The organism is Flavobacterium bernardetii, from assembly GCF_011305415.1.
Classification (GTDB): Bacteria; Bacteroidota; Bacteroidia; order Flavobacteriales; family Flavobacteriaceae; genus Flavobacterium; species Flavobacterium bernardetii.
The window spans coordinates 690,316-805,121 of the sequence record NZ_JAANOQ010000001.1 but is presented as its reverse complement, the minus strand read 5'-3'; the positions used below and the strand labels follow the sequence as shown (position 1 = coordinate 805,121).

Sequence of the window (114,806 nt, the reverse complement as noted above, 5' to 3'; positions counted from 1 at the left end):
TATTGTAACGTATTTTTAGCTAACTGTTCAGAAATTTTTTTGCCATGAAAAATACCAAAACCTATAAAATACCCAACATAAACGGATGCAAGTAAAGCTATTAATAAAGATGTGTATTTTTCTTCTTTAACTTCTTCTGAATAGGAATTAAAATTTTTATCATTTGTGAAATAATATGCCCATTTCTTATGACTATGTTTTTTTAACAAAGTAATTAAATAAAATACTAACAAAGTATATAAAACACAAAATGTAAAAGCGGCTATATTTGATGTTAATTCTGCAATTGGACTCAATATTACATCAGTTATAGACGAGTATTCCATTATATTAATTCCTACTTGAGAATAATAAATGGTTTCTTTAAATATTCCTAAAACAATTAAAAATAAATAGGCTAATGGTAATAATTGTGAAGTTTTCTCTAAATTTTTCATTTCTAAATCTTTTAAAACTCAAATTCTAAACCATCATCGGCTAATAAAACATTTTCAAATATTTCTTTAGCTTCTGTTCTGAATAATTCAATATTTCCGTAACGTGTAGAATAATGACCTAATAATAAGTTTTTTACATCTGCTAATTTAGCAATATTTGCAGCTTGTTTAGCAGTCGTATGCATAGTTTTTTCAGCTAAATGACTTTCGCTTTCTAAAAATGTACTTTCGTGATATAAAACGGTAACGTTCTTAATTATTGGAATAATTTCTTCATTATATATAGTGTCTGAACAAAAAGCATAACTTTTTGCGACTTCTGGATCGAAAGATAATTCGGCATTCGGAATGATTCTACCATCATCTAAAGTGATATCGCCACCGTATTTAATTTTATTATAATATACTTTTTCGATTTCGTAATTTAAAATAGCGTCAATATTCAGTTTTCGCTCTTTGTTTTTTTCTTCAAACAAATAACCGTTGGTGTAAACTCTATGTTTTAGTGGAATTGTAGTCACTTTTACTTTTTCATCTTCGTAAATTACTTCACTTTCTTTCGAAGTTAATTCATGGAAAAATAAATTATAAGATGTGTAAGCATTTCCTAGTTTTAGTAGTAATAAAATGGCTTCTTTAATACCTTTTGGACCATAAACATGTAAATCTTTTTCTCTACCTAATAACATAAAAGTAGATATTAAGCCTATTAATCCGAAGAAATGATCGCCGTGTAAGTGTGAAATAAAAATATGTTCAATTTGAGAGAACTTAATTTTATGTTTTCGAAGTTGTACTTGAGTTCCTTCGCCACAATCTATTAAGAACATGTGACTTTTTATTTCTAAAACTTGAGAAGTAGGATTAGTAATTGTTCTTGGAGTTGCGGCATAACAGCCTAATATCTTGACTTTCAAAGCAGGTTATTGCAATTTTTGTTTCTTGTTTTCGTTGTAGATGTTCATAGTAAAAAGAAGAATCAATAAAATGTTTGAGATGATTCTAAACCATTCAATTTTATTTTCTTGATAAGAAATGATGCCGTTTAATACTAATAAAATAATTGCTAATAGTAGGAAAAACAGGTTGAATTTAGCTCTTGTTGTCATAATGAATAAATTAAAAACCTAAATCGCGTTCAATTTCTTCCATTTCAATAATATCATGTGCTTCTAGTAAAGAAGGAACGGTATTTATTGAAGTCGGCACTTTATTAAAATCAATATCTTCTGCTACAACCACAAAAGATTTTTTATTATTTTTATGTGTTTTAGCTAAATCAGAAAATTGCTTTAAACAACTCATATTAAATGATTTATCATGTGTAACATCAATAATTAAATTAACTGATTTATACGAATTGTATTGCGTAGTTAGTTTTTCTAAAAACGCTTCAAAACTACTTTCCGTATCTTTAATTGTTGTGGTATGACCTTTTTGTTCTACTTTCATATTTGAAAAGTTTATGAGTTTAAATTGTTAAAAGTTTAAAAGGTTTTGAGTGAATTTGTTTCTTCCTACTTCCAACTCTAAATTAATTCTGAATCTTACTAGCTAATAAATAAATTACCGCCATTCTCACTGCTACTCCATTTTCAACCTGATCTAAAATAACCGAATGCTGTCCATCTGCCACATCTGAAGTAATTTCGACTCCACGATTAATTGGTCCGGGATGCATTACTACAATTTCTTTATTCAGATTGTTTAATATTTCATTCGTTAATCCGAATTGTTGCGTGTATTCACGTGTATTTGGAAAATAACTTACGTCTAATCTTTCATTTTGAACGCGTAACATATTGGCTACATCGCACCATTCTAGGGCTTTTATCAAATTTGGTTCGTACGTAACTCCTAGTGAATTGATGTATTGTGGAATTAGTGTTTTTGGTCCGCAAACTTTCACTTCAGCACCTTGCATTTGTAAGGCGAAAATGTTAGAAAGCGCTACTCTACTGTGTAAAATATCACCAACTATGACAATTTTTTTACCAGCAACTTCGCCTAATTTTTCTCTAATTGTGTAACTATCTAATAAAGCTTGTGTTGGATGTTCGTGTGCGCCATCACCAGCATTTACAATACTTGCCTTTACATGTTGCGACAAAAAATGAGCGGCTCCTGGAGAACTATGTCGCATTACCACCATATCCACTTTCATAGCTAAAATATTATTTACCGTATCAATTAGCGTTTCTCCTTTTTTAACTGATGATTGTGCGGAAGAAAAACTCATGACGTCTGCTGAAAGTCGTTTTTGAGCTAATTCGAAAGATAATTTTGTTCTTGTACTGTTTTCAAAAAAGATATTGGCAATGGTAATATCTCGTAATGAAGGTACTTTTTTTATGGGACGATTAATTACTTCTTTAAACTGATCGGCAGTTTCAAGAATTAAATTGATATCGTTCTTTGTTATATATTTTATTCCGAGTAAATGATTGACGCTTAATTCCTTCATTTTAGTTGTTGTGTTGTTTTCTTTATATAATTATGACAAGTCTCGACTTGTCACTACGATTTTACTTCTATATAAACGGCATCTTCACCGTCTTTTTCTAACCATTTTACTAGAACTTTTTCGTTGTTAATGGCGTCTACTTGTCGGCCTCGATAATCGGGTTGAATAGGTAAATCGCGACTAAAACGTCTGTCAATTAAGGTTAAAAGTTCAATAGATTTTGGTCTTCCAAACGATTGAATAGCAGTTAATGCGGCACGAATACTTCTTCCAGTATACAAAACATCATCAATGAAAACTACATTTTTATCTTCTACTAAAAAATCTATTTGTGTTTGATTGGCTTCGAAAGGTTTTTCACTTCTTCGGAAATCATCTCTAAAGAAAGTTATGTCTAATAAGCCTAGTTTTAAATCGGAAATTTGATATTCGTCTTTTAAAATTTCAGTTAATCTTTTGGCTAAAAATGCACCTCTTGGTTGAATTCCGATAAGTATAGTATTAGAAAAATCGAGATGTTTTTCGATTAATTGACAGGCCAATCGATGTAAGATGATATTGACTTCTTTAGTATTGAGCAATATTTTTTGACTCATGTTTTTGTGTGTTGTGTTTACAAAAGTAAGTAAAATTTAGTTCAAAGAAAATAGTTGAAAGAAAAAGACTTCTAAAAACTATAACTTCATCATTTCTTCATATAATCTGTGCGTTGGCAAGCCTACTACATTCGCATAACTTCCTTCGATTTTTGTTATGGCAACCAAACCAATCCATTCCTGAATTCCGTACGAACCCGCTTTATCAAAAGGTTTATAATTATTCAGATAATATTTAATTTCATCTGAAGATAATGCTGTAAAAGTCACCAAAGTTTCTTCATAAAAAACTACTTCTTTATCTATAGTTTTAAGACAAACTGAAGTGATTACTTTGTGAGTGGTTCCAGACATTTCTGTAAGCATTTCAAAAGCATCATCATAATCTTTTGGTTTACCTAAGGCTTTGTTATTTAACCAAACAATCGTATCAGATGTGATTAAAATATCGTTTTCTTCTAAATCCGATACAAATGCTGAAGCTTTTAATTTCGCTAAAAAATTAGTAATTTCTTCTGCTTGTAAATGCTTTGGATAAATTTCTTCAATATCTTTTAATTGAATTTCGAAATCTACATCTAATTCTTTTAAAAATTGTTGTCTTCTTGGCGAACCAGAAGCTAAAATAATACGATGTTTATTGAATTTTTCGTTTAACATATTAATTTCCAATTAAAACGATTGCAGTTAATGAAAAAATAGTGGTTAACATGATGATTTTTATTAGTTTACTAATGAAACTAAAGTCTGCTTTTTCTTTAGCTGTAATCGTTTTAAAAATTACAAATAGAGTTGGAAGCATCATTAAAATAACGAAATAACCTATTACATATGGCATATGCATGATGTTGTTATAAATGAAATAACAAGCATATCCAATAAAACCTAATAAAGTAAAAATGGTTATAATTTTACTAACTAGAATTCCGAAATACGATGCTACAGTTGTAATTTCAAAAGCTTTATCACCTTCAATATCTTCAATAGTTTTGATAATTTCTCTAGCGAAATGCAATAGAAAAGCCAAAACAGCATAATCAATAATTACTGATAAAATGCTGAACATTTCGTTTCTATTGAAATCGAAAATGAATGGAAAAATAGTAAATAAACCGACAACTAAAATACTAGAAGCGGCTAATGCTGCAATTACAAGATTTCCGACAAGTGGAATTTGTTTTAAACCATTAGAATACACATATAATAACGCAGAACAAATTACGAAAACAGCTGCAATTGCTGGTTTATTAACAGTTCTGCTTAAATAAAAACCTAAGCCAACTCCAATTACATTTAAGGCAAAATATAAATTGTAAGCGTTTTTTTCTGAAATATGTGTGCCAATATAAACCTTATTTGGTTTGTTGATTGTATCCACATCTACATCGTAAATATCATTAATAATATAACCACCAGCAGCGATTGAAAGGGTTGCAATAATTAATAAAAAGTATTTCCAATCTGATAAGGCTTGTAAAATATCAGCTTGATTTAAAAAAGTATATTTAATAACAAGTAGCATTAAAGCAATCATTAATAAGTTTTCTATACGTACAAGTTTTAAGTAGTATTTCATTTTAATTTTATGTGAATTATATATTGTTTATTAAAAAAACTTGGCGTCAAAATCGTCCATCCATTTTCCCTGAACTTTCATAACTTGCTCAATTACATCACGAACCGCACCTTTTCCACCATTTACATGTGAAATGTATTTGCTGATTCCTTTAATTTCTTGAACAGCATCTTGCGGACACGTTGGTAAACCGACTTTTTGCATCACTAAATAATCTGGAATATCGTCACCCATGTATAGAATTTCTTCAGGTTTTAGTTGATAGGCATCGCAAATTTCATAAAACTTTTCCACTTTATCTGGAGCAGCTAAATAAATATCTTTGATTCCTAAATTTTGTAAGCGAATACGAACACCTTCATTACTTCCACCAGAAATAATACAAACCGGATACCCTTTATCTACTGCGGCTTTCATAGCGTAACCATCCTTAATATTCATTTGACGAAGCAATTGCCCGTCTTCCGAAATATGTACGGTTCCGTCTGTTAAAACGCCATCAATATCAAAGATAAACGCTTTAATATCATTCATTAATTCTTTATAACTTTTCGACATTTTGTATAGATTTTGTCAGGATTTTATATATTTCTTTTTGATTTTCATTAGTTAGAAAATCGATATGTTTTTCAATGGTTTTAGTGTCATTTCTCAAAGCCGGACCAGTTTGTGCTTCTTTAGGTGAAAGTGATTTTATTTTCTTTGCAGTTTCTTCTATTAACGGCTGTAAAATCTCAAATGGAATGTTGTTTTCTTTGCAGATATCATTTCCGATTTGATACAAATGATTCGTGAAATTACACACAAAAACAGCGGAAACATGTAGCGCTTTTCTTTGTTTTCCATCAATTTTAGTGACAGAATTTGAGATTGAACGCCCTAATTTTTCTAAAACTTCATAATCAGATGGATTTTCAGTTTCCAAACAAATCGGAATTTCCTTAAAATCGACAGCTTTATTCTTAGAAAATGTTTGTAATGGATAAAAAACGCCTCTTTTGTTTTTCGCGTCAAGCATATCAAAATCTGTACTTCCAGAAGTATGAACCACTAACCTATTTTCAAATTGTAATTGATTAGAAACACTTGCTATGGCATTGTCAGAAATGCAAATGATATAAATATCAGCTTTTAAAATTTCAGTAAAATCAGAAGTTTGAATACTTTCAGGAAAATCTTTTGAAATAGTTCTAGAGAAAACCTGTACCACTTCTACTTCAGTTGCTTTAGAAAAAGCCTGAAATAAATGTGTTGCCACGTTTCCCGAACCTAAAAGAATTACTTTTATCATGTGGCGAAGATAATCAATCGCAATGGCAATCGCAATATCAATTTTCAATTTTTAAAACGCAGTATTCTTTAAAGTTTTATAAAAATTCTTAAACCTTAGTTATAGAAAACTCGTATATAAATATTAATTTTGAAAAAAATCTACCGAAAAATGAAAATCGTTATATCACCAGCCAAATCTTTAAATTTAGATAAAGAACTTCCAACACAATTACATACAGAATCTTCGTTTTTAAAACTAGCAGAAACCATTCAGAAAACCTTAAAAAAGTTGAAGCCAAAACAGTTGATGGAATTAATGCATATTTCTGAAAAATTAGGGGATTTAAATTGGCAACGTAATCAAGATTGGCAAACACCTTTTACAAATGAAAACGCCAGACCAGCAGTTTTTACTTTTGATGGCGAAGTGTATACAGGTTTAGATGTATATTCGCTACCAATAGAAAAATTAGACGTTTTACAAGATAAATTACGTATACTTTCAGGTTTATATGGTTTATTAAAACCTTTAGATTTAATGCAAGCGTATCGATTAGAAATGGGAACTTCCATAAAAATTGGAACCAAAAAAAACTTATACGAATTTTGGAAAAAAACAATTACTGATGCTCTAAATTCAGAATTAGAAAATGACGAATTATTTGTAAACTTAGCCAGCAACGAATATTTTTCAGCGGTTGATGTAAAGAAGTTAAAAGTCCCAGTTATTACACCAGAATTTAAAGATTATAAAGATGGAAAATTGAAGATGATTTCATTCTTTGCAAAAAAAGCGCGCGGTATGATGGTTCGTTTTATTATAGATACAAACGCTGAAACAATTGAAGATTTAAAAGGTTTCAACTATGAAGGTTATGCTTTTGATAGCAATTTATCGGAAGGAAATAAATTGGTTTTTACGAGATAAATAGTATTCTAAAATTTAGAAATAAAAAACCTCTAACTTTTGCTAGAGGTTTTTCTATTTTATGGAGTACTTAATTAGTTTACAATTAGTTTTTGTACAATTCCTTCACTAGTTTTTACTAAGTAAATTCCTTTTGAAAGTTTGCTTGTATTGATTGTAAAAGCTTCTTTTTCTCCGCTTATTTTCTTTCCTGAAATATCAAATAATTCGTAATCAGCCACTCTATTGAAATATACGATTCCGTTTTCAGATGGATTTGGAAAAATAGCAAATGTTTTAACTTCTGTATTGAAATCTGAAGCTGATAAAAGATTGGTATCTACTTCAAAAACGGTAATAGTTCCACTGATTTCATTCGCTACTAAAACATAACCTTTTCCATTTGGACTATTTTCTGGTTTAATGTATGTAATTCCTTCTGGACCGTTATCTCCTGAATATGCAGAAGTACTTCTACTGTTTTTATAATCTACAAAAGTCACATCATTTGGATCTGTAATGTTATAAACCATAACTCCACCTACTCTTTCTAATGAAATAAAAGCAAAAGTTTCCGTTCCGATTTGAGCAATAGTTACACCTTCTGGTTCCGGACCTTTAGCACGACTTCTTCCTTTTGAAATATTATCACTGTGATCTGCATTATATATTGAAGCTAAATTGGCAGCCGTATATCTTTCAAAATCGTCACCACTATCAAATACAATTTGTTTGGTTGTGGCATTAAAAATTGAAAAGGAACGCGAACCAACAGCATTAATCGTTTCAAAATCTGCATCAGCATCTGTGTTTCCGCTTAAATTAGAAACTCTAAAACGTCCCATATTGTATGATTGTTTTAAAACTGATGCATTTGGATAAATAGCTGGATCTAAAGTATAAGCTGCTGCTCCAACTGTTGTTCTTTCAACAAAACCAGTATATTCTTTTTCATCACCTTCATTAGCTGTAACTAAATAAGTTGTTCCACCGATTGTATAATTGGCAACAGCATCAGGCATATAAAAAGCTTGAATCGGCCAGTTAGCGATTAATACTTGTCCGTTGTTATCAGAAATATCCATTCCGTTTCCTGGAAGACTCACATCTTTTGTTCCTAAAGCCCAAATATCTGTAAAAGCTGTAGTGGCTAAATTGATTTCTACAACGGCATTATTTTCTTGAAGTGTCACCCAAGCTTTTTGAGAATCAGCACTTATAGTAATATATTCTGGTTCAAAATCTTGAGATAAAGTACTTGTCGCTTTTAATTTTCTTACTCCTGAAGCGATTAAAGTAGCTTCTTGAGAATTATAAGCTGTAAACAATAAAGTTGTAACGTTTGTTTGACTTAATGCAGGAATTCCTCCAGAAATATCTATTACACTTACAGAACCTTCTGGATCAATTGAATAATTGGCGTTTGGTTGTCCTTCGTTAGCTGTCATTACTTTTGTTCCATCTGGTGAAAACGTAATCATATCTGGTAAAGCACCCACTGTAACTTGCTTTAAAAACACACCATTAGTATCGAAAAACACAACCGAACCATCTAATGTTTCATCCGTATTTGGAGAAGCTACAGCTACAATTCCGTTTTTAACAGCTACTGAAGTTACTCCTCCATAACTATTCATATCAACAGAAGTTACAACTGTTGGAGCTGCTGGATTTGAAAAATTGATTATATCTAAAAAACCTGCGATGGCACTAGTTGTGAATAAACGTTGAGATGCTGAATCGTGTACTACAATTTCACAAGTACTTGTACTAGCACCTGATGGGTCAAAACTTCCGATATAATTTAATTCAATTTCTTGCGAAGGAATTGGCGCCACATCATCATTATCAATAATATAAATCGTTGCAAATGAATTTCCAGAAATTGTTACTCCAACTGGATTTTCTAAACTTAAAACAAAATATTCTGCTTGTTGTTCAATTAAAGCATCATCTACAATTGGAATTGTTATTGTTTGAGTTAATGCACTTGAACTTGTGAAGTTTAAAGTTTGTGTAGTTAAAACAATATCTGAAGCATTAGCCGTACTAAAAGGACTAGATTTCACTACTAAATCTACTGAAGAAGTAGCTGGACTCGTTAAATTAATCACAAAAGAAAGCGTTGCTCCTTCATTAGTTTTAATAAAGTTTGAAGCAAAAGCCACACTTGGATTTCCTGTTGTAAATGTTGCAGATTGTGTTGTTGAAACGGCATTATTACTTAAATCTTCAATTGTATTTGGTAATAAAGCCACATAATATTGTTGACCGTTATTTAAAATTGAAGCTGGAATTATTGTAATTGTATTTCCAGAAACTGTAGCGTCAAAAGGTACTAATGCACCGGAAGCATTATTTAAACGCAATTCTACTAAAGCATCAACATTTGTATTTGTTATGGCGCTATTATCAATTAAACGAATGGCTTCATTGAAACTAATAGTTGGATTTATAGTTGTCGCCACATTTGTCGCAGCATTTACTGGTAAAATTGTAGTAATTGGTGCTGTTGTATCTCCTCCACTTACTGTGTTTCCTTCTAAAGTAAAATTATCGAATCTATTGTTACCTTGTGTTCCACCAGCACCTTGTGAAAATTCTACTTTCAATTTAAAATTGGCATTATTATTTGCACCAGAAATTGCTGTAAAATCTAAAGTTGCTAAAGCTGGATCTCCATTATTAGGAGTTACAGTTGTAAAAGCCACATAACTTGTTCCATTTAATGAATACGACCAAGATTGTGTTCCTGCTCCAGTATTCGAACGACGAGTTGCAAACTTCACCACAATATTTTCATAACCTGAAGTTGGTAAAGCAAATTCTAAAGCCCCACCAATTGGATCATTAAAACGTAAATGCGTTCCTGAAGCATCACTGTTTCTAGCATTTAAATTTAAAACATTAAAGTTTTGATTTATTCCACCAACAAAATCTATTACACTAGCTCCACCTGCAATAGCAACTAAATTTGCACCACCAACAGTTTGCGTTGGAGTTGTGATTGTTGTCACTGAAGCATTGTTATTAAAGTTCCAATAATGAACTAAATTTTGTCCCCAAGTAAAAGACGTTACCATTACTAAACACAGTAATAATTGATTTTTTGTTAGATAATTTTTTGACATCGTTATGTAGTTTTTTAATTGCTACAAAATTCAGTGTCGTACATTAAAATAGTATCATTCTATAAACAAAAAAATGTAAAATTCTACGTATTTATCTATACATAACATTATTAATTTGGTTTGTTTTGACAAGAAACTGGTCTGTTTTATTACCTAAAGATTAATTAAATGTTTTTAGTTTCTAATCCTTTGAACAAATTCTCCAATTTTATCAATAGCATTATTTGTAATAAATTTTATAAAAGCACTTCCAATAATTGCTCCTTTTTGATATGAAGTAGCTTGCTCAAAAGTTTCCTTATTATTAATTCCAAACCCTATAATTTGTGGATTTTTTAAATTTAGATTCGAAATACGTTCAAAATAGTTCATTTGTTCCGTTCCAAAACCAGATTGACTCCCAGTAACTGCTGCTGAACTCACCATATAAATAAAACTATCAGAAACCGAATCGATTTGTAAAATGCGTTCGTTTGTAGTTTGTGGAGTAATTAAAAACACATTTTTTAAGTTGTATTTTTCGAAAATAGCTTGATATTCAGAAAGATATTCTTCTAAAGGTAAATCCGGAATAATTAAACCATCAATACCAATTTCATTACATTGTTGACAGAATTTTTCCACTCCAAATTGCATCATCGGATTAAAATACCCCATAATTATCAATGGAATTTCTACCGTTTTACGATTGTCTTTCAACTGTTCGAAAAGCAATTTAGTTGTCATTCCATTTTCAATAGCTTGAGTAGAACTTTCTTGAATAGTTGGTCCGTCTGCCAATGGATCTGAAAAAGGCAAACCAATTTCTATCATATCTACGCCATTTTTTTCTAATTCTTGAATAATTGAAACGGTGTCATTTAAATTTGGATATCCTGCTGTAAAATATATAGAAAGTAATTTTTTGTTTTCTTGTACTTTTTGATTGATTCTGTTCATGGTTTATGTTTTTTAACCGCAAAGACGCTAGGATTTGCGCAATGCTCGCAAAGATTAATCAAAGCTTAAAAAATCGTTGCGAACTTTGCGATTTTCTTTGCGAACCTTGCGGTTATATTTTTTTTAAAAGTTAAAATAATTAATGTATGTATTCAAATCTTTATCGCCACGTCCAGATAAATTAATCACCACAATATCAGTCGGTTTGAATTGTTTTTTATCTAATACAGCAAAAGCATGAGCGGTTTCAATAGCTGGAATAATACCTTCCATTTTAGAAATTTCTAATCCAGAATTCATAGCATCTTCATCTGTAATGGCAATGAATTCGGCACGACCAGTATCATTTAAATGTGCGTGAAGTGGTCCAACACCTGGGTAATCTAATCCTGCAGAAATAGAATACGGTTCTGTAATTTGTCCGTCTTCAGTTTGCATTAATAAAGTACGACTTCCATGAATAATTCCGATTTTTCCTAAAACGGATGTCGCTGCACTTTCTCCAGAATCTACGCCATGTCCAGCTGCTTCAACTGCAATTAAACCAACTTGTTTGTCATCTAAAAATTCGTAAAAAGCACCAGCCGCATTACTTCCACCTCCAACACAAGCAATCACATAATTTGGATATTCTGTACCTTCTTGAGTTAGTAATTGCGATTTGATTTCCTTTGAAATAATACTTTGAAATTTTGCTACCATATCTGGATAAGGATGTGGCCCAACCACTGAACCAATAATATAAAACGTATCGGTTGGGTTGTTAATCCAATCACGAATGGCTTCATTTGTGGCGTCTTTTAAGGTTTTTGAACCTGAAGTTGCCGGACGAACTTCTGCGCCAAGCATTTTCATTCGTGCTACATTTGGTGCTTGTCTTTCAATGTCAACTTCGCCCATATAAACGATACATTCCATACCCATTAAAGCACAAACAGTTGCGGTTGCTACACCATGTTGCCCTGCTCCTGTTTCAGCTATAATTCGAGTTTTTCCTAAACGTTTGGCTAAGATAATTTGACCTACAGTATTGTTGACTTTATGCGCACCAGTATGACATAAATCTTCTCTTTTTAAGTAGATTTTGGTATTGTATTTTTCGGATAATCGTTTGGCAAAATATAGCGGTGTTGGTCGGCCTACATATTGTTCTAACAAATACATATATTCTTCTTGAAAGCTAGGCTCTGCAATGATAGAAAGATATTGAGTACGCAATTCTTCTACATTTGGATATAACATTTCTGGAATAAATGCTCCGCCAAATTTTCCGTAAAATCCTTTTTCTGAAACTTTAAACTGACTCATATAGTTGTGTTTTAAATTGTTGTAATTGTTTTTTGTTTTTTAATCCGGCTTCTATTTCAAATTGACTGTTCACATCTAAAGCAAAACAATATTTTGAAGCTGGTGTTTTTAAAAATTCTTGAATGCTTTCAATATCTTCTAATCCAATGCCTCCACTTAAGAAATAAGGTTTTTCTAAATGATAGTTGTCTAGAATTTGCCAATTGAATTTCGTTCCGTTTCCGCCAGGTAATTTCCCTTTCGTATCGAATAGAAAATAATCAACGATTTGGAAATTAGTAAGGCGTTGAAAATCAAAAGAATCATCAACCGAAAAAGCTTTTAATATTTTTGTATTTAACTGATTGTGATTAAGTTGGTTTATTAATTCTAAACAATAACTTTCACTTTCATTTCCATGTAATTGAATATAATTTAAATTATACTTTTGAATGATTTGAATGATTTTATCTTGTCTTTCATTAACAAAAACACCCACTTTTTTTATAGAATCTGGTAACGAAACAATTGAATTTTCTGTATAATTTCTAGCCGAATTTTCATAGAAAATAAAGCCTAAAAAATCAGGTTCTAAAAGAGCTATTTCCTGAATATTTTCTGGAAATTTCATGCCACATATTTTAAGTTTAACTTTCATTTTTTTTATTTTTAGAACACAGATTGGAGAAATTTCTAAAATTTATATAATTTCTTTAATCTGTGTTGTTATAATTGTTTGATAAATTCACTTGCTGCTAAACCAGCATTATCCGTTTTCATAAAGTTTTCTCCGATTAAAAATCCTTGATAACCAAATTGTTGTAATTCTTTAACCGCTGCAACATTGGAAATACCACTTTCAGATATTTTTACAAATTCATTAGGAATTAGGTTTGCCAACTCTTTACTATACGATAAACTAACTTCAAAAGTTTTTAAATTTCTGTTGTTTACGCCAATCATATTTAAACTTGGCATAATCGCTTTTTGCAATTCTTCTTCATTATGCACTTCTAACAAAACTTCTAAACCTAATGATTGCGCAAATTCAGACAAATATTTAATTTCTTGTCGCGTTAAAACTGCAGCGATTAACAGAATTACATCCGCTCCATGTGCTTTAGCTTCTATTAATTGGTATTCGTCAATGATAAATTCTTTTCTTAATAAAGGAATAGTTACGGAAGCTCTCGCCAACAATAAATCGTCTAAACTTCCACCAAAATATTTCATATCTGTCAACACTGAAATTCCACAAACGCCTGCATTTTGATAGCCTTTCACTACTTCTTCTACAGTAAATGATGAATTTATAGTTTGTTTTGATGGTGATTTCCTTTTGTGTTCAGCTATAATTCCTGATGATGAATTTTGTAATAATTTGCTTAACGAATGGGTTCTAGAATTAAATAAAACCGAATTTTCTAATTGAGAAACAGGAATAATTGATTTTTTCAATTCCACTTCTCGCCTTTTGTCTGCAATGATTTTTTCTAAAATATCCATTAGTTGCTTAATTTTATAAGTGTATTTAATTTTGAAAGTGCCATTTTACTGAATAAACTTTCTTTTGCTTTTTCCAAAGAATCAGCATAACTTAATTCAGAAATAGTTTGAATGGCTAAAGCTGAATTGACTAAAACCACATTATTTTGTGGATCAGAACCCTCACCATTTAATATTTTATGGAATATTTTGGCTGAATCTTCAACTGTATCTCCACCTTTAATTTCAGAAAGTTGAATGGTTTCGAAAAGAAAATCAGCAGGTGAATTGATGGTTTCTGTTGTATTCGTAATAATTTTTACTTTATCAGTTAATGAAACTTCGTCAAAGCCTTCTAATCCGTGAAGAATGGCGTATTTTGTTTCTGTTTTTTGATATAAATACGCATACATTCTGGCCAATTCTAAACTAAAAACACCAACCATTTGAAACTTAGGAAACGATGGATTTACCATTGGTCCAAGCATATTAAAGAATGTTTTTACGCCTAATTCCTTTCTGATTGGTCCAACATTTTTCATAGCTGGATGAAATAATGGTGCATGTAAAATCGCAATATTTGCTTCTTCAATACATCGGGTTAAAATTTCTTGTTCATTTGTAAATTTCACCCCCATTTGTTCCATCACATTACTCGACCCAGAAATGGAAGAAACCCCATAATTTCCATGTTTCGCCACCTTGTAACCAGCTCCTGCGACAATAAAAGATGATAAAGTTGAAATATTAAACGTATCTTTTCCATCCCCACCTGTTCCACATAAATCGATGGTATCATATGCTGAAAAATCAACTGGAATACACAATTCTAGCAAAGCTTCGCGAAAACCTGAAAGTTCTTCAATAGTAATATTTCGCATCATATAAACCGTTAAAAATGCTGCAATTTGATGTGAATTACAATTTCCATTAGAAATTTCTATTAACGTCGATTTGGCTTCCTGTTTGGAAAGTATTTCGTGGTTTATTAATCTATTTATTATATTTTTCATTATCTTTAGGTATAAATCGTCCTACTTGATTTTTTTTACTTGATTCTTTTTACTTTTTACTTGGCTCTTTAATGACTAAGCCAATTTTCCAAGATTTTTTTTCCATGAGGCGTTAAGACACTTTCTGGATGATATTGCACACCTCGAACATCGTAAACACTATGTTTTACCGACATAATTTGTCCGTTTGCATCCGTTGATGTGATGATTAAATTTTGAGGAAAATTCTCGTTGGAAATCACCCAAGAATGATAACGACCCACTTCCATTTCATTAGGTAAATTGTTGAAAATGAAATCGTCTTCTGTTTTAGAAACTTTTGTAGCTACACCGTGATATACTTTTTCTAAATTAGTAAGTGTTCCTCCAAAAACTTCTCCAATAGCTTGTAAACCTAAACAAACTCCAAAAATACTTTTTGTTTTGGCATAGGTTTTAATCACCTCTTTAAGCAAACCTGCTTCATCAGGAATTCCTGGTCCTGGCGACAAAAGTATTTTCTCAAAAGATTCTAATTCTTTCAATTCAAATTCATCGTTTCTAAAAACAGTCACTTCTGCTCCTAAATCGTCTAAATAGTGTACTAAATTGTATGTAAAACTATCGTAATTATCTATAACTGCTATTTTCATATTCTCAATTTCAATGTCAATATCAAAATTCAATATCAACTAATTAATTATTATTTATTCAATGTCTATTACAATTTCAATTTACAATTTTTAAAACATGCATTAATTGATTTTTGCCATTGATATTGTAATTGTTATTTAAATGGTTTCAGCTAAATCTAAAGCTTTTTGCAAAGCACTTAACTTATTATATACTTCTTGTGTTTCGTTTTCTTCTGTGGAACTTTCTACAATTCCGGCGCCAGCTTGAAAATACAATTTATGATTTTTACTTAAAAAGGAACGAATCATAATCGCGTGATTGAAGTTGCCTTTAAAATCCATAAAACCGATTGCACCGCCATAAAAACTTCTGTTGGTTTGTTCCATTTCTTCAATTAATTCCATGGCACGAACTTTCGGAGCGCCTGTTAAAGTTCCTGCGGGAAATGTATTAGCTACTAAGTTCATGAAATTATTAGGATTTTTCAATTTCCCAGTCACTTTTGAAACCAAATGAATCACGTGAGAGAAAAACTGAACTTCTTTATATTTTTCTACTTTTACTTCGTTACAATTTCTGCTTAAATCGTTTCTAGCTAAATCCACTAACATAACGTGTTCGCTATTTTCTTTGGCATCTTCCGTAAGTTTTTTGGCTAATTGCGCATCCTCTTCGTCGTTACCAGTTCTTTTAAAAGTTCCAGCTATTGGATGAATTTCTGCTACATTATCTTTAATAATAATCTGTGCTTCTGGCGATGATCCAAAAATTTTATAATTTCCATAATCGAAATAAAACAAATATGGCGAAGGGTTTATACTTCTTAAAGCTCTGTAAACATTGAATTCATCACCTTTAAACTCTTGCGAAAAGCGTCTTGATAATACCAATTGAAAAACATCGCCACGCAAACAATGTTTCTTAGCTAAAGTTACGTTTCTTTTAAATTCTTCATCTGTTAAATTCGAAACCACTTCATTTTCCTTTTTAAAACTAAACGAAGCAAAACTTTTGTTTTGTAATACTTGTTCAATTTCGGCGATATTGTTTACATCATCATAAGAATGACAAAAAATATACGCTTCGTTATTAAAATGATTTATAGCGATAATATTCTGATAAACTGCGTATTGTATTAATGGAATTTCGTTTTCTGGAGATTTTTCTTTAATATTTATTTTCTCGAAATATTGAATAGCATCATAAGAAATATAACCAAAAAGACCATTATTGATAAACTTAAACGATTCCGATTCTGTTATAAATTGCTGAGAAAACTGAGCTAATTCATCCACAACATTTTTGTTTCGAATGTCTGTTTTTACGATTGTATTATCAGGATATTGTTTCGTAATCACATTATTTTCGACACTAAAATTAGCAATTGGATTGAAACAAATGAAAGAAAAACTGTTGTCATTCGCATGATAATCAGAACTTTCTAACAATAGACTATTTGGAAATTTATCTCTAATTTTCAAATAAACACTCACTGGCGTAAACGTATCAGCTAGCAGTTTTTTAGAATTGGTATGTAAAGTATATGTTTTCATCTTAATTAGTTGAGTTTAGAAAATAAAAAAAGGCTTGTCGTGAATGACAAGCCTTTTTAAAATGTATAATTTAATACAATAGAGGATTTGCTCACGACGTAAGTTGTAAGTTATTCCACCACCAAGTATTTTGAATTCTGTTTTTCATATGGTACAAATGTATATAGTTGTATTTTAATTACCAAATTAAATTTGAATTATTTATTTTTGATGCAGATTTAAATTCGAGAAAAATGAATATAGGTGATGTTGTACAAGTACTAGATGATAATTTAGAAGGTAAAGTAATTGGTTTTGAGACAGATAACAGATTAATTATAGAAACAACTGATGGTTTTGAATTAATTTATTATAAAAAAGAACTGATTCAAATTGCTTCAGATGCGCCGAAAATAAACTTTGGAGCCAATTTATCTCAGGTTTTAGCAGAAAAAGAAATTCCGAAAAAGAAAGGTTCTGTTTTAAGTAAATTGAGTAAAAAAGACCCTATGGTTTTTGAAGTCGATTTACATTTAGAAAAAATTATTACAGGTAGAAACCAAAATTTAACGAACTTCGATAAACTGAACATTCAATTAGAAGAAGCCAAACGCGCTATGGATTTTGCTATTTCTAAGCGATACAATCGTGTCGTTTTAATTCATGGAGTTGGTGATGGCGTTTTAAAAAGTGAACTAGAATATTTATTAAAACGCTACGAAAACATAGTGATTCAAGAAGCCAGTTACGGTAAATATGGATTAGGAGCTATGGAAATTTACATCAAACAAAAATAAAAAAGAATTAGAGACAAAGTGACTTGGAGAATTTGAAGATATTTTGAATGACAAGTTTACACTTTGTAAAATATAACACAAACATTAAAAAAACTTAGCGCCTTTGTGCCTTCGTGGTAAAATTAGCGACTTAATAGAATATTTATTAAAACGCTACGAAAAAATAGTAATTCAAGAAGCCAGTTATGGCAAATACGGATTAGGATCTATGGAAGTTTACATCAAAAAAAAGAATTAGAGACAAAGTGACTTGGAGAATTTGAAGATATTTTGAATGACAAGTTTACACTTTGTAAAATATAACACAAACATTAAAAAAACTTAGCGACTTTGTGCTTTCGTGGCAAAATTAGCGACTTAATAGATTATTTATTAAAACGCTACGAAAACAAAGTAATTCAAGAAGCCAGTTATGGCAAATACCGATTAGGAGCCATGAAAGTTTACATCAAACAGAAATAAAAAAGAATTAGAGACAAAGTGACTTGGAGAATTTGAAGATATTTTGACTGACAAGTTTACATTTTGTAAAATATAACACAAACATTAAAAAAACTTAGCGACTTTGTGCCTTCGTGGCAAAATTAGCGACTTAATATTATGAAAAATATATATTTAGATAACGCCGCAACCACACCTTTACGCCCAGAAGTTATTCATACTATGATTGATGTGCTACAACACGATTTTGGAAATCCATCGTCAACACACAGCTTTGGAAGAAGTTCAAAATCGATTTTAGAAACATCTCGAAAAATGATTGCGAAGCATTTAAATTGTTCTGCTCAAGAAATTATTTTTACCGCCAATGCAACAGAAGGAACCAATTGGATTTTACGCGAAATGGTTAAAAATAATGGAATTAAAAAAATCATTACTAGTAAAATTGAACATCACGCAACTTTATACACCGTTTTAAATCTGCAAAAAGAATTTGGAGTTGAAGTTGATTATATCAATATTCTACCGAATGGAAATTTAGATTTATTTGATTTCGAAAGAAAATTGAATGATGAAATCCCGACTTTAGTGACATTAATGCATGTGAATAATGAGATTGGAACTGTTTTAGATTTAAACCGAGTTACCGGAATTTGTCAAAAATATAATGCGATTTTTCATTGCGATACGGTACAATCTATTGGGAAAGTAAAAATAGATTTACAAGAAACACCTTTAGATTTTTTGGTGGCAAGTGCGCATAAATTCCATGGTCCAAAAGGAGTTGGTTTTGCTTTTATCCGAAAAAACAGAATTATGCAACCGATGTTATTTGGTGGTGAACAAGAAAAAGGTTTGCGTGCTGGTACCGAAGCTATTCATCAAATTGCGGGAATGACTAAAGCTTTTGATTTAGCAAATCTGCATTTAGTTGATGAAACAGAATATATTACGGAATTAAAGAAATATTGTGTTTCTCAGTTACAAGCAAATTTTGAAGGTTTAGTAATAAATGGAGAAAACACATTTTACAATATCCTAAATGTTTTGTTGCCTTTTTCAGAAGAAAAAACTGCTATGATTTTATTCAATTTGGATATGAAAGGCATTGCAGTTTCTAGAGGAAGTGCTTGTCAGAGTGGAAGTGTAAAGCCTTCACATGTATTAGCTGAATTTTTATCAGAAGAAAACATGAAAAAACCATCTTTAAGAATTTCTTTCAGTCATTATAATACTAAAGTAGAAATTGATGTTTTTATTGAAAGTTTAAAAACCATATAAACAAAAAAGAGGCTGTCTAAAAAGTCTCGAAAACCTTTATTCTGAAGTAAATCCAGAATTTCTAACCTTTGGTTTTCCTATTAATTAGACAGCCTTATTTTATAGTATAAAGTTACGAATTATTTTTTAGACCACAATTCGATACTATCTTTATTTTGTTTGATATAATCTTCGTTTTTTTCAGCGGTTGCTCCTGCTAAAGACAATTTTGCACTTTCAATAGCTCCTTTTTTATCTCCTAATTTAAATTGAATTAGTGATTTTAATCTGTGGTACCAAAATGGAACTTTTTCACCTGATAAAGCAATACCTTGACTGATCCAGATTAACGCTTTATTTAAGTCGGTGTTCGATTGGTAATAATATTGTGAACACGTATAATATTCATTTGCTGACGGTCCGTTCATAGTATCTTCAATAGTTTTCAACACTATTTTTTGAGTAGGAACATCAATCTTAACAGAAACCAAAGTTTTTTCCCAAGATAATTCTAAATTAGCCGCTTCAGTTGTCACATTATTAAATGAAATGGTAAAAGTTTCCACTAATCTGTTTAAACTTTCTGGTTTTGCAGAAGTTTTTAAAGCAACTTTGTCTTCTTTCCATTCTTCTGGTAATCCCCAATTTCCTGTTTCTTTGTAAAAAATAATATCCCAAGAATCAGCTTTTGGAGTTGTATATAATGCGTAAGTTCCTTGCGCTAATGGTTTTCCATCAATTATTACATCTTCTGAAAAAGTAATTGTTGTGTTTTCGTTTGCACCTGTTCTCCAATTTTTCCCATAAGGAACCAATTCACCATAAACGGCTCTTCCTTTTGCGCTAGGCCTGTGATAATCTACTCTAATTTGAGTTAAACCTACAGTTTGATCTACTTTAGAAATCGGACTCGCTTGCGGAATAGTAATTTGAGCAAATGAAATCCCAGTAATTAATAATAAACTTAAAACAATAAATCTTTTCATAAGTATCTTTTTTTTTGCTAATTTAAAGCAATTAATGATTATACAAAGTTAATAAAAATATAAATAAATTATTTTGTTTAATTTATATTAAAAAAGATTAAACAATTGTATATTTGCAATAAATAAATTTACAAATGAAAATATACAATATTCATACCAAACAGAACTTACCCATTACTAAAGAACAAGCTTGGGAGTTTTTATCAAGTCCAGAAAACTTAAAAGCAATTACTCCTGAGTATATGAGTTTTGATATTTTAAGTGGCGCTGACAGACCAATGTATGCTGGACAAATAATTCAGTACATTGTAACACCTATTTTAGGAATTAAAACCAAATGGGTTACAGAAATTACGCACGTAGTCAAAGGGGAATATTTTGTTGATGAACAACGTTTTGGACCTTATGCTTTATGGCATCACAAGCATTTCATCAAGGAAATTCCTGGTGGAGTTGAAATGGAAGATAGTATTGATTATAAAGTCCCAATGGGAATTTTAGGTCAATTGGTGCATCCTTTTCTTGTAAAACCAAAATTAAATGAGATATTTGAATACAGAAGAAAAAAATTAATTGAACTTTTTGGAGAATTTAAATAAGATGACTGTTTTTTGGTTTAGAAGAGATTTACGTTTAGAGGATAATACCGCATTATTTCACGCTTTGCAGGATAATGCAGCTGTTTTGCCTATTTTTATTTTCGATGAAACCATTTTGCAACACTTAGATAAAAATGATGCTCGTGTCACTTTTATTCACAATCAATTAGATAAAATTAATTCTGAATTAATTAAAATCAATAAATCGTTAGCGGTATTCTATGGTAAGCCACTTGAAATTTTCGAAAAGTTAATCTTAGAAAACAAAATTACTTCGGTGTATACCAATCATGATTATGAACCGTATGCCAGAAAAAGAGATGTAGCGCTAAACGAATTATTTAAAAAACAGAAAATCGAATTTAAAACGTGTAAAGATCAAGTCATTTTTGAAAAATCAGAAATTACTAAAGATGATGGTTTGCCTTATGTGGTTTATACACCGTATTCTAATAAATGGAAAGCGAAATTAAAAGAAACTAATTTAGTTATTTATCCGTCTGAAACAGTATTAGATAAAATTTCACCACATTCCTACCCTTTTTTATCATTGAATGAAATAGGTTTTGAAAAAACAACTATTCCATTACCAGAATACAATATTTCAGAAAAATTAGTTACAGAATACGAAGCCACGAGAAATTTCCCAGCTTTAAAAAACGGAACTTCTTTAATTGGTATTCATTTGCGATTTGGAACCATTAGTATTCGAAAATTAGTGCAATATGCGGTTAAATTTCAGAATGAAACCTATTTAAAAGAATTAATTTGGAGAGAATTTTTTATGCAAATTCTATGGCATTTTCCACATACTAAAACGCAAAGTTTCAAACCTAAATATGATGAAATAAAATGGGTGAATAATGAAGTTTTATTTCAAAAATGGTGTGAAGGAAAAACAGGTTATCCAATGGTTGACGCTGGAATGAGAGAATTAAATGTAACCGGACACATGCATAATCGTGTACGAATGGTAGTGGCGAGTTTCTTATGCAAACATTTATTAATCGATTGGCGTTGGGGCGAAACTTATTTCGCTTCAAAATTATTAGATTATGAACAAGCTAGCAATGTTGGAAATTGGCAATGGGCTGCAGGTTCTGGTGTAGATGCTGCGCCTTATTTCAGAATTTTTAATCCTACTGAACAAATTAAAAAATTTGACAAGGAATTAAAATACATCAAAAAATGGGTTCCTGAATTAGAAACGCCATATTATCCAAATCCAATTGTAGATCACAAAGAAGCTAGAGAAAAATGCTTACGCGTTTATAAAGAAGCGGTTGGGTAAATTATCCCAACACCTTCTCTATATCCAATTCTTCAAATCTATCAATTACGATATTGGCTAAACTATAGTCTTGTTTCTTTGTATTTACGCTTTTATATCCAACGCAAAATACTCCAGAAGCGTGTGCGGCTTTAATTCCGTTCGTACTATCTTCAATGATAATGCAATTTTCTTTAGGCGTATTTGATAATCGTACGGCTTCAATAAAAATTGCTGGATTGGGTTTCGATTGTGGAAAATCTTCACCAGAAACAATATGTGAAAAGTATTGATTCAAATTAAATCTATTAAAAACTCTTTCAATCGTTACTTTAGAAGCTGAAGAAGCTAAAACCATTTGAATACCTCTAAGGTGTAAATTTTTAATTAAATCTTCCACGCCTTCTATTAGAAATAAATCTTCTTTAGTATCAAAAGCTTCATTAAAAATAGATCTTTTTCGTTGTACTAAAGTCTCTGTGTCTGTAGTGATTCCGAAATTATCTTTAATTTTTTGAAAAACATTTTTTGTAGAATTTCCTGTAAAAGTGGCAAACATTTCTGCTGTAACTTCAATATTTAATTCTTTAAAATGTTGAAAATAAGCATAATGATGAACAGGTTCTGTATCCACAATTACACCATCCATATCAAAAATAACTGTTTGTAACATGATTTAAATTTTTTGCGAATTTAAAAAATTTACTTCGTAATTAAACCTTTTTGTATAACTTTAGTCAAATAATAAAATCCGTTGTAATTTTGCAAGAAGAGAAACTATTTATAGAAGCTTTAATTAACCCGAAAACGCAAAATAGTGCGTTTAAGCAATTGGTACAACATTATCAGAAACCCTTGTATTATCACATTAGAAATATTGTTTTAAATCATGATGACGCTGATGATGTGCTACAAAATACGTTTATTAAAGTTTTTTCGAATATCAAAAATTTCAAAGGAGAAAGTAAATTGTATTCTTGGATTTACCGAATTGCTACGAACGAATCGTTGACTTTTATTGAACAACGCGCTAAAAAACAAGGGATTTCTAATGAAGAAGTGCAACAAAAAGCCATTATGAATTTAGAATCAGATGTGTATTTTGAAGGTAATGAAATTCAATTGAAATTGCAAAAAGCCATTGCTAAATTACCTGAAAAACAGCAACTTGTTTTTAAAATGAAGTATTTTGAAGAAATGAAATATGAAAAAATGAGCGAAATACTTGATATATCAGTTGGCGGATTAAAAGCAAACTATCACCACGCGGTAAAAAAAATTGAAGAATATTTAAAAACGAATTAAACCTTTTAATAAAATTAAGGTCTAATAGATAACTGAAATAAATTCAGCACAAATGAAAACAAATTTAGATAATAATAAAATTAAAAATGGGTTTACTACCCCATCCGATTATTTCGATACTTTTTCAGATAAGTTATTCGAAAAAATTAGTGGTGAAGTAAACACAACCTTGCTTCCAGAAACGAGTGGTTTTATTGTGCCTGATAACTATTTTGAAAAAAATGAAGCGAAAATATTAAGTAAACTAAATCATTCTAAAACAAAAGTAATTCAACTAAAAGCAACACTTTATAAAGTAAGTGGAATTGCAGCTATTTTATTACTAACTATTGTTTCTCCAATGCTATATAATTCTGTTGAAACGAATAAAAATCAAATTGCAGAAATGAATTATTTAGAAATGCAATCGGAAGATTTAAGCATTTATGAAGTCGGTTCTATGTTAGATAGTGAAGATTTAGCTGAATTAGAAAATGAATTAATCTATAATGATTTAAATTCACTTAATTAAAGTATAAGTTTAGATAAAAAATAAATATTATGAAAAATAAAATTACTTATATATTCTTATTTCTATTATCCATTCAATTTGGATTTAGTCAGGAAAATGATGCTAGAAAAGAAAGAATCAAATCTTTAAAAATAGCATTCATTTCCCAGAAATTAGGACTTACTACTGAAGAAGCTGAAAAATTTTGGCCTATTTATAATAAGTACGATGGCAAAATAATGGATTTAAAAGAAGCACAGATGAAACTTCGTCATCAAAAACGAAATGGAACAGATGAAGAAGCTTTAAAGAAAATTGAAGAAGCGGAAGAAAAAGAAGCGGAAGTAATGGCTTTGAAAAAGAAAATGCGTGCTGAGCTTATTCCAGTTATATCAGCTGATAAGGTTTTAAAACTAGAAAGATTGGAACAAGAATTCCATAGAAAATTATTAGAAAAATTAAAAGACCGCAGAGGAAATCCTCCTCCGCCTAGACGATAAAAACTGATTATAAGTTTTTTATTTGAACCCAATTTAAGCCATTAATATTATTTTAATGGCTTATTTTTATTTTAGTCACTTTGTTTCTTCCTGCTAAATAAATAAACTTTTCACTACTAAATCGTAATGTGTAAAAATCAGTATCATCTATTATTTTATGCCATGTTTTACCATAATTAGAGGAATAATAAACACCTGAAGTTCCGCAAGTGAAAATTACTTTTCCATTGCTTTTTGGCATAAATTGTACACAAGAAGCATAACCAAATGCTTCATTTTCTGCAATAAGTTTCCAAGTTTTTCCACCATTTTTAGTAAAGGCTTTATTAGCGGAATTGTCTTTTTGTTGCTCATAGTTTCCACCAACAATTATTCCTTTTCTCTTATTGTAAAAATCCATTGAAAATGCGCCAGTCATGGCTTCACCTTGAATAATTGGTGTTTCAAAAACTTCCCAAGTTTTGCCTTTATCTTTACTTTTAAACAATCTCGATTTTTTTCCACCAGAAATTATAAAAATTACACCATCTACAATTTTTACATTCGTATCACTTGCAGCAAAAGCAGCTTCACCATCAACAGTCTTTGGTAGATTGGCACACGGAATTTTATTCCAAGTTTTCCCAGAATCTTCCGTTAATAATATGGATAAACAATCTTCAGTTGGATCGCCAATAATAACACCAAATTTGGTTTTAGCATCTATAAACATACTGTCATAAAATACTTTTTCACCACTTTCAGAATATAATAAGCTTGAAGCGCAACTATATCCGAATGTTGACATAGCATAAATATTTGCAGGTGTACCCGCATTTAGGAATAAAATACCGTTACTAAAATTAGACATACTTCTAAAATCAGTGATTTCTTTTTGAAGTTTTACAATTTTGGTATCCGAATCATTTTGAAAACTTACAAAACCAGCTTTTGAATTCGTTCCTCCAAACCAAACTCCATCAATTGTTGGAAAAATGGCTCTGATTGAAACTGAATCTAACACAATATCTTTGCGTTCTACAACTTTAAAAGTTGATTTACACGATATAAATACAAACGAAAAAAGCAAAACTAAAATTCTCATAACCTCCTTATTTTAGGCTAATGTACAATAAATTATAAAATTACAAAACCTAAGAAATCAACTTTGGCACAATAATTGGAATTACATTAAAAAGAAAAGTAACTTAATACTAAATATTATGAAAACACGATTATTTACTTCAGTCATAGGCTCGCTACTACTAGCCATTCCTACATTCGCACAGGATAAAACTACAGTGACTGCAAACAGCAGTGATATTAGTGATAACTTAGATTTAAAAGCTGTTGCCTCTATTTTTGGTGATGCTTCAAATTTAGAAGATTTCGAAAGAAGATTGAATGATCCAAAATCTCAAATTTCTAATTTAGATTTAAACAACGATAATCAAGTAGATTATTTACGTGTTGTGGAATCTGTTGAAGGAAGAGCACATATTGTAGTTATTCAAGCGGTATTAGAAAAAGATGTTTTTCAAGATGTAGCCACCGTTGAAATTGAAAAAGACAGTAATAATAGAGTTCAAATTCAGGTAGTTGGAGATGTTTATATGTATGGAAGTAATTATATATATGAACCAATTTATGTTCATACACCAATAATTTACACTACATTTTGGGTAAATCATTACCGTCCTTATTGTTCATCATGGTATTGGGGTTATTATCCATCATACTATTCTCACTGGTCTCCATTCCCTATTTTCAGATATAGAAACAATATTTCAATTCATATTAATTTCGGACATTCCTATAATTACGTTTCCTACAGAAGATGTCATACAGCTTACAATGCTTATTATGGCAGAAGAGGAAATGGTTACGAAATGCGTCACCCAAATCGTTCTTTTGCCCACAGAAATAGTGGTTATTCAAACAGATATGAAATGGATAACAACAGACAAATTAAAACACGTACTCCTGGAACAAGAGATCTAAATACAAATACAAGTTCTCCTAGAGGAAATTCTCCAAGAGGAAATGCAATTGCTGCAAATTCGCCAAGAGGAAATAATAATCCAAGAGTTGAAGCTACGCCTAGAGGAAATGCATCTGTAGGATCTCCAAGAGGAAATAATAATCCAAGAGTTGAAGCTACGCCAAGAGAAAATGCATCTGTAGGAACTCCAAGAGCTGAGTCTCAACCGAGAACTTATACCCCTAGAGGAAACAGTAATAATCCTAGAGTTGAAGCTACGCCTAGAGGAAATGCATCTGTAGGAACTCCAAGAGCTGAGTCTCAACCGAGAACTTATAACCCTAGAGGAAACAGTAATAATCCAAGAGTTGAAGCTACGCCAAGAGAAAATGCATCAGTAGGAACTCCAAGAGCTGAGTCTCAACCTAGAGGAAATAACAACCCAAGAGTTGAATCTGCACCAAGAGGTAATTCTCAACCAAGAATGGATGCTCCTAGAGGAAATTCACAGACTAGAATGGAATCACCAAGAAGCGGCGGTTCACAACCAAGAATGCAAGCTCCAAGAGAAAATTCACAACCGAGAGGAAACAGTGAAAGTTCTGGAAGAGGAAGAAGATAAATTAAAAGCCGACTAATCATCGGCTTTTTTGTTTTTTATTAATATTATTTGATTCAATAATCGCTTGTTGCTAGTATAAAATTACTATCTTTGCAAGCATTTTTTATTTTTAAAATACATGAGATTTCACAGAAACATTAGTTTTGCAGTAATAGACGCTTTAATGGCGATCTTCAATGAAGGAGAATATGCTGATAAAGTTGTGGCGAGAGCCTTAAAATTAGACAAAAGATGGGGAAGCAGCGATAGAAAGTTCGTAGCGGAAACCATTTACGATATTGTACGTTGGAAACGTTTATACGCAGAGATTGCTGAGATTAAAAAAGAACCCTTCGATAGAGATGGTATTTGGAGAATGTTCGCGGTTTGGGCAACGTTAAAAGGTCATACTTTACCTGATTGGAAATACTTTGAAGGTACGCCAGTTAGAAAAATAAAAGGTAAATTTGACGAATTATCAAAAGATAGAAAATTCAAAGAATCTATTCCAGATTGGATGGATGAAATTGGTGTAAAAGAATTAGGTGAAGCGGTTTGGTCTAAAGAAATTAAGGCACAAAATGAACCAGCTAAAGTAATTTTACGTACCAACACCCTTAATACTACAAAAGAAGCTTTAAAGTTAGAATTACTTAAGCTAGACATTCACACTCAAGCAATTGAAAATTATCCAGAAGCTTTAGTATTGGATGAAAGAGCGAATGTTTTTATGACAGACATTTTTAAAAACGGAATGTTTGAAGTACAAGATGCTTCTTCTCAAATGGTAGCTCATATGTTAGACATTCAGCCTGGAATGCGAGTAGTTGATACTTGTGCTGGAGCTGGTGGAAAAACACTTCATATGGCTTGTTTAATGCAAAACAAAGGGCAAATTATTGCTATGGATTTGTATGAAAGCAAACTAAAACAATTAAAAATTCGTGCCAAACGTAACGGAATTCATAATATAGAATACCGTGTAATTGATACCACTAAGGTAATTAAAAAACTTCACGGTCAAGCCGATAGAGTGCTGATTGATGCACCTTGTAGTGGATTAGGAGTTTTAAAAAGAAATCCAGATGCAAAATGGAAACTAAAACCAGAATTTATTGATAACATTCGTAAAGTTCAAGCTGAAGTTTTAGAAAGTTATGCACCAATTGTTAAGCCTGGTGGAAAACTAGTTTACGCAACTTGCAGTGTCTTACCATCTGAGAATCAGGAACAAATTGAGAAATTCTTGACAACTGAGACCGGAAAAAACTTTACCTTTGTAGAAGATAAAAAAGTATTAGCTCATGAATCTGGTTACGATGGATTTTACATGGCTTTATTAACTAGAAATAATTAATACCCCTAAATTATGAAAAAATATTTACTTTTAATATTAGTTGCTCAATTGAGTTTTGGGCAAGCAGGCGCACCAGCTGCTCCATATTACAATGGTTTTAATTGGAGTCAAACAGGAATGACATTAAAAGCATCACTATCCGCATTAACAATTAGTAAGCACAGTATTTTTTTAACTTATGCAGAAGCTGAAAACGCATTAAGGTTTACTGATTTAGATACTGATGATGCAACAAATACAAATTTGCTTTTACTTTATGGTTTTAGTAATAATATTTGTACTTATGTGAGTGAAACAGATTTTGGAATTTCGAGCGACGATAACGATCACAGAAGAAGAAATAAAAACGCAGATAGTGGCGATCAAAATTGTGCTTGGAATAGAGAGCACACCTATGCAAGAGCATTAGGAACACCAAGCTTAACAACAAACGAAGCAGATGCTGATGTGCATCACATAAGAGCAAGTGATGTAGCCAGAAATGGAATGAGAGATAATGATCGTTTTTTTGATGGCTCAGGAAATTCTTTCGAAACAGGTATTTTGTGGTATCCAGGAGACGAATGGAAAGGAGATGTGGCAAGAATGATGATGTATATGTATTTAAGATATGGTACACAATGTTTACCAACTGGTGTTTCACAATCTGGAATAACAACTGCTACAAACGATAGTAATATGGTGCAACTTTTTTTAGAATGGAATGCTGAAGACCCAGTTTCATTATATGAAGACAGAAGAAATACTTATCTTGGAAATACTTCAAACACTTATGCACAAGGAAATAGAAATCCATTTATTGACAACCCATATTTAGCAACAGTTATTTGGGGCGGTCCAGCTGCTGAAAACAGATGGCCTACAGTATTTTTATCTTCTGAAACTTTCTTAGCTGATAACGCAGTAAGCATTTACCCTAACCCAACAAATACGAATGAAGTTGAAATTTTCACAACAGAAAGTATCACTAAATTGACTTTAGTAAATATCAATGGGCAAATTATAAAAGACATTGAAAATCCAATTTTCAATCAAAATACTTACAAATTAAACAATTTACCTCAAGGTTTTTATTTCTTACAGATTTCTGCTGAAAACGGAAGTTTGACTAAAAAAATCATTGTGAATTAATTTAGTTTTCAATTTTTATTCCAAATCCCTAATTACTTTGTAGTTAGGGATTTTTTATTTTCGAAATAAACGGAATATAAACCTATTTCGGCAGTATTAAAGCGTACATTCGTAAAAAAATAATGTCCATTGAAATTAAGGTTGCCGCTGTTGAACAATTGTTTAGTCAGTTAGATGTTGAAATAAACACGTTTCAAACTGAAACCAAGTTGCATTGTAATGCAGGTTGCGGTAAATGTTGTACTAAACTCGACATAGAAGCTTCTCCTTTAGAATTTTTACCTTGGGCTTTTCATATTTTTTTAAACGGTGATGCAGATAAAGTATTAGCCGAATTAGAAATAAAATCATCCACAATTTGTTTGATTTATAACCCATTAACTTTGTTAGATAAAGTCAACGGTAGTTGTAGTAATTATCCTTATCGTGGATTAATTTGTCGATTATTTGGTTATGGTGCGACAAAAGATAAATACGGACAATTGCGTTTAGCGACTTGTTCGATTATTAAAAATGAACAAGCTGAAAATTTTGAAAATTCAACAGACTCGATAAACAAAGGACTTCCCGTTCCAATTTTCACAGATTATTACATGAATTTATCGCAAATTGACCATCATTTAGGAAATATTATTTTACCTATAAATAAAGCTTTGAAATATGCAATTGAAGAAGTTTTGCAATATTACGCCTACCGACCTTTACCAAATGGCTATAAAAATATTGCTTAGATAATTTTCTTCAATTAGAGAGATTCCTATTTATCAGATTTGTATCGAGAATAAGAAAATTTCAATAAAAACGATTCTCGATACATTTTTTGTTACGATACTCTACACAATAAACACTCGAATTGACGTTTTTAATATTTGTAAGCAATTTATTTTAAACGTAAATTCGCCAAAAAAAAGAATGTCCATAGAAAGTAAAGTCCAAGAAATTGAAGTTTTATTCAGTCGATTGGAAGAAGAATTAAAAACATTTACCGCAACCACTCAATTGTTTTGCAACGCGGGTTGTGGAAAATGTTGTACAAATCCAACTATGGAAGCTTCTCCACTTGAATTTTTACCTTGGGCATTTCATTTGTTTAAAATGGGTGAAGCTGAAAATACTCTCGAAAAATTAAACAACCACTCCAACCCAATTTGCTATAATTACAATCCCATTTCCGATTTAGATTTACATAACGGAAGTTGTAATACCTATAAATATCGAGGTTTAGTGTGTCGATTATTTGGTTATGGCGCCACTAAAGATAAATTTGCGCAACTACGATTAGCAACTTGTTCTATTATTAAAGAACAACAAACCGAAAACTACAACAAAACCAACGAAGCAATTAACAACGGTTTATCTGTTCCAATTTTCACAGATTACTATATGAATTTATCGCAAATAGATTTTCGATTAGGGAATGTTTATGTACACATCAATAAAGCGTTACAATTAGCTATTGAAGAAGTGTTACAATATTACGCTTATCGAGATTTTCCTGAGATACAGGAATAAAAAAAACCCGCAATAATTACTACTATTGCGGGTATTATATTTATAATTTTTATAGATTAATTCTCGTCATCAAACTGAACAGCCTTACTATATACTCTCCATTTTTCAATACAAGATGTAATTTCTTCAGGAATTTCACTTGTAAAACGTAAAAATTCTCCAGATGTAGGATGTACAAAACCTAAAGTTCTCGCGTGAAGTGCTTGTCTTGGTAAGGTTTTGAAACAATTATCAATAAATTGTTTGTATTTCGTAAACGTAGTTCCTTTCAAAATTTTATCGCCACCATATCGTTCGTCATTAAAAAGGGTGTGACCAATATATTTCATGTGTACACGAATTTGGTGTGTTCTTCCCGTTTCTAATTGGCAAGAAACTACAGTCACATAACCTAAACGCTCAATAACTTTAAAATGTGTAATCGCAGGTTTTCCTTGTTCGCCTTCTGGATAAACGTGCATTTGCATTCTATTTATCGGATGACGGTCGATATTTCCTTCAATTGTACCTTCATCTTCTTCAATATTTCCCCAAACAATGGCGTAATATTCACGTTCAGAAGTTTTTGCAGCAAATTGTTTTGTCAAATGCAACATGGCTTCTTCTGTTTTGGCAACTACTAAAAGTCCAGAAGTATCTTTATCAATTCTATGAACTAAACCAGGTCTTTCGCTGCTGTTCATTGGTAAATTATCAAAATGATACGCCAAAGCATTCACTAAAGTTCCCGAATAATTTCCGTGACCAGGATGCACTACCATTCCTGCAGGTTTGTTTACCACGATAACTTGATCATCTTCATAAACAATATCAATAGGAATGTTTTCACCTTTCAGTAAATGTTCATACGGCGGATGTTCTAACATCACACGAATTACATCGTCTGGTTTGACTTTATAATTAGATTTTACAGCTACATCGTTCACGAAAATATTTCCTGATTCTGCCGCTTTTTGAATTTTACTTCTTGTAGTATTTTCAATGCTATTCATCAAAAAAACATCAATACGCATAGCTTGTTGTCCTTTTGCTATTTCAAACCGATGGTGTTCATATAAATCTTCATCAGCCGTTTCATTCTCATCTATAAACTCTTGCATTATTTCGTAGTATCAATTTCTATATTTTGTTCTTCAACGTTTAAAGAATCTAAATCTGCATCATTAAACATGTCTTTTCCATCACCTAAAACAAAATCAATTTTAGAATTTTTCATTAACTTATCTCCTGCTTTTACAGGTTTTCCATTATAAGAAACTTCTAAAACAATATCTTTTGCTAAATCTGGAACATATTTTAATTCACCTTCCACTAAACCTAAAGCTCTTAATGCATTTGTGGCTTGGCGGAATGTTTTGTTTTTTAAATCTGGGAAAGTTATCATAGCATAACCACCAGCATTTAATTTTACGTAAATTTTACGACCATCTTTTACTTTTGAACCAGCAATTGGATCTTGTTCCACAATAGTATAAGGTGGAAATTCTGGACGAAATTCGACAGTGTCTAATAAAAAGACTTCTAATCCTTCTTCATCTAGTTTTTCTTCCGCAACTTCTAATTTCATTTTAGATAAATTAGCTACTGTAATTTCTTCTCCGTGGTTCGTACTGAAGTCTAAAAACTTCACAAACGCTACTAAAAACACGACAACTATAACTAATGCAAAAAATAAATTTTTGAAAAAGGCAAAACTGGTTAAAAACTTTCTTAAACTCATTGAAATATATTTTGGCAAATATAAGAAAAGTAAAACATTTTATGATAATTTTGTATAAAACCGAAACAAATATTTTTTTATGAACGTAGCAGTTGTAATGGGCGGATATTCAGACGAATCTGTAATTTCTTTAAGAAGCGGACAACTTATTTTGAATAACTTAAATAAAGATAAATACCAAGTTTTTGAAGTACACATCTTAAATGAAGGTTGGTATGTGAAAATGGAGGATAAAAAACTTCCAATTAATAGAGCTGATTTTTCATTTGAGAACAATGGAAATTCGATTAAGTTTGATGTTGCCGTAAACACCATTCATGGAACTCCAGGAGAAGACGGACATTTGCAATCGTATTGGGAATTGATTGATTTACCATACACAGGTTGCGGATTTTACCAAAGTGCACTAACTTTTAGTAAGCGTGACACACTTTCTGTATTAGGAAAGTTTGATATTCCGAAAGCAAATTCGATTTATATCTCTAAAGGTCAAGAAATCAATGGTCAAAAAATTGCTGACACATTAGGTTTTCCATTTTTCGTAAAACCGAATCAATCTGGAAGTAGTTTAGGCGTTTCAATGGTGAAAGAATTATCAGAATTAGATAAAGCTTTAGCATTTGCATTTGCGGAAGACAAAGATATTTTAATAGAATCACAGTTAAAGGGAACAGAAATTTCAGTTGGTGTGATGAAATTAAATGGAGTTACTAAAGTTTTAGGAACAACAGAAATAATTTCAGAAAATGATTTTTTCGATTATGAAGCCAAATATTTAGGAAAATCAAATGAGATCACTCCTGCCCGATTATCTAAAGAAGTAGAAAATAAAGTATTTGAATCTACCGCAAAAATTTATGAAGCGTTAGGAATGCAAGGATTTTCTCGTATCGATTTTATTGTGATGAACGATATTCCGCATTTTATTGAAATTAATACCAATCCAGGCTTGAGTCCGCAAAGTATTTTCCCGCAACAAGCGGCGTATGCGAATTTGAACTTTTCGGATTTATTAGATAACGAAATTAAATTGGCTTTGGAAAGAAAACCAATTTGGAAGAAATAGAATATAATGAAAAGAAAATCAATCATTTCAGATTCCAGCGGAATCAAATATTTTTAGAACAAAGAATATAGAAGATTAACCATTTCAGATTCCAGCGGAATCAAATATTTTTAGAATATTAATTATGAGAAAAGCAATATTCCCAGGTTCATTTGATCCAATTACAAACGGACATTACGATATTATTAAACGCGGTATTTCATTATTTGATGAAGTAATTGTGGCAATTGGTGTAAATGCCGAGAAAAAATACATGTTTGCTTTAGAAGACAGAAAACGTTTTATCGAAGAAACATTTAAAGACGAACCAAAAGTTCGAGTAATTACCTATACGGGTTTAACTATCGATTTATGTAAAAAAGAAAAAGCACAATTTATTTTGCGTGGTTTACGAAATCCAGCCGATTTTGAATTCGAAAAAGCCATTGCTCATACTAACAGACGTTTGTCCAAAATCGAAACCGTGTTTTTGTTAACTGCTGCAAACACGTCTTATATTTCATCAAGTATTGTTCGTGATGTGTTAAGAAATGGTGGCGACGCTTCGCCTTTTGTACCAGATTCGGTGGTTTGCAAAATATAAAGCATAAAAAAACCTTCAAGTTTATCTTCTTGAAGGTTTTTTAATTTAATTACTCTTCTAATGCGTTTTTAACAACGTCTCGGGCAACTTCAATTTTATATTTTTTGCCTTTCATTTTTTCGTCCTTAATATTTTGAAGTAATGGTGCCACTTTAGCATATTTTACTGCAGCAAACGATACGAAATCTTTGACTTCAATTAAACCTAAATCGCCTTTTTCTAATTTTCCTTTTTGAGAAAAGAAACCTACAATATCAATTTTATTTAATTTGTTTTTCTTTCCACCACTAATATAAATGGTTTTAAATTCTGGTGGTTTCGGAATTACACTATAATTAGATACGTCAATTTTTTTAATATCATAATCGATATAATCCACCTTTTTCTCACTTTCGTGAATAATAATGTAAGCGGTTCCAGAAGCCATCATACGTGCGGTACGACCATTTCTATGTGTGAATTCATCCACTTTTGAAGGCAAATGATAATGAATTACATTTTTCATTTCTGGAATATCTAATCCACGAGCCCCTAAATCGGTTGTGATTAAATACGAAATACTTCCGTTTCTAAACTGAATCAAAGCACGTTCACGTTCTTCTTGTTCTAAACCACCATGGTAAAATACAGAGAATATTCCTTTATCATTTAAATAATCGCTAATTCTTTCTACAGCTTCACGATGATTACAGAAGATAATTGCATTCTGAGATTTCAATGAACAGATTAAATGAAACAATGAATTAACCTTATCTTTTTCTTTAGAAATCACCAATTTAAAATCTAAATTAGTTTCAGTCTTTTTCTTATCGATATAATTTAAAACATTAGGTTTTTCAATTCTGGTATATTTTGGAACTTCAACTCCATCCGTTGCAGAAACTAAAATACGTTTTTCTAAATTGGTTAATTTTCCAATAATGAAACGCATTTCTTCATGAAATCCTAATTGTAACGATTTGTCAAATTCGTCTAAGATTAACATTTTAATACTTTTTGGATCAAAAGTTTCTCTTTCTAAATGATCAGCTAATCTTCCTGGAGTTCCAATTAAAACTGCTGGTGGATTGCTTAAATTTTTTATTTCTGTTTCGATAGAATGGCCACCATAGCAAATGTTGACTTTAAAAGTAGTCGACATTTTTTTCCAAACTTGTTCAATTTGTAGACCTAATTCACGCGAAGGTACAATAATCATACATTGTACTTTATTATTATCTTCTTCTAAAAGTTGAAAAATAGGTAATAAAAAAGCTAATGTTTTCCCTGAACCTGTTGGCGAAAGCAATACTACGTCAGAATCAATCAATATTGATGTTTCTGCAGCAACTTGCATTTTATTTAAACTTTCGATACCTAAATTCGAAAGTATATTGTTGGAATGTAAATTTTTATTCATGGGGCAAAGATAATTTTAATTTGCCAATATTCAATTTCTCAATGTTCAATTATATGTTATTATAAATATTTGAATTTGATTTTTGCCTTTGAAATTGCCATTTAATATCCTTACTTTTGGAATTCAAATATATAACTATGCGTTTTATTCTACTATTTATGTTTACTTCACTGTTAGTAAACGCTCAAAATAATCCATTAACACCATTCGAAAAAGGAAATAAAAATCAATCTACAACCTATGAAGAATGTATTTCATTTTATCAAGTATTAGATTCGAATTCAGATAAAATTGAAATGAAAACGATGGGTTTAACAGATAGTGGAAAACCATTACATATTGTAGTTTTTTCTGAGAATAAAGATTTTTCATTCAATCAGAATAAAGCAATTTTATTAGTCAATAACGGAATTCATCCAGGAGAACCAGATGGAATCGATGCGACAATGATGTTGATACGAGATTTGGCCAATGCAAAAATAAAAGTTCCTAAAAACACAATAGTTGTTGCCATTCCGGTTTATAATATAGATGGAATGTTAAACCGAAATTCCTTTTCAAGAGCCAATCAAAACGGACCAGAAGCCTACGGATTTAGAGGAAATGGAAGAAATTACGATTTAAATAGAGATTTTATAAAATCGGATACTCGAAATTCAAGAAGTTTTCAAGAGTTATTTCATACCGTTAATCCAGATGTTTTTTTAGACAATCACGTTTCTAATGGTGCCGATTATCAATATACGTTTACTTGTATTGCTACTCAACATGAACGTTTAGGTGAGAAATTAGGTGACTTTTTCAAAAATGAAATGTATCCAGAAATGGTAAAAGACATGCAGAAAAAGAAAATTGATGTGGTTCCGTATGTGAATATTCACGGCGCAAAACCAGATTTAGGTTACGAACAATTTACTGATACTCCGCGATATGCAACTGGTTACACTACTCTATTCAACACCTTAGGATTTGTACCAGAAACGCACATGTTAAAGCCTTATAAAGATCGTGTAAAAACGACTTATGAATTTATGGTAACAACGATAAATTATACCGATGCGAATTGGGAAAAAATCAAACAAATAAGAAAAGACAATTTAGAAAGTTTTAAAGCTGGAAATCAATATCCGTTACATTGGACAATAGATTCTACAAAAGTATCTTACATGGATTTTAAAGGTTTTGAAGGCGGTTACAAACCAAGTGACATTTCTGGAAAAGACAGATTATATTACGACAGAAGTAAACCTTTTACCAAAAAAATTCCGTTTTATGGAAATTTCAAACCCACGAAATTTGTAACTATACCGAAATATTATGTTTTGCCACAAAGTCAATGGCAAATTATTGAATTACTGAAATTGAACAACATAGCAATGACACAAATTTCTCAAAATGAAATAATTGAAGTCGAAATTTATAAAATCGATACGTATCAAACTGGGAAAAATGCGTATGAAGGTCATTACGGACATTATAATACTACTGTCAAAAAAAATGTAGAGAAAATGGAATTTAGAGTGGGCGATTATAAAATTTCAACCAATCAATTAGGTGTGAAATATTTGTTGGAAACTTTAGAGCCAGAAGCGGTTGATTCTTATTTTAATTGGAATTTTTTCGATACGATTTTACAACAAAAAGAAGGGTATTCTAGTTATGTTTTTGAAGATTTAGCGAAACAAATTTTAGATGAAAATCCAACTTTAAAACAAGAATTCGAAGCTAAAAAACAAACAGATAAAGCTTTCGCAGAAAACGGCGGAGATCAATTATATTGGGTGTATAAACATTCTAAATACTTTGAAAAAGCGTTTATGATGTATCCGGTTTTTAGAGTGAATTAAAAAATTAGCCAATTTTCAATTTGTCAATGTGCCATTTTCTAAACAATAATACTAATTGGCATATTGTCTTATTTTCCAATTGACACATTAGCATTTTCACTTTCAAACAACAACTTAATATTTTCGTAAGAATTACCAAGAGCAGCTTCAATTTCTGAGGGTTTAAGCCAAACGGCTTTTGAGATGCCTTCTTTTTCTTGCGGACAAGTTGGTCCTGTGAAATTCGTTTCCATTTTAAACCAATAGGTAATTTTTAATTTAAAACTTCCGTTACGTTTAAAAATATGATAGGTTTTTTGTAGTTTGTCTGTAATTTTTAAGCCTGAAACTCCGGTTTCTTCTTCTACTTCACGCATAGCAGCGTTTTCAATCGTTTCGTCTTTTTCAATACCACCTTTTGGTAAATCCCATTTTCCGTTTCTGAAAATAAACAGAACTTCGCCATTAGCATTAAAAACTAATCCTCCACCAGCTTTTGCCACAGGTATTTTAGATTTCAAAGTCTTCATAATCAACTTTTCATCTGAATGATATAAGTAGGCACTTTGTATTTTATTCAAAAATAATTCTGAGATTACTTTTGGAATATTTACCGTTTCCAACAAATAAATTTTAAAATTTGTTTCCTTTTCAAACTTATTTGTCAAAAAAAGTGGTTTCTCGTTTACAAAAACTTTATACATTTGCAATATGATATTTAACAACAACACAGCACAACAAACAGCCGAATTGCTTTTACAAATAAACGCAATTAAATTGAATTCTAAAAATCCTTTTACTTGGGCTTCTGGCTGGAAAAGTCCAATTTATTGTGATAACCGTATAACGCTTTCGTTTCCAGCGGTTAGAAATTATATTCGAGATGAATTTGTAAAGCAAATTGAAGACAAATTTGGTCGTCCAGACGTTATTGCAGGGGTTGCAACAGGTGCAATTGGTATCGGAATCTTAGTAGCAGAAGCTATGGGATTGCCTTTTGTGTATGTTCGTCCAGAAGCAAAAAAGCATGGAAGACAAAATCAAGTGGAAGGTTTTTTACAAAAAGGTCAGACCGTAATTGTCGTAGAAGATTTAATTTCAACTGGCGGAAGTAGTCTAATGGCAGTAGAAGCTTTACGTAATGAAGGCGCTAATGTTAAAGGTATGGCAGCGATTTTTACGTATGGTTTTCCTATTTCTGAAGAAAAGATTGCGGAAGCAAAATTAGAGGTTTACACGTTAAGTAATTACCAAAACTTAATTGAGAAAGCAGTTGAGAAAAAATATGTTTCGGAAGAAGAATTAGAAACATTACAATCTTGGAACAGTAATCCTAGTGAGTGGGGAAAATAATTTTTTGATTTACGATTTACGATTTACGAATTTAGATTTACGAATAATTAAAATAAAAAAACGTCCCGATATTTCGAGACGTTTTTTTATTTTATATGATATTAAACCAACTGAATTCCTTCGTTATTGATATCAATAAGTTTTTGTTTGTATAAACTTCCAATCGCTTTTTTAAATGTTTTCTTACTCATTTTCATAACCGATTTAATTTCTTCTGGATGACTGTTGTCATTCAAACGTAAAACACCATCGTTTTGTTTTAAGGCTTCTAAAACTTGTTGTGCAGAATCGTCAATTGCTTCAAAACCTTGCTTTTGGAAAGACACATCAATTTTTCCGTCAGGACGAATTGTTTTAATGTAACCTTTGGTTTTATATCCTGGAGAAACCGTTTCAAAAACTTCATTTTGATACGCTAATCCTCTAAATTTTCCGTTGATAATTACGTTGATACCGATTTCAGTAATATGTGAAACCATTAAATCTACTTCTTGACCTACTTCAACATCTAAAGGTTCTTTATCCAAAAACTGATTGATTTTACTTGATGCCGCTAACCTACCCGTTTGTTTGTCTAAATACATCGTTACAATATAACGCTTGTCTTTTTCCATTGGGCGAGCTTGTTCTTTGAACGGAACAAACAAATCTTTTTCCATTCCCCAATTTAAAAAGGCACCAAACTTATTGATGTAATTTACTTTTAAAACCGCAAACGAATTTAAGGTAATTAATGGTTTAATTGTCGTGGCAACTGGACGCTCTTCGTGATCTAAATATACGAAAACGGTAATGTCATCGCCAATTGTAAAATCGTTTGGAACGTATTTATTTGGCAACAAAACATCGTCTGTCGCGTTAACTAAAAACAATCCAACTTTTGTTTCTCTATCTATTTTTAATGTGTGGTACACACCTATTTGTAACATATTATGGTTTTATTATTAAAAGTGATGGCGTATTATTTAACCAAACACTTCTGGTATCAATTAGTTTTTTCCAACTATCAATACTCATGATTAATAAATCTTGTTCTTTTAAGAAATCTTTTTCTAATTTTGAAGAATGTATCACTTTTACATTTTCATGTGTGATTTTATTCTCTTCATTTACAATATCATACGTGTCAAAAATTGAAATCTTAGCTTGAGAATTCTTCTTTAGTAATTTTACGTAATCCAATAAAAATTGATCTGCTGCATTGAATAAAATTACGGAAATATTCTCGGTTTTTATTAAATTCTTATCGACATAAATTCCTAATGGCACTTCTGTCTTATTAATGATTGCTTGCGTTTTGTCATCAAAATAATTGATTTCAAACAACTTTTCTTTTCCTGTAAACGTGTTTAATAAATTTTCAGGATTGATGAATTTAGAAGTAATTCCTAATACTTTTCCTAAAAGCGTTCCTTCAAAAATAGAAGAACCAATGTTGATTAACACTAAATCGAATTCTCCTTTATTACCTACTTCAACAATATCAGAATCAATATCACGAGAAGCTTTAAAAAGCGTTTCTACTTTACGATTTAATTTATTAGCTTCTTTTAAAACAGGTTTGAAACTCTCTCGTTCGTATTCTTCAATTTTATAAGGATTTACCTCATTTGTTGAAGAAATGTACATCGCAGTTATCGATTGTTTTTCCTTATCTATACTGATAAAATTATTTGCGACTTTCAACAAATGCTTTCCATCTTCTGGATTTTCGAAAGAAACTAAAACTTTATATTCTAAATTATCTGCGTTTGTTGTTGGAACAAGTGTCTTTCTTCTTTTAAATACAAAATCAATTAAATTTAAAGCTGGACCCGTCATAAAAGTTGTTGCTAAAGCCATTATGACCATCATCGCAAAAACTTCTTTGGTTAACACACCTAAATCGTAACCAATATTTAACACTACTAGTTCCATCAAACCACGCGTATTCATTAAAGCACCAATAGTTAAACTATCACGCCAATTTTGACCTACAAATTTTGCCGCTAAAGCACTTCCTATAAATTTACCGACAACGGCTACTAAAATAATTAAACCACAAACTTTCCATAATTCTGGACTGTTTAGTAAGCCAATTTCTGTTCTTAAACCTGTGAATACGAAGAATAAAGGTAATAAAACCACTAAAGAAACATCTTCAATTTTCTCGATAAACATTTTTCTAAACTTCATGTTATCTGGCATAATTACACCCGCAACGAAAGCTCCGAATAAGGCGTGAATACCAATAATTTCAGTTAAATAAGACGAAATTAATAACGTTAAAAAGAAAATTGCAACAACAGGTTTTGTGATTTTTTCTGCGGTATCATATAAATTTCCAATTCTACGCAAAAATGGTCTTACTAATTTTATCATTGTCACTACATAAACAAATGACAATACAATTATGTATAATGAACTTGTGATAGAACCGGCTTTTACAATAGCAATAACTCCAGCTAATAAACACCATGCGGTAATATCATCAGCAGCAGCACAAGTAATAACCATGGCTCCAATTCTTGTTTTTTGCAAACCTCTTTCTTGAACAATTCTTGCTAAAACTGGAAAAGCGGTAATACTCATCGCAATTCCTAAAAATAATCCGAAAGAAAGAAATTCAACTCCTTTTGGTGCGAAGTTTGTGTAAATTGAATACGCCAAAACTAATCCTAATGTAAAAGGAATAATTATACTTGCATGGCTAATAATTACAGCTTCTTTAGCTTTATTACGAAGTACTTTTAGGTCTAACTCCATTCCAACAACAAACATGAAGAAGATTAAACCAATCTGACTTAAAAATTTTAAATTATCTAATGAAGAATCTGGAAATAAAAGAACTGAAAATTCAGGTAAATAACTTCCAAAAAAGGATGGCCCTAATACAATTCCGGCAATAATTTCACCAATTACTGTAGGTTGGCCAATTTTTTTACAAATTAATCCGAAAAATCTTGCTACTAAAATAATGGTAACAATTTGAGCTAATAAAATAGCTAAAGGATGTGTTAGATTATGATGCAAAGAATCAAGAAAATCCTGATAGTCTGAATTACCAGTAGAAACTACTTTTAAAACATCAGGTTTTTCTAATAATTTTCCATTTTTTAATGTCCAATATATTAAGGCAGAAAAAATACCTACAACAATTAAATAAAAGAAGCTATTTTTATAATTCTTCATTAAGAAATAGTACTAAATTTAGTTCTCAATAGGTCCTTCCCATTGTGAAATACCACCAACAAGGTTGTATGTTTTTTCAAAACCTAATTGTTTCATAATGCCACAAGCTTGAGCGCTTCTACCACCAGCAAGACAATATACAAAATAAGTTTTGTCTTTATCTAATTCTTCAACTTGGTAAATAAAACCTTGTCCTTTGTAAATATCTATATTAATAGCGCCTGGAATAATTCCGTTTGCTACTTCATCTTCTGTTCTAACATCTAAAATTACTGCGTTTTCAGTGGTTAAAAAACCTTCCCACCACTCTATTTGGTCTAAATTCATATATTTTATATTTTGCTCAAATTTACAACAAGAATTCAGATATAAAAATTTATTTTCAGTTGAGTAATCTGATTCTCTTTATTTTAAAGTTCTAAATTAAATTTAACAAAAAAATCAACAACATTTGTATATACAAATAAAATAAAAGCATTACATTTGTCCCGACAAATAACAACTGTTATGAAAATTGAAGAAGAAATAAAAAGTACAGTAGAATTATCATTGGCTAAAAAAGTGCTATTAAATTTATCATTTACAAGAAACATTATAGGTGATAAATTTTTAGAAATACTTAAACCTTATGATTTATCAAGCGAACAGTATAATGTGTTACGCATTTTAAGGGGTCAGAAAGGAAAACCTGCAAATATGTCGGTAATTCAGGAAAGAATGATTTCTAAAAATAGTAATACTACTAGATTGGTAGACAAATTGATAATTAAAGAATTAGTTATTAGAAAAATTTGTCCGTCAAATAAAAGAAAAATGGAAATTACTATTACAGAAAAAGGTTTAGAAGTGTTAGAAACTTTAGATCCAATTGTAGTTGAACACGAAAATAGCTTAGCAAGTAAATTAACAACAGAAGAATTAACCCTATTAAATGAATTATTAGAAAAATACAGAAATTAATTATGAGCACATTTATAGAAAATCAGAATTGGCGTTATGCCACAAAAAAATTCAATAGCGAGAAAAAAGTATCTGAAACAGATTTAGAAATTTTAAAAGATGCTATTCAATTATCATCTTCTTCATTTGGATTACAACCTTATAAAGTTTTAATCGTAGAAAACGAAGAAATTAGAAAACAATTGCAACCTGCATCTTGGGGACAAAGTCAAATTGTAGACGCTTCTCACCTATTAGTTTTCGCTAACATTACAAATATTGATGCTGATTATATTAATAATTATGCAGAAAATATGGCAACAACTAGAAATATTCCATTGGAAAGTGTAAAAGGTTATGCTGATTTTATGATTGGAAATATTACTAGTTTAACTCCAGAACAACAAAATATTTGGACAGCAAAACAAACGTATTTAGCTTTAGGGAATTTATTAAATGCTGCCGCTGAATTAAAAATTGACGTTACGCCAATGGAAGGTTTTGTACCAGATCAATACGACGAAATTTTAGGCTTAAAAGAAAAAGGTTTACACGCAACTTTAGTTGCAACTGTTGGTTACAGACATCATGAAGATGATACGCAACATTATATTAAAGTAAGAAAACCAAAATCAGAATTATTCGAAACAATTTAATAACTTAATATCTAACAAAAATGAAAAATTTAAAAACAATTGCAGTAGCATTAGTAGCATTCGTATCTTTTACAGCAAATGCACAAACAAAGAAAATCAACGTATCAAAAAGTGGTATCGTTTGGACAGGTAAAAAAGTAACTGGTTCACATACAGGAACAATCAATTTACAAGATGGTGCATTAGTATTCAAAGGAAAAGTTTTAAAAGGTGGAACTTTTAATGTGGATATGACTACAATTAATACTACAGATTTAAAAGCTGGTCAAGGTAAAGAAAATTTAGATGGACATTTAAAAGCTGAAGATTTCTTTGGTGTTGAAAAACACAAAACAGCAAACTTAGTTTTCAAAAATATTAGCGGTAAAGGAAAAGGTTTATATACTGTAACTGCAGATTTAACTATCAAAGGAATTACTAATCCAATCACTTTTGATATTACAGTTAAAGGAAACACTGCAACTACAACTTTAAAAGTTGATAGAACTAAATATGACATTAAATACGGTTCAGGTTCATTTTTCTCTGACTTAGGAGACAAAACAATCAATGACGAATTTGAATTAAAAGTAAACTTAGCTTGGTAATTATCAAACTATAGTAAAACAAAAAAGTCCTCTCGTTTTTTGGAACGAGAGGACTTTTTTTTATATAAAATCTTTTTTATCTAGAAAGTGGTCCTGGTGCCTTTTTTTCTAAAATACTTTTTTCTTCTTTTACTAAAACGGTTCCTTTAATTCTTAAAGCGACCATTCCGTTTTCTTTATTAACTGCATTAGTTTCAACTGTAATTGTTTTACTAATTGGACCTGGATTCATGTTGTATTGTACTTCAATAACTCCTTTTTTTCCTGGCGCAATTGGCTCGGTTGGTTTTGTTGGAACTGTACAGCCACAACTACTTTTCGCGTCTTTAATAATTAAAGGTTCATTTCCTGTGTTGGTGAATTCAAAGGTTCTTTTACCTGAATCTACACCTTTATATACTTCACCATAATTAATGGTCTCTTCTTTAAATTCAATTTTAGCACCATTTTGTGCATTTGCTGAAAAACCAGCTGCCATTAAAACTAAAATAAATACTAACTTTTTCATCTTTTATAATAATTTGAGAATTGTAAAAATATGTTTTTTAAACTAACTAACAAAAAGTAAATACATTTTTTTTATTCTGTTTTATATAATTACTTTTGCAGATATAATTCAAAAATTATACCAAAGACACTTATTATTTACAAAAAACAATATATAAATGATACCAGCCCAATTTGATGCCAAAGCCGTAGAACAAAAATGGTACGAGTACTGGATGAAAAACAATTATTTTCATTCTACTCCAGATCACAGAACACCATATACTATTGTAATTCCTCCACCAAATGTAACTGGAGTTTTACACATGGGACATATGTTGAACAATACGATTCAAGATGTGTTAATTCGTCGTGCACGATTAAAAGGTTTCAATGCTTGTTGGGTTCCTGGTACAGACCACGCTTCTATTGCGACTGAAGCAAAAGTTGTAGCAAAATTAAAATCGGAAGGCATTGATAAATTCGATTTAACTCGAGAAGAATTTTTAAAACATGCCTACGATTGGACAGATAAATATGGTGGAACAATTTTAGAACAACTAAAACAATTAGGATGTTCTTGTGATTGGGACAGAACTAAATTTACGATGGATCCAGATATGTCGGCATCTGTAATTCGTTCGTTTGTAGATTTATACAATAAAGGTATGATTTACCGAGGTTACCGAATGGTAAACTGGGATCCGGAAGCCAAAACAACGTTATCTGACGAAGAAGTAATTTTTGAAGAACGTCAAGGAAAATTATATTACATCAAATATCAAATCGAAAATTCTTCAGATTATTTAGTGGTGGCCACTACTCGACCTGAAACTATTTTCGGAGATACTGCTATTTGTATCAATCCAAATGATGAAAGACATTTCAATTTAAAAGGAAAAAAAGCGATTGTTCCAATTTCTGGAAGAGTTATTCCTATTATTGAAGATGAATATGTGGATTTAGAATTCGGTACAGGATGTTTAAAAGTAACGCCTGCTCACGATGTGAATGATAAAACTTTAGGGGATAAACATAGTTTAGAAATTATCGATATTTTTAATGAAGATGCGACTCTAAACTCATTCGGATTACATTATGAAGGTAAAGACAGATTCGTAGTTCGTACAGAAATTGAAGCAGAATTGACTTCAATCAATGCTTTAGATAAAGTAGAGCAATATACTAACAATGTTGGGACTTCTGAAAGAACTAAATGTGTAATTGAACCTCGTTTATCTGATCAATGGTTCCTTAAAATGGAAGATTTGGTAAAACCAGCAATTCATGCCGTTTTAGAGTCTGACGAAATCAAATTATACCCAAGTCGTTTTAATAATACGTATGCGCATTGGTTAAATAATATTCGCGATTGGAATATTTCTCGTCAATTATGGTGGGGACAACAAATTCCAGCGTATTTCTATGGTGATGGAAAAGAAGATTTCGTTGTAGCTGAAACAAGAGAAGAAGCTTTAGCTTTAGCTAAAGAAAAAACTGCCAACTCAAAACTGACCACTGAAAACTTGCGTCAGGACGCTGACGCACTTGATACTTGGTTCTCTTCATGGTTATGGCCAATGTCAGTATTTGGTGGAATTATGGATCCAGAAAATGAAGATTTCAAATATTATTATCCAACAAACGATTTAGTAACTGGTCCGGATATTTTATTCTTCTGGGTAGCGCGTATGATTATCGCAGGTTACGAATATGCAGATGCGAAACCTTTCAAAAACGTATATTTAACAGGATTAGTTCGTGATAGTCAAGGACGAAAAATGTCTAAATCTTTAGGAAATTCTCCTGAACCATTAGGTTTAATTGAAAAATTTGGTGCAGACGGCGTTCGTGTTGGATTGTTATTAAGTGCTTCTGCTGGAAATGATATTTTATTTGACGAAGAATTATGTAATCAAGGAAAAGCGTTTACGAATAAAATTTGGAATGCGTTTAAATTGATTAAAGGTTGGGAAGTTTCTGAAACAATTCCACAACCAGAATCTTCTAAAGTAGCAATTGAATGGTACGAAGCGAAATTGCAACAAACCTTATTAGAAATTGAAGATAATTTTGAAAAATACAGATTATCTGAAGCTTTAATGGCGACTTATAAATTAGTTTGGGACGATTTCTGTTCTTGGTTTTTAGAAATGATTAAGCCTGGATACCAACAACCAATTGACAAAGCGACTTTTGAGAAAGCGATTGAAATGTTAGAAAATAATTTAAAATTATTACATCCATTTATGCCTTTCTTAACGGAAGAAATTTGGCAGCATATTGCAGAAAGAACGCCAGAACAAGCTTTAATTATAGCAGAATATCCAAAAATGACTTCAGTAAATACAGCTTTAATTGCTGATTTCGATTTCGCAACGGATGTTATTTCTGGAATTAGAACAATAAGAAAAGATAAAAATATTCCTTTCAAAGATGTGATTGAATTAAGAGTCGTGAATAATGAAAAAGCTTCTTCTTATTTCGATTCAGTTATCATGAAATTAGGAAACATTGTCGATTTAATGTACGTAACTGAAAAAGTTGACGGTGCTTTATCTTACAGAGTAAAATCTAACGAATATTTCATTCCAATTACTGGAAACATTGATGTTGAGGCTGAAATTGCAAAATTAACGGAAGAATTAAATTATATCAATGGCTTCTTAAAATCGGTACAAGTTAAATTATCGAATGAGAAATTCGTAGCTAACGCTAAACCAGAAATCATTGATAACGAACGCAAAAAAGAAGCTGATGCTTTAGCAAAAATTGCAACAATTGAGCAAAGTATTGCTGGATTGAAGTAATTAAATTTTAAATATGAAAGCCGATTTTCTTAGGAAAATCGGCTTTTTTTATGTTTATTTTTTCAAATACTCGTTTGCTGTTAGCACTGGAAGAATTGATTTTTTGAAATCTTTTTTATTTCTTGTTAGAATCAAATCTAACTCATTTTCTAATGCGGTGTGATATTGAATAGCATCTTCGAAGTCTTTAAAATCTGAAACTAATGCTAATTCTAAAATTTTATCATCCATTGGTAAAACTTCTACCAATACTTTAAATTTGGTTAAAATCTTTCTTGCTTCATCTAACTTATGACTTCTCGCTAATAAGTAATGCGTGTTAGCAATGGTTAAAGAAGAAATGTAAAGTTTAACTTTTTTATGGTCAGCCAAAGTAAATAATTCTTGCGCTTCTTTATAGAATTCTTCTCGTTTAGAAAGTAAATCTAAAACAATATTCGTATCGACTAATATTTTATCCATTAAGAATATTTTTTAGATAAGTAATCTGAATATTCTTTTTTATAATCAGCACTTTCTAGAGAAATAACACCTGTTAGACTTTCCACAAGCAGACTTATTTTAGTTTCTTCAGTATTTCTTTTAGTTAATGATAATAGATAATTTTCAATAAGCTTTGAAAGACTTACACTATTGTTTTTAGCGTAGAACTTTGCTTCTTCAATTACATGTTCGTCGATGTTTAAGGTTAGTTTCGTATTCATGATATTTTATTTACGTGTAAAATTAAAAAATATATACGTAATAAAAAACTGTTTTATGAAAAATTTAAAGAGTAATTCCCAACTAACGCAAAAAAGAAGCAGATGCTTTAGCAAAAATTGCAACAATCGAGTAAAGTATCGCAGGATTGAAGTCAGATATATTTTAAAAAGTAAAAGCCGATTTTCTGAGGGAAATCGGCTTTTTTTTGATTTATTACTTGATATAAACTGATTGTAAGTAGTCTTTCAACGTTTGAGGTTTTCTTCCTAAAATGGTTTCTAAATTTGGAAAGGGTTTATCAAAATCGTTATTTTTAATTCCGGATGCAAATCCTAACGACATTTGAATGATAGGTTCTGGTAAACCAAATCCTTTTAAGGTTTCTGCAAAAACTTCAGGAGTTGGACTCACGTAAACTACTTCTTTACCAGATAATTCAGTTAAGATTTCAGCCACATCTGCATAAGAATAATTTTCTATGTTTGTTAAAGGTAAACTCTGATTATCAAAGGCATCTGATACAACTATTTTTGAAATCGCTTCTGCTAAATCCGTTCTTGAAGCATAAGCTACTCTTCCTTCTCCTGCTGGGAAAAACACACCTGTTTCTAAAACTTGTTCGCCAATAAACATTGGGATCACATCTGAATATAACGAATGTTGCATCATCGTATACGTAAAACCACTTTGTTTGATGTACTCTTCCGTTTGGTAATGATCTTCTAAAAAGCCTTTTAATGGAGAAGTTTCAATATCATTCATCGACATACTCGTGTAAATAACATGCTTGACTCCTGTTTGTTTCGCTGCATCAATTGCGTTTTTATGTTGACCAAATCTGTCATTAAAATCATTTGAAGAAATTAAAATCAGTTTTTTCACATCTTTAAAAGCAGCAACTAACGAATTTGGATTGGTATATTCTCCTATTCTAATTTGTACGCCTTTGTTTTTTAATTCTTTTGCTTTTTCTTCATCTCTTACTAAAACAGCAATTTCACTTGGAGAAATCTGTGTTAACAAATTCTCAACTATTTGACTTCCTAATTGCCCTGTGGCTCCTGTAACTAAAATCATAATTATTTTATTTTTTAAGTTTATTATTTTACTACAACAAAAGTACTTATCTTTGCTATACAAAATATACTAGTATCTTAAAGTATAGCACTATACTTTGGTATACTACAAAAGCAAATATTATGGAATTAGAACAGTTAAGTATCAGTGAAATAAAGGCTTGTCCAATAAATTATGTATTGGCCATTAATGATACTATGAATGTGATTAGTGGAAAATGGAAGTTGCCTATTATTGGAACTTTACTGTACGAAAAGAAACGTTTTACTGAAATTCAGAAAAACATTGGAAAAATAACGCCACGAATGCTTTCTAAAGAGTTGAAAGAATTAGAATTAAATGGTGTAATTACTCGAAAAGTCTACGATGCAACACCCGTTTTAGTAGAATATGAACTTACAGAATCTGCGAAAAGATTAAGCGAAGTATTAGACAAAATGGTAGATTGGGGCATGCAACATAGAACTAGTTTATTTAGTTAAAACAAAAAAGACCATCATTACTGATGGTCTTTTTACATATAATTTATTCAATTTCTAGTCATTCATAGAAATTAAAAACTCTTCGTTATTTTTTGTTCGTTTGATACGAGATTCGATAAATTCCATCGCTTCTACTGGGTTCATATCGGCTAGGTATTTACGTAAAATCCACATATGTTGCAACGTTGATTTGTCTAATAATAAGTCGTCACGACGCGTACTTGAAGAAACCAAATCGATAGCTGGGAAAATACGTTTGTTAGAAATTTTTCTATCTAATTGTAATTCCATGTTACCTGTTCCTTTAAATTCTTCGAAGATAACTTCGTCCATTTTAGAACCAGTTTCTGTTAATGCTGTAGCGATAATACTTAATGAACCACCGTTTTCAATATTACGAGCAGCTCCAAAGAAACGTTTTGGTTTTTGTAATGCGTTAGCATCTACTCCTCCACTCAACACCTTTCCAGATGCCGGTTGAACCGTATTATATGCTCTAGCTAAACGTGTAATTGAATCTAATAAAATCACTACATCGTGTCCACATTCTACCAAACGTTTTGCTTTTTCTAAAACAATGTTCGCTACTTTTACGTGACGGTCAGCAGGTTCATCGAATGTTGAAGCAATTACTTCGGCACGCACACTACGTTGCATATCGGTAACTTCTTCAGGTCTTTCGTCAATTAATAAAACAATTAAATATACTTCAGGATGATTGGCTGCAATTGAATTGGCAATATCCTTTAATAACATCGTTTTACCTGTTTTTGGTTGTGCCACAATCATAGCACGTTGTCCTTTACCAATTGGCGAGAACATATCGATAATTCTTGTAGATATAGAGGTGTTTTTTCCTGATAAATTGAATCTTTCTTCAGGGAAAAGTGGTGTTAAATGTTCGAAAGAAACTCTATCACGAATGACTTGAGGATCGTGACCGTTAATTTTTAAAACTCTAACTAAAGGAAAAAATTTCTCTCCTTCTTTTGGTGGGCGAACCACACCTTTTACAGTATCTCCTGTTTTTAATCCGAATAAACGAACTTGAGATTGTGATAAATAAATATCGTCAGGAGAAGCTAAATAATTATAATCTGAAGAACGTAAGAAACCATAACCATCTGGCATCATTTCCAAAACACCTTCACTTTCAATAATTCCGTCAAATTCAAAATCAGATTCTCGGAAGTTTTTATTTCCGTTGTTCTTATTAAATTTCGGATTGTTATTTTGGTTATTATTTTTCTTAAAATTTGGATTGGGATTGTTTTTTTCTTGTTCTGATGTTTCCGCTTTTTCTTCGTTAGAAGGTTCTGCAACAACATTTTCTGTAGTCTCATTAGTATCAGAATTTCCGTTATTTTCTGTTTTTTCTTCAACAGATTTTTTTGGTTGCTGACTATAAGCTTCTGATTTCATTTCCGCATCTAATTCAAAAGACAACGTTTCTTGCGCTTTATTTGCTTGTTTAACTGTAGGCTTTTTAATTCTGGCACGTTGTGCTTTCGCTTCACTTTCCTCAGAAACTGGAGTAACTTCCTGAACCTCTTTGACTTCTTTGACTTCCTTGACTGCTTTTGCAACTGGTGCTTTTTTTGCAGGTTTTTCTGCTTTTGGTTTAGCTTCAGAAGTATTTTGTAAGTCTAATATCTGAGTTATTAATTCATCTTTTTTTAAAGTTTTGAATTTTTGAATATTAGCTACTTTGGCAATTTCTTGCAAATCAGAGAGTTTCATCCCTTTTAATGTAGATGTGTCAAACATAAATGTTTATTGGTTTTTTAAACTTAATAAAACGAAAAAATTGTGATGAGAATTTTTTACTTTTTAAAGTATCGTATAATGAAGTACTTACGATTATTCATTGCAATATTACGAATATTTTATTATAAAACAATAGTTTTTTAAAAAAAGAAAACATATTTTTGTAACTATAAAAATTAAAAATGTTACAAAGAATTCAATCAATATATTTGTTTTGCTGCATGCTTACTGCGGGTGTATTGCCTTTGTTTATCAGTTTATGGACAACTACTTCAAAAAAAGAAGTTTTTGTTGCTGATAATGTTTTATATACTGCTTTATTCGGTTCAACCGTATTATTAGCATTGGTTAGTATATTTAGTTATAAAAAAAGACAAAACCAGTTTGTGATCAACAGACTGAATATGATATTAAACTTTATTATAATAGGATTATTAGTATATCATTCACTAAATCTATCTGGAGAAGCGAAAGTTTCTATGAAAGGTATTGGGATGTTTCTACCAATTTTTTCTATCGTTTTTCTTGCTTTGGCAAACAAGGCAATTAAAAGGGACGAAGATCTCGTAAAATCTGTGGACAGAATACGATAAACCTATCATCTTAGCTTATTAGTGCGTAGAAAATCCGTTTAGTGAAAACTAAGCGGATTTTCGTTTTTATATATCTGCCACGAAGACACAAAGGTTTTTGAAATAAAAATATATTGTGTTTTTTTGAATTTAAACCTTTTTATCATGTTGGCTTCGAGAGCCTCAGCCAACGAACTTTCTCCAAATCTCCCCTTCGCCTCTTCTCAAACTTATTACTTCCATCTCCCTACTCCCTACTTCCAACTTCCTACTTCCAGCTCCCTACTTATCTCCTATTTCAACAATCTCTAAACTCTGAATTTTATCTCCATCAATTTCAAATCGCAACATGGTTCTTTTCTGATGAAAACCTGAAATTCCTGCTGCTCCCGGATTCATATGCAAACAGTTTAATTTCTTATCGAACATCACTTTTAATATATGTGAATGGCCACAAATGAACAATTTAGGAGGGTTTTTAGTTATCTCTTCTCTGATTGCTGGACTGTATTTCCCAGGATAACCACCAATATGTGTAATCAACACATCAACACCTTCGCAGAAAAAACGATTGTTTAACGGGAATTCTAGACGTGCTTCGTGATTGTCAATGTTTCCAAAAACAGCTCGTAACGGTTTTAGTTTTTGAATCGCATCGGTAACTTTCAAATCGCCAATATCGCCTGCATGCCAAACTTCATCCGCTAATTTTACGTATTTTAAAATGGTTGCGTCAATGTGACTGTGCGTATCAGAAAGTAAGAGTATTTTTTTCATATCGCAAAAGTAAGATTTTAAAGAGCCAAGTAAAAAGGTAAAAGTAAAAAGTTGTAAAAAAGTTATCTAACTAAGACACGAATGATATTTAAACTTTTCAACACAGATTAAAGAAATTATATAAATTATTAAAATTTCTCAAATCTGTGTTGAAAAAAAAGAAATTGCTTTTTGAACTGGTTATTGATTTTTGAACTTGTTCTTGAACTTGAAAAACATTATTTTTGCCAAACTAAATCAAACGAATTGAGATACTTCATCGAATTTGCCTATAACGGAAAAGAATATTTTGGGTTTCAAGTGCAACCGAATGCGATTTCAATTCAGGAAACTTTAGAGAAATCTTTATCATTATTACTTAGAGAAAAGATTGAGATTGTTGGCGCTGGCAGAACCGATTCTGGTGTTCACGCCAAACAAATGTTCGCACATTTTGATACGGAAATTGAATTTGATGTTCAAAATACTGTTCAAAAATTAAACTCGTTTCTACCAAAAGATATTGCGATTTTTAATATTATTGAAGTACATCCTGATGCTCATGCTCGATTTGATGCTACGAGTAGAACCTACGAATATTATATCAACACCTTTAAAGATGTTTTTAATTCTGAAGGAAGCTGGAAAGTACATCATAAATTAGATTTAGAATTGATGAATGAAGCCAGTAAAATCCTTTTTGAATACATTGATTTTGAATGCTTTTCTAAAATTCATACGGATGTTAGAACCTTCAATTGTAAAATTACAGAAGCACATTGGGAACAAAATGGAAATCAGATTATTTTTACAATCACAGCTGATAGATTTTTGCGAAATATGGTTCGTGCCATCGTTGGAACACTAATAAATGTTGGGATTCACAAAACATCTTTATCCGATTTTAGAAATATTATTGAAAGTAAAAGTAGAAACAAAGCCGGATTTTCAGTTCCTGCTCACGGATTATATCTAACAAAAGTAAAATATCCTTATCTTTAGCCTTTAAAAATCATATAAGCCAAATGAGCGTTTTAAAATCATCCTCTTTTAAAAAAGTATTACAATATGCCAAGCCATTTAAAAGCAAACTCGTTAGTGTTGCTTTTTGGGCTATTTTTTTGGCTATTGTTGCGGCTTTAAGACCTTTGGTTTTAAATATAACTATCGATAAATACTTTGTTGATGCTAGTAAAGAAACGAATGTAATTCAGGATTATTTTCTGAATTTAATGAGTTTTGTTCTTCAAGATGGCAATAACGCTTACAACATTAAAATATTGGTAGCATTAATGCTTTTTATATTGATTTTAGAAGTCGTAGCACAATATTTCTTCGTTTATGTTTCAAGTTGGCTAGGGCAAGATATTGTTAAAGATATTAGAGAAAAACTATTCGCACATTTAGCCAGTTTCAAAACCAAATACTTTGATAACGAACCTGTTGGTAAACTTATTACACGTTGCGTTTCCGATATGGAAAACATAGCGAGTATTTTCAGTCAAGGTTTGTTTATGATTGTCAGTGATTTCTTGAAAATGATAATCGTCTTAGCTTTTATGCTACTTATCAACTGGAAAATTACAGCAATTGTCCTACTTATCATGCCAATCATTTTAATCGCAACGAACATTTTCAACAAAAAAATGAAAGTGGCTTTTAACGAAGTGCGTAATGAAGTAGCAAATTTAAACACCTTTATTCAAGAACGATTAACTGGAATGAAAATCGTACAGCTATTTAATCGTGAAAAAATTGAATTAGAAAAATTTAAAGAAATTAATCACAAGCACAATAAAGCTTGGTTGAAGAACATTTTATACAATAGCATCTTCTTCCCTATTGCCGATATTATTTCAAGTATTACTTTAGGTTTAGTGGTCTATTTTGGTGCATTATTTATCATTAATGGCGATACAGAAACGAGTGTTGGACAACTAATTTCGTTCAATATGTACATTTCCATGTTGTACAATCCGTTACGACAAATTGCGGATAAATTCAACGTGATGCAAATGGGAATTGTAGCGGCCGATAGAGTTTTTGAAATTTTAGAATCAGATGTAGAAGTTCAAAATGATGGAACAATTCATGCAGAAAAATTACACGGAAATATCAAATTGGAAGAGGTACGATTCAGTTATCTGAAAAATGAAGAAATAATAAAAGGTATAAATTTAGAAGTCAAAGAAGCCGAAACCGTTGCTATTGTAGGTGCAACTGGCGCAGGAAAATCGACTATCATTAATTTATTAAATCGTTTTTATGAAATTGATTCGGGAAAAATCTTAATTGATAATATTAATATTAACGATTACACTTTAGGAACGTTACGAAAAGAAATTGCTATGGTTTTGCAAGATGTTTTCTTATTTGCTGATTCTATTTACAATAACATTACCCTTTTCGATGAAAACATTAAAAGAGAAGATGTTTATAATGCCGCTAAGAAAATTGGAATACACGATTTCTTAATGTCGTTACCCAACGGATACGATTATGACGTGAAAGAACGTGGTGTCATGTTATCTTCCGGACAACGCCAATTGATTGCCTTTTTACGAGCTTATATTAGCAATCCAAGTATATTGATTTTAGATGAAGCAACTTCTTCTATCGATTCCCATTCAGAAGAATTAATTCAAAAAGCAACTAAAACTTTAACCGAGGGTAGAACATCAATTATCATTGCTCACCGTTTGGCAACCATTGTAAATGCAGATACTATTATTGTGATGGACAAAGGTTTAATTGTCGAAAAAGGCAAACACAAACAATTATTAAAAATAGAAAACGGATATTATAAAAAATTATACGAAGCACAATTTGAAAAACCTGAAGTTGTTGTTTAAAATGAAAAAGTTTAACAAATTATTTTTCACGATATTCTTAATTGATATGATTATTCATTTATTATTTGAAATTAAATCAGACATAGGGATTTCGATTATTAATAAAATAATTATTTTTTTAAACTTTATAATTAGTTGTCCAGCAATTTTGATAGATAGAACGTATCCTTTTTATACTAACAGTTCATTATTAATTGGAATTTCTATTTTAATCATCAACATTTTAATTCAAACATTTATCATTTATATGATAATCAAAAAAAACAATTCAAAAATTAATTCAAAATAGGTTTAAAAATAAATTAATCCCTATTTTTGTATCCTTAATAAGAAAAACACACATACATTATGAAATACGATATTATAGTTTTAGGAAGTGGTCCTGGTGGATATGTTACAGCAATTAGAGCCTCACAATTAGGGTTTAAAGTTGCCGTTATTGAAAAAGAAAATTTAGGTGGCGTTTGTTTAAATTGGGGTTGTATTCCTACAAAAGCCTTACTAAAATCAGCTCAAGTTTTCGATTATTTAAAACATGCGGCAGACTACGGATTAAAAGTAGATAATGTAGATAAAGATTTTAACGCAGTTGTTGCCCGTTCACGTAATGTAGCAGGTGGAATGAGCAAAGGTGTTCAATTCTTAATGAAAAAAAATAAAATTGATGTTATCGATGGTTTTGGAAAAGTAAAACCAGGTAAAAAAATTGACGTGACTGCCGCTGACGGAAAAGTTACTGAATATTCAGCTGATAACATTATTATTGCTACAGGAGCGCGTTCTCGTGAATTGCCAAACTTACCACAAGATGGTGTAAAAGTAATTGGATACAGACAAGCAATGACATTACCAACACAACCAAAATCTATGATTATTGTAGGTTCTGGAGCAATTGGAGTGGAATTTGCTCATTTCTATAATTCAATGGGAACTGATGTTACGATTGTAGAATTTATGCCAAACATTGTACCAGTTGAAGACGAAGACATTTCTAAACAAATGGAACGTTCAATGAAAAAAGCGGGTGTAAAAATTATGACTAATTCTTCTGTAGAGAAAATTGATACTACAGCGAATGGCGTAAAAGCAACAGTAAAAACAGCTAAAGGTGAAGAAGTTTTAGAAGCTGAAATTTTACTTTCAGCCGTTGGAATTAAAACAAACATTGAAAACATTGGTCTTGAAGATGTAGGTATTGCTACAGATAGAGACAAAATCTTAGTTAACGATTTCTACCAAACTAATGTTCCTGGTTATTATGCAATTGGAGATATTACTCCAGGGCAAGCTTTAGCTCACGTAGCTTCTGCAGAAGGAATTTTATGTGTGGAAAAAATCGCAGGTTTACACGTTGAACCTTTAGATTACGGAAACATCCCAGGTTGTACATACGCCACTCCAGAAATTGCTTCAGTTGGTTTAACAGAAAAAGCAGCTAGAGAAAAAGGTTACGATATTAAAGTAGGTAAATTCCCATTCTCAGCATCAGGAAAAGCAACTGCTGCTGGAACTACAGACGGATTCGTAAAAGTAATTTTCGATGCCAAATACGGTGAATGGTTAGGTTGCCATATGATTGGTGCTGGGGTTACAGATATGATTGCAGAAGCAGTTGTAGCTAGAAAATTAGAAACTACTGGTCATGAAATTTTAAAAGCAGTTCACCCTCACCCTACTATGAGTGAAGCGGTAATGGAAGCTGTTGCTGCTGCTTATGATGAAGTGATTCATATTTAAGATTTACGATTTTAGATTTACGATTTTAGATTTTAGATTTAAGAAGTAATATATAAATACCAAAACCGTCTTGTTGTAAAACTTGACGGTTTTTTTGTGGGAAATTTTTCGAATAATTATATAAGTTTTTCTGAATATTATATAAATAAAAACAACAATAAATTATCTAGATTTACGCTATTAATTTTAAACCAAAATAGTATGAGAGCAATTATTAAAAAATCAATTAAAACTTTTACAATATTTGCAATAATAGGTCTATTATCATTTCCTACAGAAATGTTTAGTCAAGGTCCTCCACCATGGGCACCTGCTAAAGGATATAGAGCGAAAACGAGACACATTTATTTCCCAGAGCAAAATTTTTATTACGATGTTCAACAGAAAAATTACATTTATTTAAGTGGAAGAAGTTGGGTTGTTTCTACATCATTACCTAGAATTTTTATGGGTATTAATTTATCTAGAAGCTCGCAAATTGAGTTAGATTATGTCGGTAGAACACCCTATATTTACAATGCAACTCACAAAGTGAAATATAAAAAAGTTAAAGTAAAAAGTTATCCAAAGAAGAAAGTAATCGTTAGAAGTGCACCAAAGAAAAAAGTTATTATTAATAGTAACAATGGTCATGGAAATGGTCACGGTAATGGAAATGGTAAAAAGAAATAATTTTTAATCCGCTCTGAGAAATTAGAGCGGATTTTTTTATTTTTACTAAAATCTAAAACAATAAAATTATGGCAACTATTTCAACCTATTTAACCTTTAATGGCAACACAGAAGAAGCGTTTAACTTTTATAAATCGGTATTTGGTGGAGAATTTACTGAAATTCACAAATTTAATACCATGCCACCACAAGAAGGAATGCCTCCTTTAAGTGAAGAAGAAGGAAACCGAATTATGCATGTGAGTTTTCCTATAGGAACATCTATGTTATTTGGTAGTGATACTTTAAGTTCTCACGGCGAAGTAAATTTTGGAAATAATTTTTCTATTTCAATTAATGGAGATAGTAAAGAAGAAGCAGATAAATTATTCAATGGACTTTCAGCTGGTGGAAAAATAACGATGCCGATGGAAAGCACTTTTTGGGGCGCTTATTTCGGAATGTTTACCGATAAATTCGGAATCAATTGGATGATTAATTTTGATGAAGTTCCACAATAAAATATAAAAACCTGACAGGTTTTTGAAACCTGTCAGGTTAATAATTTTAGAATCTGAAATAAATTCAGATTAAATCCCTGCAATCACTTTCAACTCTTTTACAAATCGTTCAGCCAAAACATCTGCTTCATTTTGTGTTGGAGCTTCAGTATATATTCTGATAATTGGATAGTAAATTTTGATTAGTAACTTATTTATCTAAAAAAATTAATAACAATACTTTACAATTAACTGTAATATCTTTATTTCTTGCAGGAACCCATTTGGTTTTTAAAATAAACTCTTTCATTTTTTCTGAATAATAAAAAGAATGTTTTTCATTTATTTTATTGTAAAAATATGTCTGTATATCTACATTCTTAATATTCCCATTTTTAAACAAGGTAAATTCAGCAGATATTCGAGATACAAGAGTGTCATTTTCTTTTTTAAAAACAAAATCATTTGGATACTCTACAGATTTCAAAAAATCATTTTCATAATTTTGAGAATAACGAGTATAATTTTTATTATTCAAAAATATAGGAACTGTGTCTCGTCTTACAAAATCATAATAGCTTTTATCATTTGGATATAACGAATTTTGATCACAAACAAAATAATCATAAATTTTATCTGGATGCTTTGTAATAAATTGTTTATCTGCAATATTCCTTAACGAATCTATAAAGTTTTTTCCATGAAGATTTTCAATTTCTCGATACATTCTATTCGGATAACAATATTCTAATTCATCAGCTGTACAATAATATAATGCTGAGTCTACTTTAATATTATTTTTTAATAGTAATTCGTTGAATTCTAAATCACTATCATATTTCGCAACCATTCCAAAAAAATGAAAATATACTATTTTACCCTTCTTAATATCATTTTCAGCTCTTTCAGTTTCAACTTTGCACAAAGAATCTAAATTGTTACCACTTTTTAAATAATTAATATTATCAAAGTTTACAATTTTTGATTTTCCACAGCTAAATAGAAATACAATTATTAAAATTAAGAAAAGTCTTTTCATTAAATCCCAGCAATAACTTTCAACTCATTTACAAATCGTTCAGCCAAAACATCAGCTTCTTGTTGCGTTGGAGCTTCAGTATATATTCTGATAATTGGTTCTGTGTTCGATTTTCTTAAATGCACCCATTCTGTAGCGAAATCAATTTTAACACCGTCAATCGTAGAAATTTGTTCGTTTTTATAAGTCGCAGTTAACGATTCTAAAATCGCATCGACATCAATTTGTGGTGTCAATTCAATCTTATTTTTACTCATGTAATATTGCGGATAACTCGCTCGTAATTCGGCAACCGTTTTATCTTGACCAGCCAAATACGTTAAAAATAAAGCCACTCCAACCAAACTATCTCTTCCATAATGTAATTCTGGATAAATGATACCGCCGTTTCCTTCACCACCAATAATTGCGTTGGTTTTCTTCATTAATTCTACCACATTCACCTCACCTACTGCACTTGCTTGGTAACTTCCATTATGTTTTTCAGTAATATCGCGTAAAGCACGAGACGAACTCATATTTGAAACCGTATTTCCTGGTGTTTTACTCAATACATAATCGGCAACAGCCACTAAAGTATATTCTTCACCAAACATTTCTCCATCATTAGAAATAAACGCTAAACGGTCTACATCTGGATCCACAACAATACCGAAATCAGCTTTTTCATCAATAACCAATTTGCAAATATCACCTAAATGTTCTTTCAAAGGTTCTGGATTGTGAGGAAAATGCCCGTTTGGTTCGCAGTATAATTTTACGACTTCTACTCCCATTTGCTCTAACAAATTTGGAATAATAATTCCACCAGTCGAATTCACACCATCAACAACTACTTTATATTTCTTAGTTTTTACCAAATCTGCATCAACCAAAGGTAATTCTAACACTTCATCAATGTGAATATCCATGTAAGAATCGCTGATTGTAACTTCTCCTAAAGAATCAACATCCACAAAATCAAATGCTTCTGCTTCAGCAATTTCTAAAATTTTAGCACCATCTGCTCCACTTAAAAATTCTCCTTTTGCATTCAATAATTTCAATGCATTCCATTGTTTCGGATTGTGCGAAGCGGTTAAAATTATACCGCCATCAGCATTTTCCATTGGAACAGCCACTTCAACAGTTGGCGTTGTAGATAAACCTAAATCAATTACATCAATTCCTAAACCTAAAAGCGTATTTTGTACTAAATTATGAATCATTGGTCCAGAAATACGGGCATCACGACCGATAACCACTTTCAGTTTTCTTCCATCTTCCAACTTCCCAATTCCCGCTTTTAAAAATGTTCCATAAGCCGAAGCAAATTTCACAGCGTCAACTGGAGTAAGGTTATCGCCAACTTTTCCACCAATAGTTCCACGAATTCCTGATATAGATTTTATTAATGTCATTTATTTTAGTTTTTTTGTTTGAAATACAAATATAAAAAGTTCCAACAAGCATTTTAATAAATTAGAAAAAGAATTTTATATATTTACGATATCAACATTTGATTTACGAATTACGATTTTTGATTTACGTACTTTTATAATCAAAAAATTTGAAACCTAAAACAAAATAAACAAAAGCCTTGAACTATCTCGCTCATATATATCTTTCAGACGAAGATGATTTTATCAAAATTGGAAATTTTATGGCGGATGCTGTAAAAGGAAATCATTATGAGCAGTACCCAGTTGGTATTCAAATCGGAATTAGATTGCACCGTTTTATTGATAGTTTTACCGATTCTCACCCAGTTTACCGACAAAGTAAACATCGTTTACACGAAAAATTCGGACATTATTCTGGTGTGATTATGGACATCGTTTATGATCATTTTTTAGCTAAGAATTGGAAAAAATATTCGACTATTAAACTAGAAAAGTATGCAGATGACTTTTATAAATTATTACAAGATAATTACGATGTTTTAACGGAGAAAACTCAGAATGCCTTACCCTATATGATGCAAACCAATTGGTTAGTCTGTTATAAAAGTTTAGCAGGTTTGGAATTGATTTTATTTCAAATGGATCATAGAACCAAAAACCGTGTAAATATGCCTGCTGCAATGGAAGATATCAAACAATTTTACACAGAAATTGAACAAGAATTTTTTATCTTTTTTATCGAATTAGAACAACAGTGTAAAGTAGAATTACTAAAATTAAGAGATGAGTTTTGTTACTACAATTAAAAAGGTATTTGAAGCCAATGAAGATGTTACTTACGGACAAAAACAAAGTGATTATTTAAAAAATAATTTCCCGTGTTATGGCATTCAAACGCAACCTAGAAGAGAGATTCTTAAAAATTGTACTTCTGTTTATAAAGAAGAAATCAAAGCTAATTTTAGAAACATTTGTTGGGAATTGTATCAATTTCCACATCGAGAAATGCATCAAGCAGCAATTGATATTTTTATAAAAGAAATTAAGAAAAACTACCAAGTTGAAGATATTGCTTTAATTGAAAAACTCATCATAACCAATTCGTGGTGGGACAGCGTAGATACGTTAGCCAAATATGCAGTTGGTGGTTATTTAGAAACATTTCCAGAAAAAACCTATCCAATTATTGAAGAATTTTCCAATTCAGACAATATGTGGTTGAACCGAACAGCCATTATTTTTCAATTGGGCTATAAAGAAAAAACCGATTTCGAACTCTTAATTTCTGAATGCGAAAAGCACAAACATTCATCTGAATTTTTTATCCAAAAAGCCATTGGTTGGGCTTTGCGCGAATACAGTTCTATAAATCCAAATGGTGTTTTAGAGTATGTAAACAGCACTAATTTAAAACCTTTGAGCAGAAAAGAAGCCATAAGAAAGATAGTTTAATTATCAATTTTCAATGTGTCATTGTGCCAATTAATTGAATAAATTACCGTATTTTAGCCATTCCAAATAAAAATTCCCTGTGTTAAAAATAATACAAAAGATAGCGCATTTTTTCGAACAATATTTTTCTAAACTAAAATCCGTTTTAGAGCCGCGTCAATTTTTATACGTTTCAAGTGTATTAGTTGGATTATCAGCAGCTTTAGCGGTAATTGTTTTAAAAACTTTCGCACATAATGTCTTTTTATTTTCCCAATATTTAAATAGAGAATTTCATTTACCTTATAGCAACAGTACGTTACCAATAATCGGGATTTTATTGACTGTTTTTGTGATAAAAAACTTTTTAAACGGAAACATCGAAAAAGGAACGTCGCAAATTATGTATGCAGTTGCTAAAAAACGTAGCGTTATTCCAGACAAACAAATGTATGCGCAAATTATCACAAGTTCATTAACTGTTGGTATGGGTGGAAGTGCGGGTTTGGAGTCGCCAATTACCATTACTGGTGCGGCTTTTGGAAGTAATTACGCCTTAAAATACCGATTAAGTTACAAAGACAGAACTTTACTTTTAGCGTGTGGAGTTGCGGCTGGAATTGGAGCTGCCTTTAACGCACCAATTGCGGGCGTTTTATTTGCCATTGAAGTTGTTTTAGCAGAAATTAGTATTACGGCTTTTACACCTTTGATAATTAGCGCAGCAACAGGTTCAATTGTTTCGATGTTATTATTAAATGAAGATGCTTTGTTTAGTTTTAAATCGATACAAGATTTTGATTCTAAAAACATTCCGTTTTATATTGTTTTGGGAATTCTGTCTGGATTTGTTTCCATTCATTATGCAAGAAACTTTAGAAGAGTGGAACATTTTTTCGCTACCAGAAGTAAAAACTCGTACCGAAAAGCCTTATTCGGCGCTGTTATTTTAGGTTTAATGATTTTTATTTTCCCAAGTTTATTTGGTGAAGGTTATGAAGGAATTAAACTTTTAGCAGCCAATCAACCTGAAAAATTATTACATAATACTCTTGTTGAACGTTTTGAAAACAACAAATGGATCATTTTTGCATTCATCACACTAACGCTTTTATTCAAAGTTTTTGCCACCGGAATTACCTTAGGCGCTGGTGGAAATGGAGGTAACTTCGCTCCTTCTCTATTTGTGGGTTCCTATTTAGGATTCTCAACAGCATACTTTTTCAATATGCTAAAAATTACCAATTTGCCTATTAGTAATTTTACTTTAGTTGGTATGTCGGGTGTGTTGAGTGGTTTGTTTCATTCACCATTGACAGCTATTTTCTTGATTGCCGAAATTACTGGAGGTTATAGTTTAATGGTACCATTAATGTTGGTTTCTTCTATTAGTTTTGCAATTTCAAAACACTTCGAACCTTATTCTTTTGATATTAAAAATTTAGCAGATAAAGGAGAAGTTTTTACCGATGATAAAGACAAAAACATCTTACAATCAATTGATGTTAAAAAACTGATTAACAACAATTTCAATCCAGTTACCGAATCTAAAACATTAGAAGCATTAATAGAAAAAATTGCGGGTTCTGATGATGTGATTTTTCCAGTATTAAACGACGATAAAAAACTTATAGGTTTAATTTATTTAGATGATATTCGTCCGATAATATTTTCTGCATTTAAAGTAAAGTTTACTTCAATTACTGAAGTTTTGCAACCTGTCAAAAACAAAGATGTAGTAGATTTTGAAGATAGTATCGAAACCATTATGAACAAATTTGAAACTACACATCAAATTATTTTACCTGTAGTTCATGACAAAATTTTCATTGGCTTTCTCTCTAAATCTGATATTTTAGAAAAATATAGAGAACAACTGAAAGAATTAGTGATTGAGTAAGCTATTTATTTTTTCCATATATTTGATATTCAACCAAAAACTAAAAACAAATTATGAAAAAATTACTTTTAAACAACGGAGCCGGTTTCAATTTAGATTTAGGCTTATTACTAATCCGAGTAATGCTTGGAGTTTTAATGGCTTTTTACGGCTACGAAAAACTAATACATTTTAATGAAATGGCGGCTTCAGATTTTTGGGCAAAAAACATTAGCTTTTTAGGAATGACTGGCGCTGTACCTCTAGCCTTAACCGTTTTTGCAGAATTTTTCTGTAGTTTATTACTAATTGCAGGTTTGTTATCTCGCTTTAGTCTTATCGTTTTAGCATTTTGTATGGCCTATATTTTCTTAGTAGTTTTTCCAATGTCAATACTATCAAAAGGAGAAAACGGACAAGAATTCAACTCAGCTTTCACGTATTTCATCATTTATGTGGGCTTACTTTTCACTGGTGTAGGCAAATACAGTTTAGACGCTAAGTTATTTAATAAATAAGCGTTTCCATAAAATAGCACCAAACAAAATCTTACTCAACACATTGAATAAATGTAGTTCGAGTAAGATTTTTAGTATATTTACAAATGAAAATATTTACTTATAAATAGTTGTAAACAGAAGTTCGAATATTTATAAGTTTGCGGTAATTTTCCCGAACAACTACAATCAATTGAAAATATGTCCAAACTAAAAACCATAAGAGAATTTCAAAACCTAACACAAGAAGAATTAGCAGAAAAATCTGGAGTATCAGTAAGAACTATTCAGCGAATTGAAACAGGAAAAGTCCCAAAAGGTTACACACTTAAGGTTTTAGCAAAAGCATTAGCAATTAAAGAAAATGAGCTGCTTTTTGAAAAACTAGGAAAAGATAATTCAGAATATGTCGAAGAAATAAATGAAACCCAAGAAATCGTTTTAATTAATTTTACCAAATTAAAATTAATCAACCTATCTTCCATTCCTTTTATCATAATTCCTCCTTTTAACATTATTATTCCGCTATTTTTAATGTTCAAAATGAAACAAAAAAACATACTTTCAAAACAACTTATTTCAATACAAATATTATGGACTATTGTTGCACCAATTATTTTTATGTTAGGAATTTTTTTGAAACTCGGTAATCAATTTACACTCTTAATTATGGTGCTAATTGTGCTTTCAAATATATTTATTATTTTAAGGAATGCAATTGAAATAGACAAACGTAAAAAACTTTACTACAATTTGAATTTCAGTATGATATAAAATTTGTCGGGAACTTGTCATGTTTTTGTCGGGTGTGTTTTTAAGATTATCAAAACCAAAATGCAGACTTTTGCAGTTGAAGTTAAAATCGTAAAAACACATTTAATCATGACAAAAAAAATCATTATTTCCTCTCTTCTTTTTATATTTTTTGGAACAAAAAGCCCTGCTCAAATCGAAAAAAATTCAGATTTATACAAAACTATTCTTTCACGAGATAGCCTACTTTTTGATATAGGTTTTAATCATTGCAACATAACTCAGTTTGAAAACTTGTTGAGTGATAAGTTCGAGTTCTTTCATGACAAAGACAGTATTTCATATAAAAAAGAGTTTTTATACAATTTGAAAAATGGCTTGTGTAAATCACCAGCGACTTACCAATCAAGACGTGAATTAATTATAGAAAGTATAAAAATTTATCCCCTTTATAAAAACAAAGTATTGTATGGTGCAATTCAAACAGGAAATCATAAATTTTATGAAACTGTTTCAGGCAATAAAGAAAACTTTGCAAGTTCCGCAAAATTTACTCACGTTTGGCTTTTAGAAAATAGCATTTGGAAATTAACAAAAAGTTTGAGCTATGACCACCAAGATAACAATAGTACAAACTATCAATCTCCTATTTTTGACAACGATATTGAAATCGAACAATGGCTAATAGAAAACAAAGTACCAACTTTAGGAATTGGAGTTATTAAAGACGGAAATTTGCAACAAGTAAAAGTATTTGGAGAAATCAAAAAAGGCAAATCAGCACCTTACAATACAATCTTTAATGTAGCTTCACTAACCAAACCAATAACCGCATTGGTAACTCTAAAATTAGTGAGTTTAGGCAAATGGAATTTAGACGAACCAATTCTTAAATATTGGACGGACCCAGATGTTTCAAAAGATAAAAATTCTAAAACACTTACAACAAGACATATTTTAAGCCATCAAACAGGCTTTACCAATTGGCGTGGAAATAACAAAGACGGAAAACTAAAATTTGAATTTGAACCAGGAACGAAGTATCAATATTCAGGAGAAGGTTTTGAATATTTGAGAAAAGCTTTAGAAACAAAAATTCATAAATCACTTAACGAATTAGCTAGTGAATTGATTTTTGAACCATTACAAATGACAGACACTAAATATTTTTGGGACAACAAAACAGAAACTTCAAGAGTTGCATTAGGTTATAACGAAAAAGGAATTGCTTATGAAACAGAAAAAAACATAACCTCTAACGGGGCTGACAATTTATTGACAACCGTTGAAGATTACGGGAAATTCTTGACAAGCATTATGAATAGCGAGGGTTTAAGTAATATAGCATTTAACGAGATGGTTAAAAATCATGTCGAAACAAAAAACGGAAAACATTTTGGACTTGGTTTTGAATTATATGATTTTGGGCAAGGAGAATATGCTTTATCTCATGGTGGATCTGACAAAGGTTGTCAGACGATAGTATTTATTTTCCCAAAGACAAAGCAAGGATTAATTATTTTTACCAATGTAGACGATGGCTATAAAGTGTTTGAAAAAATTTTAAAACATTATTTAGGAGAGTATGGAAACAAAATATTTGAAATTGAAACAAAATAGAAACTACCGCTAACAGCTGTTAGAAAAAATTTCAAATTTGTAGTAAATTCACGTTTACATTTCGCAAGAAATTTTATCTTTAACCGAAAATAATTATTCCCCACAACCGACATATCGCCAAGTAAACAAACGTTAGCTTAAGCTTTAAAAAATCTTAAACATAAAAAACACAAGAATGAACGCAATTGAAATAATTAAAGACCAAATAATTTCTACCAAAGAAAAAACAGATAATTTTATTAAAAATATTGAATTAGAAAAGTGGAATACTTCACCAGAAATTCTTGAAACAAATATGAACTGGCAAATTGGACATCTAATTTTGGCAAACTATTTACACGGAATAGCCTCAATTTCAGGTGCAAACGAAAAAGTCAGAGAAAGAATTAATATGCCAGATTTCATAAAATTTTATGGACCGAATTCCTCACCAAAAATGTTTTTAGATGAAAAACCAAAAAATGAAGAGTTATTAAAATTATATGAATTCATCTTCGAATTAATTTACCTTGAATTAAGTAAAGTTAAAATTGAAGAATTAAATAACGCAACTGAAATCCCAAATCCAAGTGCAAAAACTAAATATGAAGCATTAACTACATTATTCAAACATCAATCTTGGCATAATGGACAAATAGCAATTTTGAATAGAATACTAAGTAATAATTAAAAAGCCGAACCACTTAAAGCTATACAGTATAAACTCAAACTTATTTAAATAACACTAATGGTAGAAAAATACAGAAGAATTACTTTCAAAATATTGATGCTTATTCCTTTACTATTTAGTGTGTTTTTTATAGACACTTGGATTTTACCACAGAAGAAAACAAATGATTTTATCGTATCTTATAGTTTAAATAAGATTAGTCATAAAGGAAAATACTCTTCCTCAAGCAGCGAATCAATGAGATGTTATGAATTTTACACTGAAAAAGAACATGAATTTTCTACAGAAGTATTTATAGCCGAAAATGAAGTTACAATAGGTACAAGCTATATTTTTAATATTGTTACTTCAGTAAAATCTCAAACCAAAGACTATTCAAAAAAAATAGTTTCTGGATTAAATGGTTTAAATTTATGGTTAACTATAGGTTTATTAGTATCAGCTATATGCAGTTTGCTATTTCTTAAGTTCGACAAAAACTTGACTGAAAATGGTTTTTACAATATCCTATTACTTAATTCATTTATAGCATTTATCTTATTATATTTCATGTCTTTTCAAAATTAAAACTATCTCTAATATTTGTTTAGCAAGATTGCGAATTATTATAAAAATCAAATCTACTTTTCACAAGAAATTTTATCTTTAACAGAAAATAATCAGTTCCGAAGTTCGCATCTTCTTATATCCAAGAAACACTAGTAGCAATTTTAACTTTACAAACATAAAATGACAAATCAACAAAATTTCACTTTTATAAAGACTGACAAAAAATTAATCAAATTAAGTTTTGACGACATTTTATTTGTAAAAGGATTGGGGAATTATGTCGAAATCTTTGTCAAAAACAACAAAAAGTACGTGTACTACAAAACCTTAAAAGATCTAATTGACAAATTGCCTGATGAGTTTATGAGGGTTCATAATTCAAACATAGTAAATTTGAAAAATGTGGAATATATTGAAGATAATCATTTAATTATTGGTGAACATAAAATCACAATAGCAAAAAGTTACAAAGATTGTCTGTTTAATAGTATTGACAAATTGCTACTCTAAATAAGAAACCTGATAGATTACATAAAAACCTAAACGAAGTAAATAACTTATTTTTTTGGACAAAATTATAGGCGTTGCTTTGTAAAAAAAGATTATGAAACAATTTTTATTTTACTTAACAACTATGGTATTTATGACAACAGGGAATTTAAAAGCTCAAAACAAATCATTTGAGAACGATGCAAAAACAATTGACGCATTAATGAAAGCTAGCTATGAGGTTGTTTCAGGCGAAAAAGGTGCAAAAAGACAATGGGAAAGAGACAATTATTTACACCATCAAAAAGCAGTATATTCTTATTTCGACAGAATAAAGCAAGAACAAGTGACTATGACTTTGCAAGAATTTCATAAAGAAACTGATGAAATGATTTTTAACACCGCTTTTTATGAAAGTGAAGTTAATCGAGAAGTTAGAATTTTTGGCAATATTGCACACGTTTGGAGTACTTATGAAACGAGATTAGAAAAAGACGGAAAAGTTGAAAGAAGAGGAATAAATAGCATTCAGTTAATCTTTGAAAATAATCGTTGGTATATTATTTCTTGGATTTTTTGTGGAGAAAATGAAAAAAATGAAATTCCGAAAACATTTGACAGAAATTAAAAAAACTACTGGTACCATACTAAAAGTTTCCCATAATAAAAAACAAAATAAAATCTTACACAACACATTGTATAAATGTAGTTTGAGTAAGATTTTTAGTAAATTTACAAACCAAAATAAGTACTTATAAATAGTTATGAACGGATCTTCGGATATTTATGAGTTAGTGGCAAGTTAGCCCAAAATTACGCAGAAAAAAACGTACTAAATGAATATAGATAACCAAAAAGAATATTGGAACGAAGTTGCAGAAATAAAAACTTTTACACATCCAATAGATTTAGAATTAATAGCAACTTTTATAAACAAACAAAGTAGTATTGTTGACTTTGGATGTGGATATGGGAGAATTGTGAAACAATTAACCTATTTAGGTTTTGAAAATGTTTGCGGATTTGATACATCTAAAGAATTAATAGCAAGGGGAATATCAGAAAATAATTTATCACTTTATCATATTGATAATCCAACAGAACTAAAACTAGAAGATAATTCTATAGATTGTATTATCCTTTTTGCTGTTTTAACTTGTATTCCGTCTAACGAAGGACAAAATAGTTTAATAAGTTTACTTCTATCTAAACTAAAAAAAGGCGGAATTATATATATAAGCGATTATTACTTACAAGAAAATTCAGTTGAAGTTGAACGATATGAATATTTAAACGGAGATAAAAATAATTTTGGAATTTTCAAACTACCGGAAGGAGCTACTTTTCGTCATCATACTAAAGAGTGGATTAAAACTTTGACAAAAAACTTTGAAATTATTATAGAAAACCCATTAGTTGTAAAAACTATGAATGGAAACATTGCAAATGGATTTCAAATAATAGCGAAAAAATAACCAGCCACTACAAAGCGTTCAACAAGATTGCAAATTTTGCAACAAATTCACATTTACATTTCGCAAGAAATTTTATCTTTGATAGAGAATAAATGATTCCTAAGTTCGCAACCTTGACAAGCGGTGGAACGTTAACCACAATTTAAGCCAATGAATTTAAATGAAAATCAATATTTTGGGATAACAACCGAATCATTAATAACAGAGAATTTTACTATCTCAATGACCAATCATTTGGCAAACTCAAATATCTCATTACACGCTCACAATAATCCATATTTATGTTTACTTGCTTCTGGTACTTATAAAGAAGTGAGCAATACCACAGATATTATATCTCAAGGAGAAGTTCTTTACAGAGTAGCTAACTATGAGCATTCAAATAGTTTTTCAAACAAAGGTGGCATATGTTTAAATATAGAAATGAACGACTATGAACAATTTATGACTCTAAATGAGCTTTACTTACCAATTAAAGTATCAAAGCAAAAAGGAGTAATAGAATTGTATAAATTGCTTTATGGTTTAAAACAAGGTCTGCCAAATGACATCATAAATATATATTGTTACGAATCAATGATTGCAGTACTAAATGTTTTCAATGGTATTGGTGATATTGACTGGGTAAAAAAAGTAAAAGAACGCATAAATGATAATCCATTAGAAAATATTTCACTTGATAAATTGAGTATTGAATTTTCGCTCCACCCAAATTATATCGTTCGTAAATTCAAAGAAATCACGGGCTTTAAACTTTCTGAATATCTAACAAGAATGAGGATAGAACATTCGGTTAAACAAATATTAATGAACAAAGAAAACATTACAGCTATAGCTTTAGAAAATGGATTTTATGATCAAAGTCATTATTGTAGAAATTTTAAAAAACTATTAGATACAACCCCAAATAATTTTAGAAAAGTTATTAAAGGTTAGTTTCGTATAATTTTAACTAGATAAGAACATCTATATTTGTGATTCAAATCTAAATGAAAATATTGTGAAAATTAAGAAAAAAACAAGAAACATTTTAATTATTGTAATTTCAATATTAATTACACTTTTCTTTGTTGGAAGACACAATTTTGAGCGTGATAGACAGAGTTTTAGAGAAATAATAGTATCCGTAGCTAATGGAGATGTCAAAAAAGCGTTTGACACTATAGAAGAACGAAAACATTTCTCGAATCCGATAGTGAACTTTATTTATCATACATGGAAGAAAAAAATGCATGCTCGTTTTATTTCAAAAGAAGAAGTATTTGAAAATACATCTGGAAACAAAATAGTTAACGATATTTCAAATATTTACCGTGAATATTGGCGAGTGGAACTATTGAAACCCAAGCCAGAAAACAGAACAGATTCTACACTTTATAATAATATTACTGATTATATAATATCCAACAAGTTAACAAAATTATCAAAAGATAGCTTACGAAAGAAAATCAAAGACGACTCTTTATTGAAAGAAATAATTGAAAAAGAAGGATTTAAAGTAGATTTTAAATTCCGAAATGGTTTTCAAGAGATATTTATTTGGAATAAAGAAAGTACTAAAAAATATGAAGTCATTTTACCAAAAGACACTGTAAAAACTACTGTTGTGTTTATTGAAGGCTATCATATAAACGGATATGATGAATTTGCAACTTTTGGCGATTCTCAAGTTGGTGGTTGGGCTATAAAAGAATCTGCAACACTTTATTGTAATAAAGGCACTTATGATTTAAATTCAGAGATTTTTGAAGTTTCTTATTTAAAACATGAAAGTTTACATTTTACTGATTTAAACAATTACCCAAACTTAAGTTCTACTGATTTGGAATACAGATCAAAGGTTATAGAATTGATGTATTGTACAAAAGGAACGATTTATGACCGAATATCAGAATTTGTATCAGGAGCGAATAAAGCAGATAGAAAAAATTCCCATCCATATGCTAACTATGTATTAATCGAAAACTTATCAAAATTGCTTTTTAATTCCGAATTTAATTCAGACATAAATCAATGGAAAAAAATATCCGTAGATAAAATTAATAAGGCTGCTAAATCATTGTATGAATCAAGTGAAAATATACTACGGAAGAACAATAGCTTAAAAGAAATAATATAAACTGTGGCTAACAGCCGTTCAGCAAGATTCCAAATTTTGTAGTGAATTCACATTTACTTTTCACAAGAAATTTTATCTTTAACAGAAAATAATCGGTCTCGAAATTCACAACAAACGAGTAGTCTTCAAAAATTGATAGCGATTTCCAAAAAAAACAAATAACCTTAAAAAAATGAAACAAGCAGACAAATTATCATTATTTTTCAGCAATGAATTTCCTTTTAATAAAGAAGGTTTAGATGAATTTGTATCTACTTTTGTTGTTAAATCATTCAAAAAAGGGGAAATTATTTTAGAAAATGGAACTATTGATCATGAACTTCGTTTTTTAGATCAAGGAATCATTCGAGAATATTATGCAACCACAGATAAAGAAAAAAACATCAATTTTTTTACAGATGCCCGATTTATAACAGATTTTTCCTCATTTACCCATTCTACCATAACAAAAAAATACCAAGAATGTTTAACTGACGTCGATTTGAGAGTTTTATCAAAAGAAATATTTTCGACTTTTACCAACCAATACAATTGTGGAAAGTTGTTTGTAGAAACCATTTTCCAACGAATTGTTATCAATAAAGAAACCGAAGAATTCAACCATTTTGTAAATACTGCTAAAGAGTTATATCTCGATATTATGAAGACAAAACCTGATTGGTTATTGCAAATTCCTCAATATCATATCGCTTCTTATTTAGGAATTACACCCGAAACATTGAGCAGAATTAGAAAAAGAATTTAATTTCTTGATTTCAATCAATGGAATCTATTTTTGTATGAAGCAACTTTGTACTTTCAATTTAAAAATATAAAACAATGAAAGTACATCATTTGCGAAATGCCACTATGGTAATAGAAACTGGAAATAAAGTCATTCTTGTTGATCCAATGCTTGGAAAAAAAGGAACAGCTGGACCCACTTTTACCCTGTTCCGTTTTAAACCACAACGAAATCCAATTGTAGATTTACCAAGTAATGCAATGGATATCGTTGAAAAAACTACACATTGCTTAATAACACATCTACACCCAGACCATTTAGACAAGGAAGCAGAGGATTTTCTTCGCCTGAATCAAATTCCTGTTATTTGTAGTGTGAAAGACGAAAGTACATTAAGAAAAAAAGGATTACACGTTTCCCAAACCGTTGAATATTGGAAAGAAAGTCTTTTTTTAGATGGGAAAATTCAAGGTATTCCTGCGGTTCATGGTTATGGATTTGTAGCCAAACTAATGGGAAATGTTATGGGTTTTCACATTGAATTACCTAATGAAAAATCAATATATTTAAGTGCTGATACCATTTACACAGACGATGTGCATAAAGTACTAACGCAATTAAAACCAGAAATTGCTGTTGTGGCTTGTGGTACAGCTCAATTGGATATCTTTCAACCTTTATTAATGCGAATGGATGACATTTTAAAATTCGTAAAAAATGCACCAAACAAAGTAATCGCAAATCACTTAGAAGCTGTAAATCATTGTCCTACAACAAGAAAACAATTAGAAATAGAAGTTTCAAAAATTGGGCTTTCTGACAAGGTTTTTATTCCAAATGATGGAGAAAGTAGAGTGTATTAATAATACCCGATAGCACGGATTTGCAATCCGTGCCACAAAACAAACCACAAAAAAAGCGACTTCACTGTCGCTTTTCTTTTTATACTCCTACGATGTCCGCGCCTATAGCTCTTAACCAAGTTGTTTGATTAATAAGAAATTTCAATAATAAAAAACAAAATAAAATCTTACACAACATATTGAAAAAATGCAGTTCAAGTAAGATTTTTAGTATATTTACAAACCAAAATAAGCACTTATAAATAGTTTTGAACGAATGTTCGGATATTTATGAGTTAGCGGTCAGACTATGTAGAAACCTAAAAGACAGTCATCAACAAAATAAAGCAACCATTTAAAAAGTATAAAAATGAAATTTATAAGTTTAAAAGAAAGTAAAAATGTTTGGCTAATTATTATTGCATTGACAATAATTGCAATCTTATTTAAATCGATTTATAGACAATATATAACAGAGAACCATATACAAGATTTTAGAATATCAGACACATCACCAAACTTTTTTGCGGGACTAATAATTATGTTTTTTTATTTCACTCAAAATGTCTACAACAAAAATAAATTCATAAAAAATGCTTTTTTTGCGTTAGTAGGTCTAATTGGTTACGAACTTGTACAAGGAAACGTTTTAACTTACAGAACTTTTGATTTTAGTGATATTGTTGCGTCAATAATCGGTGTAATTTTGGCTTACTTTTTATGTATAGAATTAAATAATAGAACAACATTGCTCCCGAAAGAAAAAAGCTCGAACCGCTAACAGCAGTTACACAAGATAAAAGGATTTAGTGGAATTACCGATACGCATTGAACTTTTTACTTAAATAGAAAATATGTAGTCAAGAAACCTTGCACCTCGCCAATCCGCGGCCCTTTAGTGGCAAGGCTACCGAAAAAAACCGAAAACAAAATATGGAAATTGATATAGTTTATTTTAATGAAGAAATGTTAATTTCAAAAATTACTGCAGATTGGAAAATATGGCAAAATAAATTATTCTATTATAAATCCAGTCTTACTTTTGGAAATATTATTGAAATACTCGACTACATAAAAGTTCGTTACAAATTAACGGAAATCGAATTAGAAAAAATTAATATTTTACTAATCGATCCTAATACAGAAATGTTTCTAGTTGATTTAGTTGGTAAGGAAAGTGAAATTGTTGAAGTAAAAAAGATAAGTAACATACTAAAAGAAAAAAATGAGTTAATATTTTGGGAAGAATGGAATTGGACATTTTCAAAATTAAATAATGATTATTTTTTGTGGACCTATGTTGGAGGTATTGCAGATATTTGTAGAGAAATAAAATTGAGTGATTCACAAATTAAAAAGTTCATTGAAAATGGAAAAGATTTTGTTAAAAAACTTGCAAATCAATTAGCAGAATTTAATTCTGAAAAATATAATGAAGCAATAAACGAGAATAGAAAAATATTGTAAAAACAAGCCCAGCCACTAACAGGCGTCTGGCAAGATTGCGAATTTTGTAGTAAATACACGTTTACATTTCGCAAGAAATTTTATCTTTAATAGAAAATAATCGGTTCCGAACTTCGCAACATTACCTACCGCTGGAATGTTGTGCGTCAGTTTAGAAGACCGAATGAAAAGAAGAGTGACATTTATAATAAAAGAATTTTATGACAAATTGGGCAGGAGAAATAAAAGAATATTTAATAAACAAAACTGTAAATTTTTCAATTCAGGAAAAAGAAAATATAAGCTATCAGTATTTATATAATTTACTTGTAAAAATTGAGAACGGAATTATTATTGAAAATGAAGAATTAAAGTCGAAAGTGGAATGCGTTGTTAATGAAATGCCGAACAAAATAGAAGGAGAAAGAATAAGTTATAACACGAAACAATTAAATAATATAACTAATTTAGAAACCTTTGTTGAGGAAAAATATAATCTTTTTAAAAAAGGTAAATTTATAAAACGATACATGTTAATGGGAATGACTTTAGGAATGCCATTAGGATTACCTTTTGGAGCAGCAATTGGAAAAATTGGATTAAGTCTGTTAATAGGTATGCCGATTGGAATGGCTATTGGCTTATTAATAGGTAATTATAAAGACAAAAAAACAGAAATAGAAAACAGAATATTATAAAACCAAACGAACAACAGCAGTTTGGCGTAGTATTAACAAACCAACTGTAACCACATAAAACAGACGTATTAAGAAGATGCAAGGTTTTAGTGGAATTGCCGTTTCGCATTGAACTTTTTACTTGAATAGAAAATATGTTTGATATTAAATACAGAATTGAATTCAAAAACGATTTTGCAACAGAATTATTTGGTGAAGAATATTATTGTGACAAATCAACTTTTTGGAATCACCACCAAACAATGTTAAAAGAATTGTACAGAAAAGTTTTAAAAAGTGAATTACCGATTAAAATAACTGAAATTGGAACAAAATCAGAGCTAATAATCAATGAAGTTAGAGAATTTGAAATATGGATTGAAACGAATCAACCTTTTATAATTTCAACTGAATATTGAACAAACGACAAACAGAAATATTAAATGAATTAGTTGACAAATGTATCAACAAAAAACAACTGAATTTGAATATTTTGTAGAGATTTGGGCTGTCATGTGGAACCCGATAGAGCAGATTTGCAATCCCGAAGACCATCCTCTAAACAACCTAAAACAAACAGAGTTATGAGTTTATCGAGCGACAAAAAACCGAAAGAAAAAACGAATTAAAAAAAATATAGTTTTATAAATTGTAGAATGAAAATTACGGAATGAAATATACATTAGAAGGAGAAGAAACGGAAAGGTTAAAATTTAGGTTATTAAATATTGAGGATTTTGATGATTGTATTGAATTGTTTAAAGACAATGAAGCTTGTCGTTTTTTAGGAGTTGACAAAATTGAAACGCCGAACGAAAGATGTAAACTTTGGTTTGAAATGACGTTTGATAGATATAAAAATGATTTAGGCGGACAAAATATATTGATTGAAAAAAATACAAATAAAATTGTTGGACAAAGTGGACTTTTAGTAAGAGAAATTGAAGGAAAACAAGAAATTGAAATTGCATATTCAATTTTGCCCGAATATAGAAAAAAAGGTTTTGCAACAGAATCGACTGAAAAATGTAAAAATTTTGCATTTGAGAATAAATTTTCAGAAAGTTTAATTTCTATAATTCATACAGAAAACATAAGTTCTGAAAAAGTTGCTAGAAAGAACGGAATGAAAAAAGATAAAAATACTGAATTTAAAGGAATGAAAGTAAATATTTTCCGTATCGATTTAAACGATTGGAAAACAATATAAAAAAACGAACGCACAAACCCGATAGCACGGATTTTCAATCCGTGCCACAAAACAAACCACAAAAAAAAGCGATTTCACTTTCGCTTTTCTTTTTATACTCCTACGATGTTCGCGCCTAAGACTCTTAACCAAGTTGTTTGACATTTAAGAGTTTCCCATAAAAAACACAAAATAAAATCTTACGCAACACATTTAAAAAATGTAGTTCGAGTAAGATTTTTAGTATATTTACAAACGAAAATAAGTACTTATAAATAGTTATGAACGGATGTTCGGATATTTATGAGTTGTAAGCAATTTTCAGAACGTATACATAAATGAAAGACATTCAGAAATTATTAAAGCCAATAGTCACAGAATTTCAGACTGAAATACCTGATGCTAATCCTGAAATTTATAATGTAACTTATGATTTGTGGACATTGAAAATCACTTTAGGTTTTGATGATATCAAAAGCCCAATATATGTTATTTTTAAAAATGTCGTTGGATTTAGAGTATTGGACGAAGGAAATCTTTTGGAGTTCTGGGATAAAGATGTCAGAGTTCCTGGTTGGATTTGGAGAGTTGAAAGTGGTGGCTGGTTTGAATTGGAAAAATTACGCGCTGGTTTCTTAGCTCAACATCATGGAGATAGTCACAATGAGTATTTGATAAGTGGAATAAATGATTGCTTGAGTGTAATAGCGGAATCTGAACCGATTATTATGAAAGCTGAGTAAAAAACTGCTTACAACAGGCGTTTGGCAAGATTGCGAATTTTGTAGTAAATTCACGTTTATTTCTCGCAAGAAATTTTATCTTTGATAGAAAATAATCGGTTCCGAAGTTCGCAACCTCGCCAAGCGCCGGAACGTTAGCGGACAATGTAGGACGCCCGAAACGAAACGACAAATAAGAAAATAATGAAAATTAAAAAGACTGAAATCCCTAAAAACTCACTTCTTTGCACTAACAATATTTCGTATGATTATATTGACAGTTTTCAAGGGCAGTTCATTGACAAATTTCAAAAAATTGGGACAACTGAAATTGGAAAATCATTCTTTTCAAGTGGACCAAAATGGATTGACAAACTATTTGAATTTAGAAATAAATTGGTTGGACTTTTTGGACTAAAAACTTCGGGTAAAGTAACGGACAGACGAATTATCTTAGACAATTTCAAAGGCGAGAAAGGTGAACAAATTGGACTTTTTAAAGTTTTTGACAAAACGGATAATGAAATTATTTTGGGCGAAGACGACAAACATTTGAATTTTAGAGTTTCATTGTTTATAGACAAGCAAAATGAAAATAAAACAGACAAAAATTTAATCATTTCAACAACAGTCAAATTTAACAATTGGTTTGGACGACTTTATTTCCTTCCAGTTCGACCATTTCACAAATTAATAGTGCCAACTATGTTAAAAGGAATAATTAAAGACATTGAAAAACAAAGCAGATAATAAACAACGAACCGCTAACAGGACACTATCCTAAAAAGTGTGTAAGTTAAAAATATAGGGGTTTGACTTTTTAATTAAAGTTGGACCCTTTTTTCAAAAATAGTTAAGAACTGATTTAAAATTAGTCCCCGCTCGTGTGCAAATCCTTTCGCGTTCGTTCTTTAACAATAAAAATTTGCAATTAACAATCGAAGTAAAATAGAAACTTCATTTCCACTTTTTACAGTTTCATTTCCATTTCTTTCATAGTCATTTCCATTTCTTTCATAGTCATTTCCATTTCTTTCACAGTCATTTCCATTTCTTGCATAAGTATTTCCAATTCTTTCATAGTCATTTCCAATTCTTTCATAGTCATTTCTATTTCTTTCATAGTCATTTCCATTTCTTGCATCGGTATTTCCTAAATTTACATCGGTATTTCCATTTCTTTCATAGTCTTTTCCATTTATTGCATCGGTATTTCCTGAATTTTCATCGGTATTTCCATTTCTTTCATAGTCATTTCCATTTATTGCATCGGTATTTCCTAAATTTACATCGGTATTTCCATTTCTTGCATCGGTATTTCCATTTCTTTCACAGTCATTTCCAATTTTAACAAGTGTATTTCTATTTTTAGTACTATTTTTTGTAGTACTTATAGTATATTTTTATATTTTAGCAGTACAATTAATCTAACTAACACAACTTATATGCTTTATTACAACTTAGCACCCATTTTTAAAGCCCGCGGAATCGATAACCCTCAAGCCTTTCTTGTAAAAGCTGGTATTTCAAATCATTCTGCTCAAAACATAATATATGGTCAAGCCAGAACATTCCGCTTAGACCACATTGAAGTATTATGCAGAGTACTAATTTGTGAACCAAGCGACCTTTTAGGCTACAGAGAAAATCCAAATCATAAAATTCCAGAAGACCATCCTCTGAACAACCTAAAGCAAACAGAATCAAGTAAATCAATCAACGATACCATCACAACCATGCCGTATAAACAATTGAAAGAACTGGCCAAACAAATCAATCAAACTCAAGAGGAAAAGAAATAGCGATTTATACAAAGTATATCTAATAAAAAGACCTGACAAGTTTTAAAAACTTGTCAGGTCTAAACAAAAAAAGCGACATCACTGTCGCTTTTCTATTTATACTCTTACGATATTTGCGCCTAAGACTCTTAATCGTTCATCTATTCTTTCGTAACCTCTATCAATTTGTTCGATATTTTGAATGGTACTTGTACCTTTTGCAGAAAGTGCTGCAATTAATAACGAAATACCGGCTCTAATATCTGGTGAACTCATCGTTGTAGCTTTTAATTGCGATTCAAAGTTATGTCCCATAACCACAGCTCTGTGCGGATCACATAACATAATTTTCGCACCCATATCAATCAATTTATCCACGAAAAACAAACGGCTTTCAAACATTTTTTGATGAATTAAAACATCTCCTTTTGCTTGGGTCGCTACGACTAAAATGATACTTAATAAGTCAGGCGTAAATCCTGGCCATGGTGCATCAGAAACCGTTAAAATAGAACCATCAATATCAGTTTTAATTTCATATCCGTCTTTATGAGCAGGAATGTAAATATCGTCACCTTTTTGTTCTAAAGTAATTCCTAATTTTCTAAACACGTTTGGAATTTGTCCTAAATTTTCCCAGCTCACATTTTTGATTGTAATTTCACTCTTAGTCATAGCCGCTAAACCAATCCAAGAACCAATTTCAACCATATCAGGTAAAATTCTGTGCTCACAACCACCTAAAGATTCCACACCTTCAATAGTCAATAAGTTAGAACCAATTCCTGTAATTTTCGCACCCATTGAATTCAACATCTTACATAATTGTTGTAAGTAAGGTTCACAAGCTGCGTTATATATTGTTGTAATTCCTTCTGCTAAAACAGCAGCCATTACAATATTAGCCGTTCCTGTAACAGAAGCTTCGTCTAATAACATGTAAGCGCCTTTTAAACGCCCTTCATTTTCCACACCATAAAAATGGTCTTCTCTATTGTATCTGAATTTCGCACCTAAATTAATGAAACCTTCAAAATGTGTATCTAAACGACGTCTTCCAATTTTATCACCACCTGGTTTCGGAATAAATCCTTTTCCAAAACGAGCTAATAACGGTCCAACAATCATAATAGAACCACGTAAACTTCCACCCTCTTTTTTGAAAGCTTCCGTTTCTAAATAACCCACATTAACTTCATCCGCTTGAAACGTATAATCTCCAGGGCCATTTTTCTGAATCTTTACACCTAAATTACCTAACAAAGTAATTAGTTTATTCACATCAATAATGTCAGGAATATTCGTAACTCTAACTTTTTCTGAAGTTAATAAAACAGGACATAAAACCTGTAACGCTTCATTTTTTGCACCTTGTGGTTGCACATTTCCTTTTAAGGGCTTACCGCCTTCAATTTTGAATGTTCCCATTTATATTGTATTATTATTTGGATTATTTGGATTGCTTTTTGGTTTAAAGTTTTTGCCGCCTTTATAATTTGGATTATTTAAATTGGCTTTGGTATTGTCTGGCGAATTCGGTTTAGCAGGTATTGGTGCATTCGGATTCCTATTGGTATTCTGTTGTGGCCTGTTTTGATTTGACGTCGGTCTATTTTGATTTAACGGCGGTCTGCTCGGATTTCTATTTGTGTTAGTCGTTTCGTTTTTAGTAAAAAATTGCGTCTTATTCGACTGCTTTTTGTTCACTTTTAATAAATTCTGCGACGTAGAAAGTTCTTCTTTCATTGCTGTTAAGTTCAATTCACCATTAGACAATTCTAACAAATGATTGAAAATAACTTCATCCGTAACCGTATCTTTATTCCAACTTAAGAAACACTTTTTCATGTGATTCGCAATCACAATAATCAACGCGTTTTTCAATTCACCTTCCTCCCATTTACGAGCTACATCAATCATATATTTGATGTTGTTTCCGTAAAATCTATATTTAGGAAAGTTTTGAGGATACGCTAAACGATCTGGTTTCAATTGCACTACTTCTCTTGTAGGAATTGGGTACGGAGAATCAATATCTAATTTAAAATCAGACATGATAAACAATTGATCCCAAAGTTTATGCTGAAAATCGGGAACATCACGCAAATGCGGATTCAAATTTCCTAAAACAGAAATTACATATCTCGCCCCTTTATTGCGTCTCTCTCTATCTTCAATAACTGTAATTTGATCAATTAATTTTTGAACATATCGTCCGTATTCAGGAATAATCAAATGTTCCCTTTGCGAATTATATTCTAAAAAACTAATGGCGTCTTCGTTTCTATATGACATATTTATAATGAAATAATTCCTTCTATAGTTGATAATTCTTTGTATTTTTCAATAACTTTATCTGCATCTTGCATCGTAACGTTTATAGAAATACTAGTATATTTTCCTGTTTTAGAAGAATGAGTTTTTATAACGGCTCCCATATTATTGAACGTGTTTTCAACTAAATTAATGTTGGTATCACTAGTTGGAACAATAAATTTATATAAGTAAATGGCTGGCCAAGTTGTTGATTCTTCTAATTCTGATTTCAATCTAACGTAAAAATCTTCTGTCTCTTTATCCATGTAAATTTAAGCTAATAAAAGAACAAATATACATTTATAATGTTTCATTTAAAAATATAAATAATTAAGATTTTCAAAATAAAAAAAATGATAGTACATTTGAACTTTTAAGACACAAAATGAACAAAAAAATTATACTATTAATTGGCGGACCAAGCTCTGGAAAAACAACTTTAATTAACCATTTAGAAAACGAAGGACACATTTGTTATCCTGAAATTTCTAGACAAGTGATTCTTGATGCTCGAGCTGATGGTGCAGAATTTTTATTTTTAGAAAACCCTATGTTGTTTAGCGAAAGGCTTTTAGAAGGCAGAATTAAACAATATGAAAATGCGGTTAATGAAGATAAAACAGTTTTTATAGATAGAGGAATTCCAGATGTTGTGGCGTATATGGATTTTATAGGCGATACGTATCCTGAAAAATTTATTGAAGCTTGCGAAAAATATAAATACGATACCATTTTCTTATTACCACCTTGGGAAGAAATTTATACTAGCGATGAAACGCGTTATGAAAGTTACGAAGAAGCTAGTAGAATTCACCAATTTTTAGTTGATACGTATATGAAATATGGATACGATTTACACGAAGTGCCAAAAACTTCTGTAGAAGAAAGATATGCTTTCATTATCAATCACTTAAAAGACTAATTCGCTTTAATGAATCAACCACTAGATGTATTAAAAGCGCACTGGAAACATGACGCTTTTAGACCAACTCAAGAGGAAATTATCAACACCGTTTTATCCGGAAAAGATACTTTTGCCTTGTTGCCAACTGGTGGTGGAAAGTCGATATGTTTTCAGATTCCAGCGCTAATTAAACCTGGAATTTGCTTAGTAATTTCTCCTCTTGTCGCTTTAATGAAAGATCAAGTGGAGAATCTAAAAAACAAAAACATAAAAGCCATTGCTTTAACAGGTGGAATTTCATTCGAAGAAACCAATAACCTACTTGATAATTGTGCTTTTGGCGGATATAAATTTCTATATGTTTCTCCTGAACGCTTGCAACAAGATTGGGTTTTAGAACGCATAAAAAACTTAAACGTAAATTTAGTCGCTATTGATGAAGCACATTGTATCAGTCAATGGGGACACGATTTCCGACCAGCCTATTTAAAAATTGCCGCTTTAAAAGAATATTTTTCTGTTGCTTTTATTGCTTTGACAGCTACAGCGACTCCACGAGTTCAAACCGATATTTGTACTTTATTAAAACTTGAAAATCCTACGATTTTTAAAAATTCGTTTGCGCGAGAAAACTTAGGATATCACATTATCAAAACCGAAGACAAACTCGGAAAACTAAAGCAAATTTTCTTAAGAAATCCAGAACCATCAATCGTTTATGTAAAAAACAGAAAATCTTGTGTAGAGTTTAGTAAAACCTTTACCGATTTAGGTTTTACCGCAACGTATTATCACGGTGGATTATCAAATAAAGAAAAAGAAAAAAACATGAATTTGTGGCTAGAAGAAAAAGCCAAAATCATTGTCGCAACTAACGCTTTCGGAATGGGAATTGACAAACCGAATGTGAAAACAGTAGTACATTTACAAATTCCAGATAATATCGAAAACTATTACCAAGAAGCCGGAAGAGCTGGTAGAAATGGGAATAAATCGTTTGCCTTGTTATTGACGCCAGAAATAAATTCAGAAAACTTAAAGAATTATTTTATATCGAATTTACCAAATAAAGAGTTTCTGCATTTGGTTTACAAAAATTTAAACAATCATTTTCAAATTGCTTATGGCGAAGGTTTTCAAGAGCTTTTCTATTTGAATTTGAATCAGTTTTGTGCGAAGTTTAATTTATCTGTCACCAAAACATTTGCTTGTTTACAGTTTTTAGACCGACAAGGAATTATCACACTAAACAACTTAATTAGTAACAAAGCGAGTTTACAGTTTTTAATAGAAAGCCGAGAAGTAATTAGATATTGCAGTTTGAACGTAAAAGACGCTGCTGTTATTGAAACTATTTTACGAAATTATACCGGTGTTTTTGAACAAGTTACGATTATCAACACCGCATTAATCGCAACAAAATCGGGCACTTCGGAAGATAAAGTAATTAAAGTCTTAAATAAATTACATTCGCAAGAAATAATAGAATTAAAATTACAAAGCAACGATATTTCGATTTTATATAACGAACCTCGAGAAGACAGTTATACCATTAATCGAGTTGTAAAAATATTAGAAAATCAGAATCAGATTAAAATTGAGCAATACAATCAAATGCTAAATTTCGTTTCAGATAATTCGAAATGTAAATCGGTTTTAATTTCGAATTATTTCGGAGAAGAAAATGCTAAAGCTTGTGGAATTTGTTCGTATTGCAATTCTAAAAATAAATCGGAACCCAAATCTGTTTCAGAAAGTATTCAAAATCTATTAAAAAAAGGTACTTTATCTTCAAATGAAATAGAAAATTCACTTACATTTTCAACAGAAGAAATTATCTTTGCCCTACAAAACTTATTAGAAAACGATTTTATCTTTTTAAACGCTTCAAATAAGTATCAAATTAAGTAAAACAATAAAAAATCTTAGTGTCTTTGTGCCTTCGTGGCAAAAAAAATGCTTAGCAACTTACAATAACATGGAAAAATTAAGAATCGTATTTATGGGAACACCCGACTTCGCAGTTGGTATTCTCGACACCATATATAATAGTCAGTTTGAAATTGCTGCAGTCATTACTGCGCCAGATAAACCAGCTGGGCGTGGACAAAAAGTTTCTGTTAGTGCTGTAAAAACGTATGCTTTAGAAAAAAACTTACCAATTTTACAACCTACCAATTTAAAAAACGAAGAGTTTTTAGCAGAATTAGCCAGCTATAATGCGAATTTACAAATCGTAGTAGCTTTTAGAATGTTGCCAGAAGTGGTTTGGAAAATGCCAAAATTAGGAACGTTTAATCTTCATGCCTCTTTGTTACCCAATTATAGAGGTGCTGCACCTATTAATTGGGCTATTATTAATGGAGAAACGGAAACTGGTGTAACAACATTTTTTATTGATGATAAGATTGATACAGGTGCGATGATTTTAAACAAAAAGATTCCTATTGATCCAAATGAAAATGTTGGACAACTTCACGATAAGTTGATGGTTTTAGGCTCAGAAACTGTTCTTGAAACGTTAGAATTGATTGAAAAAGGAAATGTTACTACAACAATTCAAACTGAAAATTCGGATTTAAAAACAGCTTACAAACTGAACAAAGACAATTGTAAAATTGATTGGACCAAATCGGGAATAGAAATTTACAATCAAATTAGAGGATTATGTCCTTATCCTGCAGCTTGGACCTTTATTAAAGATGGCGAAAACGAATGGAATGTAAAAATTTACGATTCTAAATATATTGAAGAAACACACGCGTATTCTATAGGAACAATAATTTCAGGAAAAAAAGAAATGAAGATTGCTGTAGCGAATGGATTCATACAAATAGAGAGTTTACAGTTTCCTGGTAAAAAGAAAATGCAAATTCATGAACTATTAAATGGAACACAAATTAGCTCGGAAGCCTTTGTAAAATAACAATCTATGCAAAAAGTCGCCCTTAAAAAGGTACTTTATTAACATTTCAGCCGATTTATCAACATTTTTAACAAAAATAGTAGGAAATACTTGCACAGTTCAAGGATACGTATAAATTTGTATTAAGAAAAATATGTTTAATCAATTAATAACTATCAATTATGAACAAATCAGAATTAATCGATGCAATGGCAGCAGCTTCAGGAATTACTAAAGCAGCAGCTAAATTAGCTTTAGAGTCATTTTTAGGAAGTGTAGAAGGTACATTACAAAAAGGTGGAAGAGTTTCTTTAGTAGGTTTTGGATCATGGTCAATCTCAAAAAGAGCGGCTAGAGATGGAAGAAATCCTCAAACTGGAAAAACTATCAAAATTGCTGCTAAAAATGTAGTAAAATTTAAAGCTGGTGCTGAATTAGACGGAGCTGTAAACAAATAATATATATATTTGATTTATTTAAAAGCCTCTTCTAGTAAGAGGCTTTTTTTATGTTCTATATTATCGCTTTATGATAAAATTAACATTTTATCGATTTTATTTGTTCAGTAAATTTATTTTTTTTAAATTCAATTAAAATATTTAGCTTATGATATCAATGTTACCCAAAAAAGGTTGTTTACTCGTAGCTGAACCAACAATCACAAACGACATGTCTTTTAATAGATCTGTGATCTTATTAACTGAATATACTAAAGAAGGAAGTGTAGGGTTTATTTTAAACAAACCTCTATCCTATTCTATCAATGACTTAATTCCTGAAATTGATGCTAATTTTATGGTATACAATGGCGGTCCAGTTGAACAAGATAATTTATATTTTTTACACAATGTACCAGAATTAATTCCGGAAAGTGTGGAAATATCTTATGGTTTATATTGGGGTGGCGATTTTGAAACCACTAAAAATTTAATCAATGAAGGTAAGATTTCTAAAGAAAATATTCGTTTTTTTCTTGGATATAGCGGTTGGGACACCAATCAATTAGAAGAAGAATTAGAAGAAAATTCTTGGATAATTGTGGAAAACGAACTACAAAACAAAATCATTGGCAAAAACAGCCAGAACTTTTGGAAAGAGAAACTTAACGAAATTGGTGGCGAATACATTTACTTTTCCAATTCGCCAGAAAATCCTACGCTTAATTAATTGAGTTATTCAGTAATTCTGTAATTTCTTTAGCTAATTCTGAAGTAAATTCCTTTTTTCTATATTTTGTTATAGGTTGAATTCCAGAAATTACATTTGAAAGAAACAACTCATCTGCTTTTTGTAAATCGAAAGGAGAAATGCTTTTTTCAATTATTTCAATGTTTTCCATTTTACTTACCAAAGCAATAATTTGTTTACGCATAATTCCATTTAAACAACCATCTGAAGTTGGTGGTGTAATCAATTGATTACCCATTTTCATAAAAATATTGCCATTTATAGCTTCTACTACATTTTTATCGTCATTAATTAAAAGGCAGTTATCAAATCCGTTTTCCTTTGCAAAAACACTGGCAACCACATTAATCATCTTATTATTCGTTTTTAATGTAGATAATAAATGTTTCGAAACGTGAAAATCTTTAAATAATTCTACTTCATAGTTTAAAGGTAAAAACACGTATTTTTCTGAAGTTAAATTTGAACAAGTAACAACAAACTGGACATCATTTGATGTTGGATTGTAAAATCCTTCCGCATTTCTATAAACTGCGAAACGAATTCTATTACTTATTTTATTAGTTTGTAATTCAATTAGTTTTAGAATTTCTTCTTCCATAAATTCCATCGTAAAATTCATAGGAATTTCCATTCTACAAATTCTCATCGAAGCCATTAATCGCAAATAGTGTTCTTCTAAAAATAAAATTTTAGTTCCATTTACTTTAATGGTTTCAAAAATGGCATCACCATAAAGAAATCCTCTATTATTTTCGATAGCAATATTGCTAGTGTCTTGTATGTTTCCGTTAAAATTAATCATAAAAAAATGCCCTGAAATTTATTCAGGGCAAATATACTTATTTATTAAAATTAAACCGAACCAATTACGTGTTTTAAATCGGAAACTAAACTTTCCCACAATAATTTATTTTCAGGTAATTCATCTTCTTCAGAAAAATCGGTTACAATTAAAGAAACATCATTTGTAATTTCATCGACTTGAATTTTTAGTTCAAAGAAATATTCTGTTTCCTTATTGTTTTCATCTAACCATTTAAATTTTACTTTTTCTCCAGACTTTTTGGAAGCCAGTTTGGCATTTTCCTCAGAATCGTCCCAAATGAACGTATAAAACTCTCCACGAGAATTTACGTTATCTGCAAACCATTCTGATAAACCAGATGGAGTAATTATATATTGATACAATAATTGTGGCGAAGAGTGAATGGGAAACTCTAGTTCATACTTAACTTTTGGCTTCATAGTTGTTTTTATAAATTTTCAGCAAAATATAAAAAATAATGATACCACAACTATATTTTACTGTATTTTTTTGAACTGAAATTTTAATAATAAAATTTGCAATTATTTTTTGGAAAGAAAGTTTTTATTTATATATTTGCACCCGCATTGAGAGATGCAAAACTAATTAATGGCGAGATAGCTCAGTTGGTTAGAGCGCAGGATTCATAACCCTGAGGTCACGGGTTCAACTCCCGTTTTCGCTACAAAAAAACACCCTAACTTCTTATATTCAAGATGTTAGGGTTTTTTATTTGTATTGCGCTTTTAAATTTCTTCTTTTAAAAGTAATTCGACTACTATTATTTTCCCTTTTCGTTCTATTTCAACTGTAACAGCTTCGTTGACGTTTTTTTGAAAAATATCTATAATATCTGTCAATTTATAATTAACAGCACTTTTTTTATTTATCGAAATAATTTTATCCTCAACTTTTAATCCTGCTTTATCAGCTACAGAATTTTTCCTTATAAAGGAAATTTCTATTCCAGGTTTAAATACAAATTGAAAATTAATTTTAGGATTATCATAAATTAGATCTGTTACATTTGTACCACCAAAATTTGAATCAGACTGAATTCTTTTTTCAACTGCATCTACTCCACTATGATTAATGTTACATCCTGCCATATTATAGTAGAATTTATCATTATAATTACTGTTTTTATCTAAATACATAATCTGTTTATTATAGTTAAAAACAACATTAAATCGCTTTAAAATTTCTCCACCAACAGAACCATCGCGAGTACCTAATATACTTTTCTTAAGAAATGAAATAGTATCAGGCATTGAAATTATTGGATCTTTAAACTCAAAATCAGAAAAATTCACACTTTTAAATCGCACTCTTTTTCCAAAAACATCACCTCCAATTCCGGCACCTAAATAATCATCAATTTGCTTTTTATTTTTTATATTTAGTTCTTTCTCGAAAATCCATAATCCATCAGACAAACCCGTATCTACTAAGAGTTCTAGATTTTGTTGTTTTGCGTCTTCAATAGTTATATTCACAGGAATATATGGTTTTTTATCTTTAAGAATAAAGGGCAATTGCGTGTAATTCGTGATTTTATCTGTAAACCTTTTAATTTCTTTTCTATAGACTATAATTCGCTTGGTATCATACTGAATTTCTACTATGTTATCTGTGAAAAAATCGGCACCCAAAATTCCATGAATTGGTATTCCTATTGAAGTTGTGAAACTATATTTATCCTCTAACATTAGAATAACATCTAACTTTTTTGAAGATAATCCATTAAATTTAATCGTATTATTTTTTGAAATGTAGGAATCAATTGGTTCTTTCATTCCAGGACCAGAAATTTTAATTTTAGAAGTGTTATAAAATGTAATACTGTCTTTTTCTGGAAAAGCAAAAAGAATATTAAATCCTGAACCTGTATCTAAAATAAGATTTAATTGAAAATTATTAATTTTTGGCTGAACAATAATACTATTATTAATTAGTCGAAAAGGAATAACAACTTTATTTTTATTTCGTGAAAAATCCCAAATATTCTGAGAAAATGCATTTAAACTCAGAAACAAAAGAAGAAAATATCTAAAAAATAGTTTCATAATTTACAAAGGTTTACATAAATGTACGAATTTTATTATTTAGATGTATTTTTTTACTGAATTATTATTACTAAATCCTTATTTTTTTGCACTTTTGCAAAGCAAAAATTTAAGTTATGCCAAAAATTTCAAACAAAGGGATTCAAATGCCCGAGTCGCCAATTAGAAAATTAGTTCCTTACGCGGAAGGAGCCAAAAAACGTGGTACAAAAGTGTATCATTTAAATATTGGTCAACCAGATATTAAAACGCCAGAAGTGGCTTTACAAGCTGTAAAAGATTTCGATATTAAAGTTTTAGAATACAGTCATAGTGCTGGTTTCGAAAGCTACAGAAATAAACTTTCAGCTTACTACAAAAATCAAGGTTTACCAGTTGACACAAAAGATATTATCATTACAACAGGTGGTTCTGAAGCGCTTATGTTTGCTTTAGGTTCTACTTTAGATAACGGTGACGAAGTAATTATACCTGAGCCATTTTATGCAAATTATAATGGATTTGCTACGGCAAGTGGTGTAAAAGTTGTTCCTGTTATTTCAGGAATTGAAACCGGTTTTGCATTGCCTCCAATGGAAGCTTTTGAAAAACTAATTACACCAAAAACTAAAGCAATTATGATTTGTAATCCAGGTAATCCAACTGGATATTTATACTCTGAAGCGGAGATTAACAAATTAGCTGAAATTGTAAAAAAACACGATTTGTTTTTAATTGCTGATGAAGTTTATAGAGAATTCGCTTACGATGGTTTAAAACATTATTCGGTATTAAACGTACCAGGTTTAGAGCAACATGCTATTATGATTGATTCGGTTTCGAAAAGATTTAGTATGTGTGGTGCAAGAATTGGTTGTGTAGTTTCTAAAAACGAAGAATTTATGGCAACAGCTATGAAATTCGCACAAGCCCGTTTGAGTCCACCAACTTATGCGCAAGTAGCCAGTGAAGCGGCTTTAGATACGCCACAAAGTTATTTTGATGAAGTAATTACAGAATACGTAGACAGAAGAAATACTTTAGTTTCTGAAATGCAAAAAATTGAAGGTGTTACAATTGCTAATCCAAAAGGTGCCTTTTATTGTATTGCTAAATTACCAGTTAAAAATGCTGATGATTTTGCACAATGGCTTTTAGAGGAATACAGCTTCAATGGTGAAACGGTTATGGTTGCTCCAGCAGCAGGCTTCTACTCTACTCCAGGTGTTGGTTTAGACGAAATTCGTATTGCTTATGTATTGAAAAAAGAAGATTTAATTAAATCTGTACAAATATTAAAAGAAGCTTTAAAAGTTTATAAGAACTAAAAAATGAAAAAGTTTATTTTAATACTTTTTGTTTGCTTAACTTCAAGTTTTGTTTCTTCTCAGGATTTGAACTGTAAAGATTTTCATATTGGAAAATTTGAAATGGATTCTGAATTTGGAAAAATAATAATTACCAGAACTGAAACTTCTCAAGTTGAATATTGTAAAGAAATGAATTACAAAGCCTCTTTTGATTTGGTTTGGAAAGATGATTGTACTTATGAATTAAGCAATGAAAAAATTCAAATTGGAGATAAGATTGATACGAACAATTCTATAAAAGTAAAATCTAAAATTTATAAAATTGAAGAAAATGTGTTTTTCCTTAGAGTAAGTTCAAACATAGATGAATTAGTTATAGATTGTAAAATCAAGAAAGTAAATTAATGCTTTTATATCAAACTAAAATCCCGTTCCGAATAATCGGAACGGGATTTTTTATTTATTCTTCTCTTCTAATAACATAGGTATAAAACCATGTAATTGTAAAAGTCGGAATTACATCTGTAAATGGAATTAACTCTTCAATAGTTCCAAACAAACCTGCAATTTTACCAACCGTTCCTTTGTACATTAGTACTAAAAGCAAACCAGAAATTGGCGCCCAAAATGTATCGGTAAATTCTCCAAAAATTGGTGCAACATAAGACAACATTCCAATACCATCAAATATAAGACTCAATAAAAGTTTTGTCTTTTTATCACTTTTCTTTACAACAACTGGTTGTGGTTCTTGATTCATTTACTTGTAATTTAAATTATTTGGAATACTAATATACAAATTAAATGCCAAGTTTTATGTTTTATAGGAACACAGATTTAACAGATTTCACAGAATTTAAAATTTGATTAATTTTATTTACGAAAACTAATAATTTTCTTCTTTTAAAAAAATAGTTTTTGATCCATTCATTTTATATAGATGAGTCGGGTTTAAATGTTCAGACCGAGGAAACTTCAATATATTATGTTTTTTACTTTCTGGGTATTCTTTAATTATTTTTTTTGCAAGGTTATCAAAATCGAAAATTTGAGTAGGTTTTAATTTTTCGTCTTCAAAAATTGGATTAGATTCAAAATGAACCTTTGAACGCACATAATATCTTGAAATATAAAAAATTGTATCAGTTTTAATTTTTCTGAAACTTAAAGCATAAAAAGGAAATATAGTATCAGTTTTTTTTGGCAAAGGAAATTTCTCTTGATATTTTAAAATTTCATTTTTAAAAATTGTATCTAAATATTCTTTCTTCTCACAAGAGAAACAAAATATTATGGCAACAATTAATATCAGTGATTTATATTTCATACTTTCTAAAATCTATTTCAACTTACTCTTATAATACTTTCTCAATTTATCCAATTTCGGAGCAATTACATATTCGCAATAGCCTTGTTCTTTGTTCTGATTATAATAATTTTGATGATAGTCTTCCGCTAAATAAAAAACACCTGCTTCTTCAATTTGTGTCACAACTGGATTAGCATATAATTTTTCTTTCTCAATTAATTGAATATAGTTTTCAGCTTTTGTCTTTTGTTCTTCTGAATGATAATAAATCGCACTTCTATATTGTGTTCCCACATCGGCGCCTTGTTTGTTTAAAGTTGTTGGATCGTGTGTGGCGAAAAATATTTCTAATAAATCTTCATAAGCCACTTCTTTCGGATTAAAAGTAATTTGAATTCCTTCAGCATGACCAGTCGTTCCATTACAAACTTCGCGATAAGCTGGATTTTTAATGAATCCACCCGTGAAACCAGAAACTACTTTCTCTACTCCTTTTACTTCTAAAAAAACCGCTTCTGTACACCAAAAACAACCTCCGGCAAACGTTGCCAATTGTACGCTATCATTCATAATTTCCTTTTTATTTTCTATTTTATTTTCTGATTTTTTTTCAACAGTTTGCGCTTTATTTCCACAAGAAAACAAACTTAAAAACGAGCTTAATAATACAATGTAGTTCATCTTTTTTTATCAAATTTAGTTAATATTATTTCATTCATATACGTTTTAACTTTACTTTTAGATTTGTGTATTCACGTTAAGTTTGCCACGAATTCACGAATTCTCATTTATTTTATTTTCTTTATTAAATTATACGAATTCGATTCCGCTTTAGGCGGATAAATTAGAGTAAAATACAGAACAATTTTTAATTCGTTAATTCGTGGCAAAAAAATATTTTATTTAACTTTCATTTGTGTTTCAAACGTTTTAATATTCACTATTTCTTTGTTTCTTTGTACAAATTGATGTTATGAAATCGCAGCATACTTTTGTTTGTGTAAACAAACTCCTTTAAAATAATGCGATACCATACGACCTTTAGAAATCAATAAAAATTTACAGATGATTAGAGCAACCAATATAAATAAACATTATGGCGATTTACAGGTTTTAAAAAACGTAAGTCTGCAAATAAATAAAGGTGAAATTGTTTCTATAGTTGGTGCTTCTGGTGCTGGAAAAACTACACTTTTGCAAATTTTAGGAACCTTAGATTTATTGGATAAAAAAGATAATTTATTAAGTACTTTAACAATCAACAATACTTCGATAATTGATTTAAAAGACAAGGAACTTTCAAAATTTAGAAATTTAAATTTAGGTTTCATCTTTCAGTTTCATCAATTATTACCTGAATTTACTGCTTTAGAAAATGTTTGTATTCCAGCATTTATTGCAAACAAACCTAAAAAAGAAGTCGAAATTGAAGCTAAAAGATTATTGGATTATTTAGGATTGTCGCACAGAATCAATCATAAACCGAATGAACTTTCTGGTGGTGAACAACAACGTGTTGCCGTGGCAAGAGCTTTAATTAATAAGCCTGCCGTAATTTTCGCAGATGAACCTTCAGGGAATTTAGATCATACAACTGCTGAAAATTTACACCAATTGTTTTTTAAATTACGTGACGAATTCGGACAAACTTTTGTAATTGTGACACATAACGAAGAATTGGCAAATATGGCCGATAGAAAATTAGTCATGATTGATGGCGTTTTGCAAAATTAGAAGCACACGAATCGTTTTTCAGTACACTTATCGTCCCACTTTCCGTTATATCTTTTGTTTTGTTCCTTTCGAGAGCCTCAAGGAACAAAATAAAAGGATACCACTACAAACACGAAGTGTTCACCGAACACCAATATAAATTGTTATTACGTGAGGTAATCGGGGCTAATACACACAAATCTTATTTCAGATGAACTTTACCGAATTAAAAGAATTTTTAGACGAGAAAGTCGTTTTATATAACAATAAAAATTTTATTGATTCCGATCCTGTTCAAATTCCACATTTATATTCTCAAAAAGTAGATATTGAAATTGCTGGATTTTTAGCGGCTACAATCGCATGGGGAAACAGGAAAATGATTATCAATAATTCGCATAAATTGATGCAAATTATGGGAAATTCTCCTTATGATTTTGTGATGAATCATAAAGAAATTCATTTAGAAAAACTATCCAATTTCGTACATCGCACATTTAATTCGACTGATGCTGTCACATTTATAAAAGCATTGCAACATATTTATAAAACCTATCCCGATTTAGAAAGTGTATTTTCTAAACATATTGAAAATAACTCAACTCAAAAAAGTATTTCAGAATTTAAGAAAACTTTTTTTGAAATTCCACATTTACAAAGAACTCAAAAACACATTTCCGATCCTTTAAATGGTTCAGCAGCAAAAAGAATCAATATGTATTTGCGTTGGATGGTTAGAAATGACAATAATGGTGTCGATTTAGGAATTTGGAAATCCATCCCTACTTCTGCTCTATCTTGTCCATTAGATGTGCATTCTGGAAATGTAGCTCGTAAATTAGTATTGTTAACCAGAAAGCAAAACGATGCCAAAGCTTTATTCGAATTAGATTCTAACTTACGACTTCTAGATGCAAATGATCCAGTTAAATATGATTTTGCACTTTTCGGACTTGGTGTATTTGAAGGTTTTTAAATAAAAAAAAGAGCTTGATTAGAGCTCTTTCTTAATTTATAATAAAATTGTATTAATTACTTTTTGTGAAATTTATTTTAATGGAATAATTTTTCCCAACGTTTAAATTTGCGTCTTCAATTTTTAGTGAATTTAAAGTTGATTTTATATATTCTTTAATCTCCGAATCATTTGTTTTTACATTTAATATTACCAATTCATTATCTGAATTTACAGTAAAAACAACATCAACCAAAGCTTCATTTTCAAATTCGAAATTTTCCAAATTCTTTTTTATCATTTCTGACATGACCTTCACTGCTTTTGGTAAATCTTCCTCGAAAGAAATAACATTGTTTGCAGACACATTAAAAGTTGTTAATAACAAAACAACTAAAACTAAGTTGATGATTTTTTTCATTTTTTGATTTTTAAATTTTACATGACAAATCTATGTCGGAATTCATTTAAAATAAAGCAAATAAATAACCTTAACTATCATTTAAAATTGGCAATTGATGGAATTACTAAATTCCAATTAAATGATGTATAAAATTGCATTTAATTAAAATATTGAGAAAAAAATCTGCAAAATTGAAAAATAGCACTATTTGCTAAATTTACATTGGATGAAGAAAACACTTTCAATTAACATTTTATCAATCCTTACAATAGAAATAAAATGATATAAAACGCTTAAATTGTTTCAGTTAGTGTTGTTAATAGAAAATTACTATATAAAAGCAAAAAAAAATCCCGACCAAAGCCGGGATTCAAATATATAAATATTTTATTTTCTTATTTTGATAATGCAGCTTTAACTTGGTCTGCAGCTTCTTGAAACTGAACAGCTGATAAAATTGGCATTCCAGAATTGTCAATTAATTCTTTAGCAATTTCTGCATTTGTACCTTGTAAACGAACAATAATAGGCACTTTAATTGCATCACCCATATTTTTATAAGCGTCTACAACTCCTTGTGCTACTCTATCGCAACGTACAATTCCACCAAAAATGTTAATTAAAATAGCTTTTACGTTAGGATCTTTTAAGATAATACGGAAAGCTGTTTCAACACGTTTAGCATCTGCAGTTCCACCAACGTCTAAGAAGTTAGCAGGTTCAAAACCAGCATATTTAATTAAATCCATAGTAGCCATTGCTAATCCAGCACCGTTTACCATACATCCAACAGTTCCATCTAAATCAACATAATTTAAACCAACTTCTTTCGCTTCAACTTCAATAGGATTTTCTTCACGAACATCACGCATTTCAGCTAATTCTTTATGACGGAATAAAGCATTATCATCTAAATCAACTTTAGCATCAACTGCAATAATTTTGTTATCTGAAGTTTTTAATACTGGATTAATTTCAAACATTGTAGCGTCTGAACCAATATATGCTTTATATAAAGAATCGATAAATTTCACCATTTCTTTAAACGCTTCACCTGATAAACCTAAATTAAAAGCAATTTGTCTTGCTTGAAATCCTTGTAATCCAACAGAAGGATCAATTTCTTCAGTGAAAATTAAATGTGGTGTGTGTTCCGCAACTTCTTCAATATCCATTCCACCTTCAGTAGAATACATAATCATATTACGACCTTTACCTCTGTTTAATAATACAGAAACATAAAATTCTTTAGTTTCAGTTTCACCTGGATAATATACATCTTCAGCAATTAAAACTTTATGAACTCTTTTACCTGCTGGAGGTGTTTGAGGCGTGATTAAATCCATACCAATAATTTGACCAGCAATTTCTTTAACTTGATCTAAATTTTTAGCTAATTTAACTCCACCACCTTTTCCACGACCACCAGCGTGAATTTGAGCTTTAATAACATGCCAACCTGTACCAGTTTCAGCAGTTAATTGTTTTGCTTTTTCAACAGCTTCATCAGCATTGTTTGCAACATGACCACGTTGAATGCGCACGCCATAGCTTGCTAATATTTCTTTACCTTGATATTCGTGTACGTTCATAATTAAGTATGAGTTAATCTTGTTTAAAAGTGGCACAAAAATAATAAAGTAATTCTTAAATGACTAATTTTTACACTTCTTTTTAGTTTTAAAATTAAAATATCAATTCACTATTTGTTATAAAAACAACATATTGTTATTTTTATTAAATATTTGTGTAATTATTAGGTAAATTGTTTCTTCTAAAATATATTTGCAAAAAAATTTTTAAAATGCAAAATTCAGATTTATTAGAAGTAGCACAAAATTATGGTTGTCCGTTATATGTTTATGACGCTGACAAAATTGTATCACAATACAATCGATTAGTAAAAGCGTTTAACAAAATTGAAAATTTTAAGATTCATTATGCTGTTAAAGCCCTTTCTAATGTAAATATTTTAAAACTTTTAAAGAATGAAGGTTGCGGTTTAGATACAGTTTCAATTGAAGAAGTTTTACTGGGATTACATGCTGGATTTGATCCAAATGAAATTATGTACACACCAAACGGAGTTTCTTTTGAAGAAATTGAAAAAGTAGCTCAAATGGGTGTGCAAATAAATATTGATAATCTTTCAATTTTAGAACATTTTGGTACGAAATATCCAACTATTCCAGTTTGTATTAGAGTCAATCCGCATGTAATGGCTGGAGGAAATGCTAATATTTCAGTTGGACATATTGATAGTAAATTCGGTATTTCCATTCATCAATTGCCTCATATTTTGAGAATTGTAGAAAATACTAAAATGAATATTAACGGAATCCACATGCATACAGGTTCTGATATTTTAGATGTAGAAGTATTTTTATATGCTGCAGAAATCTTATTTGAATCGGCAAAACAATTTAAAACACTAGATTTTATTGATTTCGGAAGTGGTTTCAAAGTGCCTTACAAAAAAGGTGATATTGAAACGGAAATTGAAGAATTTGGAAGAAAATTAAGTAAAAGATTTTTAGCTTTCGAAAAAGAATATGGTAGAACGCTAACTTTAGTATTTGAACCTGGAAAATTCTTAGTGAGCGAGGCAGGTCAGTTTTTAGCAAAAGTAAATGTGGTAAAACAAACAACTTCAACTGTTTTTGCAGGAGTTGACACAGGTTTTAATCATTTGATTAGACCAATGCTTTACGGAGCTGAACATCACATAGAAAACATTTCAAATAGTAAAGGAAAAGAACGCTATTATTCTGTTGTAGGATACATTTGCGAAACCGATACTTTTGCTACAAACAGAAGAATTTCTGAAATTCATGAAGGTGATATTTTGAGTTTTAAAAATGCTGGTGCTTATTGTTTTTCAATGGCTTCGAACTATAATTCGAGAACAAAACCTGCAGAAGTTTTATGGAGAAACGGCGCTGCAATATTAATACGAGAAAGGGAAACTTTTGAAGATATCTTGAGAAATCAAGTAGAGATTGATATTTAATATATTCATTAAATATTTTTTATTTAGTAGCAAAAGAAAAGCTCATCGATGTGATGAGCTTTTTGCTTTATTATTTAATTAAAACTTCTTCTAAAACTTCTGATTGTGTGCCGTTTGGCATCGTAATTTTAAGTTTCTGTGCCAAAGTTGGAGCAATTTGTGTGATGGTTTTCTTATGGTACGATTCCCCTTTTTTAATTTTCCAACCATAAAACAAACAAGGAACATGCGTATCATAAGAATATGGCGAACCATGTGTAGTTCCTGTTGAAGAATATTCATTAAATCCAGGTTTGAATAATAAGACTAATTCTCCGTTTTGTTTTGGATCGTAACCGTTTGCCACAAATTGTAGCATCGAATTATTTGTACCAGAATTTTGAATTTCATCTTCTGTAAACGCATTACTTATAAAGTGTTGCGTCATTAAAAACTCTTTTAATTGCTGTTTCACTTTATTTAATTCTAATCCTTTTTGTTTTACTTTTTCTTTGTTGATAAAAACATTAAAATTTGAATAATCTAACAATACATTTTCTCCGAAAGTCTTTTGAGAAAACTCTATAATACTTTGTTGCAAATTTTTAGAATTCAAACTTTCAACCGCATATTTATTATCCTTTAAATATGTCGCATTTTCAGCACCAGCGTGATCAGCCGTTAAGAATACTAAATATTGACCTTTACCAACTTTATTATCTAAATACGTTAAGAAATCAGCAATTGTTTCATCTAAACGTAAATAAGTATCTTGTAATTCTATAGAACGCGGACCTAAAACGTGTCCTACATAATCTGTAGAAGAAAAACTCATTGTAAGAAAATCGGTAATTTCATCTGCGCCCATTTTCTCATTTTCGATGGCTTTTTTAGCGAAATCAGCCACTAAATTATTTCCGTAAGGTGTTGTTCTTAAAACTTCTGCATCATTATTATTAAACATTTCCTTCATATCATATGGAAAGAATGGCGTTTTCTTAAATAACTTTCCTTCGTATGGATTATTATCGTTTAAACTTTCGTTATATGATTCTTTCGATTTAAATAAATCCCAACCTTTTTCAACATATTTTAAATAGTTTTTTTCTCCATTAAACTGTGTTGCCCAATCTGGTAATTTCTGACCGTAAAAAGAACTTGAAATAAAATTTCCAGTATTCGTATACCAAAATGCCCAATCTGCAAAATGTCCTGCGGGTAAAATCGCACCTCTATCTTTTATACTAATTCCAATTACTTTGCTTTTAAAGTTGGTTGACAATTTCAATTCGTCTGTAATTGTGGTACTAAAAAGGTTTTTCGGAGACATTTTCCCTTCAGATTCTGTACCTACAACCAAAGTTGTAACTGACTCATCATCGGTGCAATACATTTCTTTTCCAATTGCTTTATTAAACCAATCGTTACCCACAATTCCATTTACATTTGGTAATGCACCTGTAAAAATTGCGGCATGACCAGGAGCTGTATACGTTGGCATATAATTATAATGCATGTTATGAAACGTAAAGCCTTTGTTCATTAATTTCTTAAAACCATTGTCTGAAAAATCATTGGCAAAACGATACAAATATTCCATTTTCATTTGATCTACCACAATTCCCACCACTAATTTTGGTTTTTCTTGCGCGTTTAAAAACGAACTAAAAATCAAAAATCCTACAATCAGTTTTTTCATATATTAAATTTCTTTGGTTAATTTTTATTTTCTAAAAGTGGTACGAATCTGAAATCACCAAATTCGGTTTTTTCAAATTGTGTTTCATTTTTTCTGATTAATAAAGTCATAATTTGAACATCTTCACCAACAGGAATCACTAATCTTCCTCCTATTTTCAACTGAGATAACAAAGCTTGCGGAATAATTGGTGCGCCAGCCGTTACGATGATACTATCAAAAGGTGCTTCTTTTTCTAAACCAATATAACCATCGCCAAAAACAAATAATTTCGGTCTGAAACCTAAAGTTGGTAACAATCGTGATGTTTTTTTAAACAATTCGTTTTGTCTTTCGATAGTAAACACTTTCGCACCTAAAGTCACTAAAACTGCTGTTTGATAGCCACTACCTGTACCAATTTCTAAAACTTTATAATCTTTTTCAATTTGCAATAATTCACTCTGAAAAGCTACCGTATAAGGTTGAGAAATCGTCTGACCAGCTCCAATTGGAAACGCTTTATCTTGATAAGCAAAATCCTCAAAACTAGAATTCAAAAACAAATGTCGAGGTATTTTTTTAATAGCATCTAACACGTTTTTATCCGTAATTCCTTTTTCTTGTAATTGCTTTGCAAGCTGATTTCTAAGCCCTTGATGTTTGTTAGTATCTTTCAATTGTAGTAGTAAATTATTGATGTAAAATTAGATTTAAAATTTCAAAAAGCAAATCGAAATTTTTATTATTTAATTACTATTTTTGATGAAATTTTTTTTTATGTTAAAAGTCGGAGTTTTAGGTGCGGGTCACTTAGGAAAAATACATTTACGCTTATTAAATCAGTCAGAAAAATACGAATTAGTTGGTTTTTTTGATCCTTTTGAAGAAAATGCTACTAAGGTCGCAGCTGAATTCAGTTATAAAAAATTCGATTCTATAGAAAGTTTAATTGCTGAAGTTGATGTTGTAGATATTGTAACACCAACGATTCAACATTTCGAATGTGCCAAAATGGTAATCGAAGCTGGAAAACATATTTTCATTGAAAAACCAATCGCTACAACAGTTGAAGAAGCTGAAGAAATTGTGGCTTTGGCAAATAAATATAATGTTAAAGGTCAAGTTGGACACGTAGAACGTTTCAATCCAGCTTTTACAGCTGTGAAAGACAAAATCAACAAACCTATGTTTATTGAAACACATCGTTTAGCAGAATTTAATCCGCGTGGTACAGATGTTCCTGTGGTTTTAGATTTAATGATTCACGATATTGATGCGATTTTAAGCGTGGTGAAATCGAAAGTAAAAACAGTTAACGCAAGTAGTGTTGCTGTTATTTCAGATTCTCCAGATATTACGAATGCCCGTTTAGAATTTGAAAACGGTTGTGTTGCTAATATTACTGCGAGTAGAATTTCTATGAAAAACATGCGTAAATCACGTTTTTTCCAAAAAGACGCTTACATTTCTGTAGATTATTTAGATAAAATTTGCGAAGTAGTTCGTATGCAAGATGCTCCAGAAATTCCGGGCGATTTTGATATGATTTTACAAAATGCAGAAGGTGTAAAAAAACAAATTTATTTCGATAATCCAAACGTAAATCCAAACAACGCTATTTTAGATGAATTAGAAGCGTTTGCAGATGCGATAAATAACAACACTACTCCAATTGTAAGTTTAGAAGATGGAACTGAAGCGTTACGAGTAGCTTATCAAATTATTGATTGTATTGGAAAATAAGCATGACTAGAAAAGAATTCATATTAACACTTTCAAAAAGATATATTATTCCAATACTATTAATTACAATTTTAATTTATATTGGTAAATCATTTTATTATGAAAGTAATAAATTAGAAGTAATTCAAGGAATTTTAAAGTATAGTGGTTTCATTATCGCTGCAATACTAATTATTGGAAGTATTAGATTATTATTCGATAAATATAAAATTTTGAATTATGTTTTCTATGGAATTATAATTTCATATTTGGTTTATTTAATAGTAAATCACAGCTTTGATTTTAAAAAAGATATATTTATTATAGCTTTCTCCATTTTAATAGAAACTTATAAATTAGTAATTAAAAAATTAGACAAAATAACAACAAACATATAAACACAAAATGAAACAAATAGCCGTAATAGGATCAGGAACAATGGGTAATGGAATTGCTCATACATTTGCACAAGCAGGATTCACAGTAAAATTAATTGATATTTCTGAAAAATCATTAGAAAAAGGAATGGCAACAATTGCCGCTAACTTAGACAGAATGGTGACTAAAGGAAGCATCACGGAAGATGACAAACACAAAACCATTTCAAATATCATTACTTACACAGATGTGAAAGATGGTGTTGTGGGTTGTGATTTAGTCGTGGAAGCGGCAACAGAAAACGTAGCTTTAAAAATGAATATCTTCAAGCAATTAAGTGATATTTGTGATCATAACGTAATTTTAGCAAGTAATACTTCTTCTATTTCTATTACTCAAATTGGTGCTCAAGTTGTGCATCCAGAAAGAGTTATTGGAATGCACTTTATGAATCCAGTGCCAATTATGAAATTGGTTGAAATTATTCGTGGTTATTCTACGTCTGATGAAGTGACAAAAATTATCATGGATTTATCTGTGAAATTAGGAAAAACACCAACAGAAGTAAACGATTATCCAGGTTTCGTAGCGAACAGAATTTTAATGCCAATGATTAACGAATCGATCGAAACATTATACAATGGTGTAGCTGGAGTTGCAGAAATTGATACGGTTATGAAATTAGGAATGGCACATCCAATGGGACCATTACAATTAGCAGATTTTATTGGACTTGACGTTTGTTTATCTATCTTAAACGTAATGTACGATGGGTTCAAAAATCCAAAATATGCACCTTGTCCGTTATTAGTGAACATGGTGATGGCTGGAAAATTAGGAGTAAAATCTGGTGAAGGTTTCTACGACTATGCAGAAAGCAAAAAAGCAGAGAAAGTTTCTTCTCAATTTAGTAAATAGTAATAAGGCATAAGAGAAAAGGCATAAGTTTTATTGACTTCTGCCTTTCAACTTATCCCTTTTCAACTCAAAATATGTCAAAAATAATCCCTTTTAAAGCGGTTCGTCCCACAGCAGATAAAGTGGCGTTGGTGACTTGTAGAACATATGATGATTATAGTTCGGCGGAGCTTGCAGCTTGGTTAAACTTTAATCCGTATTCGTTTTTACACGTGATTCATCCAGCGTATGCGAATGCTCAAAAAATTACAATCGACAAGCGTTTTAAAGGGGTTTTACATAAATATCAGGATTTTAAAAACGAAAATATTTTAATTTCCGAAGAACATCCTGTGTTTTATTTATACGAAATTCAGACCAGAAAACAGACATTTACTGGAATTATCGCTGGAACTTCAGTAGAAGATTATCAGCAAAATATCATTAAAAAACACGAAGACACATTACAATATCGTGTCGAGTTATTTAAAGATTACTTACATCAAACGGGTTTTAATACCGAACCTGTTTTGATTACGTATCCAGATTCTGTAGAAATTAACACGTTTATTTCTTTACGAAAAATGAGCGAACCTATTTACGCTTTCTCTACTCCAAATAAAGAAAAACATACACTTTGGAAAATCGATACACAATCGGAAATTGATTGGTTGCAAGAACATTTTGAAAATATTCCGAATTTATATATCGCAGATGGACATCACCGTTCCGCTTCAGCGGAATTATTATTCGAACAAGACAAACATTTAGGAAACAAAAACCTAAATTATTTTATGAGTTTTTTAATTGCCGAAAGCAATGTGAAAATTTATGAATTCAATAGAATTATTCGAGATTTAAACGGTTTAACCAAAGATGATTTCATTAAAAAATTATCAGATAATTTCATCATTAAAACCAAAGATCAAGAATTGTGGAAACCTCAAAATAAATTCGAATTTGGAATGTATTTAGATGGTAGTTTTTATGCGTTATTCTATAAACAAAATCAAAAAGAAACGTCTGTATTAGAAAATTTAGATGCACAAATTTTATACGATACGGTTTTAAATCCACTATTAGGCATTGAAGATTTACGTAACGATGAACGCATCGATTATATTCCTGGAAAACAAAGTGTTTCGGTAATTAAAGATTTAATTGACGAAGGTGAATATGAAGTTGGTTTCATGCTCTACCCTACCAACATTTCAGAAATTAAAACCATCGCTGACAATAATTTAATAATGCCTCCTAAATCGACTTATATTGAACCTAAGTTCAGAAGTGGTTTGGTGGTGTATGAACTTTAGTTGGGAGTTTGAAGATGGAAGTTGGGAGTTTTGCTGACAAAGTTTAACCATAATCTTGTCATTCTGAGGCAGAAAGAATGTTTAAAAAAATTATTAAAATGGCAATAGATAATCCTAACGTAATTGATTTTATAAGTATTTCACCAGAAAATAAAGTTGTGTTAACAATTTCTGATCATTTTGAATGGAATGAAGATGATGAACACTTATTACTACTTCAAAATAAAATAAATTCTTATTTAGAAGTTATTGAAAGTAAACAAATATTTGAAATCTATCCTGATGCAAATGATAAAGAATTTGTAATTCAAGCATATTTAAAATATCAACCAAACAAAGAAGGAAAATTATTTTTAGATGAAATTATTGTTTTTTTAAAGTCTAAAAATTATGAGTTTAATTATTTTATCGAAAATTAAAAACCAATGTCAATAGCAAAAAACCTTACCGAAATAAAATCCCAACTTCCAGCTCATGTGACTTTGGTAGCGGTTTCTAAAACCAAACCCGTTTCAGATTTGATGGAAGCGTATAATGCTGGTCAGCGTATTTTTGGAGAAAACAAAATCCAAGAAATGACTGAAAAATGGGAACAAATGCCAAAAGATATCGAATGGCATATGATTGGTCACGTACAAACGAATAAAGTGAAATTTATGGCGGAATACGTGAGTTTAGTTCATGGTGTAGATAGTTTTAAATTGTTAGAAGAAATCAACAAACAAGCCAAAAAACACAATAGAATTATTGATTGTTTACTACAAATTCATATCGCTGAAGAAGAAACGAAATTCGGATTAAATGAAGAGGAATTAAATGAGATTCTGAAACAAGTTCAGAATGACAACAGTAAATTAGAAAATATCAGAATTATAGGTTTAATGGGAATGGCAACATTTACAGAAAACACAGCACAAATTGAAAAAGAATTTAAACATTTGAAAGCCATTTTTGATAAACTTCAAACTTCCAACTCCCAGCTTCAAACTTTGTCAATGGGAATGTCTGGCGATTATCAACTCGCAATTTCATGCGGAAGTACAATGGTTCGAATTGGAAGTAGTATCTTTGGTAACAGAAATTATCAATAACAATTTCAAAAATCAATAACAATTTCAAAAAAAACAATTAAATTATAAATGGAAAAAATATTCAATTTTGAAGATAGATTAGTTCGATTTGCTGGAGAATGCATTTTCTTTACAAGACAATTAGATAAATTATTTGAAAATGAATATTATAAAAATCAGTTAATTCGTTCATCTGGAAGTTCTTCCTTAAATTTTGGAGAAGCACAAGGAACAATTACTGATAAAGATTTTGTTTTTAAAGTTTCATTAGTAGTTAAAGAGTTAAAAGAATCTAGAAACTCATTGAAAATTTTAGATTATATAAAAGAAGGTGATGAAGGAAAAAGAAATTTACTTTTAACTGAAGTAGAAGAGCTAATTGCAATTTCATCAAAAATGATAATAAATAAAAAATAATTCAATAGCAATATCAATTACAATGGCAGATTTCAATTTTTAATATTCTTTTTATTGACATTGATTTTTGAAATTGACATTGATTTTTGAAATTGACATTGACATTGAATATGTACACAATAATCGACATAGAAACCACGGGCGGACAATACAACGAAGAAGGTATTACCGAAATTGCCATTTATAAATTTGATGGTCATGAAGTAGTTGACCAATTCATTAGTTTGGTGAATCCGGAAAAACCCATTCAACCTTTTGTGGTAAAATTAACTGGTATTAATAGTGCCATGCTTCGTAGCGCACCAAAGTTTTATGAAGTGGCCAAACGCATTATTGAAATTACCGAAGGCACCATTTTAGTAGCACATAACGCAAGTTTCGATTATAGAATTTTACAAACAGAATTCAGAAGATTAGGTTTCGATTTCAAAAAACCCACACTTTGTACTGTCGAATTAGCTAAAAAAATTATTCCAGATTTACCATCATATAGTTTAGGGAAATTAGTACGTTCATTAGGAATTCCTATGGCCGACAGACATCGAGCAAGTGGTGATGCATTAGCAACAGTGAAGTTGTTCAAAATGTTAATGGCGAAAGATTTGACTAAAGAAATCGTAAAAAGCTTCATAAAAACAGAAATCAAAGCAGGATTATCTCCAAAGTTGATGGATATTGTAGAAATGACACCTTCAAAAACAGGAATTTACTACATTCATAATGAAAAAGGAGATATTATATATATTGGAAAAAGTAAAAACATTAAAAAACGTGTGAACCAACATTTTACGGGTGTCAATTCGAAAAGTAAAAAAATTCAACGTGATGTATATGCTGTAACTTTTGAAGAAACAGGTTCCGAATTAATTGCTTTATTGAAAGAATCTGAAGAAATTAAAATCAACAAACCGATTTATAACCGAGCGCAACGCAAAAGTATTTTCAATTTTGCGATGTATTCTCATTTGGATGAAAATGGCTATTTAGCTTTATCCATTGAAAAAGCAGATGGTAGAAAGAAAGAAATTACTTCATTTGTAAGCTTGCAAGAAGGGAAAAATTTGCTTTTCAAAATTACTTCTGAGCATTCTTTATGTCAGAAAATAAACGGATTATACGATACGAAAACAGCTTGTTTTCAACATAAGATTAAAGAATGTAATGGCGCTTGTATTCAGGCTGAAAGTCCAGAAATATATAATGCTCGCGTACTAAACTTCATCAAAGATGCTCGTTTTGAAAACGACAATATGATTGTGGTCGACAAAGGTAGAACTATTGAAGAACGCTGCGCTGTTGTTATTGAAAATGGCGTATATAAAGGTTATTGTTTTTTCGATTTGAATTATCAAATTACAAATATCGAAATTCTGAAAAATATTCTAATTCCGATGCAAAATAACCGCGATACCACCAATATTATTAAAAGTTATATCCGAAAATATAGAGTGATGCGAATTATGAAGTTTTAATTTGAGCTGGAAGACAGAAGCTGGAAGCTGGAAGTTGGAAGCTGGAAAATGAAGATTGAATGTTGAATTACGAATTTTTAAAACTTGAAACCTTAAACTTGAAACCAAATTTTTTAATCACCATTATCGGACCAACAGCCATAGGAAAAACTTCCTTAAGTATTGCTTTGGCACAACATTTTGGTTGTGATATTATTTCATGCGATAGTCGGCAGTTTTTTAAGGAAATGGCTATTGGAACTGCGGTTCCGTCTGAAGAAGAATTGGCTGCTGCTCCACATCATTTTATTCAAAATAAATCGATTTTTGAGAAGTATTCTGTGGGAGATTTTGAGCAAGAGGCTTTAGTTAAGTTGGATGAATTATTTCAAAAAAACAACATCCAAATTATGGTTGGTGGTTCTGGTTTATATGTGGATGCCGTTTTAAAAGGTTTCGACGAATTTCCAGATATTGATGAAAGTGTTCGAACAGAAATTAACACTAAATTTGAAGAATTAGGTATCGAATTCCTTCAAGAAAAATTACAAGAATTAGATATAGAATATTTTAAAAAACTAGAAACTGAAAACCCACAAACCTTACAAAATCCGCAACGTATGAAACGCTTTGTAGAAGTTTGTATCGGTTCTGGTCTTCCCTATTCTAGCTTTATTGGCAAACGTAAAAACGAACGTAATTTTACTCAAATTGTAATTGGTTTAGAAGCCGATAGAGAAATTATGTACAACCGAATTAATCAACGTGTGGATATTATGTTGGAACAAGGTTTACTTCATGAAGTTGAAAATTTATTTCCACATAAAGAACTAAATGCTTTGCAAACTGTAGGTTACCGAGAATTATTTGATTTTTTTGAAGATAAAACTACTTTCGAATTTGCCATAGAACAAATCAAACAAAACACACGCCGATTTGCCAAACGTCAAATGACTTGGTTCAAACGTACTGAAAATGCCACTTGGTTTGATTTTGAAACAGATAGAAATGAAATTATTCGAAATATCAATTCAAAAACCCAAAATTCGTAAATCCCAATTCGTAAATCGTAAATCGTCAATCGTAAATCTCAAATCGCAAATTAATTATGCCCGTTTCTCCAGACTTCACATCTATTTACCAACAAAATTTTGAAATTGGGTTTCAACATTGCTATCCAAATGGCTTTTTGAAACACACCGAAATTTGTAATTTATTTCAGATTGTAGCTGGAATTCACGCGGATTTAGGTGGCATTAGTTATTTAGATATGCAACAACATCACCAAGCTTGGGTGTTGAGTAGAATGCGAATTGAAATTACTAAATTGCCAAAATGGAAAGACGTCATTACAATTAAAACCTGGATTAAAACCTTAGAAAACTCTCGGTCTGTTCGATGTTTAGAAATGTATTTGAATGAGGAGAAAATTGTAGGTTGCGAAACTTTTTGGGTCGTAATTAATACAAAAACCAGAAGACCTGATAATTTGGCTTTACCACATGCTCACTTTGAAAAGTTTGATACTGATAGTATTTCAAAATCGATTCAGAAAATAAATATTCCGGAAGCATTTACATTTAAAAGCGAAAGAAATATCCAATTATCTGATATTGATATCGTAAATCACGCCAATAATGTCAAATATTTAGAATGGTGTTTGGATGTTACAAATGTAGAAAACGTTTTAAGTAATAAAATTAAAGCACTAAACTTAAATTACTTACAAGAGCTGAATTATAATGATACCATTGAAATTCATCATACTACAACTTCATTTTTAATTACTAAAGAAGGAAAAAGTTGTTTTGCTTTGGAAGTTGAGATGTAAAATGATGGCAACACAGATTCAACAGATTTATTCAGATTAATTTGTTTTAATATATTTCTTAAATCTCTTTTCAATAAAAGAGAAAAAATAATCAAAATTAGAATAATCAAAATCTTTTAAAGTTATTTTTTCTTCTGTATCTAAAATTATATAATGCTCTGTCCAAGTAAAGTCTTCTCCTTCAATATATTCAGAAGAATATTTTTTAATTTTTGAAAAATAAATTTTTCTTTTTCGAAGTAATTCTTTTATTTCAAAATAGTTTTTATAAACGTAAATTCTTTTATGATTTAGTAAATAATAAATACAATATAAAATTATTAAAACAATAATTATTAATCCTATTGTTCTGATATTTTTCTCGTAATCATTTTTTAAAACACTATTATTTTCTAATAAAAGTATCAAGAAAATAAAAAAACCTACACCAAATAAAACTGTAATGAAATTTGATTTACTTCTTATTGATTTAGCAATTATTTTATTCTCCATTAAATTAAAAAATACTGATTAATTAAAACTTATTTTACTTAAAGTTTCCATTACATAATCGTGCATTACTTGCTTGTAATCCAAGTGAGTAACCATTCTTAATTTACCTTGACCCATATTGCTAATGTTGATGTTTTTCTCTTTCAATTTATCAATGAATACAGTTTCATTCAAATCAGACTTTAAGGTAAAAATGACAATATTTGTTTCAATTGGTTCTACTTTATAGATGAAAGGTAAAGTCGCTAAAACTTCTCCTAATTCTTTTGCTTTTTTATGGTCTTCTTCTAAACGAGAAATATTATTTTGCAACGCATACATTCCTGCAGCCGCTAAATAACCAGCTTGACGCATTCCACCACCAAATATTTTTCGGATTCGTAAAGCACGTTTCATATCTTCTTTCGTACCTAACAAAACGGAACCAACTGGTGCACCTAAACCTTTTGACAAACAAACTGAAATCGTATCAAACAATTCTCCGTAAACTTTTGGATGTTGTTTTTTAGCTACTAAAGCATTCCATAGTCGGGCGCCATCTAAATGGTATTTTAAATTGTGCTTGGTACAAACGGCTGCAATTTTTTTTAATTCTTCCATGTCATAACAAGCGCCACCACCTTTGTTTGTTGTATTTTCTACACAAACTAACTTGGTCATTGGCGCATGATAAAACTCTGGATCGTTTATAGCTTTTTCGACTTGTTCAGCAGTAATCATTCCGCGATTTCCGTCAATTAAATTACATGAAACACCACTATTAAAGGCTACTCCACCCGCTTCATATAAAAAAACGTGTCCCCATTTATCGCAAATTAATTCATCACCAGGATTGGTATGTAGTTTTATAGCCGTTTGATTGGCCATAGTCCCAGATGGAAAAAACAAAGCCGCCTCTTTACCAAATAAATCGGCAAGCGTTTCTTCTAATTCATTAACTGTTGGATCTTGTTTAAATACATCATCGCCCACCTTGGCATTAAACATAAATTGCAACATTTCTTGAGTAGGTTTGGTAACCGTATCGCTGAATAAATTAATTTCCATAAATCGTTTTAATAGTCTATTTTTGTTGTGTAAAACTACAAATAAAATGGTAAATACCGAACAAATTAAAGACATTATTAATCGCCTTGGTGCGTTAAGGAGGTATCTTTGACGTTGATGCCAAGCTTGTCGAAATAACCAATCAAGAAGAAAAGACCTTTGCACCAGACTTTTGGAATAACGCAAAGCAAGCAGAAATTATTGTACGTAATTTACGTTCGATAAAAAAATGGGTGGATGATTATACCCGTTGTGAAGATTTAGCTGAAGAATTGCAACTCACTTATGAATTTTATAAAGAAGATGCGGTTTCTGAAGAAGAATTAGATGCCATTTTTGATAAAACCATTACCAATATTGAAGATTTAGAATTTAGAAATATGCTTTCGGAAGAAGGTGATAACCTAAGTGCTGTACTTCAAATTACGGCTGGTGCTGGTGGAACAGAAAGTTGTGATTGGGCGAGCATGATGATGCGAATGTATTTGATGTGGGCCGAAAAGCAAGGTTATAAAGTTAAAGAATTGAATTATCAGGAAGGTGATGCAGCTGGAATTAAAACCGTAACGCTAGAAATTGAAGGTGATTTTGCTTTTGGCTATTTAAAAGGAGAAAATGGTGTACATCGTTTGGTACGAATTTCCCCTTTTGATAGTAATGCCAAACGTCATACTTCATTTGCTTCCGTTTATGTGTATCCGTTGGTGGATGATACAATTGAAATTGAAATTAATCCTGCTGATATTGAAATCACAACGGCTCGTTCAAGCGGTGCTGGTGGACAGAATGTCAACAAAGTGGAAACTAAAGTTCAGTTATTTCACAAACCTTCAGGAATTCAAATTCAATGTTCAGAAACGCGTTCTCAGCATGATAATAGAAGTCGTGCTTTACAAATGTTAAAGTCACAATTGTACGAAATTGAACTAAAAAAACAATTGGCACAACGTGAAGATATTGAAGCTGGGAAAATGAAAATTGAATGGGGTTCGCAAATTAGAAATTACGTGTTACATCCTTATAAATTAATTAAAGATGTGCGTTCCGGATTTGAAACTTCCGATTCTGAAGCCGTTTTAAACGGAGAAATTGACGGTTTTTTAAAAGCTTATCTGATGATGATGGGACAAAAAGAAGAAGATTAAACGTATTGTCATTCTGAATTTATTTCAGAATCTGAAACGAGTTCAGATTGACAAAAGAGAAATAAAAAAGCCGATTTTCAATTGAAAATCGGCTTTTTGTTGTATACACATGCTACGCAAAGTCATTAAAACCGAGAGGCTTTACGCAGCTAGGAATAATCTAATCTGTCCATTCTCCTTCAAAACTTCCATTGAGAAATTTTCCATTACCTTTTGCTAGAATAATACAGTTGGGCATACTTATAGAGAATTTTATAAGCTCTTTATAAGTAAAATTATTATCCCAAATTTGAAGAACAATGTCTTTTAGATTTTTCATTACAATTAACTTTTCTAAACCTTTATAGTTAATTGAGGTTTCATGAATTTGCAAATCTTCTAGGTTTTCAATCTCAATCAGATGTGGTATACATTCATTGGTTAATTGAGGATTCTCTTTTAATCTAAGGTCAGTTAGATTTTCAAGTTTAGCTAAGTATTTAATACCATCATTTGTTATTGAGGTGCCTTGTAAATTTAGACTTTCTAGCTGATTAAGAATTGATAAAAAAGCCAGGCCTTCATCATTCAAATCAGAATCTGCAAAACATATAGATTTTAAATTTGTAAACTCTCGTAAATTAAATAAATTCTTAGCATCGCTAACAGATTCTCCTAATTTAAGATTTAAATGCTTAACTTTTGAATCATAAAAATGATTTCCAATTTTTAATACAGTTTCCATTTTCAATATTGTTTTGTTTTATAAATCTGATTCATAATAGATTCTCTCTTTTAGCATTCCTTCATCTCCAAATTCTTGTAAAGTTCCATCTAAATTCATCCATATATGTCTTATTGGGTTGCTGTCTAAATTTGCTCCAACCCAAGTTAAAACACCTTTAAGATCATGGATTTTATTATTATTCTCAAGTGAAAAATTACAAGTAGCTGCCATACCACTTCTTACTAAAATCATATTATCATTATTTTTAGATTTTCTGTTTCCAGTAAGCCATTGTGGGTCACTTGTTATCTCAAAACTAAGCATTTTTGTATTTGGAGCTTGTCGTTTAAATATAGCCTCAACGGAAGAAGTTATGTCTTCAAAAGGTTCGTCAGAAAACCATTCTAACATATGCTTACTCTCCATTAATTTTTCAAAATTTGTTTTCATTTGTCAAACTTTTTTTTAAGATTTTATTGGTGCAACATTGTGAGCAACTTATGTATAGTCACTACTTTTTAGTGCTTTCAAATGTATTGAAATTATCTTGCAAATTATCAGTAGTCATTTATTTTTAGAGATTCTGATCCCGTTCTAGATTCTGAAACAAGTTCAGAATGACAGAGAATAAAAAAAGCCTTCCAGAAATTCTGGAAGGCTTTTTAATTAAAAAACTATTCTCGATACATTTTTTATTTCGTTTCACTTCATAAAAAACACTCGAATTGACGTTTTTTATTATCTATTCGGATTTAAAGCTTTGTCAATTCTAGCCACTAAATCAGCAATATGGAATTTGCTTAATCTGTCTGTTGCTAAAGCATTAGCGGCTTTTAACTGACTTCTTAATTCAATTAAATGTCCACGTGCAATAGAAGGTAAATCTGTATCAGCAATAACAATTTTTCTTCCGTTAAAGTTTGCTACAGCACTTTTATCTAAACTAATCGCATCAATTAATTTCGATACAAAAGCCTTTTGTAAATTTCTTCTGTATACATCAATTGCAGTATTTGTTCTTAATTCAGAGAAAATTCCACGTTTTAAATCACTCATTAATTCATCAATAGAATAATTGGCTTTATTCATAGAAGAAGTTTCCATTAAACGCGCCATTCTGTCTAAAGATAACAAGTTAGATAACGTTCCATCTTGAATACCTCTCATTAATTCTACACCATTATCTGGGTTAATTTTAGCCAAAACATTTTGATCTAATAACCAAGTTGGAGTTTTAAATAATTGTTCGTTTAAGAAAGCAACTGCTTCATTTTGAATCGCAGAAGGTACAATCTCGTATTCGTTTCCTTCCATGTCATACGTTTTAGGATTTTCATAAATACCACCAACGTTTTTAGTCACATGCCCC

At 30.6% G+C, this 114,806-nt stretch carries 128 protein-coding genes, 1 tRNA gene and 1 pseudogene (2 of these 130 only partly in view); 75 read left to right on the top strand and 55 right to left on the bottom strand.

Translation table 11 applies throughout. The features are described from left to right. The 10 genes from G6N05_RS03895 to G6N05_RS03850 form a co-directional block, all read right to left on the bottom strand. Positions 1–437: the 5' portion of a hypothetical protein gene (locus G6N05_RS03895; RefSeq protein WP_166125237.1), read on the bottom strand. The gene continues 166 nt to the left of window position 1, outside the view; 437 of the gene's 603 nt are visible here — the first part of the coding sequence; it begins with the start codon at positions 435–437; the stop codon falls past the left edge of the window. Between the two features lie 11 nt (positions 438–448). Beyond that, the gene (locus tag G6N05_RS03890; protein WP_166125236.1) at positions 449–1,354 is read right to left on the bottom strand and encodes a ribonuclease Z; all 906 of its coding nucleotides are present in this window, start codon (positions 1,352–1,354) and stop codon (positions 449–451) included. Positions 1,355–1,360: 6 nt separating this feature from the next. Then, on the bottom strand, positions 1,361–1,546 hold the full coding sequence (locus tag G6N05_RS03885) for a hypothetical protein (RefSeq protein ID WP_166125235.1): 186 nt from the start codon (positions 1,544–1,546) through the stop codon (positions 1,361–1,363). A gap of 10 nt (positions 1,547–1,556) precedes the next feature. Next, positions 1,557–1,889 carry a ribonuclease Z gene (locus tag G6N05_RS03880; RefSeq protein WP_166125234.1) on the bottom strand — a complete coding sequence of 111 codons (333 nt, stop codon included), beginning with the start codon at positions 1,887–1,889 and terminating at the stop codon, positions 1,557–1,559. Between the two features lie 82 nt (positions 1,890–1,971). Continuing rightward, positions 1,972–2,901, bottom strand: a complete 930-nt coding sequence (locus G6N05_RS03875) for an aspartate carbamoyltransferase catalytic subunit (protein ID WP_166125233.1) — start codon at positions 2,899–2,901, stop codon at positions 1,972–1,974. Between the two features lie 53 nt (positions 2,902–2,954). After that, a complete protein-coding gene (gene pyrR, locus G6N05_RS03870) occupies positions 2,955–3,497 on the bottom strand; it encodes a bifunctional pyr operon transcriptional regulator/uracil phosphoribosyltransferase PyrR (RefSeq protein WP_166125232.1) in 543 nt (180 codons plus the stop codon). Between the two features lie 78 nt (positions 3,498–3,575). Continuing rightward, positions 3,576–4,157 carry a Maf-like protein gene (locus tag G6N05_RS03865; protein ID WP_166125231.1) on the bottom strand — a complete coding sequence of 194 codons (582 nt, stop codon included), beginning with the start codon at positions 4,155–4,157 and terminating at the stop codon, positions 3,576–3,578. A 1-nt stretch (position 4,158) separates the two neighbouring features. Further along, positions 4,159–5,073, bottom strand: a complete 915-nt coding sequence (locus G6N05_RS03860) for a geranylgeranylglycerol-phosphate geranylgeranyltransferase (RefSeq protein WP_166125230.1) — start codon at positions 5,071–5,073, stop codon at positions 4,159–4,161. A gap of 30 nt (positions 5,074–5,103) precedes the next feature. Next, positions 5,104–5,631, bottom strand: a complete 528-nt coding sequence (locus G6N05_RS03855; protein ID WP_166125229.1) for a KdsC family phosphatase — start codon at positions 5,629–5,631, stop codon at positions 5,104–5,106. Beyond that, positions 5,615–6,364: a Rossmann-like and DUF2520 domain-containing protein gene (locus G6N05_RS03850; RefSeq protein ID WP_166125439.1), complete on the bottom strand. Its 750-nt coding sequence runs from the start codon at positions 6,362–6,364 to the stop codon at positions 5,615–5,617. Before G6N05_RS03850 ends, G6N05_RS03855 begins: the two co-directional genes overlap by 17 nt. A 150-nt stretch (positions 6,365–6,514) precedes the next feature. On the opposite strand from G6N05_RS03850, the gene yaaA reads away from it, so the two are divergent. Then, positions 6,515–7,273, top strand: a complete 759-nt coding sequence (gene yaaA, locus G6N05_RS03845) for a peroxide stress protein YaaA (RefSeq protein ID WP_166125228.1) — start codon at positions 6,515–6,517, stop codon at positions 7,271–7,273. A gap of 74 nt (positions 7,274–7,347) precedes the next feature. Here the strand turns inward: yaaA and G6N05_RS03840 are convergent, their stop codons facing one another. From G6N05_RS03840 to G6N05_RS03805, 8 genes are all read right to left on the bottom strand, one after another. Beyond that, entirely contained in the window at positions 7,348–10,383 is a 3,036-nt protein-coding gene (locus tag G6N05_RS03840) for a choice-of-anchor I family protein (RefSeq protein WP_166125227.1), read from the bottom strand. A gap of 174 nt (positions 10,384–10,557) precedes the next feature. Beyond that, the gene (gene trpA, locus G6N05_RS03835; RefSeq protein WP_166125226.1) at positions 10,558–11,322 is read right to left on the bottom strand and encodes a tryptophan synthase subunit alpha; all 765 of its coding nucleotides are present in this window, start codon (positions 11,320–11,322) and stop codon (positions 10,558–10,560) included. Between the two features lie 123 nt (positions 11,323–11,445). Continuing rightward, the gene (gene trpB / locus G6N05_RS03830; RefSeq protein ID WP_166125225.1) at positions 11,446–12,630 is read right to left on the bottom strand and encodes a tryptophan synthase subunit beta; all 1,185 of its coding nucleotides are present in this window, start codon (positions 12,628–12,630) and stop codon (positions 11,446–11,448) included. After that, positions 12,617–13,267, bottom strand: a complete 651-nt coding sequence (locus G6N05_RS03825) for a phosphoribosylanthranilate isomerase (protein ID WP_166125224.1) — start codon at positions 13,265–13,267, stop codon at positions 12,617–12,619. The genes trpB and G6N05_RS03825 overlap by 14 nt, the downstream gene beginning before the upstream one ends. Before the next feature lie 68 nt (positions 13,268–13,335). Further along, the gene (gene trpC, locus G6N05_RS03820) at positions 13,336–14,115 is read right to left on the bottom strand and encodes an indole-3-glycerol phosphate synthase TrpC (RefSeq protein ID WP_166125223.1); all 780 of its coding nucleotides are present in this window, start codon (positions 14,113–14,115) and stop codon (positions 13,336–13,338) included. Then, positions 14,115–15,107 carry an anthranilate phosphoribosyltransferase gene (trpD, locus tag G6N05_RS03815; protein ID WP_166125222.1) on the bottom strand — a complete coding sequence of 331 codons (993 nt, stop codon included), beginning with the start codon at positions 15,105–15,107 and terminating at the stop codon, positions 14,115–14,117. Before trpD ends, trpC begins: the two co-directional genes overlap by 1 nt. Before the next feature lie 68 nt (positions 15,108–15,175). Further along, the gene (locus G6N05_RS03810; protein WP_166125221.1) at positions 15,176–15,739 is read right to left on the bottom strand and encodes an anthranilate synthase component II; all 564 of its coding nucleotides are present in this window, start codon (positions 15,737–15,739) and stop codon (positions 15,176–15,178) included. 138 nt (positions 15,740–15,877) lie between these two features. Continuing rightward, entirely contained in the window at positions 15,878–17,275 is a 1,398-nt protein-coding gene (locus G6N05_RS03805; RefSeq protein WP_166125220.1) for an anthranilate synthase component I family protein, read from the bottom strand. A gap of 233 nt (positions 17,276–17,508) precedes the next feature. Here G6N05_RS03805 and G6N05_RS03800 point away from each other — a divergent pair, with 233 nt between their 5' ends. The 3 genes from G6N05_RS03800 (at position 17,509) to G6N05_RS03795 (ending at position 19,773) form a co-directional block, all read left to right on the top strand. After that, positions 17,509–18,051: a Smr/MutS family protein gene (locus G6N05_RS03800; RefSeq protein WP_166125219.1), complete on the top strand. Its 543-nt coding sequence runs from the start codon at positions 17,509–17,511 to the stop codon at positions 18,049–18,051. Positions 18,052–18,381: 330 nt separating this feature from the next. Continuing rightward, positions 18,382–18,513, top strand: a complete 132-nt coding sequence (locus G6N05_RS15695) for a hypothetical protein (RefSeq protein WP_262887783.1) — start codon at positions 18,382–18,384, stop codon at positions 18,511–18,513. Positions 18,514–18,651: 138 nt separating this feature from the next. Beyond that, entirely contained in the window at positions 18,652–19,773 is a 1,122-nt protein-coding gene (locus tag G6N05_RS03795; protein ID WP_166125218.1) for a cysteine desulfurase family protein, read from the top strand. A 119-nt stretch (positions 19,774–19,892) separates the two neighbouring features. Here the strand turns inward: G6N05_RS03795 and G6N05_RS03790 are convergent, their stop codons facing one another. Next, a complete protein-coding gene (locus G6N05_RS03790) occupies positions 19,893–20,738 on the bottom strand; it encodes a DUF2911 domain-containing protein (RefSeq protein WP_166125217.1) in 846 nt (281 codons plus the stop codon). Between the two features lie 134 nt (positions 20,739–20,872). Between G6N05_RS03790 and G6N05_RS03785 the strand changes: the two genes are divergently transcribed. Together G6N05_RS03785 and G6N05_RS03780 are read left to right on the top strand one after the other, a co-directional pair. Beyond that, a complete protein-coding gene (locus G6N05_RS03785; protein ID WP_166125216.1) occupies positions 20,873–21,337 on the top strand; it encodes an SRPBCC family protein in 465 nt (154 codons plus the stop codon). 1 nt (position 21,338) lies between these two features. Then, complete coding sequence (locus tag G6N05_RS03780; RefSeq protein ID WP_166125215.1) at positions 21,339–22,628, top strand: cryptochrome/photolyase family protein; 1,290 nt, start codon at positions 21,339–21,341, stop codon at positions 22,626–22,628. 1 nt (position 22,629) lies between these two features. Here the strand turns inward: G6N05_RS03780 and G6N05_RS03775 are convergent, their stop codons facing one another. Next, the gene (locus G6N05_RS03775) at positions 22,630–23,280 is read right to left on the bottom strand and encodes an HAD family hydrolase (RefSeq protein ID WP_166125214.1); all 651 of its coding nucleotides are present in this window, start codon (positions 23,278–23,280) and stop codon (positions 22,630–22,632) included. A gap of 89 nt (positions 23,281–23,369) precedes the next feature. On the opposite strand from G6N05_RS03775, the gene G6N05_RS03770 reads away from it, so the two are divergent. From G6N05_RS03770 to G6N05_RS03760, 3 genes are read left to right on the top strand one after another with little or no spacing between them, the layout of a single operon-like run. Next, entirely contained in the window at positions 23,370–23,912 is a 543-nt protein-coding gene (locus tag G6N05_RS03770; RefSeq protein ID WP_166125213.1) for an RNA polymerase sigma factor, read from the top strand. Positions 23,913–23,964: 52 nt separating this feature from the next. Then, positions 23,965–24,423 carry a hypothetical protein gene (locus G6N05_RS03765; protein ID WP_166125212.1) on the top strand — a complete coding sequence of 153 codons (459 nt, stop codon included), beginning with the start codon at positions 23,965–23,967 and terminating at the stop codon, positions 24,421–24,423. A gap of 29 nt (positions 24,424–24,452) precedes the next feature. Then, complete coding sequence (locus tag G6N05_RS03760; RefSeq protein ID WP_166125211.1) at positions 24,453–24,902, top strand: sensor of ECF-type sigma factor; 450 nt, start codon at positions 24,453–24,455, stop codon at positions 24,900–24,902. Positions 24,903–24,954: 52 nt separating this feature from the next. Here G6N05_RS03760 and G6N05_RS03755 read toward each other — a convergent pair whose 3' ends face one another. After that, entirely contained in the window at positions 24,955–25,986 is a 1,032-nt protein-coding gene (locus G6N05_RS03755) for a sialidase family protein (protein ID WP_166125210.1), read from the bottom strand. A 118-nt stretch (positions 25,987–26,104) separates the two neighbouring features. Here G6N05_RS03755 and G6N05_RS03750 point away from each other — a divergent pair, with 118 nt between their 5' ends. The 5 genes from G6N05_RS03750 (at position 26,105) to G6N05_RS03730 (ending at position 31,463) form a co-directional block, all read left to right on the top strand. After that, the gene (locus tag G6N05_RS03750; RefSeq protein ID WP_166125209.1) at positions 26,105–27,484 is read left to right on the top strand and encodes a hypothetical protein; all 1,380 of its coding nucleotides are present in this window, start codon (positions 26,105–26,107) and stop codon (positions 27,482–27,484) included. 118 nt (positions 27,485–27,602) lie between these two features. Continuing rightward, entirely contained in the window at positions 27,603–28,820 is a 1,218-nt protein-coding gene (locus tag G6N05_RS03745) for an RsmB/NOP family class I SAM-dependent RNA methyltransferase (protein WP_166125208.1), read from the top strand. A gap of 12 nt (positions 28,821–28,832) precedes the next feature. Then, positions 28,833–29,951, top strand: a complete 1,119-nt coding sequence (locus tag G6N05_RS03740) for an endonuclease (RefSeq protein ID WP_166125207.1) — start codon at positions 28,833–28,835, stop codon at positions 29,949–29,951. 122 nt (positions 29,952–30,073) lie between these two features. Then, positions 30,074–30,682: a YkgJ family cysteine cluster protein gene (locus tag G6N05_RS03735; protein ID WP_166125206.1), complete on the top strand. Its 609-nt coding sequence runs from the start codon at positions 30,074–30,076 to the stop codon at positions 30,680–30,682. A gap of 181 nt (positions 30,683–30,863) precedes the next feature. Then, entirely contained in the window at positions 30,864–31,463 is a 600-nt protein-coding gene (locus G6N05_RS03730; protein WP_166125205.1) for a YkgJ family cysteine cluster protein, read from the top strand. Positions 31,464–31,519: 56 nt separating this feature from the next. Here the strand turns inward: G6N05_RS03730 and G6N05_RS03725 are convergent, their stop codons facing one another. Both G6N05_RS03725 and G6N05_RS03720 read right to left on the bottom strand, forming a co-directional pair. Further along, positions 31,520–32,563, bottom strand: coding sequence for an RluA family pseudouridine synthase (locus G6N05_RS03725; protein ID WP_166125204.1), 1,044 nt, complete (start codon positions 32,561–32,563; stop codon positions 31,520–31,522). Then, the gene (locus G6N05_RS03720) at positions 32,563–33,183 is read right to left on the bottom strand and encodes a PASTA domain-containing protein (protein WP_166125203.1); all 621 of its coding nucleotides are present in this window, start codon (positions 33,181–33,183) and stop codon (positions 32,563–32,565) included. Before G6N05_RS03720 ends, G6N05_RS03725 begins: the two co-directional genes overlap by 1 nt. A 79-nt stretch (positions 33,184–33,262) precedes the next feature. On the opposite strand from G6N05_RS03720, the gene G6N05_RS03715 reads away from it, so the two are divergent. Together G6N05_RS03715 and coaD are read left to right on the top strand one after the other, a co-directional pair. Then, the gene (locus tag G6N05_RS03715; RefSeq protein WP_166125202.1) at positions 33,263–34,249 is read left to right on the top strand and encodes a D-alanine--D-alanine ligase; all 987 of its coding nucleotides are present in this window, start codon (positions 33,263–33,265) and stop codon (positions 34,247–34,249) included. A 124-nt stretch (positions 34,250–34,373) separates the two neighbouring features. After that, entirely contained in the window at positions 34,374–34,832 is a 459-nt protein-coding gene (coaD, locus tag G6N05_RS03710) for a pantetheine-phosphate adenylyltransferase (protein WP_166125201.1), read from the top strand. Between the two features lie 49 nt (positions 34,833–34,881). Here the strand turns inward: coaD and G6N05_RS03705 are convergent, their stop codons facing one another. After that, a complete protein-coding gene (locus G6N05_RS03705) occupies positions 34,882–36,231 on the bottom strand; it encodes a DEAD/DEAH box helicase (RefSeq protein WP_166125200.1) in 1,350 nt (449 codons plus the stop codon). 137 nt (positions 36,232–36,368) lie between these two features. On the opposite strand from G6N05_RS03705, the gene G6N05_RS03700 reads away from it, so the two are divergent. Beyond that, positions 36,369–38,078 (top strand): M14 family zinc carboxypeptidase, encoded by a 1,710-nt coding sequence (locus G6N05_RS03700; protein ID WP_187002996.1) that lies wholly within the window; start codon positions 36,369–36,371, stop codon positions 38,076–38,078. Between the two features lie 68 nt (positions 38,079–38,146). On the opposite strand, the gene G6N05_RS03695 is transcribed toward G6N05_RS03700, so the two are convergent. After that, positions 38,147–38,761: an NUDIX hydrolase gene (locus tag G6N05_RS03695; protein ID WP_166125199.1), complete on the bottom strand. Its 615-nt coding sequence runs from the start codon at positions 38,759–38,761 to the stop codon at positions 38,147–38,149. Positions 38,762–38,768: 7 nt separating this feature from the next. On the opposite strand from G6N05_RS03695, the gene pyrE reads away from it, so the two are divergent. Continuing rightward, positions 38,769–39,410: an orotate phosphoribosyltransferase gene (gene pyrE / locus G6N05_RS03690; RefSeq protein WP_166125198.1), complete on the top strand. Its 642-nt coding sequence runs from the start codon at positions 38,769–38,771 to the stop codon at positions 39,408–39,410. Between the two features lie 101 nt (positions 39,411–39,511). On the opposite strand, the gene G6N05_RS03685 is transcribed toward pyrE, so the two are convergent. Genes G6N05_RS03685 through G6N05_RS03675 form a run of 3 tightly spaced genes read right to left on the bottom strand, consistent with a single transcriptional unit; the run spans position 39,512 to position 42,908 of the window. Further along, positions 39,512–40,339 carry a CvfB family protein gene (locus G6N05_RS03685; protein ID WP_166125197.1) on the bottom strand — a complete coding sequence of 276 codons (828 nt, stop codon included), beginning with the start codon at positions 40,337–40,339 and terminating at the stop codon, positions 39,512–39,514. 1 nt (position 40,340) lies between these two features. Next, entirely contained in the window at positions 40,341–42,581 is a 2,241-nt protein-coding gene (locus G6N05_RS03680) for a cation:proton antiporter (RefSeq protein WP_166125196.1), read from the bottom strand. 18 nt (positions 42,582–42,599) lie between these two features. Beyond that, the gene (locus G6N05_RS03675) at positions 42,600–42,908 is read right to left on the bottom strand and encodes a rhodanese-like domain-containing protein (protein WP_166125195.1); all 309 of its coding nucleotides are present in this window, start codon (positions 42,906–42,908) and stop codon (positions 42,600–42,602) included. A 180-nt stretch (positions 42,909–43,088) separates the two neighbouring features. Here G6N05_RS03675 and G6N05_RS03670 point away from each other — a divergent pair, with 180 nt between their 5' ends. From G6N05_RS03670 to G6N05_RS03660, 3 genes are read left to right on the top strand one after another with little or no spacing between them, the layout of a single operon-like run. Next, complete coding sequence (locus G6N05_RS03670; RefSeq protein ID WP_166125194.1) at positions 43,089–43,541, top strand: MarR family winged helix-turn-helix transcriptional regulator; 453 nt, start codon at positions 43,089–43,091, stop codon at positions 43,539–43,541. A 2-nt stretch (positions 43,542–43,543) separates the two neighbouring features. Continuing rightward, positions 43,544–44,176 carry an NAD(P)H-dependent oxidoreductase gene (locus tag G6N05_RS03665; RefSeq protein ID WP_166125193.1) on the top strand — a complete coding sequence of 211 codons (633 nt, stop codon included), beginning with the start codon at positions 43,544–43,546 and terminating at the stop codon, positions 44,174–44,176. Between the two features lie 20 nt (positions 44,177–44,196). Next, positions 44,197–44,763 carry a YceI family protein gene (locus G6N05_RS03660; RefSeq protein WP_166125192.1) on the top strand — a complete coding sequence of 189 codons (567 nt, stop codon included), beginning with the start codon at positions 44,197–44,199 and terminating at the stop codon, positions 44,761–44,763. A gap of 76 nt (positions 44,764–44,839) precedes the next feature. Here G6N05_RS03660 and G6N05_RS03655 read toward each other — a convergent pair whose 3' ends face one another. Continuing rightward, the gene (locus G6N05_RS03655; RefSeq protein ID WP_166125191.1) at positions 44,840–45,271 is read right to left on the bottom strand and encodes a DUF1573 domain-containing protein; all 432 of its coding nucleotides are present in this window, start codon (positions 45,269–45,271) and stop codon (positions 44,840–44,842) included. A 157-nt stretch (positions 45,272–45,428) separates the two neighbouring features. Here G6N05_RS03655 and G6N05_RS03650 point away from each other — a divergent pair, with 157 nt between their 5' ends. Beyond that, positions 45,429–48,059, top strand: a complete 2,631-nt coding sequence (locus G6N05_RS03650) for a valine--tRNA ligase (RefSeq protein ID WP_166125190.1) — start codon at positions 45,429–45,431, stop codon at positions 48,057–48,059. A 54-nt stretch (positions 48,060–48,113) separates the two neighbouring features. Here G6N05_RS03650 and G6N05_RS03645 read toward each other — a convergent pair whose 3' ends face one another. From G6N05_RS03645 to G6N05_RS03635, 3 genes are all read right to left on the bottom strand, one after another. Further along, positions 48,114–48,521: a type II toxin-antitoxin system VapC family toxin gene (locus G6N05_RS03645; protein ID WP_166125189.1), complete on the bottom strand. Its 408-nt coding sequence runs from the start codon at positions 48,519–48,521 to the stop codon at positions 48,114–48,116. After that, on the bottom strand, positions 48,521–48,763 hold the full coding sequence (locus G6N05_RS03640) for a DUF6364 family protein (RefSeq protein WP_166125188.1): 243 nt from the start codon (positions 48,761–48,763) through the stop codon (positions 48,521–48,523). Before G6N05_RS03640 ends, G6N05_RS03645 begins: the two co-directional genes overlap by 1 nt. A 214-nt stretch (positions 48,764–48,977) precedes the next feature. After that, on the bottom strand, positions 48,978–49,841 hold the full coding sequence (locus G6N05_RS03635; protein WP_166125187.1) for an SDR family oxidoreductase: 864 nt from the start codon (positions 49,839–49,841) through the stop codon (positions 48,978–48,980). A gap of 122 nt (positions 49,842–49,963) precedes the next feature. Between G6N05_RS03635 and G6N05_RS03630 the strand changes: the two genes are divergently transcribed. Continuing rightward, positions 49,964–50,323 (top strand): winged helix-turn-helix transcriptional regulator, encoded by a 360-nt coding sequence (locus G6N05_RS03630; protein ID WP_166125186.1) that lies wholly within the window; start codon positions 49,964–49,966, stop codon positions 50,321–50,323. Between the two features lie 54 nt (positions 50,324–50,377). On the opposite strand, the gene rho is transcribed toward G6N05_RS03630, so the two are convergent. Continuing rightward, the gene (gene rho, locus G6N05_RS03625) at positions 50,378–52,090 is read right to left on the bottom strand and encodes a transcription termination factor Rho (protein ID WP_166125185.1); all 1,713 of its coding nucleotides are present in this window, start codon (positions 52,088–52,090) and stop codon (positions 50,378–50,380) included. A gap of 182 nt (positions 52,091–52,272) precedes the next feature. Between rho and G6N05_RS03620 the strand changes: the two genes are divergently transcribed. Beyond that, positions 52,273–52,683 (top strand): DUF4293 domain-containing protein, encoded by a 411-nt coding sequence (locus tag G6N05_RS03620; protein ID WP_166125184.1) that lies wholly within the window; start codon positions 52,273–52,275, stop codon positions 52,681–52,683. A gap of 261 nt (positions 52,684–52,944) precedes the next feature. On the opposite strand, the gene G6N05_RS03615 is transcribed toward G6N05_RS03620, so the two are convergent. After that, positions 52,945–53,439: a metallophosphoesterase family protein gene (locus G6N05_RS03615; RefSeq protein ID WP_166125183.1), complete on the bottom strand. Its 495-nt coding sequence runs from the start codon at positions 53,437–53,439 to the stop codon at positions 52,945–52,947. A gap of 246 nt (positions 53,440–53,685) precedes the next feature. Between G6N05_RS03615 and truA the strand changes: the two genes are divergently transcribed. From truA to G6N05_RS03585, 6 genes are all read left to right on the top strand, one after another. Next, complete coding sequence (gene truA / locus G6N05_RS03610) at positions 53,686–54,420, top strand: tRNA pseudouridine(38-40) synthase TruA (protein WP_166125182.1); 735 nt, start codon at positions 53,686–53,688, stop codon at positions 54,418–54,420. 23 nt (positions 54,421–54,443) lie between these two features. Beyond that, complete coding sequence (locus G6N05_RS03605; RefSeq protein WP_166125181.1) at positions 54,444–56,270, top strand: ABC transporter ATP-binding protein; 1,827 nt, start codon at positions 54,444–54,446, stop codon at positions 56,268–56,270. Between the two features lies 1 nt (position 56,271). Further along, positions 56,272–56,559: a hypothetical protein gene (locus G6N05_RS03600; protein WP_166125180.1), complete on the top strand. Its 288-nt coding sequence runs from the start codon at positions 56,272–56,274 to the stop codon at positions 56,557–56,559. Positions 56,560–56,618: 59 nt separating this feature from the next. After that, positions 56,619–58,007: a dihydrolipoyl dehydrogenase gene (gene lpdA, locus G6N05_RS03595; protein ID WP_166125179.1), complete on the top strand. Its 1,389-nt coding sequence runs from the start codon at positions 56,619–56,621 to the stop codon at positions 58,005–58,007. A 201-nt stretch (positions 58,008–58,208) separates the two neighbouring features. Beyond that, on the top strand, positions 58,209–58,679 hold the full coding sequence (locus G6N05_RS03590) for a hypothetical protein (protein WP_166125178.1): 471 nt from the start codon (positions 58,209–58,211) through the stop codon (positions 58,677–58,679). 68 nt (positions 58,680–58,747) lie between these two features. Beyond that, positions 58,748–59,179 (top strand): VOC family protein, encoded by a 432-nt coding sequence (locus G6N05_RS03585; protein WP_166125177.1) that lies wholly within the window; start codon positions 58,748–58,750, stop codon positions 59,177–59,179. Positions 59,180–59,369: 190 nt separating this feature from the next. On the opposite strand, the gene G6N05_RS03580 is transcribed toward G6N05_RS03585, so the two are convergent. After that, positions 59,370–60,083, bottom strand: coding sequence for a hypothetical protein (locus G6N05_RS03580; RefSeq protein WP_225875121.1), 714 nt, complete (start codon positions 60,081–60,083; stop codon positions 59,370–59,372). Positions 60,084–60,196: 113 nt separating this feature from the next. After that, entirely contained in the window at positions 60,197–61,597 is a 1,401-nt protein-coding gene (gene glmM, locus G6N05_RS03575) for a phosphoglucosamine mutase (RefSeq protein ID WP_166125175.1), read from the bottom strand. 179 nt (positions 61,598–61,776) lie between these two features. Here glmM and G6N05_RS03570 point away from each other — a divergent pair, with 179 nt between their 5' ends. The 22 genes from G6N05_RS03570 to G6N05_RS03465 all read left to right on the top strand — a co-directional run bounded on the left by G6N05_RS03570 (position 61,777) and on the right by G6N05_RS03465 (position 79,411). Beyond that, positions 61,777–62,385 (top strand): acyl carrier protein phosphodiesterase, encoded by a 609-nt coding sequence (locus G6N05_RS03570; RefSeq protein WP_166125174.1) that lies wholly within the window; start codon positions 61,777–61,779, stop codon positions 62,383–62,385. Continuing rightward, entirely contained in the window at positions 62,363–63,031 is a 669-nt protein-coding gene (locus G6N05_RS03565; RefSeq protein ID WP_166125173.1) for a DNA alkylation repair protein, read from the top strand. Before G6N05_RS03570 ends, G6N05_RS03565 begins: the two co-directional genes overlap by 23 nt. A gap of 88 nt (positions 63,032–63,119) precedes the next feature. After that, positions 63,120–64,910 carry a chloride channel protein gene (locus G6N05_RS03560; RefSeq protein WP_166125437.1) on the top strand — a complete coding sequence of 597 codons (1,791 nt, stop codon included), beginning with the start codon at positions 63,120–63,122 and terminating at the stop codon, positions 64,908–64,910. A gap of 53 nt (positions 64,911–64,963) precedes the next feature. Then, positions 64,964–65,407: a DoxX family protein gene (locus G6N05_RS03555; protein ID WP_166125172.1), complete on the top strand. Its 444-nt coding sequence runs from the start codon at positions 64,964–64,966 to the stop codon at positions 65,405–65,407. Positions 65,408–65,587: 180 nt separating this feature from the next. Next, positions 65,588–66,160, top strand: a complete 573-nt coding sequence (locus G6N05_RS03550; protein ID WP_166125171.1) for a helix-turn-helix domain-containing protein — start codon at positions 65,588–65,590, stop codon at positions 66,158–66,160. Positions 66,161–66,268: 108 nt separating this feature from the next. Then, positions 66,269–67,759 carry a serine hydrolase gene (locus G6N05_RS03545; RefSeq protein ID WP_166125170.1) on the top strand — a complete coding sequence of 497 codons (1,491 nt, stop codon included), beginning with the start codon at positions 66,269–66,271 and terminating at the stop codon, positions 67,757–67,759. Between the two features lie 175 nt (positions 67,760–67,934). Further along, a complete protein-coding gene (locus G6N05_RS03540; protein WP_166125169.1) occupies positions 67,935–68,429 on the top strand; it encodes a DinB family protein in 495 nt (164 codons plus the stop codon). A gap of 57 nt (positions 68,430–68,486) precedes the next feature. Then, positions 68,487–68,996, top strand: a complete 510-nt coding sequence (locus G6N05_RS03535) for a hypothetical protein (RefSeq protein WP_166125168.1) — start codon at positions 68,487–68,489, stop codon at positions 68,994–68,996. A 162-nt stretch (positions 68,997–69,158) separates the two neighbouring features. Further along, entirely contained in the window at positions 69,159–69,488 is a 330-nt protein-coding gene (locus tag G6N05_RS03530) for a LytR/AlgR family response regulator transcription factor (protein ID WP_166125167.1), read from the top strand. Positions 69,489–69,582: 94 nt separating this feature from the next. Beyond that, a complete protein-coding gene (locus G6N05_RS03525; RefSeq protein ID WP_225875120.1) occupies positions 69,583–70,095 on the top strand; it encodes a hypothetical protein in 513 nt (170 codons plus the stop codon). A gap of 208 nt (positions 70,096–70,303) precedes the next feature. Further along, positions 70,304–70,942, top strand: a complete 639-nt coding sequence (locus G6N05_RS03520) for a class I SAM-dependent methyltransferase (protein WP_166125166.1) — start codon at positions 70,304–70,306, stop codon at positions 70,940–70,942. Positions 70,943–71,092: 150 nt separating this feature from the next. Further along, positions 71,093–71,878, top strand: a complete 786-nt coding sequence (locus G6N05_RS03515; protein WP_166125165.1) for a helix-turn-helix transcriptional regulator — start codon at positions 71,093–71,095, stop codon at positions 71,876–71,878. A 64-nt stretch (positions 71,879–71,942) separates the two neighbouring features. Further along, the gene (locus tag G6N05_RS03510; protein ID WP_166125164.1) at positions 71,943–73,061 is read left to right on the top strand and encodes a hypothetical protein; all 1,119 of its coding nucleotides are present in this window, start codon (positions 71,943–71,945) and stop codon (positions 73,059–73,061) included. A 172-nt stretch (positions 73,062–73,233) separates the two neighbouring features. After that, a complete protein-coding gene (locus G6N05_RS03505; protein WP_166125163.1) occupies positions 73,234–73,806 on the top strand; it encodes a Crp/Fnr family transcriptional regulator in 573 nt (190 codons plus the stop codon). A gap of 74 nt (positions 73,807–73,880) precedes the next feature. Next, positions 73,881–74,648 carry an MBL fold metallo-hydrolase gene (locus G6N05_RS03500; protein WP_166125162.1) on the top strand — a complete coding sequence of 256 codons (768 nt, stop codon included), beginning with the start codon at positions 73,881–73,883 and terminating at the stop codon, positions 74,646–74,648. Positions 74,649–74,997: 349 nt separating this feature from the next. Then, a complete protein-coding gene (locus G6N05_RS03495; protein ID WP_187002995.1) occupies positions 74,998–75,408 on the top strand; it encodes a VanZ family protein in 411 nt (136 codons plus the stop codon). A 152-nt stretch (positions 75,409–75,560) separates the two neighbouring features. After that, positions 75,561–76,094, top strand: coding sequence for a hypothetical protein (locus G6N05_RS03490; protein WP_166125161.1), 534 nt, complete (start codon positions 75,561–75,563; stop codon positions 76,092–76,094). Positions 76,095–76,294: 200 nt separating this feature from the next. Beyond that, a complete protein-coding gene (locus G6N05_RS03485; RefSeq protein WP_166125160.1) occupies positions 76,295–76,771 on the top strand; it encodes a hypothetical protein in 477 nt (158 codons plus the stop codon). 134 nt (positions 76,772–76,905) lie between these two features. Continuing rightward, positions 76,906–77,169: a hypothetical protein gene (locus G6N05_RS03480; RefSeq protein WP_166125159.1), complete on the top strand. Its 264-nt coding sequence runs from the start codon at positions 76,906–76,908 to the stop codon at positions 77,167–77,169. A 251-nt stretch (positions 77,170–77,420) separates the two neighbouring features. Beyond that, positions 77,421–77,960 carry a GNAT family N-acetyltransferase gene (locus tag G6N05_RS03475; protein WP_166125158.1) on the top strand — a complete coding sequence of 180 codons (540 nt, stop codon included), beginning with the start codon at positions 77,421–77,423 and terminating at the stop codon, positions 77,958–77,960. 317 nt (positions 77,961–78,277) lie between these two features. After that, on the top strand, positions 78,278–78,682 hold the full coding sequence (locus G6N05_RS03470) for a hypothetical protein (protein WP_166125157.1): 405 nt from the start codon (positions 78,278–78,280) through the stop codon (positions 78,680–78,682). Between the two features lie 183 nt (positions 78,683–78,865). After that, positions 78,866–79,411, top strand: a complete 546-nt coding sequence (locus tag G6N05_RS03465; protein WP_166125156.1) for a DUF2867 domain-containing protein — start codon at positions 78,866–78,868, stop codon at positions 79,409–79,411. 220 nt (positions 79,412–79,631) lie between these two features. On the opposite strand, the gene G6N05_RS03460 is transcribed toward G6N05_RS03465, so the two are convergent. Continuing rightward, positions 79,632–79,784, bottom strand: a complete 153-nt coding sequence (locus G6N05_RS03460) for a hypothetical protein (protein WP_166125155.1) — start codon at positions 79,782–79,784, stop codon at positions 79,632–79,634. 322 nt (positions 79,785–80,106) lie between these two features. Here G6N05_RS03460 and G6N05_RS03455 point away from each other — a divergent pair, with 322 nt between their 5' ends. Beyond that, positions 80,107–80,463, top strand: a complete 357-nt coding sequence (locus tag G6N05_RS03455; protein WP_166125154.1) for a helix-turn-helix domain-containing protein — start codon at positions 80,107–80,109, stop codon at positions 80,461–80,463. Between the two features lie 96 nt (positions 80,464–80,559). Here the strand turns inward: G6N05_RS03455 and murA are convergent, their stop codons facing one another. The 3 genes and pseudogenes from murA to G6N05_RS03440 form a co-directional block, all read right to left on the bottom strand. Further along, positions 80,560–81,870: a UDP-N-acetylglucosamine 1-carboxyvinyltransferase gene (murA, locus tag G6N05_RS03450; protein ID WP_166125153.1), complete on the bottom strand. Its 1,311-nt coding sequence runs from the start codon at positions 81,868–81,870 to the stop codon at positions 80,560–80,562. A gap of 249 nt (positions 81,871–82,119) precedes the next feature. Further along, positions 82,120–82,737, bottom strand: a pseudogene (locus G6N05_RS03445) (DUF4290 domain-containing protein); the annotation flags it as partial. 2 nt (positions 82,738–82,739) lie between these two features. Next, positions 82,740–83,024, bottom strand: a complete 285-nt coding sequence (locus G6N05_RS03440) for a DUF493 family protein (RefSeq protein WP_187002994.1) — start codon at positions 83,022–83,024, stop codon at positions 82,740–82,742. A 119-nt stretch (positions 83,025–83,143) separates the two neighbouring features. Between G6N05_RS03440 and G6N05_RS03435 the strand changes: the two genes are divergently transcribed. The 5 genes from G6N05_RS03435 to G6N05_RS03415 all read left to right on the top strand — a co-directional run bounded on the left by G6N05_RS03435 (position 83,144) and on the right by G6N05_RS03415 (position 87,734). Beyond that, the gene (locus G6N05_RS03435; RefSeq protein ID WP_166125151.1) at positions 83,144–83,680 is read left to right on the top strand and encodes an AAA family ATPase; all 537 of its coding nucleotides are present in this window, start codon (positions 83,144–83,146) and stop codon (positions 83,678–83,680) included. A gap of 9 nt (positions 83,681–83,689) precedes the next feature. Then, positions 83,690–85,573 (top strand): RecQ family ATP-dependent DNA helicase, encoded by a 1,884-nt coding sequence (locus tag G6N05_RS03430; RefSeq protein ID WP_166125150.1) that lies wholly within the window; start codon positions 83,690–83,692, stop codon positions 85,571–85,573. Positions 85,574–85,640: 67 nt separating this feature from the next. Beyond that, positions 85,641–86,588, top strand: a complete 948-nt coding sequence (gene fmt / locus G6N05_RS03425) for a methionyl-tRNA formyltransferase (protein ID WP_166125149.1) — start codon at positions 85,641–85,643, stop codon at positions 86,586–86,588. Between the two features lie 161 nt (positions 86,589–86,749). Then, positions 86,750–87,025 carry an HU family DNA-binding protein gene (locus G6N05_RS03420; protein ID WP_091306465.1) on the top strand — a complete coding sequence of 92 codons (276 nt, stop codon included), beginning with the start codon at positions 86,750–86,752 and terminating at the stop codon, positions 87,023–87,025. A 148-nt stretch (positions 87,026–87,173) separates the two neighbouring features. Then, a complete protein-coding gene (locus G6N05_RS03415; RefSeq protein WP_166125148.1) occupies positions 87,174–87,734 on the top strand; it encodes a YqgE/AlgH family protein in 561 nt (186 codons plus the stop codon). Here G6N05_RS03415 and G6N05_RS03410 read toward each other — a convergent pair. Both G6N05_RS03410 and G6N05_RS03405 read right to left on the bottom strand, forming a co-directional pair. Continuing rightward, positions 87,727–88,560, bottom strand: coding sequence for an aminotransferase class IV (locus G6N05_RS03410; protein WP_166125147.1), 834 nt, complete (start codon positions 88,558–88,560; stop codon positions 87,727–87,729). The two genes, G6N05_RS03415 and G6N05_RS03410, sit on opposite strands and share 8 nt — an antisense overlap. 50 nt (positions 88,561–88,610) lie before the next feature. Beyond that, positions 88,611–89,003 (bottom strand): START-like domain-containing protein, encoded by a 393-nt coding sequence (locus tag G6N05_RS03405; RefSeq protein WP_166125146.1) that lies wholly within the window; start codon positions 89,001–89,003, stop codon positions 88,611–88,613. A gap of 171 nt (positions 89,004–89,174) precedes the next feature. Between G6N05_RS03405 and G6N05_RS03400 the strand changes: the two genes are divergently transcribed. Further along, positions 89,175–89,248, top strand: a tRNA-Met gene (locus G6N05_RS03400). 61 nt (positions 89,249–89,309) lie between these two features. Here G6N05_RS03400 and G6N05_RS03395 read toward each other — a convergent pair. Then, positions 89,310–90,629, bottom strand: a complete 1,320-nt coding sequence (locus G6N05_RS03395; protein WP_166125145.1) for a PDZ domain-containing protein — start codon at positions 90,627–90,629, stop codon at positions 89,310–89,312. Between the two features lie 116 nt (positions 90,630–90,745). Between G6N05_RS03395 and G6N05_RS03390 the strand changes: the two genes are divergently transcribed. Then, positions 90,746–91,936, top strand: coding sequence for a pyridoxal phosphate-dependent aminotransferase (locus G6N05_RS03390; RefSeq protein ID WP_166125144.1), 1,191 nt, complete (start codon positions 90,746–90,748; stop codon positions 91,934–91,936). A gap of 3 nt (positions 91,937–91,939) precedes the next feature. Further along, on the top strand, positions 91,940–92,323 hold the full coding sequence (locus G6N05_RS03385; RefSeq protein WP_166125143.1) for a hypothetical protein: 384 nt from the start codon (positions 91,940–91,942) through the stop codon (positions 92,321–92,323). Between the two features lie 55 nt (positions 92,324–92,378). Here G6N05_RS03385 and G6N05_RS03380 read toward each other — a convergent pair whose 3' ends face one another. The 3 genes from G6N05_RS03380 to msrA all read right to left on the bottom strand — a co-directional run bounded on the left by G6N05_RS03380 (position 92,379) and on the right by msrA (position 93,908). Next, the gene (locus G6N05_RS03380) at positions 92,379–92,678 is read right to left on the bottom strand and encodes a hypothetical protein (protein ID WP_166125142.1); all 300 of its coding nucleotides are present in this window, start codon (positions 92,676–92,678) and stop codon (positions 92,379–92,381) included. A 126-nt stretch (positions 92,679–92,804) separates the two neighbouring features. Then, positions 92,805–93,245 (bottom strand): hypothetical protein, encoded by a 441-nt coding sequence (locus G6N05_RS03375; RefSeq protein WP_166125141.1) that lies wholly within the window; start codon positions 93,243–93,245, stop codon positions 92,805–92,807. A gap of 12 nt (positions 93,246–93,257) precedes the next feature. Further along, the gene (msrA, locus tag G6N05_RS03370) at positions 93,258–93,908 is read right to left on the bottom strand and encodes a peptide-methionine (S)-S-oxide reductase MsrA (protein ID WP_166125140.1); all 651 of its coding nucleotides are present in this window, start codon (positions 93,906–93,908) and stop codon (positions 93,258–93,260) included. Positions 93,909–94,292: 384 nt separating this feature from the next. On the opposite strand from msrA, the gene G6N05_RS03365 reads away from it, so the two are divergent. Then, entirely contained in the window at positions 94,293–94,961 is a 669-nt protein-coding gene (locus G6N05_RS03365) for an ABC transporter ATP-binding protein (RefSeq protein WP_166125139.1), read from the top strand. Positions 94,962–95,151: 190 nt separating this feature from the next. Beyond that, on the top strand, positions 95,152–95,916 hold the full coding sequence (locus G6N05_RS03360; protein WP_166125138.1) for a TIGR02757 family protein: 765 nt from the start codon (positions 95,152–95,154) through the stop codon (positions 95,914–95,916). A 52-nt stretch (positions 95,917–95,968) separates the two neighbouring features. Here G6N05_RS03360 and G6N05_RS03355 read toward each other — a convergent pair whose 3' ends face one another. Then, entirely contained in the window at positions 95,969–96,316 is a 348-nt protein-coding gene (locus G6N05_RS03355; protein WP_166125137.1) for a hypothetical protein, read from the bottom strand. A 377-nt stretch (positions 96,317–96,693) separates the two neighbouring features. Then, positions 96,694–97,890: an ADP-forming succinate--CoA ligase subunit beta gene (sucC, locus tag G6N05_RS03350; protein WP_166125136.1), complete on the bottom strand. Its 1,197-nt coding sequence runs from the start codon at positions 97,888–97,890 to the stop codon at positions 96,694–96,696. Between the two features lie 212 nt (positions 97,891–98,102). Here sucC and lysA point away from each other — a divergent pair, with 212 nt between their 5' ends. Further along, a complete protein-coding gene (gene lysA / locus G6N05_RS03345) occupies positions 98,103–99,308 on the top strand; it encodes a diaminopimelate decarboxylase (protein WP_166125135.1) in 1,206 nt (401 codons plus the stop codon). A gap of 70 nt (positions 99,309–99,378) precedes the next feature. Here the strand turns inward: lysA and pafA are convergent, their stop codons facing one another. Next, the gene (gene pafA / locus G6N05_RS03340; protein WP_166125134.1) at positions 99,379–100,986 is read right to left on the bottom strand and encodes an alkaline phosphatase PafA; all 1,608 of its coding nucleotides are present in this window, start codon (positions 100,984–100,986) and stop codon (positions 99,379–99,381) included. Positions 100,987–101,003: 17 nt separating this feature from the next. Next, positions 101,004–101,645 carry a protein-L-isoaspartate(D-aspartate) O-methyltransferase gene (locus G6N05_RS03335; RefSeq protein ID WP_166125133.1) on the bottom strand — a complete coding sequence of 214 codons (642 nt, stop codon included), beginning with the start codon at positions 101,643–101,645 and terminating at the stop codon, positions 101,004–101,006. 100 nt (positions 101,646–101,745) lie between these two features. Here G6N05_RS03335 and G6N05_RS03330 point away from each other — a divergent pair, with 100 nt between their 5' ends. From G6N05_RS03330 to G6N05_RS03285, 10 genes are all read left to right on the top strand, one after another. Beyond that, a complete protein-coding gene (locus G6N05_RS03330; protein ID WP_166125132.1) occupies positions 101,746–102,711 on the top strand; it encodes a Gfo/Idh/MocA family protein in 966 nt (321 codons plus the stop codon). Between the two features lie 2 nt (positions 102,712–102,713). Continuing rightward, a complete protein-coding gene (locus G6N05_RS03325; protein ID WP_166125131.1) occupies positions 102,714–103,088 on the top strand; it encodes a hypothetical protein in 375 nt (124 codons plus the stop codon). Positions 103,089–103,095: 7 nt separating this feature from the next. After that, complete coding sequence (locus G6N05_RS03320) at positions 103,096–103,986, top strand: 3-hydroxyacyl-CoA dehydrogenase family protein (RefSeq protein WP_166125130.1); 891 nt, start codon at positions 103,096–103,098, stop codon at positions 103,984–103,986. 74 nt (positions 103,987–104,060) lie between these two features. Beyond that, positions 104,061–105,278: a DUF1015 domain-containing protein gene (locus G6N05_RS03315; RefSeq protein ID WP_166125129.1), complete on the top strand. Its 1,218-nt coding sequence runs from the start codon at positions 104,061–104,063 to the stop codon at positions 105,276–105,278. Between the two features lie 98 nt (positions 105,279–105,376). Continuing rightward, positions 105,377–105,697 carry a DUF6572 domain-containing protein gene (locus G6N05_RS03310; RefSeq protein WP_166125128.1) on the top strand — a complete coding sequence of 107 codons (321 nt, stop codon included), beginning with the start codon at positions 105,377–105,379 and terminating at the stop codon, positions 105,695–105,697. 6 nt (positions 105,698–105,703) lie between these two features. Then, positions 105,704–106,369 (top strand): YggS family pyridoxal phosphate-dependent enzyme, encoded by a 666-nt coding sequence (locus tag G6N05_RS03305; RefSeq protein WP_166125127.1) that lies wholly within the window; start codon positions 105,704–105,706, stop codon positions 106,367–106,369. A 48-nt stretch (positions 106,370–106,417) separates the two neighbouring features. Beyond that, complete coding sequence (locus G6N05_RS03300; RefSeq protein ID WP_166125126.1) at positions 106,418–106,765, top strand: four helix bundle protein; 348 nt, start codon at positions 106,418–106,420, stop codon at positions 106,763–106,765. A 110-nt stretch (positions 106,766–106,875) separates the two neighbouring features. Beyond that, positions 106,876–108,237, top strand: a complete 1,362-nt coding sequence (locus G6N05_RS03295; protein ID WP_166125125.1) for an exonuclease domain-containing protein — start codon at positions 106,876–106,878, stop codon at positions 108,235–108,237. Between the two features lie 59 nt (positions 108,238–108,296). After that, a complete protein-coding gene (miaA, locus tag G6N05_RS03290; protein WP_166125124.1) occupies positions 108,297–109,268 on the top strand; it encodes a tRNA (adenosine(37)-N6)-dimethylallyltransferase MiaA in 972 nt (323 codons plus the stop codon). 56 nt (positions 109,269–109,324) lie between these two features. Continuing rightward, positions 109,325–110,047: an acyl-[acyl-carrier-protein] thioesterase gene (locus G6N05_RS03285; RefSeq protein ID WP_166125123.1), complete on the top strand. Its 723-nt coding sequence runs from the start codon at positions 109,325–109,327 to the stop codon at positions 110,045–110,047. Between the two features lie 36 nt (positions 110,048–110,083). On the opposite strand, the gene G6N05_RS03280 is transcribed toward G6N05_RS03285, so the two are convergent. Together G6N05_RS03280 and G6N05_RS03275 are read right to left on the bottom strand one after the other, a co-directional pair. After that, positions 110,084–110,539 carry a hypothetical protein gene (locus G6N05_RS03280; protein WP_166125122.1) on the bottom strand — a complete coding sequence of 152 codons (456 nt, stop codon included), beginning with the start codon at positions 110,537–110,539 and terminating at the stop codon, positions 110,084–110,086. Between the two features lie 18 nt (positions 110,540–110,557). Next, positions 110,558–111,586: a threonine aldolase family protein gene (locus G6N05_RS03275; RefSeq protein WP_166125121.1), complete on the bottom strand. Its 1,029-nt coding sequence runs from the start codon at positions 111,584–111,586 to the stop codon at positions 110,558–110,560. Positions 111,587–111,632: 46 nt separating this feature from the next. On the opposite strand from G6N05_RS03275, the gene prfB reads away from it, so the two are divergent. Next, positions 111,633–112,731, top strand: a protein-coding gene (gene prfB, locus G6N05_RS03270; RefSeq protein WP_166125120.1) for a peptide chain release factor 2 whose coding sequence is annotated in 2 segments (ribosomal slippage) — positions 111,633–111,695 and positions 111,697–112,731 — 1,098 coding nt in all. Because the reading frame shifts where the segments join, the coding sequence is not laid out codon by codon here. 160 nt (positions 112,732–112,891) lie between these two features. Here prfB and G6N05_RS03265 read toward each other — a convergent pair. The 3 genes from G6N05_RS03265 to G6N05_RS03255 all read right to left on the bottom strand — a co-directional run. Then, positions 112,892–113,455 carry a leucine-rich repeat domain-containing protein gene (locus tag G6N05_RS03265; RefSeq protein WP_166125119.1) on the bottom strand — a complete coding sequence of 188 codons (564 nt, stop codon included), beginning with the start codon at positions 113,453–113,455 and terminating at the stop codon, positions 112,892–112,894. Between the two features lie 18 nt (positions 113,456–113,473). Next, the gene (locus G6N05_RS03260) at positions 113,474–113,863 is read right to left on the bottom strand and encodes a hypothetical protein (protein WP_205729728.1); all 390 of its coding nucleotides are present in this window, start codon (positions 113,861–113,863) and stop codon (positions 113,474–113,476) included. 312 nt (positions 113,864–114,175) lie between these two features. Continuing rightward, positions 114,176–114,806 carry the 3' end of a zinc-dependent metalloprotease gene (locus G6N05_RS03255; protein ID WP_166125117.1) on the bottom strand. The gene runs 1,910 nt beyond the window's last position, so only the last 631 of its 2,541 coding nucleotides appear in the window; the start codon falls outside the window, past its right edge; its stop codon occupies positions 114,176–114,178.

What these genes read in the sequence shown, in the direction of transcription:
- G6N05_RS03735 (WP_166125206.1), top strand. Translation starts at nt 30,074, where the DNA reads ATGTCCATTGAAATTAAGGTTGCCGCTGTTGAACAATTGTTTAGTCAG.
- G6N05_RS03465 (WP_166125156.1), top strand. Translation starts at nt 78,866, where the DNA reads ATGAAAATTAAAAAGACTGAAATCCCTAAAAACTCACTTCTTTGCACT.
- G6N05_RS03695 (WP_166125199.1), bottom strand. Translation starts at nt 38,761, where the DNA reads ATGTATAAAGTTTTTGTAAACGAGAAACCACTTTTTTTGACAAATAAG.
- G6N05_RS03665 (WP_166125193.1), top strand. Translation starts at nt 43,544, where the DNA reads ATGAGCACATTTATAGAAAATCAGAATTGGCGTTATGCCACAAAAAAA.
- G6N05_RS03635 (WP_166125187.1), bottom strand. Translation starts at nt 49,841, where the DNA reads ATGATTTTAGTTACAGGAGCCACAGGGCAATTAGGAAGTCAAATAGTT.
- pyrE (WP_166125198.1), top strand. Translation starts at nt 38,769, where the DNA reads ATGATATTTAACAACAACACAGCACAACAAACAGCCGAATTGCTTTTA.
- G6N05_RS03885 (WP_166125235.1), bottom strand. Translation starts at nt 1,546, where the DNA reads ATGACAACAAGAGCTAAATTCAACCTGTTTTTCCTACTATTAGCAATT.
- G6N05_RS03755 (WP_166125210.1), bottom strand. Translation starts at nt 25,986, where the DNA reads ATGAGAATTTTAGTTTTGCTTTTTTCGTTTGTATTTATATCGTGTAAA.
- G6N05_RS03880 (WP_166125234.1), bottom strand. Translation starts at nt 1,889, where the DNA reads ATGAAAGTAGAACAAAAAGGTCATACCACAACAATTAAAGATACGGAA.
- G6N05_RS03555 (WP_166125172.1), top strand. Translation starts at nt 64,964, where the DNA reads ATGAAAAAATTACTTTTAAACAACGGAGCCGGTTTCAATTTAGATTTA.
- G6N05_RS03585 (WP_166125177.1), top strand. Translation starts at nt 58,748, where the DNA reads ATGGCAACTATTTCAACCTATTTAACCTTTAATGGCAACACAGAAGAA.
- msrA (WP_166125140.1), bottom strand. Translation starts at nt 93,908, where the DNA reads ATGAACTACATTGTATTATTAAGCTCGTTTTTAAGTTTGTTTTCTTGT.
- G6N05_RS03275 (WP_166125121.1), bottom strand. Translation starts at nt 111,586, where the DNA reads ATGGAAATTAATTTATTCAGCGATACGGTTACCAAACCTACTCAAGAA.
- G6N05_RS03265 (WP_166125119.1), bottom strand. Translation starts at nt 113,455, where the DNA reads ATGGAAACTGTATTAAAAATTGGAAATCATTTTTATGATTCAAAAGTT.
- G6N05_RS03390 (WP_166125144.1), top strand. Translation starts at nt 90,746, where the DNA reads ATGCCAAAAATTTCAAACAAAGGGATTCAAATGCCCGAGTCGCCAATT.
- sucC (WP_166125136.1), bottom strand. Translation starts at nt 97,890, where the DNA reads ATGAACGTACACGAATATCAAGGTAAAGAAATATTAGCAAGCTATGGC.
- fmt (WP_166125149.1), top strand. Translation starts at nt 85,641, where the DNA reads ATGGAAAAATTAAGAATCGTATTTATGGGAACACCCGACTTCGCAGTT.
- G6N05_RS03460 (WP_166125155.1), bottom strand. Translation starts at nt 79,784, where the DNA reads ATGAAAGAAATAGAAATGACTATGAAAGAATTGGAAATGACTATGAAA.
- G6N05_RS03800 (WP_166125219.1), top strand. Translation starts at nt 17,509, where the DNA reads ATGAATATAGGTGATGTTGTACAAGTACTAGATGATAATTTAGAAGGT.
- G6N05_RS03605 (WP_166125181.1), top strand. Translation starts at nt 54,444, where the DNA reads ATGAGCGTTTTAAAATCATCCTCTTTTAAAAAAGTATTACAATATGCC.
- G6N05_RS03720 (WP_166125203.1), bottom strand. Translation starts at nt 33,183, where the DNA reads ATGAGTTTAAGAAAGTTTTTAACCAGTTTTGCCTTTTTCAAAAATTTA.
- G6N05_RS03865 (WP_166125231.1), bottom strand. Translation starts at nt 4,157, where the DNA reads ATGTTAAACGAAAAATTCAATAAACATCGTATTATTTTAGCTTCTGGT.
- G6N05_RS03850 (WP_166125439.1), bottom strand. Translation starts at nt 6,364, where the DNA reads ATGATAAAAGTAATTCTTTTAGGTTCGGGAAACGTGGCAACACATTTA.
- G6N05_RS03775 (WP_166125214.1), bottom strand. Translation starts at nt 23,280, where the DNA reads ATGTTACAAACAGTTATTTTTGATATGGATGGTGTAATTGTGGATACA.
- miaA (WP_166125124.1), top strand. Translation starts at nt 108,297, where the DNA reads ATGTTGAATTACGAATTTTTAAAACTTGAAACCTTAAACTTGAAACCA.
- G6N05_RS03540 (WP_166125169.1), top strand. Translation starts at nt 67,935, where the DNA reads ATGAACGCAATTGAAATAATTAAAGACCAAATAATTTCTACCAAAGAA.
- G6N05_RS03645 (WP_166125189.1), bottom strand. Translation starts at nt 48,521, where the DNA reads ATGGATAAAATATTAGTCGATACGAATATTGTTTTAGATTTACTTTCT.
- G6N05_RS03285 (WP_166125123.1), top strand. Translation starts at nt 109,325, where the DNA reads ATGCCCGTTTCTCCAGACTTCACATCTATTTACCAACAAAATTTTGAA.
- G6N05_RS03660 (WP_166125192.1), top strand. Translation starts at nt 44,197, where the DNA reads ATGAAAAATTTAAAAACAATTGCAGTAGCATTAGTAGCATTCGTATCT.
- G6N05_RS03500 (WP_166125162.1), top strand. Translation starts at nt 73,881, where the DNA reads ATGAAAGTACATCATTTGCGAAATGCCACTATGGTAATAGAAACTGGA.
- G6N05_RS03875 (WP_166125233.1), bottom strand. Translation starts at nt 2,901, where the DNA reads ATGAAGGAATTAAGCGTCAATCATTTACTCGGAATAAAATATATAACA.
- trpA (WP_166125226.1), bottom strand. Translation starts at nt 11,322, where the DNA reads ATGAACAGAATCAATCAAAAAGTACAAGAAAACAAAAAATTACTTTCT.
- G6N05_RS03715 (WP_166125202.1), top strand. Translation starts at nt 33,263, where the DNA reads ATGAACGTAGCAGTTGTAATGGGCGGATATTCAGACGAATCTGTAATT.
- G6N05_RS03750 (WP_166125209.1), top strand. Translation starts at nt 26,105, where the DNA reads ATGAAAACACGATTATTTACTTCAGTCATAGGCTCGCTACTACTAGCC.
- G6N05_RS03685 (WP_166125197.1), bottom strand. Translation starts at nt 40,339, where the DNA reads ATGTTACAAATAGGTGTGTACCACACATTAAAAATAGATAGAGAAACA.
- G6N05_RS03260 (WP_205729728.1), bottom strand. Translation starts at nt 113,863, where the DNA reads ATGGAGAGTAAGCATATGTTAGAATGGTTTTCTGACGAACCTTTTGAA.
- G6N05_RS03535 (WP_166125168.1), top strand. Translation starts at nt 68,487, where the DNA reads ATGGTAGAAAAATACAGAAGAATTACTTTCAAAATATTGATGCTTATT.
- pafA (WP_166125134.1), bottom strand. Translation starts at nt 100,986, where the DNA reads ATGAAAAAACTGATTGTAGGATTTTTGATTTTTAGTTCGTTTTTAAAC.
- G6N05_RS03355 (WP_166125137.1), bottom strand. Translation starts at nt 96,316, where the DNA reads ATGAAAAAAATCATCAACTTAGTTTTAGTTGTTTTGTTATTAACAACT.
- G6N05_RS03485 (WP_166125160.1), top strand. Translation starts at nt 76,295, where the DNA reads ATGACAAATTGGGCAGGAGAAATAAAAGAATATTTAATAAACAAAACT.
- G6N05_RS03455 (WP_166125154.1), top strand. Translation starts at nt 80,107, where the DNA reads ATGCTTTATTACAACTTAGCACCCATTTTTAAAGCCCGCGGAATCGAT.
- G6N05_RS03480 (WP_166125159.1), top strand. Translation starts at nt 76,906, where the DNA reads ATGTTTGATATTAAATACAGAATTGAATTCAAAAACGATTTTGCAACA.
- G6N05_RS03640 (WP_166125188.1), bottom strand. Translation starts at nt 48,763, where the DNA reads ATGAATACGAAACTAACCTTAAACATCGACGAACATGTAATTGAAGAA.
- coaD (WP_166125201.1), top strand. Translation starts at nt 34,374, where the DNA reads ATGAGAAAAGCAATATTCCCAGGTTCATTTGATCCAATTACAAACGGA.
- G6N05_RS03550 (WP_166125171.1), top strand. Translation starts at nt 65,588, where the DNA reads ATGTCCAAACTAAAAACCATAAGAGAATTTCAAAACCTAACACAAGAA.
- G6N05_RS03590 (WP_166125178.1), top strand. Translation starts at nt 58,209, where the DNA reads ATGAGAGCAATTATTAAAAAATCAATTAAAACTTTTACAATATTTGCA.
- glmM (WP_166125175.1), bottom strand. Translation starts at nt 61,597, where the DNA reads ATGACATTAATAAAATCTATATCAGGAATTCGTGGAACTATTGGTGGA.
- lysA (WP_166125135.1), top strand. Translation starts at nt 98,103, where the DNA reads ATGCAAAATTCAGATTTATTAGAAGTAGCACAAAATTATGGTTGTCCG.
- G6N05_RS03675 (WP_166125195.1), bottom strand. Translation starts at nt 42,908, where the DNA reads ATGAATTTAGACCAAATAGAGTGGTGGGAAGGTTTTTTAACCACTGAA.
- G6N05_RS03760 (WP_166125211.1), top strand. Translation starts at nt 24,453, where the DNA reads ATGAAAAATAAAATTACTTATATATTCTTATTTCTATTATCCATTCAA.
- G6N05_RS03860 (WP_166125230.1), bottom strand. Translation starts at nt 5,073, where the DNA reads ATGAAATACTACTTAAAACTTGTACGTATAGAAAACTTATTAATGATT.
- G6N05_RS03495 (WP_187002995.1), top strand. Translation starts at nt 74,998, where the DNA reads ATGAAATTTATAAGTTTAAAAGAAAGTAAAAATGTTTGGCTAATTATT.
- G6N05_RS03505 (WP_166125163.1), top strand. Translation starts at nt 73,234, where the DNA reads ATGAAACAAGCAGACAAATTATCATTATTTTTCAGCAATGAATTTCCT.
- rho (WP_166125185.1), bottom strand. Translation starts at nt 52,090, where the DNA reads ATGTTTGACACATCTACATTAAAAGGGATGAAACTCTCTGATTTGCAA.
- G6N05_RS03565 (WP_166125173.1), top strand. Translation starts at nt 62,363, where the DNA reads ATGAGTTTTGTTACTACAATTAAAAAGGTATTTGAAGCCAATGAAGAT.
- G6N05_RS03305 (WP_166125127.1), top strand. Translation starts at nt 105,704, where the DNA reads ATGTCAATAGCAAAAAACCTTACCGAAATAAAATCCCAACTTCCAGCT.
- G6N05_RS03795 (WP_166125218.1), top strand. Translation starts at nt 18,652, where the DNA reads ATGAAAAATATATATTTAGATAACGCCGCAACCACACCTTTACGCCCA.
- G6N05_RS03515 (WP_166125165.1), top strand. Translation starts at nt 71,093, where the DNA reads ATGAATTTAAATGAAAATCAATATTTTGGGATAACAACCGAATCATTA.
- G6N05_RS03385 (WP_166125143.1), top strand. Translation starts at nt 91,940, where the DNA reads ATGAAAAAGTTTATTTTAATACTTTTTGTTTGCTTAACTTCAAGTTTT.
- G6N05_RS03360 (WP_166125138.1), top strand. Translation starts at nt 95,152, where the DNA reads ATGAACTTTACCGAATTAAAAGAATTTTTAGACGAGAAAGTCGTTTTA.
- G6N05_RS03475 (WP_166125158.1), top strand. Translation starts at nt 77,421, where the DNA reads ATGAAATATACATTAGAAGGAGAAGAAACGGAAAGGTTAAAATTTAGG.
- G6N05_RS03295 (WP_166125125.1), top strand. Translation starts at nt 106,876, where the DNA reads ATGTACACAATAATCGACATAGAAACCACGGGCGGACAATACAACGAA.
- G6N05_RS03380 (WP_166125142.1), bottom strand. Translation starts at nt 92,678, where the DNA reads ATGAATCAAGAACCACAACCAGTTGTTGTAAAGAAAAGTGATAAAAAG.
- G6N05_RS03410 (WP_166125147.1), bottom strand. Translation starts at nt 88,560, where the DNA reads ATGATTAATTTTAACGGAAACATACAAGACACTAGCAATATTGCTATC.
- G6N05_RS03620 (WP_166125184.1), top strand. Translation starts at nt 52,273, where the DNA reads ATGTTACAAAGAATTCAATCAATATATTTGTTTTGCTGCATGCTTACT.
- trpB (WP_166125225.1), bottom strand. Translation starts at nt 12,630, where the DNA reads ATGAGTCAGTTTAAAGTTTCAGAAAAAGGATTTTACGGAAAATTTGGC.
- G6N05_RS03490 (WP_166125161.1), top strand. Translation starts at nt 75,561, where the DNA reads ATGGAAATTGATATAGTTTATTTTAATGAAGAAATGTTAATTTCAAAA.
- G6N05_RS03530 (WP_166125167.1), top strand. Translation starts at nt 69,159, where the DNA reads ATGACAAATCAACAAAATTTCACTTTTATAAAGACTGACAAAAAATTA.
- G6N05_RS03680 (WP_166125196.1), bottom strand. Translation starts at nt 42,581, where the DNA reads ATGAAGAATTATAAAAATAGCTTCTTTTATTTAATTGTTGTAGGTATT.
- G6N05_RS03825 (WP_166125224.1), bottom strand. Translation starts at nt 13,267, where the DNA reads ATGAAAGTTAAACTTAAAATATGTGGCATGAAATTTCCAGAAAATATT.
- G6N05_RS03780 (WP_166125215.1), top strand. Translation starts at nt 21,339, where the DNA reads ATGACTGTTTTTTGGTTTAGAAGAGATTTACGTTTAGAGGATAATACC.
- G6N05_RS03700 (WP_187002996.1), top strand. Translation starts at nt 36,369, where the DNA reads ATGCGTTTTATTCTACTATTTATGTTTACTTCACTGTTAGTAAACGCT.
- G6N05_RS03765 (WP_166125212.1), top strand. Translation starts at nt 23,965, where the DNA reads ATGAAAACAAATTTAGATAATAATAAAATTAAAAATGGGTTTACTACC.
- G6N05_RS03520 (WP_166125166.1), top strand. Translation starts at nt 70,304, where the DNA reads ATGAATATAGATAACCAAAAAGAATATTGGAACGAAGTTGCAGAAATA.
- G6N05_RS03725 (WP_166125204.1), bottom strand. Translation starts at nt 32,563, where the DNA reads ATGCAAGAGTTTATAGATGAGAATGAAACGGCTGATGAAGATTTATAT.
- G6N05_RS03655 (WP_166125191.1), bottom strand. Translation starts at nt 45,271, where the DNA reads ATGAAAAAGTTAGTATTTATTTTAGTTTTAATGGCAGCTGGTTTTTCA.
- G6N05_RS03415 (WP_166125148.1), top strand. Translation starts at nt 87,174, where the DNA reads ATGATATCAATGTTACCCAAAAAAGGTTGTTTACTCGTAGCTGAACCA.
- G6N05_RS03855 (WP_166125229.1), bottom strand. Translation starts at nt 5,631, where the DNA reads ATGTCGAAAAGTTATAAAGAATTAATGAATGATATTAAAGCGTTTATC.
- G6N05_RS03545 (WP_166125170.1), top strand. Translation starts at nt 66,269, where the DNA reads ATGACAAAAAAAATCATTATTTCCTCTCTTCTTTTTATATTTTTTGGA.
- G6N05_RS03420 (WP_091306465.1), top strand. Translation starts at nt 86,750, where the DNA reads ATGAACAAATCAGAATTAATCGATGCAATGGCAGCAGCTTCAGGAATT.
- murA (WP_166125153.1), bottom strand. Translation starts at nt 81,870, where the DNA reads ATGGGAACATTCAAAATTGAAGGCGGTAAGCCCTTAAAAGGAAATGTG.
- G6N05_RS03730 (WP_166125205.1), top strand. Translation starts at nt 30,864, where the DNA reads ATGTCCATAGAAAGTAAAGTCCAAGAAATTGAAGTTTTATTCAGTCGA.
- G6N05_RS03745 (WP_166125208.1), top strand. Translation starts at nt 27,603, where the DNA reads ATGAGATTTCACAGAAACATTAGTTTTGCAGTAATAGACGCTTTAATG.
- G6N05_RS03310 (WP_166125128.1), top strand. Translation starts at nt 105,377, where the DNA reads ATGGCAATAGATAATCCTAACGTAATTGATTTTATAAGTATTTCACCA.
- G6N05_RS03615 (WP_166125183.1), bottom strand. Translation starts at nt 53,439, where the DNA reads ATGAAAAAAATACTCTTACTTTCTGATACGCACAGTCACATTGACGCA.
- G6N05_RS03440 (WP_187002994.1), bottom strand. Translation starts at nt 83,024, where the DNA reads ATGGATAAAGAGACAGAAGATTTTTACGTTAGATTGAAATCAGAATTA.
- G6N05_RS03280 (WP_166125122.1), bottom strand. Translation starts at nt 110,539, where the DNA reads ATGGAGAATAAAATAATTGCTAAATCAATAAGAAGTAAATCAAATTTC.
- G6N05_RS03315 (WP_166125129.1), top strand. Translation starts at nt 104,061, where the DNA reads ATGTCAAAAATAATCCCTTTTAAAGCGGTTCGTCCCACAGCAGATAAA.
- G6N05_RS03300 (WP_166125126.1), top strand. Translation starts at nt 106,418, where the DNA reads ATGGAAAAAATATTCAATTTTGAAGATAGATTAGTTCGATTTGCTGGA.
- G6N05_RS03330 (WP_166125132.1), top strand. Translation starts at nt 101,746, where the DNA reads ATGTTAAAAGTCGGAGTTTTAGGTGCGGGTCACTTAGGAAAAATACAT.
- trpD (WP_166125222.1), bottom strand. Translation starts at nt 15,107, where the DNA reads ATGAAAAATATAATAAATAGATTAATAAACCACGAAATACTTTCCAAA.
- G6N05_RS03435 (WP_166125151.1), top strand. Translation starts at nt 83,144, where the DNA reads ATGAACAAAAAAATTATACTATTAATTGGCGGACCAAGCTCTGGAAAA.
- G6N05_RS03740 (WP_166125207.1), top strand. Translation starts at nt 28,833, where the DNA reads ATGAAAAAATATTTACTTTTAATATTAGTTGCTCAATTGAGTTTTGGG.
- G6N05_RS03790 (WP_166125217.1), bottom strand. Translation starts at nt 20,738, where the DNA reads ATGAAAAGATTTATTGTTTTAAGTTTATTATTAATTACTGGGATTTCA.
- G6N05_RS03600 (WP_166125180.1), top strand. Translation starts at nt 56,272, where the DNA reads ATGAAAAAGTTTAACAAATTATTTTTCACGATATTCTTAATTGATATG.
- G6N05_RS03365 (WP_166125139.1), top strand. Translation starts at nt 94,293, where the DNA reads ATGATTAGAGCAACCAATATAAATAAACATTATGGCGATTTACAGGTT.
- yaaA (WP_166125228.1), top strand. Translation starts at nt 6,515, where the DNA reads ATGAAAATCGTTATATCACCAGCCAAATCTTTAAATTTAGATAAAGAA.
- G6N05_RS03785 (WP_166125216.1), top strand. Translation starts at nt 20,873, where the DNA reads ATGAAAATATACAATATTCATACCAAACAGAACTTACCCATTACTAAA.
- G6N05_RS03525 (WP_225875120.1), top strand. Translation starts at nt 69,583, where the DNA reads ATGAAACAATTTTTATTTTACTTAACAACTATGGTATTTATGACAACA.
- G6N05_RS03470 (WP_166125157.1), top strand. Translation starts at nt 78,278, where the DNA reads ATGAAAGACATTCAGAAATTATTAAAGCCAATAGTCACAGAATTTCAG.
- G6N05_RS03670 (WP_166125194.1), top strand. Translation starts at nt 43,089, where the DNA reads ATGAAAATTGAAGAAGAAATAAAAAGTACAGTAGAATTATCATTGGCT.
- lpdA (WP_166125179.1), top strand. Translation starts at nt 56,619, where the DNA reads ATGAAATACGATATTATAGTTTTAGGAAGTGGTCCTGGTGGATATGTT.
- G6N05_RS03430 (WP_166125150.1), top strand. Translation starts at nt 83,690, where the DNA reads ATGAATCAACCACTAGATGTATTAAAAGCGCACTGGAAACATGACGCT.
- G6N05_RS03375 (WP_166125141.1), bottom strand. Translation starts at nt 93,245, where the DNA reads ATGAAATATAAATCACTGATATTAATTGTTGCCATAATATTTTGTTTC.
- pyrR (WP_166125232.1), bottom strand. Translation starts at nt 3,497, where the DNA reads ATGAGTCAAAAAATATTGCTCAATACTAAAGAAGTCAATATCATCTTA.
- G6N05_RS03705 (WP_166125200.1), bottom strand. Translation starts at nt 36,231, where the DNA reads ATGAATAAAAATTTACATTCCAACAATATACTTTCGAATTTAGGTATC.
- G6N05_RS03810 (WP_166125221.1), bottom strand. Translation starts at nt 15,739, where the DNA reads ATGAAAATAGCAGTTATAGATAATTACGATAGTTTTACATACAATTTA.
- G6N05_RS03325 (WP_166125131.1), top strand. Translation starts at nt 102,714, where the DNA reads ATGACTAGAAAAGAATTCATATTAACACTTTCAAAAAGATATATTATT.
- trpC (WP_166125223.1), bottom strand. Translation starts at nt 14,115, where the DNA reads ATGGATATTTTAGAAAAAATCATTGCAGACAAAAGGCGAGAAGTGGAA.
- G6N05_RS03840 (WP_166125227.1), bottom strand. Translation starts at nt 10,383, where the DNA reads ATGTCAAAAAATTATCTAACAAAAAATCAATTATTACTGTGTTTAGTA.
- G6N05_RS03630 (WP_166125186.1), top strand. Translation starts at nt 49,964, where the DNA reads ATGGAATTAGAACAGTTAAGTATCAGTGAAATAAAGGCTTGTCCAATA.
- G6N05_RS03805 (WP_166125220.1), bottom strand. Translation starts at nt 17,275, where the DNA reads ATGAAAACATATACTTTACATACCAATTCTAAAAAACTGCTAGCTGAT.
- G6N05_RS03320 (WP_166125130.1), top strand. Translation starts at nt 103,096, where the DNA reads ATGAAACAAATAGCCGTAATAGGATCAGGAACAATGGGTAATGGAATT.
- G6N05_RS03405 (WP_166125146.1), bottom strand. Translation starts at nt 89,003, where the DNA reads ATGAAGCCAAAAGTTAAGTATGAACTAGAGTTTCCCATTCACTCTTCG.
- G6N05_RS03395 (WP_166125145.1), bottom strand. Translation starts at nt 90,629, where the DNA reads ATGAAACTATTTTTTAGATATTTTCTTCTTTTGTTTCTGAGTTTAAAT.
- G6N05_RS03650 (WP_166125190.1), top strand. Translation starts at nt 45,429, where the DNA reads ATGATACCAGCCCAATTTGATGCCAAAGCCGTAGAACAAAAATGGTAC.